The organism is Paenibacillus sp. FSL L8-0644 (assembly GCF_038008165.1).
GTDB lineage: Bacteria > Bacillota > Bacilli > Paenibacillales > Paenibacillaceae > Paenibacillus > Paenibacillus polymyxa_D.
This window is the reverse complement of sequence record NZ_JBBOYN010000001.1, coordinates 4,914,900-5,030,242: the sequence shown is the minus strand read 5'-3', so window position 1 is coordinate 5,030,242 and position 115,343 is coordinate 4,914,900. Positions and strand designations below refer to the sequence as shown.

Annotated in this window: 84 protein-coding genes (2 of these 84 cut by a window edge); 76 read left to right on the top strand and 8 right to left on the bottom strand. The window is 45.3% G+C overall.

The window, feature by feature from the left end; translation table 11 throughout:
* From atpG to metK, 26 genes are all read left to right on the top strand, one after another.
* A protein-coding gene (atpG, locus tag NSS94_RS22715) for an ATP synthase F1 subunit gamma (RefSeq protein WP_023990707.1) crosses the window boundary here: on the top strand, window positions 1-63 show its final stretch. Its footprint begins 804 nt before the window's first position; only the last 63 of its 867 coding nucleotides appear in the window; its start codon lies beyond the left edge, outside the window; its stop codon occupies window positions 61-63.
* Window positions 64-184: 121 nt separating this feature from the next.
* The gene (atpD, locus tag NSS94_RS22710) at window positions 185-1,585 is read left to right on the top strand and encodes a F0F1 ATP synthase subunit beta (protein ID WP_029518505.1); all 1,401 of its coding nucleotides are present in this window, start codon (window positions 185-187) and stop codon (window positions 1,583-1,585) included.
* 70 nt (window positions 1,586-1,655) lie between these two features.
* On the top strand, window positions 1,656-2,069 hold the full coding sequence (locus NSS94_RS22705) for a F0F1 ATP synthase subunit epsilon (RefSeq protein WP_013312322.1): 414 nt from the start codon (window positions 1,656-1,658) through the stop codon (window positions 2,067-2,069).
* Between the two features lie 347 nt (window positions 2,070-2,416).
* A complete protein-coding gene (locus NSS94_RS22700) occupies window positions 2,417-2,668 on the top strand; it encodes a DUF1146 family protein (RefSeq protein ID WP_039271550.1) in 252 nt (83 codons plus the stop codon).
* Window positions 2,669-2,992: 324 nt separating this feature from the next.
* Entirely contained in the window at window positions 2,993-4,348 is a 1,356-nt protein-coding gene (murA, locus tag NSS94_RS22695) for a UDP-N-acetylglucosamine 1-carboxyvinyltransferase (RefSeq protein ID WP_029518503.1), read from the top strand.
* 227 nt (window positions 4,349-4,575) lie between these two features.
* A complete protein-coding gene (spoIID, locus tag NSS94_RS22690; protein WP_341040185.1) occupies window positions 4,576-6,003 on the top strand; it encodes a stage II sporulation protein D in 1,428 nt (475 codons plus the stop codon).
* A 70-nt stretch (window positions 6,004-6,073) separates the two neighbouring features.
* Window positions 6,074-6,814 (top strand): M23 family metallopeptidase, encoded by a 741-nt coding sequence (locus tag NSS94_RS22685; RefSeq protein ID WP_209947806.1) that lies wholly within the window; start codon window positions 6,074-6,076, stop codon window positions 6,812-6,814.
* Between the two features lie 201 nt (window positions 6,815-7,015).
* On the top strand, window positions 7,016-7,303 hold the full coding sequence (gene spoIIID, locus NSS94_RS22680) for a sporulation transcriptional regulator SpoIIID (RefSeq protein WP_007432737.1): 288 nt from the start codon (window positions 7,016-7,018) through the stop codon (window positions 7,301-7,303).
* 171 nt (window positions 7,304-7,474) lie between these two features.
* Window positions 7,475-8,473, top strand: coding sequence for a rod shape-determining protein (locus NSS94_RS22675; protein ID WP_023990703.1), 999 nt, complete (start codon window positions 7,475-7,477; stop codon window positions 8,471-8,473).
* A gap of 121 nt (window positions 8,474-8,594) precedes the next feature.
* Window positions 8,595-9,479 carry a flagellar hook-basal body protein gene (locus tag NSS94_RS22670; protein WP_165146178.1) on the top strand — a complete coding sequence of 295 codons (885 nt, stop codon included), beginning with the start codon at window positions 8,595-8,597 and terminating at the stop codon, window positions 9,477-9,479.
* 13 nt (window positions 9,480-9,492) lie between these two features.
* Window positions 9,493-10,320, top strand: coding sequence for a flagellar hook-basal body protein (locus NSS94_RS22665; RefSeq protein ID WP_340933439.1), 828 nt, complete (start codon window positions 9,493-9,495; stop codon window positions 10,318-10,320).
* A gap of 10 nt (window positions 10,321-10,330) precedes the next feature.
* The gene (locus NSS94_RS22660) at window positions 10,331-10,543 is read left to right on the top strand and encodes a DNA-directed RNA polymerase subunit beta (RefSeq protein WP_029514611.1); all 213 of its coding nucleotides are present in this window, start codon (window positions 10,331-10,333) and stop codon (window positions 10,541-10,543) included.
* A 764-nt stretch (window positions 10,544-11,307) separates the two neighbouring features.
* Window positions 11,308-11,754 (top strand): 3-hydroxyacyl-ACP dehydratase FabZ, encoded by a 447-nt coding sequence (fabZ, locus tag NSS94_RS22655; RefSeq protein ID WP_013312312.1) that lies wholly within the window; start codon window positions 11,308-11,310, stop codon window positions 11,752-11,754.
* A 98-nt stretch (window positions 11,755-11,852) separates the two neighbouring features.
* The gene (locus NSS94_RS22650; protein WP_029514610.1) at window positions 11,853-13,571 is read left to right on the top strand and encodes a phospho-sugar mutase; all 1,719 of its coding nucleotides are present in this window, start codon (window positions 11,853-11,855) and stop codon (window positions 13,569-13,571) included.
* Between the two features lie 259 nt (window positions 13,572-13,830).
* Window positions 13,831-15,846, top strand: a complete 2,016-nt coding sequence (locus tag NSS94_RS22645) for a DUF5693 family protein (protein WP_029514609.1) — start codon at window positions 13,831-13,833, stop codon at window positions 15,844-15,846.
* On the top strand, window positions 15,822-16,958 hold the full coding sequence (csaB, locus tag NSS94_RS22640; protein WP_341040182.1) for a polysaccharide pyruvyl transferase CsaB: 1,137 nt from the start codon (window positions 15,822-15,824) through the stop codon (window positions 16,956-16,958). Before NSS94_RS22645 ends, csaB begins: the two co-directional genes overlap by 25 nt.
* An 8-nt stretch (window positions 16,959-16,966) precedes the next feature.
* Window positions 16,967-17,728, top strand: coding sequence for a WecB/TagA/CpsF family glycosyltransferase (locus NSS94_RS22635; protein ID WP_029514607.1), 762 nt, complete (start codon window positions 16,967-16,969; stop codon window positions 17,726-17,728).
* A 137-nt stretch (window positions 17,729-17,865) separates the two neighbouring features.
* Window positions 17,866-18,996 carry a glycosyltransferase family 4 protein gene (locus tag NSS94_RS22630; RefSeq protein WP_029514606.1) on the top strand — a complete coding sequence of 377 codons (1,131 nt, stop codon included), beginning with the start codon at window positions 17,866-17,868 and terminating at the stop codon, window positions 18,994-18,996.
* A 190-nt stretch (window positions 18,997-19,186) separates the two neighbouring features.
* A complete protein-coding gene (locus tag NSS94_RS22625; protein ID WP_039271533.1) occupies window positions 19,187-23,206 on the top strand; it encodes an S-layer homology domain-containing protein in 4,020 nt (1,339 codons plus the stop codon).
* Window positions 23,207-23,557: 351 nt separating this feature from the next.
* Window positions 23,558-26,695: an efflux RND transporter permease subunit gene (locus NSS94_RS22620; protein WP_340957621.1), complete on the top strand. Its 3,138-nt coding sequence runs from the start codon at window positions 23,558-23,560 to the stop codon at window positions 26,693-26,695.
* A 19-nt stretch (window positions 26,696-26,714) separates the two neighbouring features.
* Window positions 26,715-28,061 (top strand): efflux RND transporter periplasmic adaptor subunit, encoded by a 1,347-nt coding sequence (locus tag NSS94_RS22615; RefSeq protein WP_340957112.1) that lies wholly within the window; start codon window positions 26,715-26,717, stop codon window positions 28,059-28,061.
* Between the two features lie 539 nt (window positions 28,062-28,600).
* Window positions 28,601-30,967 (top strand): copper amine oxidase N-terminal domain-containing protein, encoded by a 2,367-nt coding sequence (locus NSS94_RS22610; RefSeq protein ID WP_341040181.1) that lies wholly within the window; start codon window positions 28,601-28,603, stop codon window positions 30,965-30,967.
* Window positions 30,968-31,066: 99 nt separating this feature from the next.
* Window positions 31,067-32,599: a stalk domain-containing protein gene (locus NSS94_RS22605; RefSeq protein WP_341040180.1), complete on the top strand. Its 1,533-nt coding sequence runs from the start codon at window positions 31,067-31,069 to the stop codon at window positions 32,597-32,599.
* A gap of 45 nt (window positions 32,600-32,644) precedes the next feature.
* Window positions 32,645-33,223, top strand: a complete 579-nt coding sequence (locus NSS94_RS22600) for a hypothetical protein (protein ID WP_341040179.1) — start codon at window positions 32,645-32,647, stop codon at window positions 33,221-33,223.
* Between the two features lie 143 nt (window positions 33,224-33,366).
* A complete protein-coding gene (locus NSS94_RS22595; protein ID WP_341040178.1) occupies window positions 33,367-33,657 on the top strand; it encodes an alpha/beta-type small acid-soluble spore protein in 291 nt (96 codons plus the stop codon).
* A gap of 334 nt (window positions 33,658-33,991) precedes the next feature.
* Window positions 33,992-35,194: a methionine adenosyltransferase gene (gene metK, locus NSS94_RS22590; RefSeq protein WP_013312298.1), complete on the top strand. Its 1,203-nt coding sequence runs from the start codon at window positions 33,992-33,994 to the stop codon at window positions 35,192-35,194.
* Window positions 35,195-35,324: 130 nt separating this feature from the next.
* On the opposite strand, the gene NSS94_RS22585 is transcribed toward metK, so the two are convergent.
* From NSS94_RS22585 to NSS94_RS22575, 3 genes are read right to left on the bottom strand one after another with little or no spacing between them, the layout of a single operon-like run.
* Window positions 35,325-36,227 carry a TetR/AcrR family transcriptional regulator gene (locus tag NSS94_RS22585; protein WP_029514598.1) on the bottom strand — a complete coding sequence of 301 codons (903 nt, stop codon included), beginning with the start codon at window positions 36,225-36,227 and terminating at the stop codon, window positions 35,325-35,327.
* Between the two features lie 56 nt (window positions 36,228-36,283).
* Window positions 36,284-39,400, bottom strand: coding sequence for an efflux RND transporter permease subunit (locus NSS94_RS22580; protein ID WP_341040176.1), 3,117 nt, complete (start codon window positions 39,398-39,400; stop codon window positions 36,284-36,286).
* Window positions 39,397-40,806, bottom strand: a complete 1,410-nt coding sequence (locus NSS94_RS22575) for an efflux RND transporter periplasmic adaptor subunit (protein ID WP_341040175.1) — start codon at window positions 40,804-40,806, stop codon at window positions 39,397-39,399. The genes NSS94_RS22580 and NSS94_RS22575 overlap by 4 nt, the downstream gene beginning before the upstream one ends.
* Window positions 40,807-41,072: 266 nt before the next feature.
* Between NSS94_RS22575 and NSS94_RS22570 the strand changes: the two genes are divergently transcribed.
* The 24 genes from NSS94_RS22570 to NSS94_RS22455 all read left to right on the top strand — a co-directional run bounded on the left by NSS94_RS22570 (window position 41,073) and on the right by NSS94_RS22455 (window position 65,735).
* Window positions 41,073-43,790, top strand: coding sequence for a stalk domain-containing protein (locus NSS94_RS22570; RefSeq protein ID WP_209947820.1), 2,718 nt, complete (start codon window positions 41,073-41,075; stop codon window positions 43,788-43,790).
* A 47-nt stretch (window positions 43,791-43,837) separates the two neighbouring features.
* Window positions 43,838-44,998, top strand: a complete 1,161-nt coding sequence (locus NSS94_RS22565; protein WP_013312293.1) for a sensor histidine kinase — start codon at window positions 43,838-43,840, stop codon at window positions 44,996-44,998.
* A gap of 4 nt (window positions 44,999-45,002) precedes the next feature.
* A complete protein-coding gene (locus tag NSS94_RS22560; protein WP_007432713.1) occupies window positions 45,003-45,725 on the top strand; it encodes a response regulator in 723 nt (240 codons plus the stop codon).
* A 169-nt stretch (window positions 45,726-45,894) separates the two neighbouring features.
* On the top strand, window positions 45,895-46,335 hold the full coding sequence (locus NSS94_RS22555) for a hypothetical protein (protein ID WP_039271515.1): 441 nt from the start codon (window positions 45,895-45,897) through the stop codon (window positions 46,333-46,335).
* 200 nt (window positions 46,336-46,535) lie between these two features.
* Complete coding sequence (locus tag NSS94_RS22550; protein WP_341040173.1) at window positions 46,536-48,650, top strand: DEAD/DEAH box helicase; 2,115 nt, start codon at window positions 46,536-46,538, stop codon at window positions 48,648-48,650.
* A 347-nt stretch (window positions 48,651-48,997) separates the two neighbouring features.
* Window positions 48,998-49,564, top strand: a complete 567-nt coding sequence (locus NSS94_RS22545; protein WP_341040172.1) for a ComF family protein — start codon at window positions 48,998-49,000, stop codon at window positions 49,562-49,564.
* Window positions 49,565-49,948: 384 nt separating this feature from the next.
* The gene (locus NSS94_RS22540) at window positions 49,949-50,416 is read left to right on the top strand and encodes a LysM peptidoglycan-binding domain-containing protein (RefSeq protein ID WP_341040171.1); all 468 of its coding nucleotides are present in this window, start codon (window positions 49,949-49,951) and stop codon (window positions 50,414-50,416) included.
* Window positions 50,417-51,159: 743 nt separating this feature from the next.
* The gene (locus NSS94_RS22535; protein WP_071643309.1) at window positions 51,160-51,570 is read left to right on the top strand and encodes a TIGR03826 family flagellar region protein; all 411 of its coding nucleotides are present in this window, start codon (window positions 51,160-51,162) and stop codon (window positions 51,568-51,570) included.
* Window positions 51,571-51,766: 196 nt separating this feature from the next.
* Window positions 51,767-52,042 (top strand): flagellar biosynthesis anti-sigma factor FlgM, encoded by a 276-nt coding sequence (gene flgM, locus NSS94_RS22530; RefSeq protein ID WP_039271505.1) that lies wholly within the window; start codon window positions 51,767-51,769, stop codon window positions 52,040-52,042.
* Window positions 52,043-52,052: 10 nt separating this feature from the next.
* A complete protein-coding gene (locus NSS94_RS22525) occupies window positions 52,053-52,553 on the top strand; it encodes a flagellar protein FlgN (protein ID WP_341040169.1) in 501 nt (166 codons plus the stop codon).
* A gap of 15 nt (window positions 52,554-52,568) precedes the next feature.
* Window positions 52,569-54,149, top strand: a complete 1,581-nt coding sequence (flgK, locus tag NSS94_RS22520) for a flagellar hook-associated protein FlgK (protein ID WP_069009990.1) — start codon at window positions 52,569-52,571, stop codon at window positions 54,147-54,149.
* A 23-nt stretch (window positions 54,150-54,172) separates the two neighbouring features.
* Window positions 54,173-55,081 (top strand): flagellar hook-associated protein FlgL, encoded by a 909-nt coding sequence (gene flgL, locus NSS94_RS22515; protein ID WP_069009989.1) that lies wholly within the window; start codon window positions 54,173-54,175, stop codon window positions 55,079-55,081.
* An 83-nt stretch (window positions 55,082-55,164) separates the two neighbouring features.
* Window positions 55,165-55,608 (top strand): flagellar assembly protein FliW, encoded by a 444-nt coding sequence (locus NSS94_RS22510; protein WP_069009988.1) that lies wholly within the window; start codon window positions 55,165-55,167, stop codon window positions 55,606-55,608.
* Window positions 55,608-55,847 carry a carbon storage regulator CsrA gene (csrA, locus tag NSS94_RS22505; protein ID WP_069009987.1) on the top strand — a complete coding sequence of 80 codons (240 nt, stop codon included), beginning with the start codon at window positions 55,608-55,610 and terminating at the stop codon, window positions 55,845-55,847. The genes NSS94_RS22510 and csrA overlap by 1 nt, the downstream gene beginning before the upstream one ends.
* A 181-nt stretch (window positions 55,848-56,028) precedes the next feature.
* A complete protein-coding gene (locus NSS94_RS22500; RefSeq protein WP_069009986.1) occupies window positions 56,029-56,799 on the top strand; it encodes a flagellin N-terminal helical domain-containing protein in 771 nt (256 codons plus the stop codon).
* Between the two features lie 144 nt (window positions 56,800-56,943).
* A complete protein-coding gene (locus NSS94_RS22495; protein ID WP_081317502.1) occupies window positions 56,944-57,306 on the top strand; it encodes a flagellar protein FlaG in 363 nt (120 codons plus the stop codon).
* Window positions 57,307-57,324: 18 nt separating this feature from the next.
* Window positions 57,325-58,803: a flagellar filament capping protein FliD gene (gene fliD, locus NSS94_RS22490; protein ID WP_069009985.1), complete on the top strand. Its 1,479-nt coding sequence runs from the start codon at window positions 57,325-57,327 to the stop codon at window positions 58,801-58,803.
* A gap of 30 nt (window positions 58,804-58,833) precedes the next feature.
* A complete protein-coding gene (gene fliS, locus NSS94_RS22485) occupies window positions 58,834-59,223 on the top strand; it encodes a flagellar export chaperone FliS (protein WP_069009984.1) in 390 nt (129 codons plus the stop codon).
* Window positions 59,220-59,558: a hypothetical protein gene (locus NSS94_RS22480; RefSeq protein WP_069009983.1), complete on the top strand. Its 339-nt coding sequence runs from the start codon at window positions 59,220-59,222 to the stop codon at window positions 59,556-59,558. Before fliS ends, NSS94_RS22480 begins: the two co-directional genes overlap by 4 nt.
* A gap of 51 nt (window positions 59,559-59,609) precedes the next feature.
* On the top strand, window positions 59,610-61,544 hold the full coding sequence (locus NSS94_RS22475; protein WP_208332586.1) for a glycosyltransferase: 1,935 nt from the start codon (window positions 59,610-59,612) through the stop codon (window positions 61,542-61,544).
* 21 nt (window positions 61,545-61,565) lie between these two features.
* The gene (locus NSS94_RS22470; protein WP_069009981.1) at window positions 61,566-63,293 is read left to right on the top strand and encodes a glycosyltransferase; all 1,728 of its coding nucleotides are present in this window, start codon (window positions 61,566-61,568) and stop codon (window positions 63,291-63,293) included.
* Window positions 63,294-63,319: 26 nt separating this feature from the next.
* Entirely contained in the window at window positions 63,320-64,390 is a 1,071-nt protein-coding gene (locus tag NSS94_RS22465) for a tetratricopeptide repeat-containing glycosyltransferase family 2 protein (RefSeq protein WP_081317501.1), read from the top strand.
* Window positions 64,391-64,450: 60 nt separating this feature from the next.
* The gene (locus tag NSS94_RS22460) at window positions 64,451-64,993 is read left to right on the top strand and encodes a CatB-related O-acetyltransferase (RefSeq protein WP_058710921.1); all 543 of its coding nucleotides are present in this window, start codon (window positions 64,451-64,453) and stop codon (window positions 64,991-64,993) included.
* Between the two features lie 544 nt (window positions 64,994-65,537).
* On the top strand, window positions 65,538-65,735 hold the full coding sequence (locus NSS94_RS22455) for a cold shock domain-containing protein (RefSeq protein ID WP_013312263.1): 198 nt from the start codon (window positions 65,538-65,540) through the stop codon (window positions 65,733-65,735).
* Window positions 65,736-65,893: 158 nt separating this feature from the next.
* Here NSS94_RS22455 and NSS94_RS22450 read toward each other — a convergent pair whose 3' ends face one another.
* Complete coding sequence (locus NSS94_RS22450; RefSeq protein ID WP_341040168.1) at window positions 65,894-76,969, bottom strand: DUF7507 domain-containing protein; 11,076 nt, start codon at window positions 76,967-76,969, stop codon at window positions 65,894-65,896.
* A gap of 432 nt (window positions 76,970-77,401) precedes the next feature.
* Between NSS94_RS22450 and hpf the strand changes: the two genes are divergently transcribed.
* Together hpf and secA are read left to right on the top strand one after the other, a co-directional pair.
* Complete coding sequence (hpf, locus tag NSS94_RS22445) at window positions 77,402-77,956, top strand: ribosome hibernation-promoting factor, HPF/YfiA family (RefSeq protein ID WP_341040166.1); 555 nt, start codon at window positions 77,402-77,404, stop codon at window positions 77,954-77,956.
* Window positions 77,957-78,366: 410 nt separating this feature from the next.
* Window positions 78,367-80,817 carry a preprotein translocase subunit SecA gene (gene secA, locus NSS94_RS22440; protein WP_341040165.1) on the top strand — a complete coding sequence of 817 codons (2,451 nt, stop codon included), beginning with the start codon at window positions 78,367-78,369 and terminating at the stop codon, window positions 80,815-80,817.
* Window positions 80,818-81,054: 237 nt separating this feature from the next.
* Here secA and NSS94_RS22435 read toward each other — a convergent pair whose 3' ends face one another.
* On the bottom strand, window positions 81,055-81,273 hold the full coding sequence (locus tag NSS94_RS22435) for a hypothetical protein (protein WP_341040164.1): 219 nt from the start codon (window positions 81,271-81,273) through the stop codon (window positions 81,055-81,057).
* Window positions 81,274-81,334: 61 nt separating this feature from the next.
* Here NSS94_RS22435 and prfB point away from each other — a divergent pair.
* Together prfB and NSS94_RS22425 are read left to right on the top strand one after the other, a co-directional pair.
* Window positions 81,335-82,448 (top strand): peptide chain release factor 2 gene (gene prfB, locus NSS94_RS22430; RefSeq protein WP_141695457.1). Its coding sequence is split into 2 segments (ribosomal slippage): window positions 81,335-81,406 and window positions 81,408-82,448, totalling 1,113 coding nucleotides; the frame shifts between segments, so codons are not numbered across the junction.
* Window positions 82,449-82,545: 97 nt separating this feature from the next.
* Window positions 82,546-83,445, top strand: coding sequence for a YitT family protein (locus NSS94_RS22425; protein WP_029514568.1), 900 nt, complete (start codon window positions 82,546-82,548; stop codon window positions 83,443-83,445).
* A 99-nt stretch (window positions 83,446-83,544) separates the two neighbouring features.
* Here the strand turns inward: NSS94_RS22425 and NSS94_RS22420 are convergent, their stop codons facing one another.
* Window positions 83,545-84,459 carry an SMP-30/gluconolactonase/LRE family protein gene (locus tag NSS94_RS22420; protein WP_069010672.1) on the bottom strand — a complete coding sequence of 305 codons (915 nt, stop codon included), beginning with the start codon at window positions 84,457-84,459 and terminating at the stop codon, window positions 83,545-83,547.
* 417 nt (window positions 84,460-84,876) lie between these two features.
* Between NSS94_RS22420 and argC the strand changes: the two genes are divergently transcribed.
* The 13 genes from argC (at window position 84,877) to NSS94_RS22355 (ending at window position 101,235) form a co-directional block, all read left to right on the top strand.
* Window positions 84,877-85,926 (top strand): N-acetyl-gamma-glutamyl-phosphate reductase, encoded by a 1,050-nt coding sequence (argC, locus tag NSS94_RS22415; RefSeq protein WP_341040163.1) that lies wholly within the window; start codon window positions 84,877-84,879, stop codon window positions 85,924-85,926.
* Window positions 85,927-86,031: 105 nt separating this feature from the next.
* Window positions 86,032-87,258, top strand: a complete 1,227-nt coding sequence (gene argJ, locus NSS94_RS22410) for a bifunctional glutamate N-acetyltransferase/amino-acid acetyltransferase ArgJ (protein ID WP_069010676.1) — start codon at window positions 86,032-86,034, stop codon at window positions 87,256-87,258.
* A gap of 118 nt (window positions 87,259-87,376) precedes the next feature.
* Window positions 87,377-88,216, top strand: a complete 840-nt coding sequence (argB, locus tag NSS94_RS22405) for an acetylglutamate kinase (RefSeq protein ID WP_029514564.1) — start codon at window positions 87,377-87,379, stop codon at window positions 88,214-88,216.
* A gap of 53 nt (window positions 88,217-88,269) precedes the next feature.
* Window positions 88,270-89,532, top strand: a complete 1,263-nt coding sequence (locus NSS94_RS22400; RefSeq protein ID WP_165146262.1) for an acetylornithine transaminase — start codon at window positions 88,270-88,272, stop codon at window positions 89,530-89,532.
* Window positions 89,533-89,580: 48 nt separating this feature from the next.
* Window positions 89,581-90,537: an ornithine carbamoyltransferase gene (gene argF, locus NSS94_RS22395; RefSeq protein WP_165146279.1), complete on the top strand. Its 957-nt coding sequence runs from the start codon at window positions 89,581-89,583 to the stop codon at window positions 90,535-90,537.
* A gap of 63 nt (window positions 90,538-90,600) precedes the next feature.
* Window positions 90,601-91,836, top strand: a complete 1,236-nt coding sequence (locus tag NSS94_RS22390; protein ID WP_069010680.1) for an argininosuccinate synthase — start codon at window positions 90,601-90,603, stop codon at window positions 91,834-91,836.
* Window positions 91,837-91,922: 86 nt separating this feature from the next.
* Complete coding sequence (gene argH, locus NSS94_RS22385; protein ID WP_069010681.1) at window positions 91,923-93,335, top strand: argininosuccinate lyase; 1,413 nt, start codon at window positions 91,923-91,925, stop codon at window positions 93,333-93,335.
* Window positions 93,336-93,782: 447 nt separating this feature from the next.
* Window positions 93,783-94,034, top strand: a complete 252-nt coding sequence (locus NSS94_RS22380; RefSeq protein WP_341040161.1) for a hypothetical protein — start codon at window positions 93,783-93,785, stop codon at window positions 94,032-94,034.
* The gene (locus tag NSS94_RS22375) at window positions 94,027-96,486 is read left to right on the top strand and encodes a glycosyltransferase family 2 protein (protein WP_318627920.1); all 2,460 of its coding nucleotides are present in this window, start codon (window positions 94,027-94,029) and stop codon (window positions 96,484-96,486) included. The genes NSS94_RS22380 and NSS94_RS22375 overlap by 8 nt, the downstream gene beginning before the upstream one ends.
* A gap of 23 nt (window positions 96,487-96,509) precedes the next feature.
* Entirely contained in the window at window positions 96,510-97,517 is a 1,008-nt protein-coding gene (locus NSS94_RS22370; RefSeq protein ID WP_029514557.1) for a glycosyltransferase family 2 protein, read from the top strand.
* On the top strand, window positions 97,480-97,899 hold the full coding sequence (locus tag NSS94_RS22365) for a GtrA family protein (RefSeq protein ID WP_029514556.1): 420 nt from the start codon (window positions 97,480-97,482) through the stop codon (window positions 97,897-97,899). Before NSS94_RS22370 ends, NSS94_RS22365 begins: the two co-directional genes overlap by 38 nt.
* Window positions 97,896-99,497: an ArnT family glycosyltransferase gene (locus NSS94_RS22360; RefSeq protein WP_069010683.1), complete on the top strand. Its 1,602-nt coding sequence runs from the start codon at window positions 97,896-97,898 to the stop codon at window positions 99,495-99,497. The genes NSS94_RS22365 and NSS94_RS22360 overlap by 4 nt, the downstream gene beginning before the upstream one ends.
* Before the next feature lie 103 nt (window positions 99,498-99,600).
* Window positions 99,601-101,235, top strand: coding sequence for a glycosyltransferase family 39 protein (locus NSS94_RS22355; RefSeq protein WP_069010684.1), 1,635 nt, complete (start codon window positions 99,601-99,603; stop codon window positions 101,233-101,235).
* A gap of 78 nt (window positions 101,236-101,313) precedes the next feature.
* On the opposite strand, the gene NSS94_RS22350 is transcribed toward NSS94_RS22355, so the two are convergent.
* Window positions 101,314-102,102: an alpha/beta hydrolase gene (locus NSS94_RS22350; protein ID WP_341040160.1), complete on the bottom strand. Its 789-nt coding sequence runs from the start codon at window positions 102,100-102,102 to the stop codon at window positions 101,314-101,316.
* 265 nt (window positions 102,103-102,367) lie between these two features.
* Here NSS94_RS22350 and NSS94_RS22345 point away from each other — a divergent pair, with 265 nt between their 5' ends.
* Complete coding sequence (locus NSS94_RS22345; protein ID WP_341040158.1) at window positions 102,368-103,519, top strand: S-layer homology domain-containing protein; 1,152 nt, start codon at window positions 102,368-102,370, stop codon at window positions 103,517-103,519.
* A gap of 71 nt (window positions 103,520-103,590) precedes the next feature.
* Here the strand turns inward: NSS94_RS22345 and NSS94_RS22340 are convergent, their stop codons facing one another.
* The gene (locus NSS94_RS22340; protein WP_029514551.1) at window positions 103,591-105,009 is read right to left on the bottom strand and encodes a VanW family protein; all 1,419 of its coding nucleotides are present in this window, start codon (window positions 105,007-105,009) and stop codon (window positions 103,591-103,593) included.
* Window positions 105,010-105,233: 224 nt separating this feature from the next.
* Here NSS94_RS22340 and ftsE point away from each other — a divergent pair, with 224 nt between their 5' ends.
* The 8 genes from ftsE to NSS94_RS22300 form a co-directional block, all read left to right on the top strand.
* Window positions 105,234-105,920 (top strand): cell division ATP-binding protein FtsE, encoded by a 687-nt coding sequence (gene ftsE, locus NSS94_RS22335; protein ID WP_023990620.1) that lies wholly within the window; start codon window positions 105,234-105,236, stop codon window positions 105,918-105,920.
* Entirely contained in the window at window positions 105,910-106,827 is a 918-nt protein-coding gene (gene ftsX, locus NSS94_RS22330; protein ID WP_013312238.1) for a permease-like cell division protein FtsX, read from the top strand. The genes ftsE and ftsX overlap by 11 nt, the downstream gene beginning before the upstream one ends.
* Window positions 106,828-106,909: 82 nt before the next feature.
* The gene (locus NSS94_RS22325) at window positions 106,910-108,193 is read left to right on the top strand and encodes a peptidoglycan DD-metalloendopeptidase family protein (protein ID WP_341040156.1); all 1,284 of its coding nucleotides are present in this window, start codon (window positions 106,910-106,912) and stop codon (window positions 108,191-108,193) included.
* A gap of 206 nt (window positions 108,194-108,399) precedes the next feature.
* On the top strand, window positions 108,400-109,866 hold the full coding sequence (locus tag NSS94_RS22320) for a S41 family peptidase (protein WP_029514549.1): 1,467 nt from the start codon (window positions 108,400-108,402) through the stop codon (window positions 109,864-109,866).
* Window positions 109,867-110,031: 165 nt separating this feature from the next.
* Window positions 110,032-111,348, top strand: a complete 1,317-nt coding sequence (locus NSS94_RS22315) for a PDZ domain-containing protein (protein WP_341040154.1) — start codon at window positions 110,032-110,034, stop codon at window positions 111,346-111,348.
* Between the two features lie 177 nt (window positions 111,349-111,525).
* The gene (locus NSS94_RS22310) at window positions 111,526-112,083 is read left to right on the top strand and encodes a class I SAM-dependent methyltransferase (protein WP_029514547.1); all 558 of its coding nucleotides are present in this window, start codon (window positions 111,526-111,528) and stop codon (window positions 112,081-112,083) included.
* 273 nt (window positions 112,084-112,356) lie between these two features.
* Window positions 112,357-112,740, top strand: coding sequence for a hypothetical protein (locus NSS94_RS22305; protein WP_029514546.1), 384 nt, complete (start codon window positions 112,357-112,359; stop codon window positions 112,738-112,740).
* Window positions 112,741-113,037: 297 nt separating this feature from the next.
* On the top strand, window positions 113,038-115,343 hold the 5' portion of the coding sequence (locus NSS94_RS22300) for a glycosyl hydrolase (RefSeq protein ID WP_341040153.1). It continues 1,759 nt past the right edge of the window; the window shows 2,306 of its 4,065 coding nt (coding positions 1-2,306); the start codon lies at window positions 113,038-113,040; its stop codon lies beyond the right edge, outside the window.

The window sequence follows — 115,343 nt, the reverse complement described above, 5'->3', positions numbered from 1 at the left end:
CGTCAAGCGGCTATTACCCAGGAAATTACGGAAATCGTTGCAGGGGCAAGTGCTCAGTCTTAATCAGGCTTATAGCGACTGTTTTATAGCAGAGTCTACACTATTATGATAAATTGCGGGCGCAAAACAAATCAGAGTGGTTCGGATTTGCGGCTGTGCAAGCTTGTAGGAGGGAAACCAAAAGATGAACAAAGGACGCGTAGTGAGCATCATGGGTCCGGTTGTCGACGTTGAGTTTGAACGTGGACAGCTTCCGGAAATCCTGAATGCCATTCATATTGGGACTGTGCTGGAGAGCGGAGTCAAAATTGACCTGACGCTCGAAGCTTCAAAACATCTAGGTGACAACCGTGTGCGTTGTATTGCCATGTCTTCCACAGATGGTTTGGTTCGTGGAGCTGAAGCCATAGATCTGGGAGCACCTATTTCAGTACCTGTCGGCGAAGCAACTCTTGGACGCGTATTTAACGTACTTGGAACGCCAATTGATAATGGTGCTGATATGAGTGAAACGGCTAGAAACCCAATTCACCGTCAAGCTCCTTCTTTCGATGAGCTGACAACTCAAGCAGAGATGCTCGAAACCGGTATTAAAGTTATCGACTTGCTGGCTCCTTATGCCAAAGGTGGTAAAGTCGGATTGTTTGGTGGTGCTGGTGTAGGTAAAACCGTAACCATTCAAGAATTGATTAACAATATCGCTCAGGAGCATGGTGGTATTTCTGTATTTGCGGGTGTAGGTGAACGCACACGTGAAGGAAATGACTTGTACCATGAAATGAGAGATTCCGGCGTTATCAACAAAACAGCGATGGTGTTCGGACAAATGAACGAGCCTCCGGGTGCACGTTTGCGTGTAGCTCTCACAGGTCTGACGATGGCGGAATACTTCCGTGACCAAGAAGGCCGTGACGTGTTGCTCTTTATTGATAACATTTTCCGCTTTACCCAAGCGGGTTCTGAGGTTTCTGCCCTGTTGGGACGTATGCCTTCAGCAGTAGGTTACCAGCCTACGCTGGCTACTGAGATGGGTCAATTGCAAGAACGGATTACTTCTACTAAAAAAGGTTCCGTTACTTCCATTCAGGCGATCTACGTGCCTGCGGATGACTACACTGACCCTGCTCCTGCTACAACGTTTGCCCATTTGGATGCTACAACGAATCTGGAACGTAAAATTTCCGAAATGGGTATTTACCCGGCGGTTGATCCACTTGCATCAAGCTCCCGGATTTTGGCTCCAGACGTTGTGGGTGAAGAGCATTACAATGTAGCGCAAGGGGTAAAACAAATTTTGGCCCGCTACAATGAGCTTCAGGATATCATTGCCATCCTGGGTATGGATGAGCTGAGTGAAGAAGATAAAATGTTGGTAGCACGTGCACGTAAAATCCAGCGTTTCCTTTCTCAACCTTTCCACGTTGCCGAAACATTTAACGGCTTCCCGGGTAAATATGTGCCGGTTAAAGAAACTGTACGAAGCTTCAAAGAAATTTTGGAAGGCAAGTATGACCACCTTCCAGAAGCGGCCTTCCTTTTTGTAGGAGCCATCGAAGAAGCAGTTGAAAAAGCTAAAACGCTGTAAACATACAGGCAAAGATTAGCCGAGCCTTACGAAGTGAGCTGTCTGCGGACAGCTTCCAGGAGGGATTCAAGTGAGCACGTATTTACTAGAGATTGTGACGCCGGAGCGCCTGGTCTATACAGAACAGGTAAACAGCATCAGTGTTCGCGGCTCGGAAGGCGATCTTGGGATTTTGCCCGGACACCTTCCCTTGGTCACTCCCTTGAAGATTGCACCGATACGCATTAAAATCGGTGGTCAAACCGAAGTGATCGCGGTCAATGGGGGCTTTCTTGAAGTCCGCAAGGATAAAGTGGTCATTTTGGCTGAGAGCGCGGAACGTTCCGAAGAAATTGATGTGGAGCGTGCCCGTGCGGCAAGGGAGCGGGCAGAACTGCGGCTCCAGAGCAAGCAGGAACAGATAGATCATCATCGGGCGGAAGTAGCTCTGCAACGGGCGCTTAACCGTCTAAATGCTACAAGCATCAGAACCAATAAGAATTAATATTGGAGTTTAAGTGGAATTTTAAAAGGGTTCGGCATAGTATACGGATGGAACGACAAGGAGACCAATTCATAACTTCTGCCAGAAAATGTCCGGTAGAGGGTGAGGAGGAACCTTGCTTCCTTCGATCACTGTGATCGGACTCTTTTTTTAGCTGTTATTACCAAATGTACAGTCCTATTTCTTGCCTGGCTGCTAGGTATTTAGTACCTTTTAAATTCACGAAACAGAAGTGATTAATCACATTTTGTCGAAATAAATGTCCTAAAAACAGAAATAGCACTGGCATATTAGGCGTTCGCCGAGTATTATAAAGAAGTCTGTGACGCAGATGGGGGGAATTATGGTTGAACGGGAAACAGCAATTGGCTGAACAGCTAAGTCAATCGGCGAGTATGACCGCGCTGATCTCTATGATCGTATCGCTCCTCTGTATAGCATTAGCTTGGTGGGCTTTACAGAGCTTAAAGCTGGATTTGTTAATCCGACAACCCAAAGGACCGCAGGGCAGATTGCTGCACTTGTTTCTTGCTATTATTTTGGGACAGTTGGTTTCGGGGTTCCTGTTGAGCTACATCTCTTGGAGCCAGATGCTCTAGAATTTGTTTTAACATGAAGTAGGCGGGTTATATGACCTTATGACTGTGTCTCTGCGGGAATTGTCGAATAACATCGCGTCATATTGTTAACAATGGTAAACAAAAGAACCATACATGTATAGCTGGCTGAATCAGTTAGAGTACAATGGTCGTCAAGTACAAAAAAACGCTTGTATACTTGTTTTAATCAGTGGTATGATGGCAGTTAGGGTATTAGTAAAATCTTGTTTTTTTATGTAATGAAAAAGCAAGGCATGAAAATAGCGGAATATGTTCTTTTTTTCCAGAATGGAAAAGAGAAATGACGCGCGGAGGGAACCATAGATGAGCAAATTTATCGTCCGCGGTGGCAACAGATTGACCGGGAGTGTCAAAGTCAGCGGAGCCAAAAACTCAGTTCTGCCGATCATCGCCGCTTCTCTGCTAGGAGAAGAAGGAGAAAGTGTCATTATTGATGCACCTCCTCTAGACGATGTGATGACCATTAACAAAGTGCTGGAGTCCTTAGGAGCAGGCGTTACATACCAAGATGAGGTCATTCGTGTTGACGCGCGGAAGATAATTTCCTGTGAAGCCCCTTACGAGTGGGTTAGGAAAATGCGCGCTTCATTCTTGGTTATGGGACCGTTGCTTACGCGTTTGGGACGTACAAGAATCTCGCTTCCAGGCGGATGCGCAATCGGAACGCGACCCATTGATCAGCATTTGAAGGGTTTTGAGGCATTGGGCGCGGAAATTAGCCTGGGCCAAGGTTTTATTGAAGCTAAAAGTAACGGGCGTCTGCGTGGAGCTAAAGTTTATTTGGATGTAGCCAGCGTAGGGGCAACCGAGAATATTATGATGGCCGCTACTCTTGCTGAGGGCGTAACTACCATCGAGAATGCTGCTAAGGAACCTGAGATTGTTGATCTCGCAAATTTCCTGAATGGAATGGGTGCCAAAGTACGTGGTGCGGGCACGGGCGTTATTCGTATTGAAGGCGTTGAGAAGCTGCATGGTGTAAAACATACCGTCATTCCCGACCGGGTAGAAGCAGGTACTTATATGGTTGCTGCTGCGATCACAGGCGGGAACGTATATGTAGAAGGCGCAATATCCGATCATTTGGGTCCGGTTATTTCCAAGATGGAAGAAATGGGTGTAACCATTCAACCTGATGAGAACGGAATTCGTGTCATTGCAGATAAGCCGTTAAAAGCCGTTGATGTTAAAACGTTGCCTTATCCAGGTTTTCCTACCGATATGCAGTCACAGATGATGGCACTTCAGCTTGCCGCTGAAGGAACGAGCATTATTACGGAAACCGTGTTTGAAAATCGTTTCATGCATGTGGATGAATTTCATCTCATGAATGCGGAGATTAAGGTCGAAGGCCGTTCTGCCATTGTAACGGGTAATGCTAAGCTGACAGGTGCGAAAGTAACCTCTACAGATTTGCGTGCAGGTGCTGCGTTGATTCTGACCGGACTCATTGCAGAAGGTACAACGGAGGTATCCGGCGTACATCACATCGATCGTGGTTACGTTCATTTGGCTGAGAAGCTGACCGGATTGGGAGCGGACATTTACAGAGTGACCGTGGAAGAGTCCAAACTGGATCATTCACCCAGTACAGAGCGCGTAATGCCGGAAGAGGCGTCTGGGAATCTGTTTAAGAAGATTCAGCCTTCCCTCGCCTAAGCTTTAACGCATGTAGCTTCATGTTGCATACGTATATTCTTAAACAACGAAGAACCAAGTCCGAAAGGACTGGTTCTTTTTATTGTTTATAGCCAGTCTTTTTCATTCTTTCAGTTCTCTTAAAATGGTTCTATCAAAGTGGACGACTTCATATGATTGAAAATATCTGCTGGAGTATATCTATACTTTCAGCCGGACATTTAGCCCTTTGATGGAGGTTTCAGCCTATGAAAGATTCACAGGTTCGCATCCGTATACCCATTCATCATCCTAAGGAACATCGCCAGGCTTCATTTGCGGAGGAAGACACTGGCTCTATAGCTACCTTGTTACAGAAAAATAAGCTTATGCAACAGCAGCCGGACGCAAGAGGTACATTGCCGACTGGCGTCAAGCCCAATCGGCGTACAACAGTCGTGCCTTCCGCTGTGAACTCCGTTGATACGACTCTGCCTATCGCTGGAGTAGCGACCCATGACACATGCGCTGCAAGCCCGCTGCCGCACCTGCGTCCTTCCGCCGGGCGTGCCCCACGCTGGGGCAGCCGCCGCCCATGGCTGCCATTCGCCGCCATGGCAGGGGTGCTGGTGCTTGCCATGGCTGTGCCCGCGCTAATGGCGTGGCCTCGCCAGACGGCGCAGCCGGTGCCGCCAAGCAGCCGCACGGCAGTACCGACTGCGCCTAGCGTGACAGCAAAGGGTGAGACGCCCGTCACGCGCTTACCGGGCGTCCCGCCGATGCCAGCGGTGCCCGCTGCGCCAACGCGTAGCGTACCGGTGGCGACAGAGCCAGACGTGCGTGTGTATGTCACGTCCACCGGTCGCACGGAGACGTTACCGCTGGAGCAATACATTGTCGGCGTAGTAGCTGCCGAAATGCCGCCCAGCTTTGAGGGGGAGGCACTGAAAGCGCAGGCCATAGCCGCGCGTACCTTCATTGCCCGGCGCTTGCTGGCTGATGACACTAGCGGTGCCCCTGCGGGAGCAGATGTGACGGATACTGTTAAACATCAGGCTTATATCTCCAAAGCTAAACTTACTAGAGAATGGGGACATTCTGGTAAATCCGCAGAGCTGGCTAAAATTCAGCAGGCCGTACGAGACACCAAGGATACGATCATGGTATATGAAGGCAAGCCCATTACGGCATCTTTTTTTTCTACTAGCAATGGCTACACCGAAAATTCAGAGGATGTGTGGGCGAAGGCAGTGCCCTATTTACGAAGCGTATCAAGTCCATGGGACAAGCAGTTGGCCCCGCGTTATTCAGAAACCGTCACACTGAGTCGTCAAAGCGTGTTCGATAGATTGGGGTTAAGTCGTACTGCAATTGCCGCCTCTACTGGAGGAGGAAGTATGCCAGAAATTCGTATACTCTCCAAGACAGAAGGACATCGCATCAAGAAAATTGAAGTTGGTGGCTCAATCTTTACAGGACCTGAGATCCGTAACAAACTGGGGTTGCGTTCGGCTGAGTTTACGTGGAAGGCTGAAGGGGACCGGATTGCTATAACAACCTATGGCTATGGTCATGGTGTTGGTATGAGTCAGTGGGGAGCCAATGGAATGGCCAAAGAAGGTCATACTGCCACTCAAATACTCCTTCACTATTATACTGGCATTTCTTTTGCGCAAGCCTCTCGTATTCTAAGTTAGTAAATATTTCGAAACTTTGAAGTATAAAAGAGTTGCACCCGGTAACACTGGTTACTGAGGTGATGAGCAAATGAATGAACAAAATAAAAACCAGAACCAAAACCATGAAGAGACACCCAAAACCTTTCAGGGTGGAAGAGCTTCGCGGCCGTCTTCGTGGAAAAAGCTGTTGTCCAAAAGGTGGGCATACCCGGCAGCCTACATTGCCGCAGCAGCCATTATACTAACTTTAGTGTGGGTCTATCAGGATGCCAGCCAGAAGTCTTTCAAACCTGACCCAGCTAGTCCATCGGTACAAAGCACAAGTGCAATGAATACCGATGTTAACGGACAACAGCCAGAAAGCGTGGAAGTCGTTGCCCAGTCGGAAAATATCGCATGGCCAGTGGCAGATGCTGGCGCAGTACAGGTCGTAAAGCCGTTCTTTGATGAGAATGCGACCGCTGATGAGCAGGCGGCAGCTATGGTAGAGTACGATAAAACATTTACCGCTAACACTGGGATTGATCTTTCCCGGACTGACGATCAGGCGTTTGAAGTAAGAGCCGCCCTGAGTGGCAAAGTATCTCGTGTGGAACAACATCCGCTGGTAGGTAATGTCGTAGAAATTACGCATGATAATAATCTCAAAACGGTGTACCAAAGCTTGAGTGATCTGAAAGTAAAAGAAGGCGATCAAGTGAAACAAAACGATGTGATTGCTTCAGCGGGTCGTAACGAGCTTGAAAAGGATTTGAAAACACATTTGCATTTTGAAGTGTATCAGGATGACAAGCCTGTGAATCCAGCAGGTCTGCTTCCTAAAAAATAAATCTGGTCATGGCTTTGCATGCAAAGCGGGGAATCCATATTCCCTGCTTTTTTCTTGTGTAGTTTTTGTGCATAAGGTAAACATAAGCTGCTTTTGCCAAATAAATAGGCCTTCCGAAGCATGTCTTCCCGCCAAACCGCGAATATATAGGCACGCTCCTCATATAATGTACCAAACTATCCACAGTAGGGAGGCGGGAGCGTGCACGATTACATCAAGGAACGGACCATCAAAATCGGTCGCTGTATCGTGGAAACAAGGAATACGGTCCGTACGATTGCCAAGGAATTTGGTGTCTCCAAGAGCACGGTGCATAAAGATCTGACCGAACGGCTGCCTGAAATCAACCCGGATCTTGCCGATCAGGTGAAGCACATTCTTGAATACCATAAATCCATCCGCCATCTGCGGGGGGGAGAAGCCACGAAAATTAAGTACAAAAAAACGAGTGGCAAACGAAGGGAAATTCTCGTTTCCGGCAAGTCCTAAAAATATATAGTGAATTGGCTGGCAAAGCCATTGAATCAACCCCCTGAAGTATGATATGTTAAAAGATGGTACAAGACGAAAAATGACATGTAACCGTAGGTTTATACATATATTTGCCGCTTCTTGTCGAATCTTAGCTTTTTAAAATATCACTTTGGGGGCCTTTTTAATATGTTCAGTAATGATATCGGTATCGACCTCGGTACGGCCAACGTGCTTATCCACGTCAAAGGGAAGGGGGTTGTTCTTGACGAACCTTCCGTTGTCGCGATAGAAAGCGATACAAAAAGAGTCCTGGCTGTCGGAGAGGAAGCGCGCCGTATGGTGGGACGTACTCCTGGTAATATCATAGCCATCCGTCCATTACGTGATGGTGTCATCGCCGATTTTGAAGTAACAGAAGCGATGTTAAAATATTTTATCAATCGGGTGGGGGGAAAAAGCTGGTACAGCCACCCTCGTATTCTAATTTGTGCGCCAACGAACATTACCTCAGTGGAGCAAAAAGCGATTCGTGAAGCGGCGGAACGTAGCGGGGCCAAGGAAGTATTTTTGGAGGAAGAGCCAAAAGCGGCTGCCATCGGGGCAGGAATGGATATTTTTGAGCCTAGCGGCAACATGGTAGTGGATATTGGTGGCGGAACGACTGACGTTGCAGTCCTCTCTATGGGGGATGTCGTAACAGCTTCTTCCATTAAAATGGCAGGGGACAAATTTGATACAGCCATCATGAAATATGTAAAAACGAAGTACAAGCTTCTGATCGGAGAACGTACGGCTGAAGATATCAAGATTGCTATCGGAACTGTGCATCCGAGTGGACGTCGTGCAGAGATGGACATCCGTGGACGGGATATGGTATCCGGATTGCCCAAAACGTTAAGTATATCTGCAGATGAAGTGCAGGATGCACTTAGAGATCCTGTGTCAGCGATTGTTGCTGCGGCCAAGTTTGTATTGGAGCAGACCCCACCGGAACTGTCAGCTGATATTATTGACCGTGGTGTTATTTTGACTGGTGGCGGTGCCTTGCTTAGCGGATTGGACGAGCTACTTGCTGAAGAACTGCGCGTTCCCGTACTGGTTGCCGAAGATCCGATGCATTGTGTTGTTAAAGGTACAGGAATTATGCTAGATAATTTGGATCATGTGGTTAAGAAAAAGTTCTAATCTGCCGATAGTGACTATAAGAGACTCGTGTGCGGTCAGGCAGGTTGCCTAGCATTTTGGCCTTCGTGCCTCCGCGCGAGCATATGATTTTAGCAGAGTATAGGATTGGGGTGCACGTTACATGTTGAGAGGTTTATATACTGCGGCCGCCGGATTGATGACACAACAACGACGCCATGACACCGTGACGCAAAATATTGCTAATATGAATACGACGGGATACAAACAGGAGAACAGTGTTCAGCGTTCTTTCCCCGAAATGCTTATATCCATGACGGGTGGTAACCCTGATAACCCGGACCGTACGGTCGGCAAGCTCAATACTGGCGTTTTTGCTGAGGAAAGCCTCTCCCCTTACATTCAGGGAGCACTAAAGGACAGTGGACAAGCGACGGATTTTGCGATACAGTCCAATATTAATGTGAACGACCCAGCTACTGGTCAACCTATGGCTTTTGATCAGGCGGGAAAATTCATCAATGCTAACGGTGAAGTCACCTACCGTCCAGAAGCGTTTTTTTCGGTGCGGGACAGTAATGGGAATGTTCGTTATACACGTGATGGGCATTTTCAAGTAAATGGAGCGGGAGCATTGCTTTCATCGACTGGCTCAGCGGTGCTGGATACGAATGGAAACCCAATTCAATTGACCGGGGCTGTCTCAGAGCTTAAAGTAAATGAGCGGGGCGAATTGGTAGATAGCCAGTCCAACCAGACATTGGGGACGACGCTCGGTATTAGTGTCATTGATCGTCCGTACCAGCTCGTTCGTGAGGGTAATGGGAATTTCCGTCTGAATGATACTGATGGTGCTACAGCTAGGATGATGACCGCTAATGATGCTGTATCCGTTCGTCAAGGTTACCTGGAGGTATCTAATGTAGATGCTTCACAGTCAATGGTGGATATGATGGCTGCGTTAAGAGCGTACGAAGCGAATCAGAAGGTAATTCAATTTTATGATAAAAGCTTGGACAAGGCCGTTAATGAAGTAGGCCGTGTATAACAGGGGGTAAGTGATGAACAACTCCATGATTGGTGCAATGGTATCTATGGCCAGTGTGCAGCAGCGTTTGGATTTAATTGCCGATAATATTGCTAATGTCAATACAGTTGGTTATAAGAGTAAACAGGGTTCCTTTGAAGATGTATTGGCCAATGTGAAACAACAGCCTTCAACGTATCTCCAAAATGGACGGGCCATGCCGCTCGGTTATAATTTGGGCTACGGAGTTAAAACGGCCGCAATCATGAAAAATATGGAGCAAGGTCCGCTCAAGGAGACGGGACTTCCTACTGATCTGGCGATCCAGGGTAATGCCATGTTTGAAGTTCAGGGAAATGGGCAAAAAGCTTGGACCCGTGATGGTAGCTTTCATTTTATTCCTGATCCGAATGATAGTGCGACGATGATGTTGACCACTGCTGAAGGCTACTCCGTGCTGGATAACAATGATGTTCCTGTGACTGCTCCAGCGGGTTCCAAGGTGGCTATTAACTCGGATGGCGAATTGCTGATTCGTGCTAATGGAACTGGGATTCCGACAGTTGGTCAGAGAATCAAGCTAATGGATGTACAGCGTCCAGAAGGACTGGAACAGCGGGATGATAACCTGTTCGTGTTGTTGAATGGTGTAACAGAGGCAAATGTATTCGGAGCTGCAGGTGTGGCAGGTGCTGTTCCAGCGGACGTATCTGTGCGTTCTGGTTATCTCGAGGAATCTAATGTGGATTTAGCGGGCGAAATGACGGATATGATGCAAGTTCAGCGGATGTATCAAATGGCGGCACGGGCATTAACTTCTAGCGATACGATGATGAACATGGCCAACAATCTGAGGGCTTAAGGATTTGGTGATGAAAGAAGAACAATCTGATTCCCGTCCGGTGCCTGTAAAGACGAAGTCCCGCTGGCGTACTGCTCGTTATTTCATAGTTCCGTTGCTGCTCCTGTTATCGCTGTTAGGCGGCTTAATTGCAGGATATGTAATTGTAGGTAAGCAAGGGTTGTCAGGCGTATTCGAGTGGAAAACCTGGCAGCATGTCATTGATCTTATTTTTGCGCCTTAAGTTTACTTTAAAAGAGTGGGGTGACGGGAAAAGACCGCTCCGCTGCTACCCGCCATTAGTGCCACTCTTATTAAAATAAACCACCCGCCATTGTGTGGGGAGTATAGACGAACAAAACCCTGTGCCAACGGCGCAGGGTTTTGTTCGTCTTCAATGGCAGGAAACTCCCACGCATGGATTGCGGTCAGTGAAGGCCATCGCAGAGGCCTTCACTTTTGTTCCGCCTTTCCCGACAAGCGAGCATTATTGAAGCGAGGCTTTCCTTTTGAGCTAAAAGTAACTCGGCGGAGGGGATGGAATCGTTCTGAAGAAGCGATAGCTTCGCCTTTAACCTCGGATTTTACCCTTGAATTCTTATACAATGGAAAATCCGAGGTTAACAGCGATCGGAAGAATGATCCATCCCCGTAGTCCCTCCCTTTAGCTCAAATGAATTCCCGCTTTACACCATATTAGGAGCACTCAATATGGTACTTCTGCGTAATTTTCTTTTTGCATCTGATAACTGTATAATGATGGGGAAGTTTATAACACTGCGGGGTAAAACCAAGCACGGGCAAAAGGGCTTCTTCGCGCCTCAGGTTGCATAACCGGCGGAAAAAGCCCCTTATCTCAACCTCCACTTCTGCAGTAGGTGAAGGATATCTAACATTGTTGCCGCCAAGAGCTGTTTTTATACAGCGTAGGCGGGGTAATATTATGCTTGCAGTAACTCATGATTGATACAGAGTCAGACCTGCAAGCGGGAGGAGTTATTAAGGTAAATGGACAAATTGCAATTGGATGTTAATCAAATTCAGGAGATTATCCCACATCGAGCGCCATTTTTATTGGTGGATCGTATTATTGAGCTGGAGGAAGGGAAAAGAGCAGTAGGTATTAAAAATGTAACGATGAATGAGCCTCATTTCATTGGACATTTTCCGGGGTATCCCGTTATGCCTGGTGTGTTGATTACCGAAGCACTGGCTCAAGTTGGGGCAGTCGCATTACTGCACCTAGAGAGCAATCGTGGCAAAATCGGATTCTTGGCAGGATTGGATGGTTTCCGTTTCCGAGGACAGGTGGTTCCTGGGGATACGTTGACGCTTGAAGTGGAAATCACTCGTTCCAAAGGCGCATTTGGCAAAGGGAAAGCTACGGCTAAAGTAGGCGATACGGTAGTAGCTGAGGGCGAAATTATGTTTGCTTTATCTGACCCTCCCCAATAAATAAAGCTCTTCCGACATAAGCACGAGGTCTGAACCGAGTGCAAGTGTACATAGAAATCCTGTTTTGATAAACCAAAAATGGAGAGGGGAAATTCCGTATGACGCAGTTGAGTAAAAAAGCATTAGAAGGCATTGAGAGCTGGCTGCAAGACCCTTATATTGATGAAGAAACCAAACAGGAGTTGCGCGCATTGGAAGGCAACGAGCAGGAACTGGAGGATCGCTTTTACAAAGAGCTGGAATTTGGCACAGGCGGTCTGCGTGGAGTGATCGGAGCAGGGAGTAACCGGATGAACCGTTACGTCATCGGACGTGCGACTCAAGGGTTGGCTCGCTATATTTTAGAACAGCATGCTGGTAAAGAAGGCAAACCTTCGGTTGTTATTGCACATGATTCGCGTCACTTTTCGCCAGAGTTTGCTCTGGATGCAGCTTTGGTGCTGGCAGGCAATGGTATCGTGGCTAAGTTGTTCCCTTCCTTGCGTCCAACGCCACAGCTTTCGTTTAGTGTACGTCATTTGGGAGCCAGTGGAGGGATCGTTGTAACAGCCAGTCACAATCCTCCTGAGTATAATGGATACAAGGTATACAACGATGAAGGGGGTCAGCTTGTTCCTGATCAGGCTGAACAGGTAATTAGTTATATCCGTGAGGTTCCTTCTTTTGCTGACATTCGCAGTCTGACACGTGAGGAAGCAGAGGCACAGGGATTGTTGGTTTGGCTTGGAGAAGAGGAAGATGAAGCGTTTGTAGATACGGTAGCCAGTGTGAGTGTGAACCGTGAGCTGATTGCAGCCGGACCAGGCAAAAACTTCAAAGTTGTGTTTACGCCTCTCCATGGCACTGGAAATGTACCGGTTCGTCGTGTACTGGAGAAAATCGGCTTTGAACAGGTGCATATTGTACCTGAGCAAGAGCTGCCAGATGCTGAATTTTCGACTGTTAAGTCGCCAAACCCGGAAGAACGCGATGCGTTTAAACTGGCAATTGCGCTAGGTGAGAAAATTGGTGCAGATCTGTTGATCGGAACAGACCCTGATGCTGACCGTATGGGTGCAGTTGTGAAAAACCGTGATGGCGAATATGTAGTATTGTCCGGTAATCAGTCTGGTGCGATCATGGTTTACTACTTATTGAATCAGCTGAAAGAAACAGGCAAGCTTCCGAATAATGGGGCTGTTATCAAAACCATCGTAACCAGCGAAATGGGTGCAGTTATTGCCGAACATTTTGGAGCAACCGTGTTTAACACGCTAACTGGCTTCAAGTATATTGGCGAGAAAATGAACCAGTTTGACCAAACTGGCGAGTACACCTACTTGTTTGGCTATGAAGAGAGCTATGGTTATTTGGCAGGGAATTACGCTCGCGATAAGGATGCTGTCTTGGCGGCTATGCTGATCGCTGAAGCTGCTGCTTATTACAGCACACAAGGTAAGACGCTCTATGATGTTTTACAAGAGCTGTACGAGCAGTTTGGCTACTTCCTTGAGAAGCTGGAGTCTCGTACTCTTAAGGGTAAGGATGGAGTAGCACAGATTCAGGGCAAAATGACCGATTGGCGTAGCAACGCGCCTCAAGAGATTGCAGGCGTGAAGGTAGATAAGGTACTGGACTACTCACAAGGTCTGGACGGTCTTCCACAGGAAAATGTACTCAAATTCTTACTGGAGGACGGTTCGTGGTTTTGCCTGCGCCCTTCGGGAACAGAGCCGAAAATCAAAGTATACTTTGCGGTACGCGGTTCCTCGCTGTCAGACGCGGAGCAAAGAATCAGCCACCTGGTCGATGCTGTTATGGCTCGCGTAGACGCTTGAGAAAAATCCCTTTATAATAGAATAGGTTAAGGTAATTGGATAAGATATAGTAATCGGTGACCTCTCACGGCAAAGGGCAGTACGCCGTGGAGGTCATTTCTGTATTGCAGAATAACCTGGAAGAGGCTTTGGGAAAATAGGCTTATTCCGGCAACGGAGGATTTTGCAAAATTCAATGAGTGACCTACCAAAAGGTTGAGTACGACAAGGTGGGCAGCATTGAATTTTGCAAAATCCCGAATATTAAGGAGGTTCTTTGGTGTATCAGAAATGGCAATATTGGAATACGGCTTCTCGAAAATGGTTATGGATTTTGGTGGCTGTCGGCTTGCTGGCTTCCATTCCAGTCATCGCCGATCGTGTGAAGACAGAATCCTCGAGTAAAAAAGTAGAGATTGTATTCGATTATCGGGATTTGACGGAGGCAGCCTCGTATCAGGCTCATCCGCAGGACTATCTGAATGAGCAGCTTGACCGCTTACAGCAAGCGGGTGTGAACAGCATGGCGATGTATGAAAGTACGTTGGATGATTTCCGTAAAGCGGGCCGTGTCGTAACCTATACGACTCAGAACATTGCCGATATGGAAAAACGGCTTTCACCTGCAAATGAGAATTTTACGTATATTGTTTTTGCTGACAAAGAAAATGCGGAGGCATTAAAGCCGTTAATTTTACGTACGTTTACAAGCCTGGACATAAATGTAAAACCTTGGACTTATCAGGGACAGGAAGGGTTAGTTGTGGAAACATCTCCAGAGGATGCGTACCTCAAGCCCATGCAGCCTGACCCGATTGCGATGAAGCAGCTTCGGAGCAAAGGATTTTTTATTGTTCCACGGATGAGCGACAGTCTTCCTTACAACCAGGAGTTGACAGAAGAGATGCTTGCTTCCTTTCAGCAGAATGGTGTAAAACGCATTTTGTTTGAAGGTGATTCAGTCAAAGGCTTCACCGATAACGAGAAAGAGCATAGCTTAGCGGCATTTGCTAAATTGCTGAACAAATACGATATTGGCCTAGCTGCTATCGAAAACTTAAAAAAACCGCAAGCAGGCTTCAATAAGCTCGCTTACGATATCCACTATAACGTTGTGCGTTTATACTCATTGAGCGATAAAGATGCAACGCTGGATGTGGAAACGTTGGCCGATCGTTTTGCTCTGGCTACCAAGGATCGTAATATTCGCATGTTGTATCTGAATACCGCGCCTAGCCGTAGTATTGCTGAAGCCAAGGTGAAGGATTCGGTAGATAACCTGATCCACAGCTTGGACAAGCCGGGTAACGCTGTACAACGGATGGAGAAAAAGGGGTTTGAACTCGGACAGGCTGAACCATTCCAAGTAGTCGATTCGTCCATTCAGCGCTATCTGAAAATGATTGTCGTACTAGGTGCACTGGCATTCTTCTCCATTATGGTGTCCTATTTCGTCCCGGCATTGACTTTGCTGGCATTTGCACTCGGTTTGGTAGGTTCAGCAGGACTTTATGTTTTGAACTCCAGCTTGATGGAGCAAGGTCTAGCCCTACTCGCGGCGATTAGCGGACCAACGGTTGCAATGATCATTGCTGTGCACACGATTAGAATTAAACGTGAACAGGGGTCTGAACTTTCTGCAGGTCAGCGTTTGATTCAAACGCTTATACTGTACGTACGGACAGCGATTTTGTCGCTGGCTGCAGTACCATTTGTTATTGCTCTGTTGAATAATATTGCTTACAGCCTTGTGCTGAACCAATTCAGAGGTGTAAGCTTGCTTCACATTCTGCCGATCTTCTTGGCAGCGATATATATTTTCTTTTATCGTGGCGTTTCTATACGAGAGGAAATTTCCAAGCTGCTACGTACGCCGATTACTGTATTGTGGGTGATCGCACTGGCTGTTATCGCAGCCGCAGGTTATTACTATTTGACTCGTACTGGAAATGCGGGCACAGTGTCGAATACGGAGCTGGCATTCCGGAACTTCCTTGAAAATGCGTTTGGTGTACGTCCACGCAATAAGGAATTTTTGATGGCTCACCCACTGTTTATTGCAGGAGCGTTCCTGAGTTTGAAATATCGCAAAGCAATCTATTTGCTGATTATAGCTGCTATTGGTCAAGCCTCTATGGTGGATACCTTTGCTCACATTCACTCTCCAGCGGCACTGTCGCTTAGTCGCGGGCTGTTAGGATTGGGCTTCGGTCTGGTGCTGGGAATCATCGCAATTGTCGTGTGGCAAGTGCTGGAAGGGTGTTGGAAGAAATGGTCACCACAGCTCAAACGATAATCATCTCGGGTTATTACGGCTTTCACAATAGTGGGGATGAGGCGGTGCTCAAGTCGATTTTGACAGCTTTAGAGGAGGAGAGCCGTCAGGCGGGTATCACGGTCAAGCCTGTTGTTCTATCTTCTGACCCTGCTTGGACACAGAAAATGTACGGAGTAGAAGCTGTACCGCGGATGAGTTTGGGGGAAGTTCGTAGAGCGATTAAAAACAGCGATGGGCTAATAAGTGGCGGCGGGAGCCTGCTCCAGGATGCAACAAGCCCTAAAAGTATTCCGTATTATCTGGCGATTCTGAAACTGGCCCAATGGGCTGGAAAGCCGACATTTGTATATGCTCAGGGCATTGGCCCGGTACAACGGAAGATATTTTATCCTATGATCCGTTCTGTGTTTCAGCGCTGTGAATATGTTTCTGTAAGAGATGAGCAGTCTGCCGCACTACTGGATACTATGAAACTAAAGAACCCGGTTGTTGAAGTTGTTCCTGATCCGGTAATGGGGCTTCCATTGCCCCCAGGTTCCGAGCTGCATAAAGCAGCAACTGAGACTGATCAGGATCAACCTCCGATCGTTGGCGTATCTGTACGTTACTGGGATAAGGAATGCCGCGATTTGAAGGCTATCGCGGAGGGCTTAAAAAAATTAGCTGCTGAGCGCCGTGTACACTTACGCTTTTTACCTTTCCATCTGCCTGATGACGAGCAGGCTTCAAGGATGGTAATGGATTTGTTGGGGGATATTAGGGGGACGGGAAGCCTTGTAAGCATGTGTGATCAAGTCACCGATCCTCAACAGATGCTTTTGGAAGTCAGTCGTTGCAGTTTGATGATCGGGATGCGATTACACAGCTTGATCTATGCAGCATCCCATCAGGTGCCTCCGTTGGGGATATCCTATGATCCTAAAATTGATCATTTCCTCAGCCGTGTCGGTAGCCAGCCTGTAGGCACTACAGAGGCACTGGATGGACAAAAACTGGCTAATGATTCTATGCGGTTGCTGGATCAGCGAAGTCAATGGATCGAGAGCCAGGGAGCGGCCATTGCTTTGTTAAAAAGTGAGGCTCGCTTACCGGCGCAGCATATCGTTAATTACTTGTGTCGCAAAGGATGATGGATACAGTGACAGTTGATAAGGTTACGAATGTGCCTACCGTCCCGATTTTCGGTGTTCCGGTATCAAGGCTTAATATGAAAGATACATTAAATGTATTAATTCAAGCAGTGGAGTCTCGCCGGCCCCATCAAGTGATCACTGCCAATCCGATAATGGTAATGGCAGCATTGGAAGATCCAGTGTACATGAACGTGATGAAACAGGCGGAGCTGATTGTCCCGGATGGGACCGGCGTAGTGTGGGCTGCAAACTATGTAGGACATCCTGTACCTGAGCGTGTAGCGGGCTTTGACTTGTTACATGAATTACTTGCAGCTGGCGAAAACTATCATTGGAAGGTTTATTTACTGGGATCAACATCTGAGGTGATTCAAGCGACCGCAAAGCGGGTACATGAGCTTTATCCCGCAATTACGGTTTGTGGCAAGCGTGATGGTTTTTTTGGACCAAAAGAGGATGAAGCCGTAATTGCAGCTATTCGTGAAGCAAATCCTGATTTATTGTTTGTAGCACGTGGAGCGGACACACAGGAACCCTGGATTGGTAAATATAAGGAAAAGTTGGGTGTACCGGTGATGATGGGGGTTGGCGGCAGCTTCGATGTTATATCAGGCAGAACCAAACGCGCACCTAAATTGTTTCAAAAGCTACGGGCTGAATGGTTATATAGACTCCTCAAAGAGCCAAGCCGTTACAAAAGAATGCTTGCGCTGCCGAAATTCGCCGCGAAAGTGATGCGCGAAAAAGAAAACGTCACAAAAGTGTGATAAATAGCTTGAATCTGCCTCCAAAACCCGCTAATTTGCCAGAATATGAAGCTTGGTATTTATTTTTGATCAGAGTATAATTCAATGCGGTTACATCTGAAAAGGGATTGCTTTAAAATTGGGGGTCGAATGATCAAATGTTATTGATCTATATTATTGGGTTCATCATGGCACTGGGACTTGCGCTGTTACTGACACCGCTCGTCAAGAAATTCGCTGTGAAGGTTGGAGCCGTCGATGTACCGAATGCCCGAAAAGTACATACCCGAATTATGCCGCGTCTTGGCGGACTGGGAATTTTCTTGGCATTTCTGTTGTCCTTATTGGCGGTGTTACCTTTTGTGCCTGACGGAATGCTGTCCTCTCGGGATATTAACTTTATCGCAGCCTTTCTGATTGGCGGTACGCTGATTACACTGATTGGTGCTCTCGATGATCGTTTCGATCTCAATGCAAAATTGAAATTTTTGGCTCAAATTGCCGTTGCGTGTATGGTCGTGTTTGCTTTTGATATTCGTGTAGATTTTGTAAATGTACCTTTTCAGGATGCATACTCATCTTTGGAAAGCTGGATTTCCATTCCACTTACGATTTTTTGGATCGTAGGTGTAACGAATGCCATCAATTTGATTGACGGTCTGGATGGACTGGCTGCAGGTGTCTCAGGCATTGCGATTGGAACTATTTTTGTGATGTCGATATTGATGGGTAATTACATGGTAGCTATGCTTTGTCTTGTGCTGCTGGGCAGTATTATCGGATTCCTATTTTTTAACTTTCATCCTGCAAAAATATTTATGGGTGATACAGGGTCATTATTTTTAGGTTTCTGTCTGGCCATGCTATCCATGCTTGGTTTCAAGCAAATTGCTATCGTATCTTTTATTACGCCATTGATTATTATCGGTGTACCATTGTCAGATACATTCTTTGCTATCATTCGTCGCAAGTTGCAGAAAAAACCGATTTTCTCTCCGGATAAAGGTCATTTGCATCACTGCCTACGCGAACTAGGTTTCAGTCACAGACAGACGGTGTTGATTATCTACGGTATTGCTGCATTTTTCGGTGTATTGGCCGTGATTCAATCGTCTGCTGCGCTTAATGAAGCGAACTGGGTCACCTTTGTCGTGATTTGTATTATGATGTTCTTCCTACAGATCGGTGCAGAGGTTATTGGTCTTGTTGGCAAAACCAAACGCCCAGTTATTAACACACTGATTCGGTTGTTGGCTAAGCCAGATTCCCAGACGCGTTCGAAATTATAATTTTAATTTAAAAGTAAGCCTTCAAGCTTGGCGGTATACCGCGGGTTTGGAGGCTTTTTTGATGTTTGCTGTAAAAAAACTCCCTCCTTTTTTGAGAATTTACTAATTTTTTGTATGTTTACTACCGATAAAAAAAGTATTGAATGATTACGTACCCCAAGGTGCGACAGAATCAAAGGAGGACAATGATTTGAAACGATTGCTATCCATGTTGCTGACGGTTGGTCTCATCATTGGCTTGGTGCCGGCGGCCCTGGTAGGTACGGCTCATGCTGCGACAGGAACTTATTTCATTTTTCCAAATGAGAAGTATGATGCGGATTCGGCCAGATCGGTGAACACCGACCGTATTACAGTTAACGGTACGATTAACGGAGTGAACGGAAGCACGATATCATATAGTGTATTCCAGCTCTCTAAAAATGGAACGACCCTTAATGTGGTGAATAAAAATGAGAGTCAAAAAGGCGGAATTACGGTCAGTGGCTCTACACTTCAAATTACAGACATCAAACTGTTTCCTGGTTTGAACCGAATTACATTCCAAAGTAGCCAAAACTCGGCTGAGATGAAGGATTCTATTTACGTAGAGTACCAGGATGGACCCAAGGTTTATGATCTGTCTGCTACGCTGAATGGTGAAACAGAGCAATTAGTAGAGAACCAGACAGCTGTGTTAACAGACGCTCGCAATAGCGGTACGGATGATGTTAAAGTAGTCATTCAAGGTACGGCGCCTAATGCCGACAGTGTAACGCTTACGTCTGCAAAAAGCAGTAATACGTATACAGTTAACTCTTATACCGCATATAAATTAACAGGTAGTGTGGTACTCAGTCCGGGTAAAAATATAGTGAATATTAAAGTGAATAACGGAACTCAGGCTCTTACAGTTACACGTGAAATTACGATTTATACGGGAAAACCGGAATTCTCTGATTTGACCTTGAACAAGGATGGGAATGTTTCTGCCGATCTGACCACTTCGCCTGACTTTACCGTATCGTCTACAAGTGGTGTGGTTTTAAAAGGTAATGTTTTGGTGCCAGGCGGTCCAACCGATCCAGGAGTTGCCACAATCAATGCGCGTTTTACCGATGTGAGTAACAATGGTAGCGCTGTGGGTAGTGCGACTGGAGTTGATGCCACAATTGATACTGCAAATGTGGTTACATCAAATGGTTATAAAGTATATCCATTTCAGGTGACTGTACCTTCAGAAGCTGTTATTGATCATTTGACCAGGGCATCTCTGGGCATAACCTATACGGATAGCAGTACACCTCCAGCTCCATCGGCTGTCCAATTTACATTGCGCAGCAGCACTCAGCCGTATATTGATGATATTAACTATCTTCCTGATTTTAATAATCAATTGTTGAGCAGAATTAAGGGAAGCGGGTCTGATCAAGCAGCTGCTATAGATGAAGCTCTGAAATTAACTGGAAGCTCTATGAAGAACAAGACTACAGATGCTCCATCTGTTCCTGTTGGTATGGAGTTCATCGTTGTTAACGGTGCACCTTCTTCAATTAGTGAACTTTCTGGTGTGTCAGTTCATACTGTAGGATCACCTCAAGATGTGATTCGGACAATCAATGGTAAGTCAACACAAGTGAAGAAAATCGTTGCTTATGTAGACACTTTGCCTAAAGAAGGACAAAACGTACTGAATTTTTACCTGAATGGCGACTCGACCAAATTAATTAAAGCAACGGTGAATCTGTTGCAGGGTCCGTTCATGAAATACGATACGATTTATGATGGGCAACAAATTCCGTTAAATACATCCAGCTCAAACTTGAATACCTATAAATTGACTCAACTGGGCTACTTTAAAGGTAAATTGCTTGATGTGAGCAACGCAGCGGATATTCATTACACTGGAAGTAACCGAAATGTATTCCTGTATGTTAATAATGTATTGGTTGATCTGGATGGTTCAGGAGCGGACTTCAAGCTTGCTGCTTCCTCAGAGACAGCCGCAGCCAATGCCTTGGCGAACGGGAATAATGAAATCAAGTTTGTGTACAAGCCAGGTATTGAGTACAGCAATACGGTAAAAGTAAACTTTACACAGACGAATATTCCAGTAATTCCTGTTCCAAATACACAAGGAATCATCCCTTTTACACCAGTTAGCGGCTTGAGCAATACACCGAAGTATAGCGAAATTGCTCCGAAATCAAAAGATGCTAATTTCACCAAAGTGGATGATACTAACTACAATACATCTCTGAAAAATATCAATGTATTTGGTACTTTCAGTATTGCCGATTTGGGTAAAGCAGATCAGGTAAATGGTTCGTTAAGTGATATTGCCAATAAAGATCAATATATTTTGGAGATTAAGGGATCGGATGACAGTGAATTCAACTGGACGTTGAGTAACGAGTTTTTCTCAGCAGAAGATGCTAAGACAACATACAATTCCGGTTCTACTACAGATAAATTTACTAATAAAGATTTAAAAGACCTGCTTGTGTACTACCATCCGGACAAAAAGTATTTCAGCTTTGTGTTGAAAAACCAAACTATTTCGCAAGATGGAACACCAGTAGCTTATAACATTACCTTGTACAATAGCGGCAAGAGCGGACCATTTGCTACTTTCCGACTGCAAGTATCCGGTCAATCTACATCTTTTGATATTTTGCGTCCGCTCCCTGAAAAGAGAATCGTGAATCAAAACTTTGTGCAAGTTGTTGTGAACGCAGGTAACGCAGATAGTGTTATGGTAGGTAAGGAAAAAGCGGTTCAAGAAGGATTTGATTCTGACTATGATGGTACCGTTGATTACCCATCAACTTACAAAGCCATCGTAACAGGTCTAAAAGCCAACAAAGATAATAAAATTGACGTAGTGGTTACAGTAGGCAAAGAAAAACTGAAACAGACCATTACTGTTAAATATGTGCCTACAAATATTCCTGGCGAGCAGTACATGGAAGCGATGAAAACATCGCACAAAGTGTTCGATGGTAATCTTACACTTGCTTTTGCGAAGGGAACGAGTCTAATTCGCCGGGATTACGATCAACCACAGCAATTCAAAAACCAGGTTTTCTCTGGGCATACTTTGTACTTTGCGATAGCAAATAGCGAAGATGGTGTGGTAGACCGTCATGAATTTGAAACTGAAAAAGCATTGTCCGATATGCGGAGCTTGATTGCAGACGGAAGTAGATACTTCAACCGGGATTTCCCAAGTCGTTTTACCAAGTCCAGTCCAGTATTCTGGATTGACCCAGGTACCGCAGATGATATCAAAACGGATGCTTACGATCCAGTGACATATGGTGCTGATCCTTATCAATTGGCTAACAAGTCGCAAAATGACAGCAGCAAGATCAAAAACTTCTACTGGCGTGACCCATCTAACGAGTTAGTACCTTCCAAGCGTGCTACATTGACGCTGACGTATGATAGTAGTATTGCTCAAGATGCAGGGAAACAAATGTCGGTGTTCTATTTTGATTCTGATCTTAAAGACTGGCAGAACATTGGTGGTGTGGTGGATCCGAAAAAACACACCATTAAAGTACCGTTTGATCGTTTCGGTTACTATGTAGTTGCTAAAGTTGGAGAAACGTATAGTGATGTCATTAAGCACAAATACGCCAGAGATTACATTGAAGCCATTTTGGCTAAAGGTGTCATGAACCCAATGGATCCAATTAATAGCTTTGGACCTGACAGCTACATTAAAAGAGGCGAATTTACGTCTATGATCGTCAAAGGTCTGCAAATTCCGCTTAATTTCAGCGGAGCGAAGCATTTTGACGACGTGTCTATTCCAAATACGATATCAGCAGATGCGCTCTATGATTATCGTTATATTGAAACAGCTGCACGCGCTGGTATTGTCAAAGGTTCGCAACCAAGAATCTTTATGCCGGAAGATGTAATCACACGCCAAGATGCAGCAGTCATTATCGCTAAGGCATTGAATTTGAAGCTTGAAACAGATCATGACAAGATCATGAAGAATCTGTCTAAGACCTTTAAAGATGCGGACAAAATTGATTACTATGCACAGGCATCTGTGTTGGCTATTGCCAAGAAAGGCTTTATTACGGGTTCACCTGTTGATGCAAGCGATCTGAAAAAAGGATATATGTTTAATCCTACTTCCCTGACCTTGCGTGGAGATGCAGCCATTATTGTAGCTAAAGTTATGGCTGATAAAAAGCTGCTTCCTAAAATCTAATTAACAAAACACCTGAAATTATTAAACATCCCTCCATGCGAAATGGAAATTCCCTTTCATATACATGAGAGGGATGTTTTTTATAAATCAGCTATTTGACTGGAATTAAGGGCCTATGCCATAATATCAATGAGGTAAGAACTTTGGATTAGCCTTACAACGTTTTTTATTTTGGATTTAGCTTAAACGTCTGTAATTAATTTCTTTTTTTTAAGCTTTTATCTCAAAATGTGTTTATTATTTTTTTATATGTTTTTTTGCGCATTTATCTGAAACTTTACGCTTATTTCATCGTAGTAGTGGATGTGTGTGCTTAAATATTACATAGAGAAGTGAGTGGGGAGTGATGAGATGTCTCAGTTTTCAATACGCCGTCCTGTAACAGTATTTATGTTAATTATTGCTTTGTTAATCGGGGGCGGTATTTTTGCGTTAAGACTTCCTGTAGAGCAAATGCCGGATATGAAGTTGCCATTCGCTGCAGTGGTGACTAGTATTCCAAATGCAACGCCTACAGAAGTTGAGGAATTGGTTACTAAACCTATTGAGAAAAGTCTGGCTTCTATTGAGAACGTGGATAAAGTCATGTCCGAGTCTTCAGAAGGAACATCTATGGTCATGATTCAATTTAACTGGGGAGTAGATATCAATCAAGCAACCCTCGACATGCGAGATAAAGTTGATGGGGTTAAAGGGTCTCTTCCCAAGGCGGCTAATTCGCCGCGTGTCCTTAAGGTGGATCTCAACGCAACGCCGGTTATTACGCTCTCTCTTACAGGAGACCAGGATATTAACAAGTTGAAGCCTATTGCTGAAGATATTATTGAGCCGCGGCTTGAAAGAATTGCGGGAGTAGCTGCAGCCAACATGTCAGGTGGGCAGGCTCGGCTTGTGAAGATTACCGTAGATCAAGCCAAACTTCAAAGCTATGGCATTACGTTAGATCAAATCAGCCAAGCGCTATCGTCTAATAACGTAGCGGGTTCTGCTGGTTCGGTGTACCGAGGCAATACAGAAATCCAACTTCGGGTTCAAGGTGAATACAAAGCTGTTTCAGAAATGGGTGAAACGCCAATTCCAGTAGGGAAGGGAAGCATTAAGCTAAAGGACATCGCGAAAGTTGAAGATTCCTTGGATGATGTTACAACCATTTCTACCTATAACGGAAAGCCAAGTATCAATATTTCTGTTACTAAAGCTACAGGAGGGAATACCCTTTCAATCGCCGATTCTGTAAAGGATAGTTTAGATTCGATACGGAAGGAATTGCCTCCGGGAACTCAATTGGAGATGGTAACAGATGCATCCAAACCCATTAGTGACTCCGTACACTCATTAGTAGAGCATGCTATATTGGGAGTTATTATCGCAGCTATTGTGTTGCTGTTATTTTTGAATAGTATACGTTCTACCATTATTGCTACTATCGTTATTCCAATTTCCTTCGTAGCTACGTTTATGATGATGTATTTCACCGGACAAACCATTAATATTATTTCACTGAGCGGTTTGCTTCTGGGGTTAGGATCCTTTGTCGATTTTGCGGTTGTTATTATTGAGAATATTTTTAGACAGCGACATGAAGGGAAAAGCATGCTACAAGGGGCTATTGATGGCTCCAAGCAGGTGGGTAATGCCGTTATGGCATCTGCACTTGCGCAGATCGTAGTATTTTTACCAGTTGTTTTTGTTGACGGAATTGCGGGAGTTCTATTTAAACCGTTGGCGTTAACCGTTATTTTCTCTCACATTGCAGCCTTGCTTGTATCCCTTATGATTGTGCCGATGCTGGGCTCACGTTGGCTACCTACCGTGCCAGATGAATCCATTTATTCTTCAGGTACTTATAAGGGTGTTAACCCTATTGTGTGGTTTAATATTGGCTTCGAGAAATTTAAGAGTGGGTATCGCCGTATACTGAAGTGGGGAATTAACCATAGAAAATCTGTGTTAATTATTACTTTATTAATGTTTGTGGCAGCTGGGGCTCTAGTTCCTTTCGTTAAAGCTGAATTTATCCCAGCATCCGATACTGGGGAATTCACAATTAACGTGAAACTTCCTAATGGAACGGTCTTGGAAGAAACGGAAAAGGTTGTTCAAGATATAGAAAAAGAAATTTTGAAAGTTCCGGATCTAGATAAAATGACAGTGACTGTTGGTTCTGGTGGCAATTCTGGTTATTCAGGGGCAGCTCCAACTAATTCGGCGGATCTAAGCGTAACGCTGAAGGATGGACATCAGCCAACAGATGGTGTAGTTGAGGGCCTTCGTAAGAAATTTGATAGCATTCCGGATGCAGAGATTACAATGGCGTCTACAACAGGCCTTTCAAGCGGAGCGGCTGTTAATATTAACTTAAAAGGTGACGATATTGACGTCCTGAGAGAACTTTCAGACAATCTCGTTGCGGACGTAAAAAACATACCGGGTACGGTCAATGTGAAAAGTACCTTGAGTGCTGTTCGCGAAGAATATGAGATTACCGTTAATCGGGAGCTTGCGAGTCGATATGGCTTATCAGCAACTCAAATTTTATCAGCAGTGAATACTTCTTTTAATGGATCAGTCGCCACAAGCTATCGTACAGGTGAAGATCAGATTGATGTGAAGATATCGTTGCCAGAGCAAAACCGCCATGATTTGTCAAATCTTAAAGCCTTACGGATTACCACTTCGCAAGGTATTGATGTACCTTTGTCTTCCGTAGTAAGTATTGATAAACGGACTGTACCCGATACTGTTACTCGTGAAGACCAAACGCGTCAAGTGCAGATTACAGCTGATATTGATGGAACAGGGGATATTCTTACTATTAATCAAAAAATAGATGCTCTTTTGAAGAGTACTCACTTCCCAGAAGGCTACAGTGCAGACACGGGTGGTGGACAAAATGAACAAATGCTGGAGTCTTTTATAAACTTAGGGATAGCTATTTTGCTATCTGTCGTGCTCATTTATATGGTTATGGCAGGACAGTTCGAATCGTTGCTCACACCGTTTGTTATTATGTTTTCCGTTCCACCTACGGTAATTGGTGTGCTTATCGGTTTAGCTGTAACCGGGGCGAGCCTCAGCGTTTCAGCTTTGACGGGTTACATCATGCTCGTCGGTTTGGTCGTCAACAATGCCATAGTTATGATTGACTTTATAATTCAGCTCCGAAAAGAAGGCCAAGATCGGGATGAAGCTATTATTCATGGAGCGTCTGAGCGGTTGCGTCCGATTTTGATGACCACGCTGGCTACTGTACTAGCTTTGCTCCCAATGGCATTCGCTACAGGAGAGGGTAACGAAACACAAGCACCGATGGCAGTTGTTGTTGTATTCGGGTTATCCTTCGCAGCTGTTATTACATTGATTCTTATTCCGGTAGTCTACGTCATCATGGATAATATGATACAAAAACGTAAGAATCGGAAATTAAAAAGACAAGCGAAGAGAGAATTGAAAAAAGAAGCGAAACTACAAAAAAGTGTTCATATATAAGGTGAGGTGGAGAAACATAATGAATAAAAAAAGTGCTCTGATTGCTACAACTTTGCTTTTATCAGTTGCATTAGCGGGTTGCGGTGGGGGAGAGGCCCCTGCCGCAACGACTACGGCGCAGCAAGCCATTCCAGTTCAAGTAGCAAAAGTGGCTAAAGGTAGTATTAACGATTCAACAGGTATTATTGGAAGCTTTGCTCCCAAAGAGACAGCTCAGGTGTCTCCGAAAATTAGTGGTAAAATTCAAAGTATTAACCTTACAGTGGGCCAAAAAGTAAATAAAGGCGACACATTGTTTACTATAGACCAAAAGGACTTGCAAGACTCGATTAAGCAATCCCAGGAGTCTTACCAGGTTGCCCTGGCCAATTTAAAACAAGCAGAGTCAGGTGCAGCGCAATCGGTACAGCAGGCAGAATCCAGCGTGGATCAAGCCAAAAGTGCGCTTGTCCAGCAAGACAACACTATCACCCAAGCTCAGACCAGTCTGGTCGATGCTCAGAGTTCCGTGCGTGATGCTCAAAATACGCTCAACCGCAACCAACAGTTGTTTAGTGCGGGTGCTCTATCTCAATCTGAGTTAGAGCAGTCTCAAATAGCGCATAGAAGGGCTTTAACTGCAGTGGAGAATGCGCAGATCACACTTCACAATGCACAAACGTCCAAGCAAAGTGCGCAAACAACATATAGCAATGCTCAAAAATCATTACGACTTGCCCAACAGAAAACAGGCATTGACGTAGCTCGTGCTTCTGTCAATCAAGCTAAGTCCAGTTTAGACACAGCACGTAGCCAACTGGTGGATACTGTGGTCAAAGCTCCGATTTCCGGTACGATATCGGTAGTAACAGGAACCCAGGGGCAAATGGTTAGTGCACAATCCGCGGTTGCTACAATAGCAAATACCAATCCTATTATTGCTAAAGTTAACGTTTCTGAATCTGAGCTTCTCAAGATGCAGGTGGGTTCATCTGTGACTGTAGGCGTGGACTCGTTAAATAAGCGAATTGAGGCCAAAGTATCGGCTGTCAATCCGGTAATGGATAATGATCTGAAGGCATACCCTGTTGAGGTATCAGTTCCTAATGGTTCTGGCGAATTAAAATCAGGGATGGTTGTAACTGTATACATGAAATCAGAAGCTCCTAAAAACATTTTGGTATCGCAGGATGCCATTACGGAGCAGGCAGGGAAAAAGTATGCTTATGTAGTGGAAGGAACAGTGGCTAAGCGGGTAGAGGTACAGACAGGCCAGGAAAGTGCCAAACAGGTTGAGGTAACCAAGGGGCTTGCTGAAGGACAAAATGTTGTCGTTAAGGGCGTTAGTCTGCTTACGGATGGCGCGAAGATTAATGTAGTGAAGTAATTTGTCACGGCTATATTTACGTAAATCACTGTTACTCCGTCATTTCTACTACTTAAAGTGTATTAGAGTATTAGATTTCAAGGGAATCTATAGACTTTATGTACTTTATATATTCTATGGATAATTCTTAGCGAATATACTCCATTAAAGACCGATTAGATGTGCGGAAATAACCCTTGTACATTTAAGGTTGAGGAGGTAAAAGTTGTAGGATGACGGAGGAACAGGATCAAGAGTATAATTATGACTGTGGAAAGCGGAATACATAATTCAAAAAAATAAATTTTTTTTTGAAACGGACGCAACTTTTTGAACCCATGCTACGTCTAATTGGGTGAGTATGAAACAAAGGGGTACAAAAGCGTAAAGACAAAATTCGCTAAAAAAAATCTTTACTGCATTGTTATCACATTGTATAATACTGGAGTACGTCATAAATGGACGCTTTCTTTCAACTAGATTCCAAGCTTCTGTGATATTGTCACAGATATCATTTTATAAGGGTTCTCATAAAGCTCGGAAAGGAGGTGTAACGACTGATGAGTGACAAGATCCGACAAAAAGACAAAAATAATATTTCTGGTTATATTCAAGGAGGAGAAAAAAAGGTTATGACAAAGTTTAATAAAAAAATGATCAACGTGCTGGCAACAGCAACATTGGTTGCTGGTGTAGCAGCTCCAATCGCAGCATTGACTGCACCAACTGCAATCCATGCATCTTCTAGTTATTTTTCTCTAAATAATCCATCAATTAATTCTGGTTCAACTAAGGAGCCTATTTCTCTTGGTAGAGCAAGAGTTTCTATTAGTCAAGCTTCCTTAGCACAAGGTGCTTCTTTTACAGTAACATTGCCTAAAGGTTTCAACTTTGCTACAGATCCAAAAGTTACTACATCCGCTAATGATGCAACTTATGGTTTGGGTGTTTATCTTGATGCTGGAGATAACAAATCTAAAGCAGAAAGTCCATTCCCAGCTGAACCGATTAAAGTCGAAAAGTTGACTGGTAATTCTGTAAGAGTATCTTTCGATAACAATTATAACGACTCTAAAGATAGTTCCGAGGTTTACCTGAATTTTGGTAAAATCAATGTGACTGGACCAAGTAATGGACCGGTAAAAGCAACAATTGATGCTGCTTCTGCAAGTGGTTTGACTAGCGGTGAAGTTACAATTGCCAACGTAGTGTCCTCTGGTCAAGTATCTTTGAGCGCTGCTGATACTGTTTCCAGCGAAGAAAACTTTACTGCAACTTTGAAAGTTAAAGAAGAAACAGCTGGTTCTTTGGGTAACAACAACATTAAGTTGAAATTGCCTAGCGGTTTCAAATGGGACTCCGCTCTTAAATCACCAGCCACTATTTTGTATACTTCCAAGACAGACAAAGCAATTAAGCCAGAAGACGTGAATTACTCCACTGATGGCGATACACTTACTTTGTCTTTGAAAAAAGTAAGTGACGACCAAACTTCTTTCCAATTGCCTGTAGGATTCTATGTTGATGATGAAAACAGTGCTAAAGAAGGCGATGTTACTGTTAGTATCTCTGGTAATGCAACAACTGATGTTAGCTCCCTCGTAGTAGGTAGCTACGGTCAAATCGGTGGTGGCGTTTCTGTTGCTACTCCATCAACAATCCTTGCTGGTCATGACGAGCAAAAAATTGGTGATGTTACAATTAAAGAAACTGTTGCTGGCTCTTTCGTAAAAGGACGTACTGTAACTTTGCGTTTGCCTGAAGGTGCTCGTTGGCAGTCGACTTTTGAAAGCAATAACCCAGGAAGTAACTTCTCTGGTTCTATGGAAAACACTAACGGTTTGGGTGGAGCAGAAGTTTCCTACACTGACTCTGACAAACGTACTTTGAAATTGACTTTCAATAGCGCTAACAGCACAACTGACGCTGGTACTTTGAAACTGAAGAACGTTGAAGTTGCAACGCAACCAGGTTTCTCCGGCGATCTGAACGTTGATGTTGCTGGTAGCCAAGGTCTGAGCGGTACTGTTAAGGTTGCTACTGTGAAACAAGCAGTTACTCTGGCTGCTGCTTCCAAACCAACCCTTACAATCGGTCTGGGCGATCAACAAGTTGGCGATATCACAATCACTGAAGCTGCTAAAGAAGCTTTCGTTAAGAAAGACGGTAGCCGTGAAGTAATCTTGGAATTGCCAACAGGTGTACGTTTTGCTGCTACTCCAGAAGTAAAAGTTACAGCTGGTGACGTTAAAGTGAAGAGCGTATCTACTGATACTTACGGCGAAAGCAACAAAGGCCGTCTGAGCTTCTACATCGACAGCGAATCTGCTACTCCAAGTACAATCACAATCTCGGCTCCTAAGCTGACTGTTGACCGTACTGTAGCTCAAGGCGACATCGTTGCTAAGCTGAAAGGTAGCGCAGTATCTTACACTGCATACAAAGGCGCAACTGACAACACTCAAAACTGGAAAGATAACAACACTGCAGCTGCTGAAGTAGCAATCGCAACTGTTGGAACTCCAGCTCCAGGTGCTACTAAAACTAAAGCTGTCTTCACATTGGGAAGTACTTCCTACACTGTGAACGGCGAAACTAAAACAGCAGAAGTAGCTGCTTATGCTGAAAACGGACGCACTTACTTGCCAGTACGTTATGCAGCTGAAGCTCTGGGTGTATCCCCACAAAACATCCTGTTTGACAAAGCAACTTCCACAGTTACCCTGATCAAAGGTAGCACTGTTGCTCAAATCAAACTGAACACAAACCTGTTGACTGTTAACGGTTCTGTGATTCGTATGGACGTTAAAGCTGTAACTAACAAAAACCGTACTGTACTGCCAATCGCTTGGGTGAGCAGAGCGCTGGATGCATCCATCACTTATGATGCAACTGCAAAAACAGTTACTGTTGAAAACAAAAACTAATTTAAGAGCAACTCTTTTGAGTTAACTGAATTAGATGAGAAGAGGGTTCCTTTTGGAGCCCTTTTCTTTTATTAGTCTTATTGACAAAGGAGAGAAATTATGAAACGTTTTGGAGTGGCAGTACTGTCCACATTAGTTCTTTCTTCTGCGTTCGCCAATCTTGCAGGAGCTCAACCAGGTGATATAAAGGTTATTATTAACGGTGTGACTCAGCAATATACACAGTCTCCGATAGTCAGTCAAAATACAACCTTGGTGCCTCTTCGTGGTGTTTTTGAAAGCTTGGGAGCGCAAGTGGAGTGGGACAGCAAGGCTAAAAAAGTAACAGCATCTAAAAATGACGATACATTAACTTTAAATATTGGCTCCAAACTTGCTTATAAAAACAGTAAGCCGGTACAGCTCGATGCAGCAACTCAAATTCAAAAGGGTCAAGTGCTCGTTCCTTTACGTTTTGTGAGCCAATCATTAGGCGCCAAAGTAAATTGGGATCAGACTACACGAACAGTGACCATTTCGAATCAAGGTAGTGGTAGTGCTACTGACACCAATAGCTTGTCTAGTAAGCCACTTGCAGCTCCTGTGACCAAAGTTACTTATGATACTTACTATAATGACTCCTTGACCTATGACGATGCAGTCAAACTGGCTATTGCTGATAGTACTTCAGTGAAAACAGGAGAAGTGAGTATTGATCAGGCAGGGAAAATTTTGAAAGAGACAGGCAAAAATATTGACTTTGTTCCAGCAGAAGCAGGTAATGAGGGTCAAGATAAAGCTTACAAAGGTTATGCCCAAACGAACCTTAATTATGAGGCTACCAAGAAGAATCTGGAAATGACCAAAGAAAGTATTGAATATAATGTAAAAGATCTTTACAATAAGCTCCTTCAAAAGCAAAATGCCGTTAAGCTGGCTGCTTTGAATATCGAAGATGCTGAGCGCAAGCTTAAAGTTGCACAAATCAAGAGAGATAATCAAATGTCGAGTGATTATGAGGTTACCCAAGCGACTAATCAGTTGACTCAAAATCAAGCAGCTTTGGATAAAGCTAAAAAAGATTTGGATAGTGCATATGTATCTTTGAACCAGTTGATTGGCTACAAACCAGAGCAACGTTATGAACTGAAGGATAAGCCTGTCTATTCTGAATTTAAAGATAATGTAGAGACAAAAGTAAGCCAAGTACTTACTAGCAGTACTGCTATTTGGTTGAGTGAGCAAAAAGTGGATTTGGCTGAATTGAGCTTGAAGCTTTACAACTTCAATACTCCAGGAAATACCCCTTATGAAGCTGAACAACTTAATGTTGAAAAAGCTCAATATGCTACAGAAGGCACAAAGAGACAACTCGAAGAAGCTGTAAGAACAATTTATAACAATATCAAAGCATTGGAAAGTCAATATTCACAGATTCAAGCTGGCTTAGTGAGTGCTAGAAGTGCGGCTGATATGGCTAAGAAGCAATTTGATGTTGGGTTGGCTACAGAGCTTCAGGTTTATGAAGCTAATTTGAAAGTAACTACTGCTGAGCAACAGGCGGAAGATATAGTTTCAAGTATTGATACTTTGAAGGTGGCTTTCAATAAGCCTTGGGCTATGCAAGGTTCCACTGGAGCAAGCGCGCAATAATTAAAACTTAACTATACTTGCTATAACCTGCTGTAGGAGGACTTCATGAAATCACGCTATAAAGTATCGTTGGCTGCAGCTTTACTTGGGGGAGGAATTGTAGCAGGCTCCTTAATGAACAATTCAGTTAATGGAGCCTCCAGTTCTGGACAACCTGGTACAGCTGATGATCCAGTCGTAACCAAAAGCTATGTTGACCAAAAAATTGCCCAGGCAATCAAAGGTGGAGTGCCCGCAAGTAACACGAGTAGTAAAACGACTAGTTCGACTACTCCAGCGACAAACGCTACCTCTAACACAACGGCGTCAGGAACTTCTAGTGCAGGAAAAACTTCCACACCAGAGCAGACAGAGGTTTTAAAGGTTGTTGATGTAAAGCCTGGTCAAAAACTGATTGCCAAAGCAGGCTCGGAATTTATTTTACGTAATGGTTATGCTGTTGTGTATAGTATGGATGCCAGTGGGGCTATTGATATTACTTCTGGAACGGAAATTGCTCATAATCAGGCTGTCGAAAAAAATCATTTATTATCGTTTCCTAGAGAAGGAAGAGGTATTCAAGTAAAAGAAGGTCAGAAGTTTGGTCTGGTCGTTATGGTACGAGGCGGTTATACTGTTCAGTAAACTGTTTTGTATTTAAGCTGCTTTCGGCGGCTCTTTTTCTTAAATACTGTTTGGGATAGCAAATTGTTCTTGGCTAAGTTGAACCTAATCGCTGCACACTAACCCCATGAAAGACAATACATTTAGTGGAGGGTGTATACGAGATGGCGTCAAGAGGTCAAAGACGATTAATTCCCGAGAGTCGTGCCAGGTTAGATGATTTGAAGTATGAAATCGCTGCTGAGTTTGGGCTACCTGTTTATAATCCCCAATATACACATATACAACCTAAGGCTGACAGTGAATTTGCTGCAGAATTGGGGGAGTTTGCGGGGGGCGGGAATGTAGCATGGCGTGATTTAACTTCAAGACAGAACGGTTCGGTTGGTGGTGAAATTACTAAGCGACTGATAAAATCTGCTGAACGTAGCTTATCTGAATATGGTACATTGTAAGTTGCAATAATTTCTACAGTTTTTGAACATATAGTAGCGTAAAATCTGGGGTAATTTACATGTAAATCAAAAATGGTTTGCATGTAGACTTACCCTAATTTCGAATGTTGTCATTGGGTGACACGAATTGACACCTTGTTTTAAATAGGATATCATGGCATTTGAGGCTTGTACGCAACCTTTTCCTACCGGAGAAGGTTCATTTTTTATTAATCAGGTGTAACAAGATACCTCCCGCCATTTGATGGCTTGAAGGTATCTGAATAATGCCATTACCATGTCAGGATTTTTTTATTAAATCCTCATGTATTTTAATTGTGGGAGGTTGAAATTCATGTCTGTAAAAGGCCGTCATTTGTTCACGTCCGAGTCTGTAACAGAAGGCCATCCGGATAAAATCTGTGATCAGATATCCGATGCTGTATTGGATGCCTTTCTGGCTAATGACCCTAATGCACGGGTAGCATGTGAAGTATCGGTAGCTACTGGTCTCGTTCTCGTTATTGGTGAAATCAGTTCCAAATCGGAGTACGTGGATATTCCATCCATTGTACGTAATACGATTAAGGAAATTGGCTATACACGTGCGAAATACGGTTTCGACTATAATACTTGCGCTGTATTGACTTCTTTGAATGAACAGTCGCCGGACATCGCTCAAGGGGTTAATGCTGCCTTGGAAAGCCGTGATCCTGCTGAAGTAGATAAAGAAACGGAAAACATTGGGGCTGGAGATCAAGGATTGATGTTTGGTTTTGCTACGAACGAGACGCCGGAGTTGATGCCTTTACCTATCGCTATGTCTCACCGTATTGCACGGCGCTTGTCTGAAGTGCGTAAGGATGGAACACTGAATTACCTTCGTCCTGACGGTAAAACCCAAGTAACGGTAGAGTATGAAAATGGTAAACCTGTTCGTATTGATGCTATTGTAGTTTCTACGCAGCATGCGGAGGATACTACTTTGGAGCAAATTCAAGCAGACATCAAAGAAAAGGTTATTTTGCCAGTTGTTCCTGCCGAATTATTGGATGAGCAAACCAAGTATTACATTAATCCGACAGGACGCTTTGTTATCGGTGGTCCTCAAGGAGATGCAGGTCTGACAGGTCGTAAAATTATTGTGGATACGTATGGTGGTTATGCACGTCACGGCGGGGGAGCATTCTCCGGTAAAGATCCGACCAAAGTGGACCGTTCCGCTGCTTACGCTGCTCGTTATGTAGCGAAAAACCTCGTAGCAGCTGGATTGGCAGACAAAGTGGAAATTCAGCTTGCTTATGCCATCGGTGTAGCTACGCCTGTTTCGATTAACGTCGATACATACGGTACGGGTAAAGTGAGTGATGAGAAGCTGGTTGAATTGATCCGAAATAACTTTGATCTGCGCCCAACAGGTATTATTCGCATGTTGGATCTGCGTCGTCCAATTTATAAGCAAACTGCTGCCTACGGTCACTTTGGACGTACAGATTTGGATGTACCATGGGAGAGCGTAGATAAAGCTGAAATTCTAAAAGAACAAGCGGGGCTGTAATTCCTCGTATGTTATCAAAATAAAAGCAATAACCCAAAAAGACTGTTTCATGCTTTGCATGAACAGTCTTTTTTTTGATGTGTTTCGCTGTTAAGTACGAATTTGTTCTGATGTACCGAATGCTGAGTGACTACTCGGATATCGGAGCATGGTCCAATAAATTTTTAAGTAAACGACAAACCTTTTGCAGTTCCTTGTACTGCTCCAAATACGCAAAAAGGGCTTTCAGGAGACCTTTCTGAGGGTTCGATTTCAGAGCCTCTTCCTTTAAATGAGCGTAGATTTGCTGACACTCCTGTTTCTCCTCTGAACTCCAAGAAGACAGCAGTATACTGTCTTCCAAAGAGTGGAGAAGGCTGTTAATTTGACGGCCTTGATCAAAAGGATTACTTAGAGCACTTTCGGGTAACCAGCCTTGCTTGCTCCAGAACAAATGTGGAGCTGAATCAGCATTGTTCAGGCTGGTTGCCAAGGAACTGGATAAGAAGATAATAAACTGGGTCAGATGTTCAATCGTTTCATCATTCATGCGATCGGCAAAGAAGCGAATATATTCAAACACAATGCTTTTAAGTACAAAGGTCACGTCCCATGCATGATCTTCAATGCTCGGTCCAAAAATATCAATCAGGCAGTCGCGAACCCATCTGTACAATTTGTATTCATGATTCTCGAATGCGTAATTGAGTTGTTCATTCTGGAAAATAAGCATGGAAGGCTCAGGAAGATCCATCATGAGATACACTTTGTTTTCAACGAGATTTTTCAAGTAAAGTACAATAAAACCGTGCAGTTTATCGTGCTTAGAAAGATCAGGTTTACTGTAGAGAGCCCGGATGTCTTGTTCAATGTTATTTTCCAGAATGATACACATTTCTAGAGGGAGTTCTTCTTTTCCCTGAAAATATTTATAAAAGGATGCCTTCGCCATCCCACTTTCTTTGGCGATTTCTTCAACAGATGTTGAATAATAGCCTTTTCTGGAGAACAGCCGAATGGCGGCCTGTAAAATATCATTTTTTTTGCTTTCCATACATACTTCCCCCTAGGGACCGACTAACTCGACAGCATGCGAACTCACTTCATACATCATAAAGATTGATCAGGTGTGATAACTGTGTGCTGCTGTCTTTTGAGTTGACGGCGCATCTTGTATTTGGCCATGATCATATACAAGGACGGCACGACAAACAAGGTTAACAAGGTCGAGAATAACAAACCGAAAATGACGGTAAACGCCAGTGGCTTAAAGAGCAGGCTTCCCAATAGTGCCAACGGAATCATACCTACAATGGCGGCCAAGGATGTCAATAAAATTGGTCTGAAGCGAGCGGCGGCCGCCTGTATTACGGCTTCCTTCAATTCCATTCCTTCATGTCGTGCATCCTCGATAAATTCAATTAACACAATCCCATTCCGCACAACAATGCCCGCGAGTGCAATGATTCCCATGATGCTCATAAAACCGATAGGCATATCGGTTAAGAAAATACCAATAATCCCGCCGGCTGCTGCCAGGTACACGGTCGTCATAATAATAATAGGAATGGAGAGAGAATAAAATTGCATAGTAATCAAGAGTAAAATGAGCAAGACTACAACGATAGCCAGCTGTCCTAAGTCCTTGAATATGGTCGATTGGTCAGAGGTTTCCCCACCAACCTCCCATTTGTAGCCTTCTGGGAATTTCATTTGCGCCAGCTTACTTTCAACATCAACCATCGCTTCGCTTGCAGTTCGTCCGTTCAAATCGGCTTCCACCGTAATCGTCCGCTCCATATTGTAATGCTTGATTTGCTGAATAGCAAATGACGGCTTAATCTGGACAAGCTGGTTTAATGGAATTTGCTTACCAGCTGCATTAACTACACTTAATTGTTGGAAAAGCTTACTTGGCTCCTCGTCGCTGTGATTCAAATACATTTTAATATCTACCAGACTGTTTCCAGTATCAAATTGGCTGACTTGGGCTCCTTCTTTTAATAGAAGCAGGGTGCGAGTCAAATCTGTGTAACTTACCAGGTATTGATCCATCGCTTGTTTGTTGACCTCAAGCTCCAGTGCATATCGTTCAATTCCTATATCATCCACGATGCCTGTTGTGCCCTCTACTGTCGCGATCTGCTCCTTTGCCTTTTGGGCAAGAGTTTGCAGTTCATTCAGATCCTGACCTGAGATACGAATAGAAACGGGCTTACCCACTGGAATCCCGAGACGAGGAACATACATCGTAACTGTAACTCCAGGGTAGGATTTCTTAACATGTTGTTCCCAAGCATCAACTGTCGTATTGAGATCGAATACGTTTTCTTTGCCGACGACAGCAATCTGCCCCACCGTTTCGTTATAACTAATATTTCCACCCGAACTATTAATGTCACTAAACAGTTGTGGGGCAGTCCCTCCAGTGCTGTAGACGACCTTGGAAGTTTCAGGTTGCTTTTTCACCCAGCCTGCAAGGTCTTTAACGACCTGGTCGGTTTCCGCAATTGAAGTGCCTACAGGCATTTTTACATTTAGTGCAACATGAGGATCTTCCGACTCAGGAAAAAGTTCAACTGAGGTAAAGGGAACTAATCCATAGGCGGCTGTTCCAAGCATGAGTCCGACCATGGCTGTCAACAAGGGACGCTGAATGACCTTAGGCATCAGTTTTTGTGAATAGAGCTTGTTTAAAGAATGAATCTGCTGGCCGAGCAAGCCTGCTGGTTTAGATTTACCCTGAGGGTGACGAGCCTGTCTGCGCTTCTCATACCATTCTCGAAAAATAGGGATGATGGTGAGCGACATGATCATAGAGGCAAGCATGGTCAGGGAGACAATAGCAGGAATAGGTTTAATAAAGGCACCTACATTTCCAGGAAGAAACAACAATGGCGCGAAAGCTGAGATGGTAGCCAGAGTTGCAACCAAAATAGAAAGCATGACCTCTTTGGTACCTTTTACAGCTGCGACTGAGGGTGATTCTCCTAATTCCGTAAGTCTACGCTCAATATTATCATTTACAACTACGGCATCATCCACGAGTATGCCGAGTACGATGATCAGACCGACAACGGAAATCTGATTTAGAGTGATGCCGAACATAGGCAAAAAGATAATGGCAATCGAAACCGAAATAGGAATGGCCAGTGCAACAAATGCAGAGGTGAGCAAATTCAGCCCCAACATACAAACGAGAATAACGGCCACAATCGCAAGAATCGTTTCACGCTTTAAGTCGTCAAAGATATGGCTTACCTGATCCTTTTGTGCAAAAAGAGTTTGAAAGTGAACACCTGCGGGGAGTGTTTTTTCCAGTTCTTTGAGCTTGGTATTGACCTTTTCGCTCATAGAAGGGATGTCTGTGCCTGTTTCTGCTCCAATACTTAACGTAATGGCCGGTTTACCCTCTACATAGGCAAAGTATTCTGTATTAGGATGGGCCAGCTCCGTTATGCCGATATCTCTCAAATAAACAGGATTACCCTCTTTGGTGCGTGTCAAAAGGACCTGATTCAATTCATCAGCTTTTTCGGTCTCGCGAACAATAAGTTGATAGGTACGTCCGTTGTATTCAATATTACCAGTAGGGACCCGATCAATTTGAGCCTGAATCGCTTGAGCCACTTGTCCCCACGAAAGCTGGTATTGCTGAAGTTTCTGATTGTCAATATGGACACGTACTTCTTGATCAGGGAGACCATTGAATTTGACGCTAGATACGCCAGAAATGGTATTGAGCTGATCTTTCCAAGTCGTTGTTAAATCATTTAGTTTATACAGCGGTGTGGAAGAGTCAGCCGTCAGGGCATAGGAGCCGATAAAAGAGCTGGTTAGTTTGTCATTTACAACAGGTACTTCAACGCCTTGAGGAAGATCAGCTTGTGCATCTTGCACTTTTTTACGCATATCATCCCAAACCGTTTGAGGATCAACTCCGTTTTTGGATTCGATTAAAATAGAGGAGAATCCGTTACCAGAAGTCGAACTAATCGTTTTAACACCTTCAACTTCCTTAATGCGTTTCTCCAGCTCTTTAGTTACGGTTTGTTCTACTTTTTGTGGTGAAGCACCAGGGTAGACTGTTGTTACCATAGCATTCTGTATGGTGACATCCGGCATTTCCTGCTGTGGTAACTGGAAAAAGCCGAAGATTCCGACCAAAATCAGCATGACAAAAAACAGCAATGTAATTTTTCGTTTTTTTACGATGTACTCAATCATGGGCGTCCGCCTTCCTCCGACTGAATCGCATTTCCATCAAACAGGTTTTCTGCCCCTTTAACGATAATACGTTCGCCTTCACGAAGTCCCGATACGATTTGCAACTGATTATCTACAACCTGATTACCAAGCTCCACAGGGGTTTTAACAGCTTTTCCTTGAATGTCTTTGAAAATAAAAGGCTTGCTTCCCGTGTTAATGACTGCTTCGGCAGGAACGAGAATCCCATTCTTGTCGGTCACCTGTTGAGCAGCTTTAATGACCTGACCGGGTAACCAGTCTCGCTGTGGATTGCTTATAACAATCTCTACGTTAACCCTTCCTGTGTCGGTGCTGGTTGAAGGATAGACGTTAGACACCGTACCTTGACGGGTCTCTTCATAGAGCGCCACTTCTACTTGTTGACCCTTTTTCCAATCCTTAATTTCACTGTCTGGTACAGGAAGTAGTACTTTGAGGCGGTCGATGGTGCCTATGCGATAGACGGCTTGCCCTGACGCGACCAAATCACCTGTATTCACGATTTTTTCTAAGATTACACCGTTCACAGGAGAGATTAGACGTGTGCGTGAAAGTGCAAGTTCTGCCTGCCCCTTGGCAACAAGGGCTTTTTCGTAGTTGGCATGGGCTTGTTTTTGGGAAGCCACAGCCTGTTCACTGGCCGCTAGGGCTTTGCTTTTACCTGCAAGCGCATCTTGAAAGGAAGCTTGGGCGGATTGATGATCTTCGGCTGTGGCCCCTTCCAGCAAAAGGGACAGGGATTCCTTGGCTTGTTCCAAGTCTTTCAGGGCTGCGGTAGCATTCAGGTGAGCATTTTCATTATCTGATGCGGTAGCAGCGCCTGCCTCAAACAGCTTCTGTGTGCGCTCGCTATCCGTCTTGGCCTTGTTATAAGCGCTTTGTGCCTTATCTACAGTAGCTTGCGCTTGTTGTTTCTCTTGAGCACGTGCGCCTTTATTGACCTTGTTAACATTCGCGCGAGCTCCTGTAATGCCGGCATCGGCGGATTGAATCGCGGAGGTAGCAGCCTGTAAATTAGCCTGTGCGTTATCTATACCGGCCAAGGCCTCTTGAATAGAGGCTGTCGCCTGTGCAACCTGCAGTCTATAGTCAGCGTCATCTAGACGGGCAATGGTTGTACCTTTCTGTACAGCCGTCCCGGTAGTGATTTCTGCGCTAGCGACGATACCTCCGTTCTGAAAAGCCAGTGTACGTTCTTCATAGGCTTGAAGAGTGCCTGACAAGTTATAGGCAGTATGAAGTGGCGTTGATTTGACGATTGCGGTCCGCACAACGGTTGGCTGTACAGATGAACCTAGAGCGGCATCTTTTTTTTCTGTAGAACATCCGGTCATTGCGATGCACAGGGATAAAGTAGATATGATGATGGCCCGTTGTTTATTCATGATTATCAATCCTTCCGATAGGGTCATAATTAGAGAAGTGAACTAATCAGTATTATTTGAACTAACAAGTTCAAATGTATTATAGTGCGCCGATATTGCATTCGTCAATTCATCGTTTTAGATTTTATGAATTAGTTGACGGGACTTTCGTAACTTTTGCCTATATAATAAGTCTATTAACATAAGAGGATTTTTTTGTTTATTGATAGAGTACATGCGCGGAACAAAACCGTTTAAATACATTGAAGATGGGAGCTATTATCCAAATGTTTTTAAGTAATAAGAAACAGAGTGAAGTGAAAGTTAATGGCAGAGGAATCGCTAAAAGATGGGCCGTGTTAACACTGGCAGGGGTATTATGGGTCGGTCCAGTTGCTGGAACTGGGGCTCTAATCCCCTTGAATGGCTGGATGTCTGCTCCAATCGCAAGTGCAGCCTCTGGTTCAACTGTAAAATTGGGAGAAGAGATCATTACTTCGGGTGCAACATTATTGAAATATCGTTTTAAAGGGTCCAAAGGAACAGCACTGGCTGATATCATTCGAGTAGACTTGCAAAATCCGTACGTTAAGCTGGATGTCATGACGGGGAAGAATGGACAGTTTACGACCCGGCAGAGCACAGGCGGCATGGCAAAAGAGACTGGAGCGGTTGCTGGTGTAAACGGGGATTATTTTAATACCTCAAGCGAGGGAGCTCCGATCGGTGGACAAGTATCCAAGGGTGTGTTGATGTCTACTCCATCTGATTTAACGGGCATGTATGCCTTTGCTGTAACCAGAGATGGTTCTCCGATGGTGGAGCAGTTTACTTTTGAAGGAACAGTAAAAGCTGGAGACGGGTCGTCTTTCTCTTTGGCGGGGATGAACAAGGCTTCGTATTCGCCTGAGACGAGTGGGGGCAGTTATAGTCACTCTAATGCTATGTATATTTATACATCTGCTTGGAAAGCAATTGAGCGGCCCAAAAATAGTTCGACAACGCCTACCGAGGTATTGGTACAAAATGGTGTGGTTACGCAAGTCTCCGACAATGCTACATTGAATATGACCGTTCCGCAGGATGGCTATATTTTACGTACTCACGGTAAAGCGGCTGATTATGCCAAAGCGCATCTGACCGTGGGACAGACGGTAGAAACAAGCTATCGCCTTCGTGTTAAATCGACAGGGAGTGAAGTAGATCCTTCCAACCTTCAGATGATGATTGGTGGACATACCATATTAGTAAATGACGGTCAGAAAACCTCTTTTTCCCGGAGCACAACAAGCATAGGCGGGACGCGTGCGCGTACAGCTTTGGGATATTCCCGTGACAAGCGTTACGCTTATGTCATTGCCGTTGAGAAGAATGGGAACAGCGTTGGTGTATCCCTGAGCGAGCTGCAAACGCTGATGAAAGATATTGGCGTTTGGAAGGGTATGAACCTCGATGGGGGCGGTTCTACGACCATGGTGACTCGTGATTTGGGGGATACGACAGCGGGACTTACGTTCAATACGGAATATGGTACAGAGCAACGTAGTATCGTAAATGGAGTGGGGGTATATACCAATGCTCCTAAAGGAACGCTCAAAGGTTTCACCATCAAGGGCAATAAAACGCTGCTGATTGGTCAGACCGGAAGCTATTCCTTCAAAGGCTATGACAACTACTACAATCCCTTCGATACCTCAAAAGTACAAGTGACGTGGAAGTCCAGCAACCCGGCTGTTGTGTCAGTGAGCGGCGGCGTTGTGAAGGGGGCCCAACCGGGAACGGCTACTTTAACGGCATCCAGTGGCTCAGCCAGCGCTACAACTAAGGTCACCGTGCTTGGAGCAGATGAAATTTCATCACTCACCGCAGGAAGTGGAACTGGCTCGCTTACCGCTGGAGCTAAAATCGCTGTACCGGTAACGGCAAAGACAAAAGATGGACAGAGTGTCAGCATTACGTCAGATGCGCTCAAATGGGAGTTCATTGGCTTTAAGGGAAGCGTTAAGGACAATCAACTTACAGTAAATACGGTGGATGCAGGCGTGAAAACGGGCTATGCCATCGGTCGCTATGATGGTTTCAGCGCTGTCGTCTTCTTGTCTGCTGGCGGAGCAAGTACAAACAATTGGGAGAACTTCGAAAATGTTTCGTATCCGGTTGATTTTACTTCGAATGTGGAAGGTGTTACCGGCACAGTGGCTGTTGTACAAGGAGATGGTGACCATGCCAATTCCAAAGTGCTGGAACTGAACTACGATATGACAAATGGCAGTGGTAAAATGTATGCTTACGCCCAATTGAACGGCACGTCCGGGAAAACGCTTGAACAGGCGGCTACTTCCATCTCAATTGATGTCAGAGGGGATAAGAGTCTGAACTGGCTGCGTGCGGAGCTAGAGGATGCCCAAGGCAAAACAGCATATATTGATCTCGCTAAAGTGATCGACTGGAACGGTTGGAAAACCATTAATGCAGATATGAGCGGTTTGAATATTTCGTATCCAGCGAAGCTGAAACGTCTTTATGTGGTCAATGTGGCGGAAGGTCAGGACGAGCGTGCTAAAACAGGCAATGTTGCTTTTGATAATATTTCTTTTAATACACCGGGAACGGTCGGCACAGAAGGACTTAAAAAGGGAACAGCCCAAATGACGATCGGACAAAAATCAATGACAGTAAACGGAACACCTACAACAATTGATGCAGCTCCGATGACTCGCGATGGTTCAACGTATGTTCCGATTAAGTATGTGCTGGACGCATTTGGCGGACAAGCCAAATGGAATGCGGGCGATCAACGGATCACCGTTATGCGCGGTGGTGTGCTGATGGATTTGACCGTAGGGAAAAAAGAAGTTGTTCTGAACGGGAAGCGTCAAAGTACTGATGTTGCACCCGTTGTGCTAGGGGGTAGGACTTTAGTCCCGTTGAGACTCGTGTCTGAGCAGTTAGGAATGACTGTAAAATGGGAACAAGAAACGAAGACCATCACCCTTCAATCATGATATGGTATGATATATACTTGAAATGCTAGGATTGGAGTAGAACATTTGTGGACTTTCAAGCCGATATCATAGACCGAGTCATTAAAAATGCCATCCAGGTGATGGAGAACAGCAAATATCAGATGTTCGAAATATTGGACACGGCCCGGACCGAGCTGGTCACGTTAAATCAGGAGCTCCAGAGCGTCTTGAAGGAAACAGCAGAAACGATCGAAAAGGTGGACCAGCTGGAAATGAACTATCGGCGGTCCCGCATTCGGTTGACTGAGGTCAGCCGTGACTTCGTTCGCTATTCGGAAGAGGATATCAAGCAGGCTTATGAGAAGGCAACACAGCTTCAACTCGATGTGATGATTTTCCGCGAGAAGGAAATGTATCTCAAAGCCAGAAGAGATGATCTTCAAAAGCGGGCCAAAAGTGTTGAGGCTTCTGTCGAGCGCGCCGAAACCATCGGTTCGCAGATGGGAGTCGTGCTGGAATATTTGTCGGGCGAATTGGGACAAGTGACGCGGATCATCGAATCGGCTAAAAACCGGCAGTTTATTGGTCTGAAAATTATTTTGGCTCAGGAAGAGGAGCGCAAACGCATATCTCGTGAAATTCACGATGGACCTGCGCAGCTCCTTGCGCATCTAGTGCTTAGGACGGAAATTGTAGAAAGAATGATCGCCAAGCAGGAATTTAAGATGGTTCAGGACGAAATAGTAGACTTGAAGAAACAGGTTCGCTCCAGTCTTGAGGAAATGCGAAAGGTCATTTTCAATTTGCGTCCTATGGCCCTGGATGACCTGGGACTTATTCCGACGCTCCGGAAATATGTGCAGGATTTTGAAGAAAAAACGAAGATTAGATCGCTTTTTGAAACAAGGGGCAAGGAACACCGTCTCTCTTCCGCGATGGAAGCAGCCATTTACCGTCTGATCCAGGAAGCTTTGACCAATGCTGCCAAGCATGCTTATCCTACCTATGTGCTTGTTGAGATTACCTATCAGGCGCAGCTTGTAAAAATCGTGGTGCAGGATAATGGTTTGGGCTTTAAGCCAGAGCTTTTTCAGCAAAAAAGCAAAGATCATGGGCATTTTGGTCTGATTGGTATGCGGGAAAGGGTTGAACTGCTCGAGGGGAGAATGGAGATCGAATCAGCTGAGAATCAAGGCACCAAGATAGTGATTCATATCCCAACCAACGTGGAAAAGGGAAAGGAGTAACAACATGGAAAATCAGGAAATTAGCAATGCACCCATCAAAGTTCTCTTAGCGGACGATCATCAGTTGTTCCGTGAAGGACTTAAACGTATTTTGAATATGGAGGACGACATTGAGGTCATCGGAGAATGTGGCGATGGTATTCAAGTGTTGGAATTCTGTAACGTAGAGAAACCGGATATTGTTCTGATGGACATTAATATGCCAATCGAAAATGGTGTAGAGGCAACCGAAAAACTGCGTGAGATGTTCCCAGATGTCAAAGTGATCATTTTATCCATTCATGATGATGAAAGCTATGTATTTGAGACGTTGCGCAAGGGAGCCAATGGTTATCTGTTAAAGGATATGGAGGCCGAGTCCCTCATTAATGCTATTCGTTCGGTTCATGAAGGCTATGCGTTTATCCATCCGAAGGTAACAGGTAAGCTCATTCAGCAACTCCGCCGGATGACCTACTTGAATGAAACAGGGGCTATGGCTGAAGGTCATACGAAGGAAGCCGGCGTGAAGTTTGTCGCAGGTGAAAATAATCCATTGACCCGTCGTGAAGCTGAAGTATTGCGTCTGATGGCTGAAGGTAAGAGCAACAAGATGATCGGTGAATATTTATTCATTAGTGAGAAAACGGTCAAAAACCATGTCAGCAGTATTTTGCAAAAAATGGAGGTTGATGACCGTACACAAGCGGTTATTAACTCAATCAAATATGGATGGGTTACGCTGTAAAGTGTAGTTTTTTCATGCATTAGACGATGCAGCTGCTAATAGATATGAATGCTGTACCGCCTTTCACTCCGGGCGATATGTCCGCTCATACAGAAACCCAGTACATAACCGTGACACCTCTTCCTGTTATACGGCATATATTGTCGCTATAGGAGGAGGTGGAACCCTCGTGACGGCTCACTTGGTTTGGATATTGCTTATATACGGTGTGGGGGCCGCTGTCGTGCATCTTATGTATATACGACAGGCGGTTCAGGCTTATCACAATGGCGAAGATTCATGCGCGATATCTTCAGGTCATCGCGCGATTCGCTATATTGTGATTACGTCCAATGACGGAGATCGTGTGGAATGGGTGATGCGTTCGTTGAACATACTTGCCTGGCTGCACCGGAGGCCGCTACATGTGACGGTACTGGATGATGAATCTATGGACGATACGCTACCGATTCTGACACGGCTAGTGCGCTATAGTCATATGGATGTTTCAGTCATTTCAAGTCGTTTTTCACCGGGGAACCCGGTTTTACCGAAGTCAGGCGGTGAAAAGCAGGTTGTTATTGATCTTAGAACAGTCAAGTCGTTGGCGGACGCCCCGCTTGTTCCTTAGCGACAGGGGATTGTGGACATCGTGGTCAAAATCGGATATAAATGTTTATAAACAGTTGTATAGGCAAGACAATAGGGATATCGTTGAGATCTACTTGATGTGAAGCACACTTCAGGCTATTAGCCACAGAAGTGTGCTTTTTTGCTGTTCTCTGGGGTGATAAGAACCCAAAAAGTCATGAATGGGAGGAGAAGGGGAAGGTGAAAATTGCAGTATATGCAGTGAGGTATAAGGGGAATTGGAATCTCCGATTAACTGTGGATATTCGAGTAGATATGACATGGTGGATGAATCCAGATGAGGGGCAGGGGAATGTTGTCGAAAGGTGGGTGTTATTAGGAGATGAGTTCCCCTTGTCCTGGGGAACAAAGCTATGTGAAACATTTAAGGAATTAGTAGGCATGGAGCGATGGGGGGAACGGCAGTGGTGGGCTTATATTATCGCACAGCTAAAAAGTGAACTGGCTCTTGAACCTTTTGACGGAGAACGAATTTTATCTGGAGGAGTAGAGAATATATGCATTTGGGATCATGTACAAGATTGGACTTCTCGCACAGAAAGTGGGGATGAGAGACGAGAAACAAAGGGAGTTTTACGTTCTATTCAAAAAAGGGACCTCGTCACGGGAATGGATGGATTGGAGAGGGAGTGTTTAACACGACAAGCGAATGAGCTGGCTAATTTGTTGTCAGGACGCCAGTTACTCGTTCCAGAAGTCGAAGCGCTACTGGCAGAGGCAGCGCCAGGTTTGGAGCGTACTTGGCGATCCGCTGCACAACTTGCATATCTGCAAGGCCGACTCAGCTTTGCTACTGGCCTTGATCCAGCACCTCGCACGCGCTGGTCTGCCACGCGTACGTATGAACTCCGCTGCAACCGTTGTGGCAGCGGGATAGTGCACCGCACGAGCTGCGCATCGTGCGGCCGTAAGGCGTGCGCCTACTGCGAGACATGTCTCGCACTTGGACGCAGCCGTGAATGCTCGCTGCTGCTGCGCGGTGCAGCGAAACCCGCGCTGCCGTGCACAGCAGGCATAGCCCTGGCGACGGAACTCGACCGCTGGGGGCTAAGCCCAGCGCAGCGTGCCGCCGCCGAAGCGGCGCTGCGCTTTTTAGCCACACCGCACGGCGGAGTGCGGGGACATTTTCGCCCGGAAGGCCGTGGGCTCCGGGCGTTGTTCCGGCGCGACTTTGTTGCGTGCCGGGGATCAGATGCTGCCACTTCGCAGGGCAGCAACCTTGCCCGTAGCAGACAGTCTTCGCCGAAACCTGGCGAAGGTGCGAGGTACAACGCTGATCGGCAGGTGCCTGGTACTAAGGTAGAGCGTTTTTTGCTCTGGGCCGTAACGGGCGCAGGCAAGACGGAAATGATGTTTCCGCTCTTGCAATATGTGCTAGACCACGGAGGAACGGCACTTGTGGCAACACCACGCCGCGACGTGGTACTGGAGTTAGCCCCTCGTTTGGCCATTGCTTTTCCCGATGTGAGCATGGTGACGCTCTATGGGGGAAGCGCAGAACGCTGGCAAAGGGGACAGTTGACACTGGCAACGACACATCAGCTATTGCGTTATCGTCAAGCTTTTGATTTGGTTGTGATTGATGAGATTGACGCGTTTCCTTATCACAATGATCCTATGCTTGCCTTTGCTGCACGAGCAGTATGTAAGCCGAAGGGAAAGTTTATCTATTTGTCTGCTACACCACCGCAATCCTTGCAGAAAGAGGCTGCACGCGGTCTGCTGCCACACGCCAAGGTTCCCGTTCGTTTTCATCGTCATCCTCTACCTGTCCCATTTCGTTTGGGGACTGCTTCAGTGCAACAATGGCTGCAAAAAGGTCGGCTATCCGCATCCTTTATTCAACGCCTACGCGTATCCATACAACGTGGGGCACAGGTTTTCCTGTTTGTGACACGAATCTCACATATTCAGGGACTTGTGAAGCTGCTGATTAAACAATTGCCTGATGTACCTATTGCGGGCACCTACTCACAGGATGAAGAAAGAACCGCTAAAGTACGCTTATTTCGAGCTACTGAAATACGTGTTCTGGTTACAACGACTATTTTGGAGCGAGGGGTAACTGTTCCACGGAGTGATGTGTACGTATTAGACGCGGACAGTAGTCTTTTTGATGAAGCCTCTCTTGTCCAAATGGCTGGTCGCGCGGGCAGGTCCAAGGATGACCCATGTGGAGTTGTTATTTTTACATCCCCCCAATGGACACGAGGTCAAAAAAGAGCAATTAGACAGATTAAACGTATGAATGAACTGGCTCGGAAAAGAGGATACCTGAAGGAGCCGAAGCACTAAATGCATTAAATAAAAAAAGTTTTTTTGGAAATGTGAAACCTGAAACAATGTCGGTACGTAAACTACCAAGAAAGGTGCATTCTGGTATGGGGATGATTCCAACAACCCGTCTATTTTTGAATTGGTTATTCCATCGCCAGTCCCAAACATGTATGGCTTGCGGCACTCTCACAGGGCGTTTTTCCGAATTCCCCGGGATTTGTACTTCTTGTTCACTTCAAATTCCTTGGGTTTACGATATTCGTTGTGTTTATTGTGGACGTCCGACGTCTTGCCCGGATTGCGTAAGGCTTGACCGATTAGTACGTTACTATGTGTGCAATCGGAGTGCAACCAGCTATACACCAATGATGAGAGAATGGATTGGGCAGTTCAAATATCGCGGGAATGAAAAGTATGGTTCCCTGCTGGGTGAGATCATGAATCGAGCCTATCAGGCGATGAGGTATGAGTTTGCAGGTCTTAAACATTCTCGTTTCAAGCGATCTTTGTGGAGTGTGGATGTAGTGACCTGTGTTCCGGTAAGTGAGAAGAGGCTGACAGAGCGAGGTTTCAATCAGGCTCGGATCTTGGCAGAAGAGATTGCTAAGCGGAATAAGCTCCCCTTCCTATCTTTACTTGCTCGTCCACAAGATACAGGCAAACAAAGCTTTAAATCAAAAAAGGAACGCATGAACACAATGAATAATGCGTTTTCTGTCCATCCCAATATGACAAATTTGCTGAAGTTTTTTATTTTAAAAGCTAAATCTCAATGTGTTACGGAAAATAAGCTTTCCGTTACCGTTTTGCTTGTTGATGATATTTATACAACGGGGAGCACATTGCAGGCGTGTGCACGTGTTTTGAGAGAAAAGGCATTAGAGCAAGGAATACATTTGACTATTTTTTGCCTGACCTTAGCAAGATCATAAGTCTAAATATCTGGTATTCCCCATGAAATTTCGCTTGAAACTATGAAAAAAAGGTTATAATTCTCTTGAAAGAAGGGTTAAATAATAGAGCAAAAAGTCTTTTAAGCCGTACAATCAGCAGGATTTGACAACAAGCTAGAGAGAGGTATATAATAAAAAATATAGAGACAAACAAAAAGTAAGGAAGTGAGAGATGAAAACAGAATATTTCAATTTAGAGGTTGATTTTTTTGGAAAAGAGGAGTACAATTTCTATCTGTTGATAGCTAACATGATTGGTAATAAGTGATTAGCTAATGACTAAAGAGCGGACATTGGGAGTGTCTCGCTCAGTAGTAAAGCAGTTAATTAAAATTTAAAGCTAAAAAGAGGAGAGAATAAATCATGAAAAACGTAATGAAAAAAGTAGCAGTATCTAGCATGTTGGCAGTTAGTTTAGGTGCAGTATCTTTGTTGAGTCCACTTGCAACAGGTCAAGTAATGGCGAAATCCCACTCCGATGACGAAAAACAACAATTGGAAGACCAAATCATGAGAGAGCAGCAAGAAGCAGCACAAAAAGCATTTGAAGCTAAGTTTTTCAAAACTGAAACTACTGAAAAAGCAGCAACTACAACACCAGCTCAACCAGCCACTGAGAACAACAATCAAGCAACAACCACAAAACCAGCAACGACTACAACTGAAACACCAGCAACTGTAAATACAATCACAGTAAATGTCCAAGAGGGCGAAACACTGGCTTCTATTGCTGAGAAATACGGTGTAACTGTTGAGGAATTGGTTAAAATTAACAACCTGGTTAAAGTAGGTCAAGAACTGCAGGTACCGCAAACAAAAACAAATAAATAATTATTATTATAAATGTATAATGAAGTATGGTTTTTAAACCAAGCGTTTGACTATAGTATACGGGAAGGCCACTATTAAAACAATGCTTTTTTGAATAATTATTTGTGAAATAGCTTGTTTTTTTGGGTTGCAAATTTCCACTGGTGCATCTGGCTTGATTTCAGATAGGTTATAAGTTGAGATGATGTTAGGTCCATGAGATTTATGAATACCCACACTCCATGTGCGGAGCATTCGTATGGCGCCGTTCCCCCGGATTTACAGGACTTTCTTGTTGTCATTCGGGGCACAGGTGAACATGAATTCTTCTGAGGATTGTTTCGCCCGGTTTTTCCCTCATCTTGATAATTAATTTCTACATTTACTCATATTCATATAGCTATTTTAATTGTATAATGAAGCGCTATTCCCGAAAACAACTGGAATGGCGCTTATTTTATTTTCTATCTAATGTACGGAGAAATTTTTGACGATAAATAGACACATGCAATAGGCTGAACATTAGCTTCCATGAGCTTCTTTATTTTATGTCATTGCATATTGATGCATATAGATGTTAATAAAATTTCACTGATGGATCTTTCTCTCTTATACTCTTATTATGATAACTTATAAGATGTGCGATTGTGTAAAATCTGAAAATCCCTTTTTGAAATATTTGCTAGACGAGGCTCTCCATTATAAGGTAATGTAAGGATAAAAGTAATTTAAAGATCGGAAATTGGAAAGGGGCGCTACAGAGGATGAATTTGGATAACTGTCCTCGCTGTGGAAAGCTGTTTATTATGAACGTCAGGGGAATTTGTCAGAATTGTATAAAAGCAATCGAGATTGAATACGAACGCTGTGTCAAACATATACGTGAAAATAAGGGCATTCATATGCATGAGCTTTCGGAGGCTACTGAGGTATCCGTAAAGCAAATCACGACATTTATACGTGAGGGACGTATTTCCATTGCTAATGCGCCCAATATGACGTATCCTTGCGAGGTATGCGGGATACCGATTCGTGCAGGGCATATGTGCGATTCTTGTCGAACACGTCTGACTAAAGACCTGCATCAGGCTGTACGCGAAAGTAGTAATCAGGATCAAAGTAATAATATGGGCTCAGGTACCTACAGCGCGATTGATAAACTTCGTGGAAAGTAGTACAGGGGAATTAAAAACGCATTCAGCTATTCAAAAAGTTTCAAATACCGCCGATAATCTTTATAGAGCTTATCGGTTTTTTTATTTTTAGCAACCATGCACAAAATAAAGAAGTGAGGCATAATACGAACCATGCTCGACGCTATGTCGTCTGATACATTCTGACCATATCAAATAACTAAGGAAGGTGGAAGTTATGAAAATTAACGAGACCAACCGCATCGGAGCTATTAATCCATATCAGCGAAATATTGAAACAGGACGTCAAGAGGAGCTTAAGAAGTCCCGCCGCAAGGACGAGGTTTCGATTTCTCCGGAAGCGATGGAAATGCTGAACCGCAGCAGTGATGCAGATCGTGTTAAGAAAATTCAGGAGCTTAAGCAACAAGTAGCTTCTGGAACCTATCGTGTAGATGCCGATAAAATTGCAGAGAAGCTGTTACCTTACTTCAAGCAGTCTTCCGAAAGCTAGGTGAAAGATTATGCCTTTAGAGCGATTGATTGATGTGCTGGAGCAGCTTAGAGAGGCTCACGAGCAGTTGACTGCATTAGGAACTCAAAAAAAAGAAGCACTGATATCAAATAAGGTAGATCAGCTCATTCTAGTCATGAATCAGGAATCGAAGATGTCTAGACACATTGAACAGCTGGATGAACGACGTCTGCAGGCAGCATATGGATTTTTGCAGGAACGTGGTATTAAATCCAAGTTGAATCTCAATATTACGGAGTTGTCTCGTCTTGTGTTTGATGTAGAAGATAAGCAGCGCCTCCTTCACATTCAAAAAAATCTAGCGGATACGCTTGAAGAATTGAAAAATTTAAATGAGTTGAATCAACAGCTTATACAACAGGCGCTTTCCTATATTGATTTTTCTATTGAGAGTATGTCATATTATGCGGAATCTGAAGCAGTTTATCAGCGTCCAGCTGATAAGAGCACATCATCAGTACGAGCGGGACTATTTGATACACGCGCCTAATTGAAGGAGGAAAACATGGTCTCAACATTTCATGGTATAGAAACAGCGAAAAGAAGCTTAAACACACAAACAGCTGCATTAAATACAACCGGACACAATATCTCGAATGCCAACACAGCTGGTTACTCCAGACAAGTGGTTAGTATGAAGGCCTCGGAATCTATGGAAGCATACGGTTTGAACCGTTCCGTTGTACGAGGTCAAATGGGTACAGGGGTTGAATTCACTGCTATTGAGCGCGTCCGTCAGACGTTTCTGGACGATCAATATCGTAATGAAAACTCCTCTTTAGGTGGATGGAGTATCCGCTACGATACTCTGAATAAGCTCGAGACGATTATGAATGAGCCTTCTGACACAGGAATGCGCAAAGTAATGGATAATTTCTGGGATGCTTGGTCGGATTTGAGTCAGGATCCTCAGGACGTAACTAACCGTAAAATCGTAAAAGAGACTACGTTGGCTTTAACGGATGCGTTGAATCAGACGAGTAAGCAGCTTGACGCCCTAGATTCCGATTTAACCAATAATATTACTTTGAAGACAACAGAGATGAACTCCCTCTTACAATCTGTCGCTGATTTAAACGGGAATATTACCAAGTTGGAATCATTGGGAGATAATCCAAATGATTTGAGAGATCAGCGAGATTATGCGATTGATAAGTTGTCTAAACTGGCTAACGTTCAAGTTACTCAATTAGATAACGGATATCAAGTAACAGTAGCTGGACAGATAGTTGTAACTGGTAGCGAACTTACTCCAGTAACTGCGGACGGTCTTCAGGCTGCTTTTACAGGTGGCACCTTGACTGGCGGCGAAGTTTACGGAATGGTATTGTCACGTGACAGATATGTTGCGGATTATAAAAATCAGATAAACCAATTGGCAAACACATTGGCCAACGGAAATATTGAAGTTACCCTTCCTAAAGGAACTGTGCTTCCAGAAGGAACGGTATTGAATACGGGACCAAATAATACAGCGGTTACCTACTCTAATGCTAATAATAACCGGACTTTAACAAACGATTTGAAGGTTACTGTCCAAGGTATCAATGGGCTTCATCAGTTGGGCTATACAATTAGTGGGGCAACTCCTACCAAAGGTGATTCCTTTTTTACCTCTAAAGACGGTGCCGCGATTACAGCTGGTAATATTACATTAAATCCTGATATACAAAGTGATCCTAATAAAATTGCGACCTCATTACGGGTAGATGGAACAGGAACGACAGATGAGAAAGTAGTGCTCGGTAATAATGCGTTAGCTATGGCTATGGCTAACTTGAAAAATGTGAAATTCGATTTTGGGACTGCTCTATCAACTCCGACATCGGTGGATGATTATTTTAGCTCTATTGTTGGACAACTTGGAGTACAGACTCAGGAGGCGGAACGTCAGTCACAGAACGCACAACTTTTGACAGAACAGGTGGATTTAAGTAGACAGTCTGTCAGCGGGGTGTCCCTGGATGAAGAGATGTCCAGCATGATCAAGTTTCAGCATGCTTATAGCGCAGCTTCTCGTTTTATGACGACATTCGATCAATTGCTGGACAAGCTGATTAATAGTACAGGCCGTGTAGGGCTCTAATTTAGATTAGTAGGAGGTAGTGTATGGCGATTCGAGTAACCTCGGGGATGATGAGTATGCAGACGCTCAGTAACCTTAATCGTAATTATAGCAATATGAGTAAAATGGAAAATCAGATTACAACTGGTCGCAAACTCAATAAACCCTCAGATGATCCAGTGGGTGTGACTTATGCTCTTCGCTACAGAGCTGAGTTGGCTTCTAATGAGCAATATTCCAGCAATGCTGATGCGGCCGTAAGCTGGTTAGATTTCACAGATTCTACGATGCAGCAGGCTGGAGATGTCATGAAACGGTTAAAAGAGCTGACGGTTCAAGCTTCAAGTGAAACTGTCCCCCAATCCGGATTGGATGCAATTAAGTTGGAAGTAGATCAGCTTAAGGAACAAATGACCAATATCGGAAATAGCCAAATTCGTGGTAAATATATCTTTAACGGTCAAAAATATGATCAGGCCCCTTACGAGCTGTCCGGTACTGTGACAAGTTATGATCAAATTGATGCGGATCAAGGCGCTGTGAATTATGCAATTGGAGATCAATCTACATTTCGGGTGAATACTTCTGGAAGTGAGTTTTTTGGAGCGTCAACGGATACGGATAACGTTTTTAAAATTATGGATAACTTGAGCGCAGCCTTGTCTAGTGGCAGCTATAGTGCTATTGCAGCTCAGTCCGCAAATGTTGAATCTCGTTTCATAAAAATGCAGGCTAGTCAGTCTGAGGTTGGGGCACGCACAAACCGTGTAGAACTGGTTCAATCCCGTCTTGATGACCGTAATCTGAATTTGACGACCTTGCAATCCAAAACTGAAGATGCCGATATTGCCAGCTTGATGATTCAGGCAACCTCTGCCCAAACTATTTATGAGGCAGCCTTGAAATCATCCGCTCAGATTATGCAGCCTTCATTAATGGATTTTATGCGTTAATCTTTTGAATCTTTGACATTTGTATTGTAGAGCTATGGATAGAAATCCGTAGCTCTTTTGTTGATTTTTAAGGAGGATAAACAATGACCCCGAAATTAGATGAAAAAAGATGGCTTAATGAAGAATTGGTTTTTGCTTTTCCTAAGGGATTACCTGGTTTTGAGCATTTACGTGAATATAGGCTACAAGAGCATAATGAGCTATTTAGTATTTTGAGCGCTGTAGAAGAGGCGACAGTCACCTTTATTACGGTCAATCCTTTTGATTTTGTACCTGATTATGAGTTTGAACTATCTAGTGATGCGCTTGCAGATATCGGTGTAATAGATCGAGAGCAGATTGCAGTTCGTTGTATTGTGACTTGGCATAGTAATAAGGAGAAGATAACAGTCAATTTGCTAGCACCTTTAATTTTCAATGTGGAGAAGTCTATTGGCAAACAGATTGTTTTACAAAATACCGATTATACTACAAGAAGTGCGTTGTGGCAGAAGTTAAGACATAAAGAGCAGGGTGGTGAATCCTGATGCTTGTTTTATCCCGAAAAAAAGGTGAGTCTGTTGTTATCCATAATGATATTGTAATAACCGTGCTTTCCGTTGAAGGAGATAATGTAAAGATAGGTATATCAGCACCCAAAGATATAGATATTTATCGTAAAGAGATTTTTGATGCAATCCAGGATAACAATCAAGAAGCAGTAATGGACATTGAGGCTCTTCAGAATGCCATGTTAGAAATGGAGGAGAGAAGCAATACTGAGTAAAAAAAGATATAGGTGCAGATATTCGAGATTCACTAAAGAAAATTTTTGAAATGCTATAAACAATTTTGTGGGAGAGGTCGATATATAATATAGAACGGTAATTCTTCAGGGCGGCCGACCTGTGAAGACGTTCATACCACAAGGATGTGGGAATTAAACCATTTCAGGGAGGAAATTTACAATGATTATCAACCACAATATTCCGGCATTGAATACACACCGCAACATGGGTCTTAACACAAATGCAGCAAGCAAAAACATGGAGAAACTGTCTTCCGGTCTGCGCATCAATCGTGCTGCAGATGACGCTGCTGGTTTGTCCATCTCCGAATCCATGCGCGGTCAAATCCGTGGTCTGGAACAATCCCAACGTAATGCTCAAGACGGTATTTCCTTCGTACAAACAGCTGAGGGAGCAATGAATGAAGTATCCTCCATGCTGACTCGTATGAAAGAACTGAACGTTCAGAAAGCGAGCGGAACTTACAGCACTAACGATAAAGATAATATTGGTCAAGAGTTGGATCAACTGGGTGCCCAAATTGATGAAATTATGACTAAAACCACCTTCAACGGTATCACTATTACTGCTGGAGCAAGTATTACAGTTAATGATAAAGCTTCCAGTACTATCGTTATTGCTTCTATTACAACTACATCTTTCTCTGGTTTGAACTCCACAACAGTACTCGCTAGTGTGGAAGATTCGATCAAAGCTGTTTCGACAGAACGCGCTAAACTGGGTGCTGTACAAAATAGATTGGAGTATACCTCCAACAACATTGGTACTACAGTAGAAAACCTGACTGCTGCTGAATCCCGTATTCGTGATACGGATATGGCAAAAGAAATGGTTTCCTTGTCCAAAAACAACATCTTGCTGCAAGCTTCCCAATCGATGCTGGCACAAGCAAACTCCGCTCCACAAGGTATTTTGTCTGTACTTCGTTAATCTATACTTTTCCTTAGAAGAGACCTTGATTTTCAAGGTCTCTTTTTTGTTATTCACTTCATAAACAACTCTTATTTTCCGATATAAAGAGTATAAAACTAAAAACGTTCTTGATGATGCTTCAACACGATAAGGGGGTAAGTTGTGGATAATAGTATTTCTGGTCTTGGCCCAATACCAGGGCAGGCGAAATCTATCTCGCCCAAGGGTGTCGCAGATGAACCATCGATTATAGCTATAAATCAGCAATATGTTAACCAATCAGTCGAAAAGTTGTCCGGTGAAGAAGAAAATGCACTTCAGCAATTAGAAAAGGCGATTAGAGCTGTACAGGGACCTGAAAAAAAGTTTGAGATTTCCGTTCACAAGGAGACCCACGCAATTATGATTAAGGTCTTTGATAAACAGACGGGGGACTTAATTCGGGAGGTGCCTCGCGAAAAACTCCTTGATGTAGCGGCGAATTTTATGGAGATGAATGGGCTTATTATTGACAAAAAGGCTTAATATTCAGGAGGATTAGTTATGACAATGAGAATTAGCGGTTTGGCATCGGGTATGGACATTGATTCAATGGTCAAAAAGTTAATGACTACAGAGAGTATTCCATTGAACAAACTGAACCAGCAAAAACAACTGACCGAGTGGAAACGTGACGGATATCGTCAAGTAAGTACAAAATTAGTTACTTTTAATGAAAAATTAACAAATTTTAGTTTGAGTAGCGCTATTGATTCAAAAAAAGCAACTGTTACAGGAACTTCTAATGTGCTCACTGCAACGGCAACAGGAGCATCTGTGAATTCTGTATTAAATATTAAAGTCACTAATTTGGCATCTGCTTCTAATGTTGTATCTTCTGGAGGGACGGTAGGAGCCTCTCCTGGTACAACAAAGCTATCAGATATCTATACAGGTACTGAAACCAGTATTAATGTAGGAGCAGATACTATAAATTTTACTGCGGACGATACAATCGACTCACTGATTTCAAAAATAAACGGAAGTACAAAAGCGGGGGTGACCGCTGTATATGATGCCTCATCTGGCAAGATTTCGTTGACTAACAAGGAGACGGGGAATAAAGATATTACATTAAGTGGAGAACTCCTCGAACAAAGCTTCGGACTTAAAACAGCTAATGTAGCAAAAGGGGTAAATGCGATTGTTGAAATTAATGGCCTGACAACAGAGCAGACATCCAATCGTTTCACAGTTAATGGTGTGGAAATCAGTTTGAATGGAACCACTCCGACAGGACAGTCAACACAAATTGAAGTTTCACAGGACGTTGATGCATTGGTAAACACAATAAAATCATTTGTTGAGGCGTATAATGATACACTTTCGACATTAAACCAAAAAACAAGTGAAGAACGTTATCGTAAATATTTACCGTTGACCAGTGATCAGAGAAAGGATATGAAGGAAGATGAGATTACACTCTGGGAAAGTAAAGCTAAGAGTGGTATGCTCAAAAATGATTCCATCGTAGATAAAACGCTTAGTGATATGAGGTCAGCGATTATTACAGACGTAGTTCTACCGAATGGTGAGAAAATAAATTTGACTCAGATCGGAATTACAACTGGTAGCTATAGTGAAAAAGGAAAACTATACGTAGATGAGAAGAAGTTACGTGCGGCTTTGGAAACCACTCCTGAAAAGGTAACTGCTTTATTCGGGCAGACGGATAATTCCTCTTCAACAAGCTATACAAGTTCGGATGGTATATTCAGCCGACTGAAGAAGACCAACCAAGGAGCTCTGCAAAGTCTGGCAGATAAGGCTGGAACGTCGAAAGTCAGTTCTGATCTTACGGCAGCTTTCCAGCCAAAGAGTCAAATAGGAGACCAGTTATCAGATTATGGTAAACGGATCGATGCCCTTCAAGACAGGCTTACAATGATAGAAACCCGTTATTATCAACAATTTACTGCTATGGAAACGGCCATGAATAAATATAATAGCACCTCATCTAGTCTTTCAAGTATGCTTAGTTAAAACTATTCTTATTAAAGGAGAGATCCAGGTTTGATTAATTCACCCTACCAAAAGTATCAACAAGCGCAATTGCAAACTGCTTCGCCAGGACAATTGTTGCTAATGCTGTATGATGGAGCGATCCGTTTTATACGGGCGGGAATTAAGGGTATTGAGGAAACAAATCATGAAAAGGCCAATACGAACTTGTGTAAAGCACAGGCTGTTATCAATGAACTTATTGCCGCTCTAAATCATGATTTTCCGATTTCCTCCACTCTTTATCAAGTGTATGAATACATGCTTCACCAGCTCATCAATGCAAACTTGAAAAAGAATGTAGTACCTGCGGAAGAAGTCATTTCTCATTTAACAGAATTAAGGGGTGCTTGGGATACGGCTATAAAATCACTAAATCATAATGTAGAGTCGATTGAATGATTGCTGTTCAGGAATATGTAACCCAACTAGAAAGTGTCACGAAAGAGCTTATAGAGCGAATTCATCAAGTTAGTTACACAGAATTAAGCCAGTACGCAGAGCAAAGAGAAAAAATTTCCCGAAAAATCATTTCTAATCAACAAAAACTTACTGAAGCAGACAAAAAACGAATTAAGCAACTTAGTGTTTTCGACGAAGTTATTCTTTCCAAGATGGAGAGTTTTAAAACGGAAGCTAGTGAGTGGCTTACAAAAAAAGGGACTATTCAAGGTCAACAGGCAGCATACAATGCCAAATATACCCCTGATAGTTTATTTTTTGATAGAAGGAATTAATAATGGGGAAAGAATAGGGTTGGTAAAAAGATGAAGCAGCTTAGTGTGTGTATGATTGTAAAGGACGAGGAAGCCTTGCTTCCTCGATGCCTTGACAGTGTGCGAAATATTGCTGATGAGATCATTATTGTGGATACAGGCTCGTCGGATCGGACAAAAGAGATAGCTCAAGAATATACAGATCTCATTTTCGATTATGAATGGTGTGATGATTTTGCAGCCGCGCGTAATGAATCCATTCGTTTTGCTACTGGTAAATGGGTTTTAGTATTAGATGCAGATGAATATCTATCTACTGATGATGAACCCAAGTGGTCGAATTTTGTAGCCCAACAAACTCCAAAGCCTAGTGTTGGGTATACCCTTACTGTAGTGAATTACTCAGGCTCGTCGGAAAGTATGGATGAAGTATCGACTGCTCCCGTAACTCGATTGTTCCCTAACTTTATGGGGATACGGTTTTACCGCCCGATACATGAACAATTGTGCATTGGGGAGGAAAATGCAAAAGTATACACACAAATGACAGATCTTTGTATATACCATACAGGCTATCAGGAGGAGACTGTAGTAAAGAAAAAAAAACATACCCGAAATATGAAAATTTTCGAGGAAATGCAACTCCAAAAGGTCATGAGTGCTTATGACTGGTTTACTCTGGGAAACCAGTACAGGTTCGCAAATGATAGTGTAAACGCAATGGAGGCCTACGAAAAGTCTTTTATAGAGGCAGACGAAACAAGTGCTTGGTACCCATATTGCTTAATGGCGCTTATCTCCCTATACATCGAAAATGACAAACTAAAAGACTCTTGGTCTTTGACGGAGGAAAAACTATCTAATTTTAGATCTTATCCAGAGTACTATACCATAAAAGGAGCACATTACGAGTCCTTTGGTCTATATGAAAAAGCAATTGAGTGTTATAAAAAGGCTATTGAAAAAGCTGATCGTAAGGCTCGGTTTGCGGCAACTGCCTGGCTTGTAAACCCCGCTTACGGGTATGATGTTCCAGTAAATCAATTAATAAAATTAAATTTTCGGTTATGTCGTAATGAAGAGGCTGTATATTGGCTTGGAAAAAAGCTTCTTAGGGATAAGAAGAACGTGAATGTGTTATTTAGCATGCTTGAATGGTTAAGCTTAAACGACAATGAACATTCCATAAAAAGGTTTCTAGATGCGAATTATGACACTAAGGAAATGTCACATTGTCTTATTCTTTTTAAAGTGTACCTTGCTTTAGGAAATAATCGAATGGTGAACTATTATTTTGACCTACTCAGTGATGAAGTAACACTAACAGATCGAGATCAGCTTAGGTATGCTCTGATAAATAAGAATAAAGAATTGTGGGCGGAATCTGTTCAGAATTTATCTTCAAATATAAAAAAAGATTCATTTTTACAACGTCAGTTAATAATTGGTTGTATGATTTTTAAACAAAAAGACAGGTTGGAGTTTTTCAAATCATCTGCTGATAGTAGTACTAGTGAGTTATTAAATGCATTGTACAATTTCATCGAAAAAAAAGAAATAGTAAGTGATGACGTTGTTGAAAACTATTCGACTGAGTTGTTTTTATTAGCTAAAGACTTATTCTTGCTTGGCTATTATGAGGAATTTGATAATTTAGTAAATTATACGAATCATCCCAAGCTGATTAATGACGTGGGAAACTATCTCTTTAGCGTAAACCAAATGCAAGATGCAATGAATTACTATTCTTTGTTATTGTCACGTCAACAACTAGATGATAGAAGTTATGAAAATCTTGCTTTTTATCATGAGGCACAAGGTTACAGGGAAGATGCTTTGGAATTTTTTGCTGAAAGTCTAAAGCTATCGCCAGAAAAAAAACATTTGTATTATCCAATTATTCGTATATCAGAACCAGAGGAAAAAAAGTTTTACTTTAATAAGTTAGTTGATAACTACCCTTACGTCTCTGATATATCCTTCCTTATGGAGATGTGCAATAACTAAAAAATAGTATTGGAGTAAACTATGAAAACCAGCATAATCATTTTAACATATAACAAGCTAGAGTACACAAAACAATGTATTGAAAGTATACGGAAATACACCCATGAGAATGCATATGAAATCATTGTAGTTGATAATGCTTCTCAGGATGATACGACCGAATGGTTAGCACAGCAAACAGATCTTGTAACGATCTTAAATAAGGAAAACCGTGGGTTTCCGGAAGGATGCAATCAAGGAATGGAGGTCGCTACGGGTACTGAAATCCTTCTTCTCAATAACGATACAATAGTAACTCAGAATTGGCTCTCAAATCTTCTAAAGGCATTATATAGCTCGGATGAGATTGGAGCAGTTGGATGTGTCACAAACAATTCTTCCTATTTTCAAGAAATTGATGTTTCATATGAAAATATCGATGACATGCATTTGTTTGCCAAAGATTATAACTTCTCCAATCCGTTATCTTGGGAAGAACGCTTGAAATTAGTTGGTTTTTGTATGCTTATCAAAAAAAGTGTCGTTGAGAAAATAGGTTTGCTTGATGAAAGGTTCTCACCGGGGAATTATGAAGATGACGATTATTCCATTCGCATGCGAAAAAATGGTTATAAGTTATTGCTATGCAAGGATACATTTATTCATCATTATGGTAGCACTTCATTTAAAGAGAATGAAGCTTATTTTAATGAACTTTTGGAAAAAAACTCTAAAAAATTCGAAGAAAAATGGGGATTCGATCCTATTTATTCGCAACATAAGCGAGATATCCTTATTAATCTTATTGATGCCGATGCGTCTTCTCAAATAACTGTACTTGAGGTTGGATGTGCCTGTGGAGGAACCCTGCTCGGAATCAAGAATAAATTTAAAAATAGTGTGCTCTATGGTATAGAGCTTAACGAAAATTCAGCTAGTATAGCTTCTCTAGTTGCTGACGTCATTCCATACAATGTAGAGAACGGAGATCTGCCATACCCACAGAAAAGTTTTGATTACATCATTTTTGGGGATGTGCTGGAACATCTATATGACCCTTGGAAGACACTTGAAAATATGCATCGATTGTTGAAGCCTGGTGGAAAAATATTGGCAAGCATACCAAATATAATGCATTATAGTGTTATAAATGAATTGTTGGATGGAAAATGGAAGTATGCTGATGCTGGGATTTTGGATCGTACACATGTGAGATTTTTTACATTAGCATCTATACAAGAAATGTTTATCGATAGCGGGTTTGTTAATCTGGATTTCTTGGGAGTTAATTTGCCAAGAGATAGTACTGCAGTCAAAGGACTTGAAAGACTATCTAAAGTTGCCCCAAATGAAATCTTAAATCAATTTGAAGTTTACCAATATATTATTTCTGCTTGTAACAATCAGCTTCTGGATATTATGAATGATATCAAGAACGGTCATATTAATAAGCAAGAGATATTTGAAGTTACATCTTCCCAGACTAATGATGAAATATTAAGAAATGTTAAGTTCCTATCTAGTGTAGCGGATAAAGTAGAGGTTCTAAATACTATCGGAGTCATTCACTTTGAGCAGGGGGAAATTGCAAAAGTCCTTCCTTTATTTGATGAAGCACTGGCGCTTGATGAGACTCATTTAGAGGTTATATATAATATTGCTTATTTCCTTCATCATATAGGAGAAGAAGAATTATCTGAAGAGTACATGCTCAAGCTTAAGAATCTTGATTTTACATGGTATCAGAAGCTCATGGAAGTATTAGTTTAAGCTAAATCTGGCATAAGGATAATTTTATGAAACCGACAATCTCTTTGGTTATGATTGTGAAAAATGAGGAAGCAGTACTCAAACGTTGTTTGGATAGCGCAGTAGAAAATGTTGATGAAATAGTAATTGTAGATACTGGCTCTACGGATCGTACTAAACTAATTGCAGCTGATTATAAAGCGAAAATATTCGATTATCAATGGAATCATAATTTTGCGGATGCTCGCAATTTTGCATTAGAACAGTCTACAACAGACTGGTGTATGGTTTTGGATGCAGATGAGTTTATCATCAATGATTGTAAGGATATTATTAACGCTTTTATAGCGGATGGCCCCCAAATTGGGAGGGTTAAACATACAAGCAAGTTTACTTCTAAAGACGGGCTAAATTATGAACATTGTTATATTTCTAGGATATTTCCATCGTATTGTCGGTATGTTGGGAATGTTCACGAACAAATCCAGTCCGATTTGCCCAGAGTAAAATTAAATGTAGAGATTATGCATGATGGATATATGGAAACTCAGAAGCATGATAGAAATATTCCATTACTACAAAAAGCAATTGAAGAGCATCCTGATATTTCTTATTACTATTATCAAATTGCAAAAGAATATCGTGGGTTGGGAGACGCTGAGAAAGAATTCAATAATCTTAGGAAGGCATATAAGTTAATGGATCATAAAGAGACTATTTCGACCAGTATTATAGTTAACTATATGTATTCTATTATATCTTCCGGGAACCTTAAGGAAGGTTTAGCAGTCTTTAATCATGAGGAAAAATTTATGGGCCATTCTTCTGATTTCTATTTTGTCTCTGCCCTATTTTTTTTGGAATTAATGATTAGCGATCCTCGAAAATACCAAAGTGTTCTACCTAATATTGAACAATTATATAAAAAAGCATTAGAAATAGGTGATACAGGTGAAGAGGGTAATGTAAGAGGGACTGGAAGCTTCGCAGCCCATCATAATCTGGGAGTTCTTTATGAATCAACAGGTAACATTGAGAGAGCTATTGAGCATTACAAAGCAGCAGTGGTATACAACTATGAACCATCTTTAACTAGATTACACGAACTAAAAGTTTAAAGGGCACTTGAATAAGAATGGGGAGGTAGCTCATTGAATTTGGAACAAATTAAAAACGGTATAGTATTTACAAATCAAAACCCCATATATGCTAATTTTGAAATAGGAGATTGGACCTACGGAAATCCGAGTATCTACTGTCATACAAAAAGTGAAATTCTCAAAATAGGTAAGTTCTGCTCAATTGCCGATAATGTTACTATTATGCTTGGGGGAGAGCACAGGGTTGATTGGTTAACTACTTATCCATTTAGTGAGATATTTGCGGAAGCCCAGTATCATCTAGGGCATCCAGCAACTAAAGGTAATGTCACCATTGGAGATGATGTGTGGATCGGAAATAATGTAATGATTCTGTCTGGTGTTTCTATTGGTGTCGGTGCTGCTATTGGTGCTGGAAGTATAGTTACTAAGGATGTCCCACCGTATAGTATCGTAGGAGGCAATCCTGCGCGAGTAATTAGATATAGATTCAAACCAGAGGAAATTGAGCAGTTAGTAAAAATCGCGTGGTGGGATTGGTCCATTTATAAAATTAAAGCTAACTGGGATCTGTTGCTGAATGACGATATTTCGGAATTTATAGAAAGACATGCAACATAGGTGGATATGAACAGTGAAGCAAAATTACTGATTCAAAATAATAGATCCGTTTTTAGTGGGAATTGCAAAACAGCACATTCAAACGTTAAAACAGGAAGCCCAAAATTGGCTTGTCCAAAGAAATATAGCCAGATCTCAACGCAATGCTTATGAATCTAACTATACACCTGATAGCGTTCTAATGGATCGTATGAAATAAATCTAAAAGCTCTCGTCAAACACACTTTTATTGTGTAGGCGAGAGCTTTTTAACATGTATATAGTTGCTAATAAAGAAAAAAGAATCCTTAGAAACAAAAAAGTCTATCAATTTATCGTTTCAGACTCTAAAATATAGTTTAAACATGATTAGTAAGTTTGCTCTAGTTCAAGTTCTAATGAACAAGGAACAAAGTTGTGGACTATTTACCCATTGTATTATATATGGAATAACTATACATGAAAACATTATCAATTCCAATTGACAATGGATAACTTTGGGTGGTATAGTCAAAAATGTGGGCGAGAGCTTCACTTCATTTGATGACGAAGGGAATGTTAGTGCATGCAAGGTAAAGTAAAATGGTTTAACGCAGAAAAAGGTTATGGTTTCATTGAAACGTCTGACGGCGGCGACGTATTTGTACATTTTTCCGCAATTCAAACAGAAGGCTTCAAAACACTTGAAGAAGGACAAGACGTGGAGTTCGACATTGTCGAAGGCGCACGTGGACCACAAGCCGCTAACGTAACCAAATTATAATCATCCCCGGCATAGCCGACCTACATAATTGGTAAGATGGTTAGCAATGGATAACGCGCTAGCACTGCCCTGGAATTTATTCCAGGGCTTTTTTATGTTTTCTAATTACATAAAAAAGCCCCTTACCCAGTGGTAAGGAGCTCAACACAATAGAACTTTTACTCTAGAGAACCATCAAAGTCAGCCATCTCCACAAAAATGGTATTGGAGGAGGCAGATTGATTCTCTACGCTTCCGTCTGGATAACGGAATTGATAGCGCAGAATAACTTGGGCGATCAGATACGCACGGAGCGCAGATTCGATGTCGAAAGAGAATACGATGACGGCTTTGTGGTCTGGGTCAAGCCGACCTAACGGTATATCTTGGAGCAGGTTAGGATGCGGAAGCGGCACAGAATTCACGGTGACCGTTCGCAGCAAAATGAAATCTTCGGCTGCAAATGGTGCAGTGAGCAAGAGCTCTTCCAGCGGGGTATTGCCGATGTTTTCCACATGGACGGTGAAAGACAGGGTATCTTCTTGGCCGACACGCAGAGCGCTGGAGCTAAGCGTGAGTTTAGGAATGGCTGCAATAACGGTCACGCCAACGGTGTTGGTCTGGGAGGTTTCCTGGATGGTCTCTCCTCCACTACGACGTGAGGTATATTCGATGATGGCCTGGTTGCTGAATGTTCCATCCGCAGGTGCTTCACGAATTTGCGTCTGAAGCGTAAGGGTGAGCGTCTCCCCTGGTGCAATATCCGGGAGCGTGATACCTGCGGCGGGATTAGCACCTGGCTGTGCTTTTTCTTGGATAGTTAGGCTGTTGGGTACATAAATGAGTCCATGCGGCAACGGGTCCGTGAACAACGGATATTGTGCAGAGATCCCCCCTTTGTTAGTAATCTGAATGGTGAAGGTGAGTGTGTCGCCTACAGAGGCATCTGTGGTGTTCACCTTTTTAACTAATTCGAGCAGTGGGGATACAATTGGGATCGTAACGGCTTTGGTAGTCAATGTCCCTGATACGACTCTTCCTCCAGGTAGCGTAAACGAGTAGGCAAAGGCAGCTTGATTTACGATGTAGCCAGATGGAGGCGTCTCCGATACGGTCACTTGATAAGTCAATGTCAATGACTGTCCTGGTTCCACATACCCTAGGCTAACACCGATAGTTGGATCGGCTCCCGACAGTGATTGACCGTTCAACTGTATGCTGTCAGGAATCAACAGAGTCCCGGCAGGAATGAAATTTTGCAGTGTAACTTCGGATGTTACGTTGCCGAAGTTGTTGAGCAGTACCGTATAGGTAAGGCTTTCTCCTGCGATGGCCTCCGTATTTTCCGTGGAGATACTTGCGGCAAGCTGTGGATCGAAAACAGCTATAGTCACGGTATTGCTGGTAACCTCGCTAGCACCGTCACTGCCAGCATATTGAAGCCGCACGCTATTGTTTAGACGTCCTCCGAGAGGCAGAGACTGAACGTTCACGCTGTAGGATACATCAATTGTCTGTCCTACCTGCAAGCTGCCGATAAATAATGGTTCACCCGGCTTGCTAGAAGCAGGTGGAGAACCGCTAATTCTCAAGCTACTCGGGTTTATGATGGTTCCATTCGGTACGTAATCGGCTAACACTACATCGGTAATGACCGAGCCTCCATCATTAACAAGAGTCAACTGATAAGGCACAGCATCGCCTAATGCGACAGTAGACACTGTTGTGCGTAGCACGGCTGACAAGGCTCCTTTAGCAGTAGGGGCTACTTTAACCGAGACAGAAGGTGAAGCAGTTACCAGATTCGTGCTTCGTCCGTCCGGCAGCTGGTAGGAGTAAGCCAGCGAAGCTTGATTCACCAGTGTGCCAGACTCGGAGGCACGAACGACAAGCGCGGAGAAGAGGGTAGTCGTCTTTTCTCCTGGTGCGATAGTGCCTAGGGCAATGCCTTGCCCTGGACTGACGCCATATTGAGGGATTCCATTAACCGAAACAGAGCCAGAAACAAAAGAAAGCTCCGATGGCAGTGAGTCCGTTAACAAGCCAAATGCACCGATATTCCCAGTATTTTCTGCAATGATGGAATAGGTGATGCTTTGACCTGGCTGTACGCTCTCCGTGCTGGCTATTTTCGTCAGTTTCACTACAGGCTGAAGTAAGGCAATGGTGACAGCATTGGACAAAACGGCACTCGCTTCTTCACCATTTGAGAGTAACAAGCGCGCCTGATTCGTACGTGGTCCTGGCTGTTCTGTCGCTGTGATACGGACATCAAAGGATATGACAGTCTTGGAATTCGCTTCTAACGGTGGCAAAGGTATACCGGTGCCGGGATCGCTTTCTGTTACCGTAGATCCATTAATCTGAACTGAACCTGTAATAAACTCGATGTCTTCTGGCAAAGTATCCAGCAAACGGGCATCTTGCACGGTATTTGTATCCTCGTTGAAGATCACGAGTTCATACGTTAAGGTTTCGCCAGTAGTGGCGAAAGGTGAGCTTACGCTTTTACTTAATGTGATGTCTAGCGGTGACACGGCAACCTCAACAATGTTGGATAAACGGAAACCGCCTGCCTCTCGCCCATTTGGTGCATTAAAGCGATAGTCTACCTCGGCCTGATCAACCAGCAGTACGGTTGCAGGGATGGAAGATACCAGCACTTGGAAAGTGACAGTTGCCGATTGTCCTGGTGGTATGGCTGGAGTCGGGATGCCGGAAACCGGGCTTGCACCGGGAGCTGCAATGCCATTAATCGAGACGGTGTTGGGAAGGAATACAGAGCCGTCTGGAATATTGTCGCTTACTGTAGTTGAGGCTGCAATGTTACCCGTGTTGGATACGACAATCGTATAAGTGATGATGTCTCCGACGGTGGCATTATTAGTATTGCTTGTTTTGACTGCTGTCAGAATCGGCTGGAAGACTGGAATAGTTACCACATTAGATGTTGAACTGCCAGTAAATGCCCCGCTGGTAAAGCTAACGGATGCCTGATTGGTTAATTGTGCCGATGTGGGCAAGAAATCAACTCGAGCCTGGAACGTAACGGTAGTAACAGCTCCTGGAGCGAGCGTACCGATGGCAATACCAAATCCAGGATTTCCATCAGGGAAGGAGGTTCCATTTACAGTAACACTGCCATTCACAAAGGAGCTTCCTGCTGCAATGATATCTGAAACCACTATATTATTGGCGGTACTGATTCCATTGTTGGAAACGGCCAAGGTATAGGTGATGATATCGCCGACAATGGCGTCTGTAGCTGCTGTTCCTTTGACAATGCTCACATCTGGTGAGGATACAGAGATACTAACTGTGTTGGATACCGCAGATCCGGATACTGTTCTGCCATCTGGTGGTTGGAAAGTGAATGAACCTGATGCCTGATCGACCAGTACCTGTGGATTAGGCAGAGTATTGATAACGGTTTGGAACGTTACGGATACCGTTCCGCCTGGCAGCACAGATCCAACCGGGACGCCCGTTTCGATGGACAATCCAGGTTGCGGACTGCCAGCAATGCTGACACTGTTGGCAAGGAAAGTCGATCCGGCTGGGATGTTATCGCTGATGGTAAGTGCTGCTGCAATATTGCCGCTATTTACGGCCATAATCGTGTACGTCAGTGTATCGCCGACAGAGGCGTTAAGAGTGCTGGATGCTTTAGTAATTGCAATTAGCGGTTGGAACACAGGTACGATGAGTGGATCGGAAAAGGCAGTGCCAGTGAACGTTCCGCTAGTAAACGTGACGGCTGCAATATCTGTGAGCAGGGGTGGTTGCGGCAAAGACTGGACAGTCGTTTGGAAACTGACGACGAGTGTATTTCCAGATGCGACGTTTCCAATGGCAATTCCAGCAATCGGAGAGGCATTAGGGAAGGCTACTCCGTCGATGAGGACACTGCCCGGAACGAAGGAGGTACCTGCAGGAATTGTATCGGTCACGACAGTATCTGTGACTGAATCCACACCGCTATTCGTGATGCTCAGTGTATATCTGATCGTATCTCCGACTACAGCGGCTGACAGACTGGATGTTTTCGTCACCTGAATATTAGGTGCAGACACAGCAACATTGACTGTATTGGATGTGACGGAACCACTCAGCACCCTACCATCTGGTGGTGAGTACGTAAAATTCGCTTGCCCTTGGTCGGTTAATATAGGCGGAACTGGCAGAGACGAAACGATGGTTTGGAAGCTCAATGTAATACTGCCTGAAGGGGCTAGTGATCCGAGCGTTATGCCTGTAACTGGCGAAGCTCCTGGTACAAGGATGCCATTAACGACTACGCTGTTAGGCAGTAGCTCAGAGCCAGTAGGAATGTTATCCGAAAGCACAGGTATAACGGCAATATTTCCGGTATTGGTGAGTGTCAGGGTATAGACCAATGTTGACCCGATCTGTGTATTGACGGTATTGACGGTTTTGGTCAGGCCGATGATTGGCTGATAAACAGGCAAGGTCACCGGATCGGATTGCGAAGACGAGGTCAACGCGCCCGAAGTAAAGCTGACGGTTGCTTGATTAGTTATTTGCGGCGGCTGCGGCAGACTAACGACGGAGACCTGGAATGTAACGGCTGCCGAGCCACCTACTGCAATGGTGCCAACAGGAATACCTGAGCTTGGTGATGCAGTAGGTACAGATGTGCCATTCACGGTTACACTGCCAGAAACAAAGCTGGTGCCGGGCGGCAGCTGATCAGATACAACAGCATTGACGACTTGACTGATTCCGTTATTCGTAGCGACGACAGTATACGTAATGGTATCTCCGACTACAGCATCTGTAGCGGAGGCTGTTTTGATAACGTCCACATCTGGCGAAGAGACCGAGACGGTCACGGACGGAGATACTGCACTTCCAGTCAGGACACGACCATCTGGTGGTTGATAGCTGTAAGCTGCGGTCGCCTGATTGACCAATGTACCTGATGCGGGCAGTGAGGTAATGACTGTCTGAAAGGTCAGAGTGACGGTCGTAGCTGCACCTATGATACCTAATGGGATCCCAACACTTGGATCTGAACCAGGTGCTGCGGTGCCATTGATCACTACACTATTAGGTATAAAAGCTGCCCCTGCTGGAATGGGATCACTAAGTACGGTATCTGCACCGATGTTTCCAGAGTTCGTAACGGAGAATGTATAGGTTACAGTATCTCCAACTGTAGCTCTTCCCGCTCCCGCGCTTTTAGTTACAGTGACGATCGGTTGATACACAGGGATGGTAACGGGATTGGATACCGAAAATCCATTAAATGCACCTGAAGTAAAGCTGACGGTTGCTTCATTAGTGATGGACGCCGGTGTCGGCAGGGATTGTACGTTAAGCAAAAAGCGAATCGTGGCTCCGCCACCAGCTCCAAGCGTTCCGACAGGAATGCCATTTTGTGGGTTGGCTGTAACAACAGGAGTACCATTAATTGTAACGCTGCCCGGGACAAAGGCGGTTCCGAAAGGAATGGTGTCCGTAACGATTACGCTAGTAACCGGATCGAGTCCGTTATTGAACGCAGTTATGACATATGGGACAGAATCGCCCACGACAGCGACAGCCACCTCGGCTGCCTTTGTGACTGTTACATTCGGTGACGAGATTGGAATGGATACAGGCAGGGCTGCTCCGCTTCCAGTCAACGTTCGTCCATCTGGCAATTGGAACGTGTAGTTCACAGTGGCCTGGTTGGTCAGTATAGAGCCAGGTGGTACTGATATGACCACGGCGCTAAACGAGACGGTTACCGTCGCGCCTGGTGCGATTGAACCGATATTGATGCCTGTAATAGGGTCCGCTCCGGGAATGGGCGCACCGTTGACCAATACGCTATTTTGATTCAGGCTAAGCGAGCTGGATAACAGATCAAGCACGACCGTTTCTGCAGGCGCGTTGCCGGTATTGGTTACAGTGATGAAAAAACCAAGTGTATTCCCTACGGTAGCACGATCCGCACTGAGGGTATTGGTCACATTCAAGATCGGCTGTAATACAGGCAGGCTGACTTGATTCGAGACGGATTGACCTACAAAAGCCCCGGAATTAAAGGATACCGTTGCCTGATCTGTTGACAAACCTGATGCTGGCAAGGATGTTACTGTGGCCTGGAAGGTAACCGTTGCTGAGCTGCCAGCTGGAACAGTGCCTACGGACACACCTGTAGCAATGTTGGCTCCTGGTATAGTGATACCGTTGACTTGTACGGAGTTAGGTATAAAAGTAGTGCCATCAGCTATCGGGTCGATAAAGACCGTCCCTGTTACAGGTTCAATGCCTCCGTTTGCTGCGGTAATGGTGTACGTAATGGTGTCTCCAAAGGCTACAGAAGTCTGATTGACTGTTTTGGTCACGGTGACATCTGGATTGGATACAGGAATAAACACCGGATTGGATTGGACGCTTCCGTTTAATGTGCGACCGTCAGGTGGCTGGAAAGTGAATGTGGCCGAACCTTGATTTAACAGGCCCAGGCCAGTGGGGACAGCGTTAATGACCACTTGAAAGGTAAGAGAAACAGAAGCCCCCGCTGCAATGTTTCCGACTATTACCCCTGATTGGGGATTGGCTCCAGCAACAGGCAGACCGTTCACGGTGACGCTATTCGGTATAAAGGAGGAACCAGATGGAATGGCATCGGTGAAGGTGGCGGTTGCTGCTAGATTACCTGTATTTTGGGCAGTGAGTGTATAGACTACGGTGTCGCCTACCGTTGCTTGACTCGTATTTGCGGTTTTAACAAGACTGATAATAGGCTGGTAAACAGGGACGACAACGGTGTTGGAGAGTGATGTGAAGTTCAGTGTACCACTGGTAAAAGAAACTGTAGCCTGATCACTCAGCTGAGGTGGGTCAGGCAGGCTGTTGACAGACACGGAAAAGGTAACGGTTGTTGACGCTCCAGCAGCGATGGAGCCAATTGGAATCCCCGTTAAGGGGCTGGCTGACGGCAGCGTTGTTCCATTTACGATAACGGAGCCAGGAACAAAAGAGGAGCCTGTCGGAATGGTATCGGTCACACGAACATCTGTTATGATTTCGATGCCACTATTGGTAGCTGTAATAGTATAGGTTATCGTATCACCAGGAACGGCATCAGTTGCCGAGGTGCTTTTACTGACCTGCACATTGGGTGACGATACAGGAATTGTGACAATATTGGACGAAACATTGCCGTTAACAATCCGGCCATCCGGCGGTTGAAAGGAAAAGCTGATATTCGCCTGGTCGGTGAGTTGGGGAGGTAAAGGCACGGAAGTAATCACCACCTGAAAAGTTGTTTGAGTTACGGCTCCAGGTGCAATGGAGCCAATAGACAGACCTGCTTCGGGACTGGTACCAGGAATAGGAACACCGCTGACGACCACACTGTTCGGTACTAGTGCTGAGCCTGCGGGAATATTGTCTGTCAATGTGGCAGCAGCAGCTATGTTACCATTGTTGGTTACCGCCACGGAATACGTTACGATATCGCCAACCGTTGCCCGTAGGAGGTCAGCAGTTTTACTTACAGTTAGCACTGGAGCATTGACGGCTACTGTCACCGGGTTAGATACTGACACGCCTGAAAAAGCACCGCTGGTGTAGCTGACACGCGATTGATTGATGAGCTGCGGCGGACTTGGTAATGGAGAGGATACCGTTGTCCTGAAGGTGATCGTAGCTCCCCCTCCAGCGGCAATGCTCCCAATTACGATACCTAAAGAAGGATCTCCACTGGCTATTGTGGAGCCATTCAGCGTTACGCTACCCGCAGTGAATTGAGAGCCGGCCGGGATAGGATCGGAAACGACCACATTGTTCACGGTCTGGATTCCGTTGTTAAGTACGGTCAGGGTGTATAATACCGAATCACCTGGAATGGCGGTGAAACGGTTTGCAGTCTTCGCAATGGACACATTCGGCGCAGACACAGGAATGGATAGCACGTTGGACGATGTGCTATCTGTTCGCACCCGCCCATCAGGCAACGTAAAGGAAATGGCGGCGGTGGCCTGGTCTGTCAGTTGAGATGGTGTTGGAAGAGAGGCTACTACGGTTTGGAATGTCAGTGTGATAGGGCTTTGCGGCGACACGGTTCCGATGAAAATGCCTGCTGCTGGACTGGCTCCGGGCTGACTAACACCATTGATTACTACGCTGTTCTCCATAAATGTGGAACCGGCAGGAATAACATCTGTCAGCGTTACAGAAGCATTATAGTTACCGTTGTTCGCGACCAACAATGTATACAGAATTGTGTCGCCTATCGTAGCTGCTGTTGTATTTGCAGATTTGACCACACTGATACGAGGCTGATAAACCGGCACAGAGACGGTAGTTGTCTGGGATGTTCCGGTAAAAGCACCGCTGGTGAAGCTGACACTGGCTGTGTTTTGCAGCGGCTGTACGGACGGAACGGCGTTGACTAGCACGGCATAGGACACCTGCACGGATGCGCCTGCGCCAATGGTACCGACTGGAATGCCACTTCTTGGATCGACTGTGCTCACAGGTGAACCACCGACGGTTACGCTTCCGGGTACAAATGACACGCTGCCGGGGAGTGGATCGGTAATCACGGTGTTTGTGATGGGGTCAATTCCGTTATTAACGGCGTTCACGCTGTAGGTCAGCGTTTCGCCAACACTAACGGATGTGAATCCCGCAGACTTGGTTACGGCTACGTTGGGAAGCGAAATCGATACGGAAACAATATTGGAAAGAAGCGAGCCCGAGAGGGTTCTTCCGTCTTGCAACTGATATGAATATTGGAGCAGGCCCTGATCGTTTAATCCACCCCCGGGTGGTAGGGAATCTACTGTCGTCCGGAATGAGACTGTAATTTGTGCACCAGGGTTTACGGTGCCCACTGAAATTCCCGTATTAGGGTTGGCGCCTGGCACTGAGGATCCGCCGACAATGACGCTTCCGGGAATAAAGGTGGAGCCTGTCGGTACAGTTTCCGTTAAGGTCGTGTTTAATACGACTGTTCCGGTATTAGCGATGAGGAATGAATAAGTAATTATTCCGCCAACGCTGGCACGGTTGGAGCTTGCGCTCTTGGTAATTGTCGGCGCCGCGATAACGACAGGTATGGTTACAAGATTGGACAAAGATGATCCGGTAAAGGCCCCGGAAGTGAAGCTGACAGTTGCACGATTGTTGATCTGTGCAGGAGAAGGCAGAGAATTAATGGCTGCCCGAAATACAACCGTAACCGATGCGCCTGGAGCTAAAGTACCGATCGGAATGCCGTTCACAGGTGTAGCAGTCGCAGAAGCAGTTCCGTTCACGGTGACGCTACCAGGTACAAAGGCAACTCCGTTTGGCAGCGGATCGGTAACGACTACATTGGTCACATTGGCGATTCCGTTGTTTGTGGCGGTTAGGGTAAACTGAACAGTCTCTCCGACTGCGGCTGCTGCCAGAGAAGAGGCCTTTGTCACGGTCACATTTGGTGAGGAGACGGGAATGGTGAGCGTGTTGGACGTCCCGCTTCCGTTCAATACACGTCCGTCAGGTGGTGTGAAGGTATACGTGTAAGCCGCCTGATCGGTCAAATTACCAGAGGCGGGAACCACATTGACCAGGGTCTGGAAGGTCACGGGTATAGTAGCACCTGTATTAATCGTTCCTACTGAAAAACCAGTAGCGGGATTGGCAGCAGGCACGGAGGAACCGCCAATGGTCACACTACCCGGTATGAAGGATGATCCGGCGGGAATGCTCTCCGAAAAGCTGAGAATTGCAGCAATGCTGCCCGTGTTGGATATTTGAAACGTGTACGTAATCGTATCTCCGACTGTAGCAGCCGTTGTATTGGCACTTTTAACAATCCCGATGACGGGCTGGTAGATCGGTGTACTGGCAGTGTTGGATGGAACGTTGCCAGAAATGACAGGCCCTCCAGGTACAGTTTGGAAGGAAAAGGATGCGGATGCCTGATTACCTAGCTGGGTGTTTGCTGGCAATGAAGTGACGGTTGCACGGAATGTAATGGCCACCGTGGAAGCAGGAGCTACACTGCCCACTGTGATACCTGTAGCGGGATTGGCCGTTGGCTGGGCTGTGCCCGCGACAACAACACTGCCAGGTACGAAGGTAGCCCCGGCTGGTATGGTATCGGTAAGTACTGTGTTGGAAGCACTGACGAGCCCCGTATTCGAAATGTTAACCGTATAGGTAACTGTATCGCCAATAACCAAGCCTGTAGAGCTGGCAGTTTTGGTCAGGGTCACCAGCGGAGCATTGATATCAATTTGAATGGCATTGGCATTTACAATGTAAATGTCGCCATTGGTTGTCAGCTGGAGGACACCTGTCGTTTGGCTGTTGAGCAGCGTGGAGGAAATATCGACATTGGTAATGTCCCAGCCTTGCCGTCCGCCGGTCACCTGCGTTCCAGGTGTCCCATTTACGGCATTAGTTGTACCGAAGGTCCCGGTCGTGACCAATGTACCGTCATCTCCGTTTATTTGCGAAGCGAAAAAATTAGTTGAAAAATTATTAGGCGCAGACAGCGCAGTCAAACTGGATGTGGTAGGTCCAAACAACGCACGGTCACCAGTGATGTCCACGTCACCCTCTTGGGCGCTAATCAGCGCCCTGCCGCGCAGAGTTCCCTGTACAGGAGTGGCAAAGCCACTCACTACAACGTTGACCGAGCCAGTAGCACTGCTGACCCCCTCACCGCCTACACGCAGCGACAGGTTACGGAAGGGCAGAGATGGGTTATTGTACACCACAGCCAGCGTCCAGCCGGCATGGTTGGTGTTGGTGGAATCCGGAACCGTGATGGTGCCCGTCACATTTCCGACCGTGTATGCCCCTGCACCGCCTTGAATGACCAGATTTGTGACATTCGCTGTTCTCACATAGGTACTGAGACTGGTGACGTTGACTGATGTTGCAGATTCAGGGCTGACCGTGGTAGATAAAGCAGGTGTCTGAAATGTGACCGGGTTACTGGCGCTGGACAATACATTGGTGTTGCCGTTGGCATAACTTCCTCCCCAAATAAGCTCAGCATACAGCACTGTACTGCCCGCAGGGAGCACAAGGAATGCTGTCGATGAGTTACTGGTAAAGGTAGAAGTCGTGCCAAATGGATACGTGCCGAAGCGAGAGGCTGTATTGGTTGTGATGAATGCGCCAATGCTGGTTGCTGTTCCCGGCGCTCCTACCGAATTAGAGCGTGCCAGCCCAAGTGTATTCCCTATAAAGGTGACAGCCCCCGTCTGGTTCGTTACGTAACGCTGAATAAAAGCCATGGATTAGCTTCCTACTTTCCATCTCTTCCAAATCTGTTATCTTGAGATCTCCGTATAGGAAGAGCCAGCTAGGCTGGGTGTAATAATCCTTTCGTATAAATTGTCTGGGTTGTAACCAGGCCTTGCATACCGCACAAGTCCATGTACCTGTCCAGCGGGAAAGGGACACCCCCTTTTTCGATAAAATCGCTTAGCATGAAGCCCAAAATAGTTGTTTGTCATGACGTCAGCGGAGCAATATTCGTATATGCACTCATTATTCACATATGTATGCAAGTCGATTTTAAACATACCTGTTTTCAAAGAATGACGTTATGGGAAGCGTTTTAGCGAAAAAAGAGGAATTTTGTAAAATAGCTTCGAAATTCGGCCTCTTTTTTTACTTGGCGTTAACATATGTGCTATACTGAAGGAGCAAAGGAGGCGTGCCCTATGAACTTAACAGTACGAGGTCAACAGATCGAGGTTACCGACGCTTTGAAGGACTACGCTGATAAGAAATTCAGCAGACTTGAAAAGTATTTCGATGCACCCCCGACGTCTGATGGAAGTGTAACGTTAAGCACAACCAGAGATTTGCACACTGTAGAAGTAACCATTCCTTTGCCGGGGCTTGTACTCCGTGCCGAAGACGAGAGCGATGACATGTATGCATCCATTGATGCCGTGGTAGACAAGCTTGAACGGCAAATTCGCAAGCACAAAACCAAGCTAAACCGAAAATTCCGTCAAGAAGGCAGTTTGAAAACCCTTTTTGTGGAAGATCCGGCAGGTGGCGTGGCTGTTGCTGAAGATGCAGAACTGGATGAGCTGGAAGTTGTCCGCACCAAGCGTTTCTTATTGAAACCTATGGATGTGGAAGAAGCTATTCTTCAAATGAACATGGTTGGACATAATTTCTTTGTGTTTTCCAATATTGACAACGAAGAAGTTAACGTAGTTTACAAGCGCAATGATGGTAAATACGGTCTGATCGAACGGCAATAGCCTGTGAAGTAGGAACTTTTCACATTAAAATGAATAGAACGATTTCGATTGAAGCATGCTTCATGGATATTAGGAAAATGAAAACAACACGAGCCTTATCCTTGCGAACCTGGCGGGATAAGGCTCTTTTATATGTTTTTTTGTGAAAGTAAGGAAATTTAAACTTGGATAAGTGTAATCAAGTTGTGTATTTCGTGCGTCAATTGTTTTGGTATCTTTAACCGGATGCAAATCTGGAGGCTGCTTGTGTTGCGGCATGTCCTACAAACTGTTACAATTTATGCAAAGAACATCGCACGATGGGCTGGTACAGCCGGGCCTGTCAAACATATCGGGAATCAATTTCATCATGGACCCTTTCTTATTGTGAAATTGATTCTATTAATTGTTTTGCGCGAAAGGGGTAAACCATGCTAGGAATTGTTAAGAAAATCTTCGGAGATACCAATGAACGTGATGTCAAGCGTTTAATGAAGACGGTTGAACTGATCAATAAGATAGAGCCGGATTTCGAAAAGCTCTCGGATGAGGAGTTGCAAGCGAAGACGGTGGAATTTAAAGCTCGGGTCGAACAAGGGACTACGGCTGAAGAAATTTTGCCAGAAGCTTTTGCTACTGTTCGCGAAGCGTCCAAACGGGTGCTGGGTAAACGTCATTATGACGTACAGATGCTCGGCGGTATTGCGCTGCATGAAGGTAAAATTGCCGAAATGAAAACCGGTGAAGGTAAAACACTGGTAGGAACACTGCCGGTTTATTTGAATGCTCTGTTGGGCAAAGGCGTGCACGTGGTTACGGTCAATGACTATTTGGCGCAACGTGACAGCGGAGAAATGGGACAAATTTATAACTTCCTAGGAATGTCCGTAGGGCTTAATTTGGCCAACATGGATCATGCCGCCAAGCAGGCAGCATATGCTTGTGACATCACATACGGTACAAACAACGAGTTCGGATTCGATTATCTGCGTGATAATATGGTGCTTTACAAAGAGCAGATGGTACAACGTCCGTTGTACTTCTGTATCATTGATGAAGTGGATTCCATTCTCGTCGATGAAGCTCGTACACCATTGATTATTTCAGGACAAGCTCAGAAATCGACCGAGCTGTATTTTGCGGCTGACCGTTTTGTGAAGAGCCTGAATGTTGAAGAAGATTACACGCTGGATATTAAGGTGAAGTCGGTTGCTTTGACCGAAAACGGCGTATCCAAAGCTGAAAATTTCTTTGGTCTTGAAAACTTGTACGATCAGGAAAGTGTTACAATCAATCACCACATTGTACAGGCATTGAAAGCTAATGCTATTATGCGTTTGGATGTGGACTATGTCGTGGCTGACGGTGAAGTCCTAATTGTCGATGAGTTTACAGGTCGTTTGATGGCTGGACGTCGTTACAGTGATGGTTTGCACCAAGCTATTGAAGCAAAGGAAAACATCATTGTACAAAATGAAAGCATGACATTGGCGACAATTACATTCCAAAACTATTTCCGTATGTACCGCAAATTGGCGGGTATGACGGGTACAGCTAAAACAGAAGAAGAAGAATTCAAAAAAATATATGGTCTGGAAGTGCTCCAAATTCCGACGAATAAGCCTAACCAGCGTGTAGATATGCCTGACATAGTGTACAAGAGCGTGAAAGGCAAATTCCATGCTGTGGTAGATGAAATCCTGGAGCGTAACAAAAAGAACCAGCCGATATTAGTAGGTACGGTTTCTATTGAAAACTCGGAGCTTCTTTCTGAAATGCTGAAACGCAAAGGCGTTCGTCACAAAGTGCTTAACGCCAAGTATCATGCTGAGGAAGCTGAGATTATTTCCCGTGCAGGTGAAGCAGGCGCAGTTACCATCGCTACCAACATGGCCGGACGTGGTACTGACATCGTACTGGGTGAAGGCGTATCAGAACTTGGTGGTTTGCACATCATCGGTACAGAACGTCATGAATCCCGTCGTATTGATAATCAGCTTCGCGGACGTGCAGGACGTCAGGGTGATCCGGGCTCCACACAGTTTTACTTATCGCTGGGCGATGAGTTAATGAAGCGTTTTGGTGCGGACAACGTACTGAATATGATGGAGCGTTTGGGCTTCGAGGAAGACCAACCTATCGAGAGCCGTATGATTACACGTGCTATCGAATCAGCTCAAAAACGCGTCGAAGGCAACAACTTTGATCAGCGTAAAGTTGTTCTCCAGTATGATGATGTAATGAACCAGCAGCGTGCTATTATTTACAAACAACGCCGTGAGGTGCTGGAATCAGAGAACATCAAGGAGATTGTGTTTGACATGATCAAGCCTGTCATTGAGCGTGTGGTGGAAGCTCATTGCGGTGATGACATTCCTGAAAACTGGGAGCTTGAAGAAGTAGCAGAGTATGTGAATAACAACCTGCTTGAGGAAAATACACTTACACGTGACGACCTGTGGGGCAAGGAAAAAGAGGAGATCGTGGATATGATCTTCGAAAAAGTTACCAACAGATACCACAGCCGTGAAGAAATGATTGGCGAAGATATGGTACGCGAGTTCGAGAAAGTTATCGTACTGCGTGCAGTCGATAGCAAATGGATGGACCATATTGATGCTATGGATCAATTGCGTCAAGGTATTCACTTGCGTGCTTACGGCGGTACCGATCCGCTGCGCGAATATCAATTTGAAGGCTTCGAAATGTTCCATGCTATGATTGCTAGCATCCAAGAGGAAGTAGCGACATACATCATGAAGGCGCAAATTGAATCCAATCAAGAGCGTCAGGCTGTCATCGACGAAGACAAAATCTCGACGAGTGGTGAACCTGCGTCTCCTAAAAAGAAATCCGCTCCTTCGCGTCCGCGTAGAAAATAACGGATTGAAATTAAGGGAGAGATCTTGAGATACACTATTCCCTGCAGTGCATATAATGGCAGGCGGCAGTTCAACCACTGACCGTCGGCCATTTTGTGCCATACGGGGGATGTACTGATGTTTTCAGCTTATAGCGTTTTTGTCGGAGGATCGGTTTGATATCGATGGATGGTTAATTGCTCTTAAATTTTTTGAAAACAATTATGACAAGCAAGCGGGTCTTAGCTTGTTTGTCAGTTAATTCAGCTCTTGACTCGGCTTCACATACCAGAGCCGATTATTTAAAAGTCGTTTGACTTTACGGCGGTCGGTAGCGAAGCGGAGGATTTGAATCTGGAGAAGCGTCAGCGTTCGCCTTTGCAGTGAGATGCCCACTTTGAATGTGTTAATCCAATCAAGGGCATCTCGCTGCAACAGCGATCGTAAGATCAAATCATTCGCGCAGCGTCTCTTCACCCAGCCCTAACTCACAACGCTTTTACTTCCCCTAACCATATATTAAAAGGAGAATGACATCATGATTGATCCAAGTGTAAAGCATGATTTGCGAGAAATAGGCAAGAAACTAACAAACCTTAGGGGGTCTCTTTGACTTAGATCTCAAACAGGAAATGATCGCAAACTTTGAAGTAAAGATGGCTGCACCTGACTTTTGGGATGATAATGACAAGGCCCAAGGTGTAATAGCAGAAATGAACGCTGTTAAGTCTTCAGTAGACAGCTATGAACAGCTTCGTCAGGAATACGAAGACGCTGGCATGATGGCTGAGCTGGCTGATGAGGAAGGCGATGAAACACTGGCTGGAGAGATTGAGAATAGTGTCAGTTCTCTGCTGAGCAAGCTTCAGGAGTTTGAATTGCAATTGCTTTTGAATCAGCCGTATGACAAACTTAATGCCATTCTGGAGTTGCATCCGGGGGCAGGCGGAACGGAGTCCCAAGACTGGGGGCAAATGTTGCTACGGATGTATACGCGCTGGGCTGAAAAACGGGGCTTTAAGGTAGAGACCCTGGATTATCTAGCGGGTGATGAAGCAGGGATTAAGAGCGTAACCCTTTTGATCAAAGGTTACAATGCCTATGGCTATTTGAAAGCGGAGAAAGGCGTGCATCGGCTTGTTCGTATCTCTCCATTTGATTCCTCCGGCCGTCGGCATACATCGTTCGTATCCTGTGATGTGGTGCCTGAAATTGCGGATGATGTGGACGTTGAGATCCGCACGGAAGATCTTAAAATTGATACGTACCGGGCCAGTGGTGCGGGCGGTCAGCATATTAATACGACCGATTCAGCCGTTCGGATTACGCATTTACCTTCCGGTATTGTCGTGACCTGTCAAAATGAACGCTCCCAGATCAAGAACCGAGAGCGTGCCATGACGATGCTCCGTTCCAAGCTCTACGAGCGTAAGATCGAAGAGCAGCGTCAGCATTTGGATGAAATCCGCGGAGAACAGTCCGATATTGCATGGGGCAGCCAAATTCGCTCCTACGTGTTCCATCCATACAGCATGGTTAAGGATCACCGTACTAGCGTGGAAACTGGCAACGTAGGGGCTGTCATGGATGGCGATCTCGATCCCTTCATCGATGGTTACCTGCGCAGCCAAATTAAGCTGGACGCAGAATAATAGCCTGTACGTTTTCCTACAGTCCGCAGACCATGTGCCTGCAGACTGTAGGAATTTTTGTGTAACGGTATTTTTTAATTAAAGGAGAACACGAATGATGCCTCAATTGAATCCTCCCGCTGCTCGCCGAAGACGACGCAAGCCTCTGATTGCCGCCAGCGGACCCGCACGCAACGTGACCGATATTTTGCTGATTATACTCGGCTCTTTCATTACAGCGCTGACCTTTAACATGTTCTTGCTCCCAAACCGGATTGCATCCGGGGGGGTATCGGGCTTGTCTATCTTGGGCGAGGAGCTGTTTGGCCTGGAACCAGCCTATACGCAGTGGGGAATGAATATTCCATTATTTATAGCAGGGGTCCTGCTGTTAGGGAAAAAATACGGTTTGCGTTCTCTGCTGGGAAGTATTATGCTGCCGCTATTCGTTTATGTTACGAAGGATTGGGCAGTTCCGACAACCAATCCGTTGCTGGCTTCGCTATATGGTGGAATCGGAGTAGGATTGGGTTTAGGTACCGTGTTTCGGGGCAGGGGCTCGACGGGTGGATTGGCTATTTTGGCGCAGATTATTCAAAAATATACGGGTTTTAGTCTTTCTCTCTGTGTTATGTTGATGGATGGCACGGTGATTACACTGGCTGGTTTCGCCCTCTCGCCGGAACGGGCGCTGTATGCGTTGATCGGCTTGTTTGTAACGGGTAAGGTCATTGATGCCGTGGAAATGGGATTGGGCTACTCCAAAGTGGCTTACATCATATCCAATCAGAAAGAAACGATCACGCAGGCTATTTTGCAGGATTTGGACCGAGGATTGACAGAGCTGGCAGGACGGGGCGGTTACACGAACGAAGAACGTCCTGTGCTTATGGTTGTAGTCGGACAAAACGAGGTAACTCGCCTTAAAACGCTCGTCCGCTTGGTAGACCCGGAAGCTTTTGTGATAATAAGTAATACTCGTGAGGTATTGGGTGAAGGGTTTAAGAAGGAAAGCTGAAACAAAGAGGGCCTTCTGGAGGCATGCTCTTAACTGAATCCATGCAGGAGAGCCCACTAATATAGTAGGCTCTTCTCTCTTCAGCATGCTTTACTAGATTCATTTTACCAATCGTTCAAGCCAATTTGCCGTTTGTCCTTGATTAAAATACGAGGTAGGCGTTCCTTTTACCCCTGTCTTGACCATAAATAGGCCGCCTGCTAAGGGTTGATCGGCACTATCATCATCTTGAGCAGTCGTAATATATAACTCATCCAGCTGTTCACCGCCAAAAGCGCACGAAGTCACACAATTGACGGGAAGTGATACCTCAGCAATTACTTCTCCATGAGCAGGATGGATACGGGAGACACGTTTACCACCCCATCTCGCGACCCACAACATGCCCTCTGCATCGATTGTCATGCCATCTGGATACCCTTCACTTTCATCCAATCTAGCCACCAGTTGCTTATTCCTAATAGTGCCTTGTGCCACATCGTAATCAAAGGAGACGACCTCCAATGTTGGAGTATCAATGTAATACATTGTACGATGATCTGCGCTCCAGGCTAATCCATTAGATATGGAAGCTTTATCAACCAGTAAGGAGACCTTGCCTTTTGTGCTCAGACTATACAATGCTCCTTGCGCATGTTCGCCATTTAGACTCATGGTTCCTGCTAAAAAACGTCCGGCAGGATCGCATTTTCCATCATTAAAACGATTACCTAGTCTACCTTCCTCAGGATCATGAATTAATACTTTGGCCCCTGTCTCAATATCTAAACAATATAGACCGCTAATCAGCGCTACGATCACTTTATTTTTGAGATAAGGTACAACTGCACCAATATGTTCACCAACATTTATTGTACGATCTGTGCATGTAAAAGGATCGTAGATATGCAATTGAAAGCCTTTAATATCGACCCAAAATAAACGTTGAAACCGCTGATCCCAGCTGGGACCCTCGCCTAACTTTGCTTTTGCATCTATAACGATATTCGCTGTATATGTTTCGATCTGTAACACCCCTAACGTATAGGTTTATTTTCGACCCCAATTATTCGCTTCAGCGGTTCCTCTGAGCAGATTCACTAGATGCAGCCCATGTGATTTCCTCTTGTATGTAGTGCTACATGTACTCCCTTCATGTTCAACAAGTCCATAAAGTGCAGCAAATGACCAATCGAGATGAACTCCAATAAGTGAGATCATGTAAAGGGAATATCCCCCTTATTCTTTATGCAAAATGGCAAGCTTTATTCAAAAAGTTCGCTGTCTATTTTTTATTCCCTTTATTATAGCTCGTACAGCTTGTCCGTCAAAAGAATAGACAAGAGCGCATATTTTAAATTAGGGGGAATAACATGACATGAGGTGTTGTATTTATATAAATAGAGTCGTATAATAATACATATTTCATACGAACGGAATGGAGGAAGGTCTGTGAGCAGCAAGTTAAAAGTGGCAATTGTCGGTTCCACCGGGTATGGCGGGGTGGAGCTGATTCGTTTTTTGGTTCATCATCCGCAAGTAGAGATTGTATCTGTTATTTCTTCGTCCAGCGCGGGTGTCCCAATCAGTGACGGATTTCCACATCTGACGGACATTGTGGTGCAGGATTTGGACGGTGTCGAAGTCCACGAAATTGCTGCTAAGGCCGATCTGGTTTTCACTGCTACGCCATCGGGCGTTAGTACCAAGTTAGTGCCGCAGCTTCTTGATGTCGGACTGAAGGTCATTGATCTTTCCGGGGACTTTAGGCTCCGAAGCGGGGAAATGTATGAAGCTTGGTATAAAAAGCCTGCGGCTTCCCCCGAATATCTCAAGCAAGCGGTATACGGACTCAGTGAGGTGTATGCAGAAAAGCTGGCGGGCGTTTCTTTTATTTCAAATCCAGGCTGCTATCCGACTGCAACATTACTGGGGATTATTCCTGTGCTGAAAGCGGATTGGATCGACCATCGGTCGCTGATTGTGGATGCCAAATCCGGTGTATCCGGCTCGGGTAGGGGAACAAGCCTCGTTTCGCACTATGCGGAAATGAACGAGAATTTTAAGGCTTATAAGGTGAATAAGCACCAGCACATCCCTGAGATCGAACAGGTACTGGGTGATATTGTGGGCGAGGACGTTACGATTACGTTTACAACACAACTTGTTCCTATGACCCGAGGAATTATGAGTACGATTTATGTCACGCTGAAGGGTGAGCATACAGATCAAGATCTTATCGGGTTATACCGGGATTATTATAAAGGCCATCCTTTTGTCCGTGTACGTGGCGAAGGTATATGGCCAGCAACGAAGGAAGTAATGGGTTCGAATTACTGTGACATTGGTTTTGCAGCAGATGCCCGAACCGGGCGTCTTACGATTATTTCTGTCATTGATAATGTTGTGAAGGGTGCCGCTGGGCAGGCGATTCAGAATTTAAATTTGATGATGGGATGGGAGGAGAACCTCGGGCTAGGCTTCATACCGGTATATCCGTAAGTAGCAAGTAACTGCAACATGGATACGGATAACGGCAGCGAGCGGGAATTTGGAATACAAACAGCTGTCATTCATCGAATATGTTGCGAACGAGGGCACATAATTATGGGCAAAGTAGAGTTTACAGTAGTAAACGGGGGTAACATCGTAACTCCGCGTGGTTTTACAGCCGGAGGATTACACTGCGGGCTAAAAAATTCGAACCGCAACGATATGGGCGCGATTCGTTGTGAGGTAGAAGCGACAGCTGCTGCGGTGTACACCACCAATGTGTTTCAGGCTGCACCGCTGAAGGTGACCCGCGAGAGCTTGGCAGATGGTCGATTGCAGGCAGTAGTGGTGAACAGCGGAAACGCCAATGCCTGCACGGGACAACAAGGAGAGCAGGATGCTTACGCTATGCGTTCGGCTGCGGCTCATGAACTGGGTGTTGCTGAGAGCAATGTAGCCGTCGCCTCGACAGGCGTGATCGGCGAGCATTTGAAAATGGATTGTGTGCTTGAAGGTATATCCTCCTTACCTGACCGTATGAACGGGGCAAACGATGGAGCAGAGCAATTTACCCAAGCCATTCTGACAACGGACTTGGTTAAAAAGGAAGCATGTGTGGCGGTTGAAGTGGACGGTGTGACCGTGCACATCGCCGGGGCGGCCAAGGGATCGGGCATGATACATCCGAATATGGCAACGATGCTCGCTTTTATGACCTGTGATGCAGTAATCGGACAGACGGCGCTTCATCAACTATTAAAGCAGGCAACGGATACCAGCTTTAATATGATTACGGTGGATGGGGATACGAGCACGAACGATATGCTGATTGCTATGGCAAGTGGGCTGGCTGGCAACCGTGAACTGCACGTAGGGCATCCCGATTGGGACGCTTTTGCCGAGGCGTTCACCTATATCTGCCGAGAACTGGCGAAGGCAATTGCTCGCGATGGAGAGGGTGCTACGAAGCTAGTAGAGGTGTCTGTAAGCGGAGCGGTAAGCGATGCGTCCGCTCAAGCGATAGCCAAGACGGTGGTTGGGTCTAGTCTGGTCAAGTCAGCCGTCTTCGGAGCAGATGCGAATTGGGGACGGATTATTGCGGCCGTAGGGCGTGCTGGAGAGCCAGTTAATCCAGAAACGGTAGATATTCGCTTGGGTGATATTGTTGTGCTAAGCCAATCAAGTCCGGTCGCTTTTGATGAAGAAGAGGCGCTAGCCTATTTGCGGGGAGATACGGTGCAAATTATTGTTGATTTGCATCACGGAGACGGAACCGCTACAGCATGGGGCTGTGACCTAACCTATGATTATGTGCGGATTAACGCAGCTTATCGGACATAGATACCCGAATAAAATACGGATTGAATAAGGATAGTAGTTAATAGAAGCAAAGAGCGGATATAAGTCCAGCATCATTTAAAAATTGCACGGATATGCGGAGAAGAAAAGGAGAGATGATATGCAATCGGCAGTGGAACACGCGGATCAAGCGAATCATGCGGGAGTGGCACGTCGTAATTTTGTGATGAAATGCGGAGGAAGTACGCTGGCTGCGTTACCTGATTCCTTTTTTGAAGATTTGGCGCGTTTGCAGTCGGAAGGTCTTCAACCTGTCATTGTACATGGCGGTGGCCCTGCGATCTCCGACAACTTGGCGAAGCTGGGGATCGAAACAGAGTTCATTCATGGATTACGCAAAACGACCGAACCCGTGCTGGATGTCGTGGAGATGGTACTGGCGGGTAGCATTAACAAGCAGATTGTACGTAGAATAGGACTGCATGGGGGCCGAGCGTTGGGGTTGTCAGGTAGTGATGGTTATTTAATCGAAGCCAAGCCTGTGTCGAATGCTGCTGAGGTCGGTTGGGTCGGAGAGGTAACATCTGTTCAAGCCTCGATTATTACAGGTGTCCTGGATATGGACTATATGCCTGTTATTGCCCCCATCGGGATTGATCGATCTGGTCAGCGTTACAACATTAATGCGGATACGGCGGCGGGTGCGGTAGCCTCTCATCTGGGGGTCAGTCGGATGATCGTCGTTACAGATGTACCAGGCATATTGAAGAAGTATGGCGGAGAAAAGAAAGTGCTGGACTCTATCACCGTACAGGAAATTGAGGATATGATCAGCACAGGTGAAATATATGGGGGTATGATCCCGAAAGTGAGAGCGGCTATTGCCTGTATCCACGGCAAAGTGAAGGAAGTCGTCATTGTGAACGGTAGCGAACCGCAGGTACTAAGTCGTGTGCTAGGCGGAGAATCGATTGGAACACGCATTGTGCGTATGCAGTAATTGTAATATATAGCTCGACCTATATAACCAAACGATAAAGGAGCGTGAACATAATGAGTAAGGAACCGAATACGCTGGTGAGCGAGGAAATGCCAAGTACGGATGGAAGCGAAGTGCAAACGGAAAAGGTGTCAGCAAAAGCGCAGACAAATAGCTCTCTTTTTCCAAACTACGCAAGATACCCGCTTACACTGGTGAAAGGGCAAGGAAGCTGGCTGTGGGACGATCAGGGCAAGCGTTATCTGGATTTCATGTCAGGCATCGCCGTTACTAATTTGGGCCATGCGCCTCAAGCAGTAGCTGAACGATTGAAAAAACAGATCGATGAATTGTGGCATGTATCCAATCTGTTTCATATACCGGGGCAGGAACGGGCAGCTGCCTTGCTGACAGCCCATAGCAGCGCAGATGCCGTGTTCTTCTGCAACAGCGGGGCCGAAGCGAACGAAGCTGCAATTAAGCTGGCGCGTCGTTACCACCAGAAGGTAAAGCAGACCGGTCGCTACGAAATCATTACGTTCACGCAATCCTTTCACGGACGGACGCTGGCAACCTTGACCGCTACGGGTCAGGACAAAGTGAAAGAAGGCTTTTTACCGCTTCCCGCCGGATTCAAAAGCGTTCCGCTTCATGATCAGACGGCGCTTGAAGCAGCCATCAGTGAGCATACGGCGGCAATTATGCTGGAAATGGTGCAGGCCGAAGGCGGCATGTATCCGGTAGACCCTGCTTTCGTAGACGTGATCACCAAGCTATGCCGCGAGCATGGTTTGCTGCTGATCATTGACGAAGTGCAAACAGGTATGGGACGGACGGGCAAGCTGTTTTCCTTTGAGCATTATGGTATAGAGCCAGATATCTTTACATTGGCGAAAGGACTGGGCAGTGGTTTCTCTGTGGGTGCGATGCTAGGCAAAGGATATTTGCGTGAAGCGTTCACAGCGGGCAGTCATGGTTCTACCTTTGGAGGTACGCCACTTGCTATGGCGGCGGTTCAAGCTACTATTGAAACGATTATTGATGACAAGCTGCCAGAACGTGCAGCAGAGATGGGAGATTACCTCTTCCATAGCCTGCAAAAGCAGCTTGGAGATAGTCCTTTTGTAAAGGATATCCGTGGAAAAGGTTTGATGGTCGGCATTGAGTGTGCAGAGCCGGTAGCGGAGCTTGTTTTGGCAGGACAGAAGAAGGGCATTCTGTTCATTACAGCAGGACCGAATGTGATTCGCCTGTTGCCTAACTTGTATGTAACGAAAAACGAAATAGATCAGGCTGTAACATGGATTGCTGAATTGATTCGGGAGCATGTGGCTTAGTGTAAAGATCAAATCATCCCAGACTAGAGTGTAAAAGGAGACGATAGCATGAGCCAGGGCGGCGCACTGCAGCAGATGAATTTGAAAGGACGGGACTTCCTGGAGCTGGACGATTACTCGCCAGAGGAAATCCAGTATTTAATTGATCTCGCTGTTGAAATTAAGCGTAAGCATAAAAACGGGGAAACCTATCAGCCGCTAAAAGGGAAAACGCTCGGACTGATTTTCGAGAAATCCTCTACCCGCACACGGGTATCTTTCGAAGTCGGTATGTATCAATTGGGTGGGCATGCCCTTTTCCTCAGCAAAAATGACATTCAACTGGGACGCGGCGAACCGATTAGCGACATGGCCCAAGTCATGTCACGTTATCTGGATGGCATTATGATTCGTACCTTTGGACACGATAATGTGGTAGAGTTGGCACGTTATGCGTCCATTCCTGTGATCAATGGATTGAGTGATTTGGCGCATCCGTGCCAAGTGCTAGCAGATTATCAAACCTTGTATGAGCAAAAGGGTGAGCTAAAAGGGCTCAAATTGGCTTACATCGGAGACGGTAACAATATGGCTCATTCTCTCTTGATTGGGGGGGCGAAGCTTGGAGTGCATGTGTCGATTGCAAGTCCAGCTGGATACGAGCCTGACCCGAGTGTGGTCGCAGCTTCCCGTGAAATTGCCAAACAGACAGGTAGTGAGATCGTTATAACCCAAAGTCCGCAGGAAGCAGTACAAGATGCGGATGCGATCTACACAGATGTGTGGGCGAGCATGGGGTTTGAGGAAGAGCAGAAGGAGCGGGAGCTTGCTTTTGCCGACTTTCAGGTGAATGAAGAGCTGGTCAAGCTGGCAAAGCCGGATTATTTATTCCTGCATTGTCTCCCTGCGCATCGTGGGGAAGAAGTGAGCGCAGGCGTAATCGATGGTCCGAATTCGGTCATCTTTGATGAAGCAGAAAATCGTCTGCATGCGCAAAAAGCGCTGTTAGTTGCTTTAATGGCATAAAATTGATAGGTATTGATAGGTAAAGAAGATAAAGGCTAGAAGCATTCGGGGAGGACTTTAACAATGGCAAAAGAAAAAATCGTACTCGCATATTCCGGCGGTCTGGATACGTCGGTTATTCTGAAATGGCTCAAAGAAACTTATGATGCTGAAATCATCGCTTTCACCGCAGATATTGGTCAAAAAGAAGAACTGGACGGTTTGGAGGAAAAAGCACTCGCTACAGGGGCTTCCAAAGTGTACATTGATGATCTGCGTGATGAATTCGCCAAGGATTTTATCTATCCGATGTTTCAGGCGGGTGCCTTATATGAAGGACAATATTTGCTCGGAACGAGTATTGCACGTCCATTGATCGCTAAGCGGATGGTCGATATTGCGATTGCCGAGGGAGCAACAGCCATTGCTCACGGGGCAACAGGCAAAGGTAACGATCAGGTACGCTTCGAGCTGAACGCGGCGGCGTTGACGCCGGATATCAAGGTGATTGCACCTTGGCGGCTGGAAGAGTTCCGCAATCAGTTCCCGGGCCGTGCAGAAATGATTGCCTATGCGGAAAAACACGACATTCCGGTAACTGCTTCTGCAGCCAAGCCATACTCCATGGACCGTAATCTGCTGCATATCAGCTATGAAAGCGGCGTGCTGGAGGACCCTTGGTTTGATCCAAGTGCTCCTGAAAATAAAGAAATGTTCTTGCTCAGTAACGCGCCTGAGGACGCTCCTGATGAAGCAGAATATTTGGAGTTGGAATTTGAAGCAGGTAACTGCATCGCTTTGAACGGAGAACAGCTTAGTCCATTGCAAGTGATGGAAAAACTGAATGAGCTCGGCGGCAAGCATGGTATCGGACGCGTGGATATGGTGGAAAACCGTTTTGTTGGTATGAAAAGTCGGGGAGTCTATGAGACGCCGGGCGGTACGATCCTGTTCACAGCTCACCGCAAAATGGAATCCATCACGATGGATCGCGAGGTTATGAATCTGCGTGATAGTCTGATTACCCGTTATGCTACCTTGGTTTACAACGGTTTTTGGTTCGCACCGGAACGTGTCGCTTTGCAGGCTCTGGTTCATGAGAGTCAGAAAAATGTTAGTGGTACCGTGCGCGTGAAGCTGTACAAAGGCAACATTATCGGCGCAGGCGTTAAAAGTCCGGTTAGCTTGTACAATCCGGACATTGCGACCATGGAAGCCGATCCGACACAAGCCTACGATCAAGGCGATGCAACAGGCTTTATCCGCTTGAATGCTCTGCGTTTGAAGGTTAACGCGGGTGTAACACAAAATCATAAATAATGATGTAACCTAAAAAATGTACGGGATGCGGGCCGTTCTTGTCCAAACGACGAGGGCGGCTTGTATTGCAGAGAGGGGATCATACAATGAGTAAGCTATGGGGCGGACGGTTTACGAAGCAAACGAACAAGCTGGTAGAGGAATATACGGCTTCTATCGGGTTTGATCAGGCGTTGGCGGAAGAAGATATTCAAGGCAGTTTGGCTCATGTGGCCATGCTAGGAAAATGTGGAATTATTCCGCAGGAGGATGCAGACACGATCAAGGAAGGACTGCACACCGTTCTGGAGCGTATCCGCCGTGGGGAAATTGAATTTTCCGTTTCGGATGAGGATATTCACATGAATATCGAAAAAAATCTAATCGAGGCTATTGGTCCAGTGGGGGGTAAACTACACACTGGGCGTAGCCGTAACGATCAGGTAGCAACGGATATGCACTTGTATTTGCGTGGACGTGTGGTATCGCTGGTGGGTATGCTGCATGATGTACAATCTGCATTAATCGGCCAAGCAAAGGATAATCTGGACACGATTGTACCTGGATACACACACTTGCAGCGTGCGCAGCCTATTTTATTTGCACATCATCTGCTGGCGTATGTGTCTATGCTGGAGCGTGATATTGACCGACTCAAAGACAGCTACAAGCGGATTAACGTGTTGCCGCTTGGCGCGGGTGCTTTGGCCGGGACCACTTTTCCGATCGACCGTCATTTTGTAGCCGAGCAACTGGGATTTGATGGCGTATATGAAAATAGCCTCGATGCCGTCAGCGATCGGGATTTTATCGTAGAGTTCCTGGCTGGCGCCTCGCTGATTATGACGCATTTGTCTCGTCTGAGCGAAGAATTGGTGCTATGGAGCAGCACGGAGTTTGGTTTTGTCGAGCTGGATGATGCTTTTTGTACAGGCAGCAGCATTATGCCGCAGAAGAAAAATCCGGACGTACCGGAGTTGGTACGTGGTAAAACCGGACGTGTCTATGGAAACCTCGTGGGCTTGTTGACTGTATTGAAATCCTTGCCGCTGGCATACAACAAGGACATGCAGGAAGACAAGGAAGGGATGTTCGATACCGTTGCCACGCTGGAAGGAGCCTTGCAACTGTTCGCACCGATGATCGCCACGATGAAGGTGAACAAGGATCGCATGCGTCAAGCGGTCAACCAGGACTTCTCCAATGCAACGGATATTGCGGACTTCTTGGTCGGCAAAGGGCTTCCGTTCCGTCAGGCGCATGAGGTCATTGGCAAAACCGTACTGTATTGCATCCAGCATGGGAAATATTTGCTTGATCTGACACTGGACGAATTTCAGCAGTTTTCGGATTTGTTTGATGAGCGTATCTATGAGGTACTTCAACCGGAAGCGGTAGTGAATGCACGGAATGTATATGGTGGAACCGCTACCGGTCAGGTACAGGCAGCCATTGGGCGCAGTGAACAGCTCCTGGCGAATACATCAACATGGTTTGAAGGGCACAAGCCGAAAAATTAATCAGTAAAGAAAGATATTATTCTCTTGCACAGTAGCGGTATACTGTGTAAAATCAAATTTTAAGGAATTAGCAATCAAAGATTCTAAGGCACCGTTCGCGGTGTCTTTTGTGCTTTTTGGGGCATTAATTCATAGTTCCAAATACCTATTACTACACTAGTGTGAAAGTTTCTAGAATTTACATTTTTGTATACTACGTCTACGGTGATTATGGTAGAATAGCACTAAGTTTTTCATTGAATTACCAATTCAATAGGACAAGAACTATATTCAATAAATAAATGTCAAGTTACTAGGGGCTCTTTTGGTCAAGTGAATTTCATAAATGTGTAAATGAAGGGCTTGAATGAGAATAGAGGTATGTCCTGGTTTTGGGAGAACGGCATGTATATGCTTTAAAGTAGTGACGTAGCAATAGGCAGAGTCGGGATGATTCAGGGAGGTATTATGAGAACTAAAAGGACGGCGCGTCAGTTAAAGAGCGCTTGGATCGGTTATCGCGCTTCTGAAGCCGATCAACTGATATCTTCATTGCATGAGGAACGGATACAAGCGGAGGAGTTACTGCGCGAGGAGCGGAAACTTTTTCACGCGGCGCTGGAACGGAAAAAGCAGCGGGATGCGGAGTTAAAGCAGCTGCTTGCAGATGCGCTTGCGGAAGAGCGGCGCTGGATTGAAAGGGCGGGAATTCATGGGTGACAAGCTTAGGTGGCAGGTTGGAGGAGTTTCAATTCGCCAAACCAAGAGAAGAATAAAAGAAGAGCGTCAGCGAATCGAACAACTGCAACAACAGCTAGAGGCTCAGCGGTCAGAGCAGGCTCCGGTGCTGTACAAGCTTGATTTTCATATCGAAGAGTTGGAACGGCGACTTCAGGATACAGAACTTCGTATCCAGGCTATACGGAACGCCAATGATACAGCAGCAGCTGTGGAACAATTGCTGGATGAAGGGATACAGGATGGACAGGCGCAGGAGGCTCAAGTCCAATATGCATCTGGGCAGGAACAGACAGCAGCAGGAGCTGCTATGGTCACTGCTTCCAGTATCCCTGGTACGGAAGGCGAAGAGGCCGCAACAGGAACGCGGAGCGGCCGAAACGGCAAGGCCCGTCTGGGGGATCAACTGGTGGAGAACGGGATGATCACCCGCGATCAGCTGACAGATGCCATCCGCAACCAGAAGCGCTACGGTGGTAGGCTGGGCGATATTCTTGTAGAAATGGGCTTCATTACAGCCGAGCAGCTACAGGAACAGGTTGGCGGCGACGAGTCCAAGGAGCGCCTAGGCGATATGCTGGTTCGTTCCGGTTATATATTGCCGGAACAACTGGAACGCGCACTGGAGTTCCAGGCGAAGAGCGGCGGGCTGCTGGGCGACATCTTGCTGTCATTGCAAATGCTGGAACCTGCGGATTTGTACCGCGCGATTGCTACACAGAACCGGATCGGGCGTATTGGTGAGGAACTCGCGCTGGATGCGGCGTACAAACTACCCGAGCAAGTGGCAATGGCTTATGGCGTGGTCGTTATCCATCAATATATGAACCGATATATTGTGGCGGTCAGCGATCCGCTGCCAGAAGAGCGACGCTTGAAGCTGGAGGAAATTCTGGGTATGCCGGTAGAGCAGGTGCTTGCTACGAAGGAAGAGATGGAGCAGCTCTGGGGTAAAATCTACGGTGAAGAAATGATGCAGGAGAGCACGACCGGGCTGTTGGAAAAAGAACCGCACAATTCGGCGCGGACGACTTTTACAAAGGGACAACTTTGGGTGTTCGCAGCCATGGGTATGATTACACTGCTCGGTCTCTTCTGGAACAGTTGGAAAACGGTGTTGATCATCAATATGATGATTCAGCTGTTTTATTTTGCGATGACGCTATTTAAATTTGGCATTATTTATCTTGGTTCCCGGCGTGGGGCGCAGCTTCGTTTTACGAAGGAAGAGGTTGACGCCATGGATGAAAAGAAACTGCCGATCTATACCATTCTTGTACCTATGTATAAGGAAGCGGGCGTGCTTCCGATGTTGTTGCGAAATTTGGAGCAGCTGGATTATCCCAAGTCCAAGCTGGACGTGCGGCTGCTGATTGAAGAGGATGACATTGAGACGATCGAGCTACTTCGGGAAATGAAGCTGCCGGCCTATTACACGACACTGGTCGTTCCAGACGGTTTGCCGAAAACCAAGCCGAAGGCATGTAATTATGGACTTATTCGGGCACGTGGCGAGTTTGTCGTGATTTACGATGCTGAGGATCGTCCCGACGCTGATCAGCTTAAAAAGGTCATTGCAGCGTTCGATTCACTCCCTGAGCATTATGCGTGTATTCAGGCGAAGCTCAACTACTTTAATAGTACACAAAATTTGCTGACCCGCTGGTTCACTCAAGAATACAGTATGTGGTTCGAGCTACTGCTGCCGGGTATTATGCAGTTAGATACCCCAATTCCTTTAGGTGGCACATCCAATCATTTTCGGGTATCTGTATTGAAAGATATTAATGCGTGGGACCCCTATAATGTAACCGAGGATGCCGATCTGGGCATACGTCTGTATAAAGGCGGCTACAAAACTGCTATTGTCGATTCCCGTACATGGGAGGAAGCTAACAGCCGCGTGGGCAACTGGATTCGTCAGCGGTCACGCTGGATCAAGGGGTATATGCAGACGTGGCTGGTTCATATGCGCAATCCGGTGAAGCTGGTGCGCGAAGTGGGCTGGAAAGGTTTTTTCGGCTTTCAGGTGATGATTTTGGCAACTCCAATGTTGCCGTTGCTGAATCCGATTTTTTGGGGCTTGCTTATTTTATGGTTTGGCTGGGAATTGTCCTTTATTCCCAAGCTGTTCCCGGGATATGTGTATTACCTGGCCAGCGCGGAATTTTATATCGGTAACTTTCTGTTCGTATTCAGTAACGTGGCCGGAATGTATTGGGTCATCGGGGAACTGGAAGAGCGCGGTGAACGAACATTTTCATACGCGATGGTCAAATATGGGCTACTCTCGCCGTTATATTGGGTACTAATGAGTATAGCTGCGGTGAAAGCAGCTTGGCAGCTCATTACCAAGCCGTTCTATTGGGAAAAGACGACACATGGTCTGACCGATATGCACGACTTGGATGATACCCCGGCACAGTCCTCCTGAATATGAAGAAAGAAGGAGCAAGAATGGAGACAAAAACACCTTTTTTATCCGTCGTCATTCCCATGTACAATGAAAGCTCGCATCTTGAGCGTTCGCTTAAGGTGATTGATGGGGTACTGTCTGTTGTCACCTCACGCTATGAACTCATCATTGTAGATGATGGTTCCAAGGACGATACGTGGCTTAAATTGTCTGAATTATCCCATCGAATGCCCTCTTTGCTCGCGCTCCGGTTGAGTCGGAACTTCGGTAAGGAACTGGCGTTGTGCGCAGGTCTGGAAAATGCCTCTGGCGATGCAATCATTGTCATGGACGGTGATTTGCAGCACCCTCCTGAGATGATTGGAGAAATGGTGCGTTTATGGCAAAATGAAGGTTATGATTTGGTCGAATGTGTGAAAGAATTCCGGGGAGAAGAGTCGGTGGGCAAAAAGCTTGGAGCTTCTTTGTTCTACGCGACCTTGAACCGCTTGACGGGCTTTAATCTCAAGGATGCCTCCGATTATAAGCTACTGGATCGACGAGTGGTGGATGCCTGGATGGCGATGCCAGAGCGGATGCCGTTTTTTCGCGGAATGACGGCCTGGCTCGGTTTCCGTAAAACCCAGATTTCTTTCCGAGTGGCTCCACGCGAAGAGGGTCCAAGCCGCTGGAGTCCGTTAGGGCTGACTCGACTGGCAGCAGAAGCGATCGTTTCGTTTTCGACAGTACCATTGCGGGTTGTAAGTCTGATGGGCCTCATTTTTATGCTGATTTCAGTCGTATTGGGGATTCAGACGTTAATGCGTAAATTAATGGGTGACGCTGTGACCGGTTTTACCACTGTCATTTTGCTGCTCTTGATTATCGGCAGTGTACTCATGCTGTCGATCGGAGTAGTAGGAGAATATATTGCCGCCATATATCACGAAGTCAAAGCTAGACCTCGCTATCTGATAGCAGATAAACGGGCGAATGCTGACCGATTGTGGGTGGACAGGGAGTTTAATCAACATGATCAGACGTTCATATCTAAAGTATCCAATCATTAAATACGGTATTGTAGGACTGCTGGGTACAGGTATCCATGTTGGTGTACTTGTGCTGCTGGTGGAGCTGTTTACGGTACCTGCAGTAATGGCTACTACAATAGGATTCGTGGTTACGCTGCTCGTTTCCTATGTGCTGAACCGAAACTGGACGTTCGAGCCTACCGGTGAGGGAAGCCGCACCCAGTTTCTTAAATATTTATTGGTCTGTACCTGTGGCTTACTCTTAAATGCCGCCCTGATGTACGTGACCATTCACTGGATCGGTTGGTCGTATCTGATCGGTGAAGTACTAACTACCATCATCGTGCCTGTTCATAATTATTTCTGGAACCGCTACTGGATCTTCTCCGTTCCGCAACAGCGTCAGAAAGAGGTTTCATGATTTTAAGAAAACACGGAAAATTGCTGTCATTGTTTGCTTTTATTGCTGCTCTTGAACTGGCGGTGGGTGTGTATTTTGCATGGCATCTTGGCTATATGCATACCGATGCGCTTAGTCGAGTGGCTAATGCATTTTATGTGCTATACAGTCGTGATCCACACTTGGGTGCTATCGGGTTTGTATGGAATCCGCTGCCCAGTTTGATGGAACTGATCGTGCTGTTGTTTTATCCTTTATTTCCAGTACTCGCTTCCCACGGGCTGGCGGCAGTGATTGTGAGCAGCCTGTTTGCAGGGGCGAGCGCGGCATTATTGTATGCGACGGGCAAACAGTTGGGGCTTCACGGTGCAACCAGCTTGCTGATTGCGCTATTATTTTCACTGAATCCATTTATGTTTCTGTTTGGCTTCAACGGCTTAAGTGACTCGCCATATATCTTTTTCATCCTGTTGACAGTGAGTCGATTTTGTATGTGGTTGAAGGATCGCAAGGCGGCGAATTTGATCGTATCCGGTTTTGCACTTGCACTCGCTTTTTGGGTGCGCTATGAAGCGGTTCCGCTTGGCGTTGCGATGGCTTTGGGTGTATTGCTGACGATCTTTTTTCTGCATCGGTGGCGTACAAACAGAGAGAGCGTTAGAACGCAATTGTCTTTAAAAGAGCGCCTGTACAAGGTAGAAGCGACATGGCTTCTATTGTTGCTGCCGCTTGTCTTTTCCGGTTTGCTGTGGCTCTTTTTTAACTGGATTATCATGGGCGACCCGCTTTACTTTTTACGCTCGCAATATTCCAATTCCACACAATCAGCGGCTTTGTTAGAGGATCAGCGCTTTGTAGAAATGTTTGCTCACCCTGTGCTGATGCTAAAGTTTGTCGGGCAACGAACCTTATGGTATGCGGCTCCGTTAATTTCCATTTTGCTTATACGCCTATTGGACAAACGTCTGTGGAGTTGGAGCACGCTTACGCTATTAGCAATCTTTTTATCGGTACCCGGGCTTCAGCTTTTACTGATGTTTAAGCATTCTTCGTTTGGCTGGTTCCGATATTTTATGTATGTATTCCCGATTACGGTTGCTTGGCTGCCGTATGAGCTTAGTCTGTTGAAGGGGAAAATGCGGGGGATCGGAATCTCACTGGTAACGGCAGGGATGTTGGTAACAGCAGGCTTGTTATCCTACGCACTGACGAACCCCGCGATTGCAGCAGATGAACACAGCTATTTGACGCATAGTGGTAATGAAAGCTACGAACGTCAAATTATTGAGCGGAAAATAGCGCCGTGGCTGGATGAGTATTATGGTTCATCTCTTATTTTGACAGATTCTTATGCCGCCTATCCGATCATTTTGAGCAGCAAAATTCCGAAGAAGTTTATGATTACGAGTGATTATGATTTTGGGGAATCTTTAATAGATCTGCCTGCTTCCAAGGTGGATTATGTCTTGGTCACGCGCTTGGTGGATGGGGTACCGCTGGATCAGGTAAACCGGAGCTATCCTGATTTATTCGAAAAGGGAGCGCCGTGGGCCTCGTTGGTACATGACTTTGACGGGCAGTGGCGACTGTACAAAATAGAGCATGAAGAATCGAAATAATTATTATATTTTAGTGCATCGTAGCGGAGGGAAGAATACAGCTGTAGGGTGTGAGTGGGCTACAGCTGTATCACCGCAAGAAGTTTGAGGGGGAACGAGAGGAATGTCCTTTCGCAAATGGTCTGCAAGCAGATGGATGGCTATAGGTCTGTTTGTATTTATACTTGCATTGGAACTTTCTGCGGGCATCTATTTCAGCTATGTTCTGGGATATATGCACACAGACGCGCTCAGTCGCGTAGCTAACGCATTTTACGTGCTGTACAGCCGCGACCCGCATCTGGGCGCCATCGGATTTATCTGGAATCCACTACCCAGTCTTCTGGAAATGGTGATTCTACTGCTGTATCCAATCTTTCCGGCATTAGCCACCTATGGATTGGCTGCTATTATTTTGAGTGCTACCTTTTCTGCTTTGACCGCTATGTTGCTATATCGGGCGGGTGTCAGAACAGGGCTTAGCTCTAGTATGAGCTTGCTGCTGGCTTTGTTGTATGCACTGAATCCGTTTATTTTACTGTTTGGTGCCAATGGGCTGAGTGATTCGCTATACATATATTTCATTATGATGACGGTGATTGAGTTTGCATTGTGGCTCAAGGATCGCATGACGGCAAGTCTGATTGTTTCTGGATTAGCGCTTGCCATGGCGTTCTGGACTCGTTATGAAGCGGTTCCTCTGGGCGTGGCAATGGCAGGTGGCGTGGTCTTGGCGGTTTTGTTTCTCCATCGAAACATGGGCAGACGCGAGCTGGCCTTGCGAGAAAAACTGCACAAGGTCGAGGCAACGTGGTTACTGCTTCTGCTCCCCGTGGTCTTTTCCGGGCTGTTATGGATTTTCTTTAACTATCTCATTATGGGGAATGCTTTTTACTTCCTGAATTCGGAGTATTCGAACACGGCCCAATCGGCAGAGCTGCTGAATGATGATAAGTTTGTAGAGATTTTCTCCAATCCGCTGGTAGCCTTGAAATTTATTGCTTCCAAAACACTTTGGTATTCGGTACCGTTGTTGGCTATTCTGTTCATTCGTCTGTTGAGTGGACGCTTGTTCCGATGGGGAACCCTGATTATTTTGCTGCTGTTCCTATCAGTGCCGGGATTGCAGTTTTTACTTATGATGAAGCAATCTTCGTATGGATGGTTTCGTTATTTTATGTATGTATTCCCAATTACCATAGCCTGGTTGCCTTATGAGTTGAGCCAGCTTCAGGGACGATGGCGGAGGGCAGCCTTTGGCCTGGTATCCGTCAGTCTGCTGCTTACCGCTGGATTACTTTCCTATGCGTTGACTCGCCCGGATATTGCACCGGATGAGAACAGCTTTCTCACACGGACAGGTAATGTGAACTATGTGAGACAGGAGTCAGATCGTAGGATTGCCGTTTGGTTGGATGAGCATCTGCCGAAGTCTACCATTATGACCGATTCGGCTTCAGCCTACACCATGATTGTTTACAGCCAACATCCTAAACGCTTCCTGATCACCAGCGATTATTCGTTCAATAAGGCATTAAGTTATCCGCAGGATCACCATGTGGATTATATCCTTGTACCTAAGATCATGTCAGGCATGCCACTGAGTAAAATCAATATGGTATATCCGAACTTATATGAACATGGTGCCCCATGGGTTCAGCTTGAACGTGAGTTTAATGGCGAGTGGCGCCTGTATAAAGTACTGCCTAAGTCACTAACTAAAGAATCTCCATCAACGGAGACCACAACAAATCCCTAATGTGCATATAATAAATCCCCGAGCCTATCCCTTCGCCATGGTGCGATGAGAGAAGCTACGGGGATTTTTTTAACCTGTTTAGTGCTCTTTGAGCGGTAGCCATGCCAGAACATCCTGAATTTTCGCGTCCCAGTATCCCCATTCATGCGCTCCAGGACCTTCTTCGTAGGTCAGCGGAACCCCGACGGTACTACATGTTTCACGAAAAGTCTGATTCCCCTTATATAAGAAATCCTCCGTACCGCAGCATTGGTAGAGTCGGGGGAGTGAGGTCCCCAAGGCAGCATGACGTTGTAGCAACTCTAGCAAGTCGTGATCTGTTCCGCGTATTTCATCTGGCCCAAAAATGTTAAGCCATTCCGCTGGACTCATCGCATTTTGCATAGGATCGGTGCGTGATGCGTGTAAATCCATGACTCCCGAAAGACTGGCAGCGGCTGTAAACCGCTCTGGATGCTGGAGTGCCAGTTTGAAAGCACCATATCCACCCATAGAAAGTCCGGCTACAAAATTATCCTCACGCTTGTCGGATAGAGGAAAGAATGAACGTGCCAAAGCCGGCAATTCTTCACTGATAAAGCTCCAATAAGCCGCTCCTTGCTCCATATTCGTATAGAAACTCCGATGTACTTGGGGCATAACGACAGCCAGGCCCAATGAGGCCACATAGCGTTCAATGGAGGTTCGACGCAACCAGGTTGAATCATCGTCCGATAGGCCATGCAGCAAATACAGCGTCGGATGTGGCCCGGTTCCTTGCTTGCCCTCTAGTCCAATTTGTGAACGGGTTGCCTGAGGAAGAATAACATTCATGGATGTGCTCAGACCAAGAACTTCCGAATAAAACTGACATTGAATAAGAGCCATAAGAAGACCTCTTTTCCTAGGGGTTTGTGACCTCATTGCGGTGTTCAGCATATGACTGAGTATTCATTCAGTATACCTTAGCCTGTCTAAATATACATATCCAAGTGAGCGACTAGGTATTAAGTCCCGTTTCTTATTTATCCTACATTAGGAGGGGGTATGGTTATATGGGACGATTTTTTTAATTTGGGGGTTATTTGGGTTTGATTTCTGGTAAAGTGTTTAAAAAAGAATGATGAATCCAATCAGAGGAGGAATTTATAGCATGGGAAAAAAGTTAAGAAATACAGTTACAGGTTTATTGAGTACAGGTCTTATTCTTAGCGCATTCAGCGCAGCGGCAGCTGCTCCTCAAACTACAAATGGACATTGGGCAGGAGATCAGGTGCAACGCTGGTCAGCCACAGGACAATTGGACGGCGCGGTAAAACCGGATGCGGCAATCACACGTGCAGAATTTATTGTTCTTCTGAACCGCAGCTTGGGTACGTTCACGCAGGATACTCCAGCTGTGACAGACGTAACGTATGCGGACAGTGTAAAAGTAAACGGTAATGGAGGCAGAACGTTCACAGATGTACCAGCTTCTCACTGGGCATACAACGAGCTGACAAGTGCCGTGAATGCAGGTTACATAAGCGGCTATGCAGGTAACAAGCTCAAACCAAATGGTAAGGTAACACGTCAAGAGGCTGCGGCTATCGTAGGCAAAGCTATTGGACTCACTGCGGGTAACGCAGCAGATGTTACTAAATTTATTGACTCCGACAAAATTGGATCTTGGGCAAAGAAAAGTGTAGCGGCAGCTGCGGAGCAAAAAATCATCAACGGTTATCCGGATGGTAAATTTCAGCCACTGAAGTCGCTGACTCGTGCAGAGGCAATTGCTATTCTGGACGCTGCTTCCGGCTACAACCTGAGCCCTGTTGATAATCTGACGACGACTCCTGGTGGAACGGTAACGGATTCCACATACAGCAACGTGACAGATTCCACTTATGGTAACACGTCGACTACTTCTGGCAGCGAAACAGAAGATAGCAGCACAAATACCAGCACAGATAGCACGACTACGAACAACTCTACAACAATAGATACCAACACAGATGCAGACACAACTACGGATACGACTACAGATAGCACTACAGACACAGTTGCAACTACGGGAGTACTGAAAGTCAACGATGTGTATGACGGAGAAAGTACAATTACGGGGACAGCTAAAGCAGGTTCCACAGTAACCGCCTATTCCAACGAACTGCCTATCGGTAGTGCAGTAGCCAAAGATGATGGCACATTTAGTATCAGTGTGCTTACTCAAAAAGCAACGGTTAGACTGGTAATCAAAGCTAAAGATGCAGACGGTAACGAAAGTGAGCCTGTAGAAATTTCTGTTTTGGGTAAACGCAGCGAGTAATTTATAGCTAAAATCCCCCTTTCATTCTGTCTGGAACAAGTCCAGCCGACAATGGAAGGGGGATTTTTCGTTTATTCGCTTATACCATCCTCGACAATAGACTTCTCGGGTTCACGTGTTTGTGGCTCAGACGATGTGCCACCGCCATAACTAGCTATAATGCGTTGCTGCGCTCGATACGTATCGCGGCTGATTCGGGTGCGATCTACGGCTTTTCCGTCTACCTTTTTTACCCGAAATGTTTCTACCACATACCCTTCTTTGCCCTGCCGAAGTACTTGATAGAAGCCGGGGGAAAGTGAGTCATTACGGAGTCTTTTCTCCGGTATGGGAAGTACGCGAACCGTATGGGATTCCAGTTCATACGAAATATTGGACGGAAATGTACCAAAAAATTTAACAGTAAGTGTTCGGTTTTGGACAGCCGCACGAAGTAACAAATGCTTGCCTGTATTGTTTTTAAAACGGAAATTAATGGACCCCGTAGCGAAAGTCGCATCCTGACCTTTGGGCAGATAGCTGACCGGCAAGGAATGGTTGCGGCGCTCAACAATGTCCAAACCGACTCGCAGCGCTGCATTATACACCGTGCTGGATACCTGACAAATCCCCCCGCCTATACCGGACTCCAACTGACCGTTCACGATCACTGGAGCTTCACGAAAGCCATGAGTGCGCTCAGCCTTGGCAATCAATTGGCCATAGTCAAAAATGTCACCCGGCTTGAGAATTAAACCATCAACGGTGCTTGCCGCTGAGTTAACGTTGTACACGCGTCCTTCCGAGCTGCTGCCCAGACTGGTGGAGAACTGGACAATTTTGCGCTCAATCCCTTCGTTACGTAGACTGTCCACCGAAATTTTCGGTTCCAGCTGACGGAAAGGTAATTCCACTCGTACGGGCTCTTCCGAAGCGGTAAAATCCTTGGGCAGCGCCTTATCTAGTGCGGCGTCCAATCTGGGCCAATCTAGGCGTCGGGCAGAGCGCCCCGGAATATAACGAACCTGATCATTCCCGTCAATCTGTCGCACAGCATTGATAGGCATGCCATATCGTTGCTCCTCCCAATCGGCTCCGAATTGGGCCCTTAATATCTCCTCCTGTCGGAAAGATGTGATAGACCATTCCTTCTCGAAGCTAAAACGTGTCTGCACACGAGTCCATAGATGCTCCGAGCTGAGTGCCGTCACGGCATTCCGAAATGCCTCCGCTTTATAATGAATTCCTGCTTCCCCGAGTGTAATTTTTATATCCTGTGCACTGCTGTCACTGTCCGTCAGAAGTAGTGGACGTTGCTTCAATGCATCCAATTTTTTATCCACCAGCCGAAGAGCGGCTGTGTGATCCATGCTTCCTACGTTAATTCCTCCGACCCTCACTCCCTCCGGCAGTGTTTGTCTGTCGGCGTACAGATGAAGTCCTCCCCACAACATGGCTAGCGCCAGAACACCAGACCATATCCAAATGACAGATAAATGAATTTTTTTCATAATGCAGATGTCTCCTGTCTGATAAGCTTGATAGCGTACTCGTGTGCCATAATATTCATATATATGTGCCAAAAGCAGAAAACTTTCGGTACTATTTAGGTAACAAATTTGTTACAATGATAAACGGTATGATGAAATAGAGAAGTTTTTAAAGGAAATGCATGGAATATGTCGAATGGATATTAGGTTATGCGTAATATGATTAAGCAACGGGAAGTGATCGAGTGATTGAAATGCAGGATGTGTGGAAGACCTATACTAACGGAACCCACGCACTTCAAGGAGTATCGGTCAGAATTGACCGCAATGAATTTGTATACGTAGTCGGCCCGTCTGGAGCGGGGAAATCGACTTTTATGAAGCTTATTTATAGAGAAGAAGTACCTACCAAGGGGCAAATTTCAGTCAATGGTTTTAATATCGGGAAGCTCAAGCAGCGTAAAATTCCCTACGTTCGTCGTAACATCGGAGTCATTTTTCAGGATTTCCGGCTTTTGCCGCGTTTGACGGCTTATGAGAATGTGGCTTTTGCTATGGAAGTTATTGAAGCTCCCAAGAAGCTGATTCGCAAACGGGTACCCGAAGTGCTTGAACTGGTTGGCTTGAAAACAAAAATGAATCGTGAGCCTGCCCAGCTTTCCGGTGGGGAGCAACAGCGTGTAGCGATTGCACGGGCCATCGTAAACAATCCTTCCGTGATCATTGCCGATGAACCTACGGGAAATCTGGACCCGGAAACATCGTGGGAGATCATGCAGTTGCTGGACGAAATTAATTTTCGAGGCACGACCATTGTGATGGCGACCCACAATAAGGACATCGTGAACTCTATGCGTAAACGCGTGATTGCCATTGAAAATGGCAACATCGTAAGGGATCAGGTAAGAGGGGAGTACGGATATGACTTTTAACACCTTCTTACGTCATGTGCGGGAAGGTTTCAAAAACATATTCCGCAATGGCTGGATGTCCGTGGCATCCGTCACCTCGATTATTGTGTCACTGCTCATATTGGGCGTATTTATCATGCTGGTGCTCAACGTCAATTCCCTGGCTGATCAGGCAGATAGTCAGGTGGAGGTTAACGTATTTCTGGAGCTGAATGTAGAGCAAAACATGCGTGAAACACTGCAAAAGGAAATCGCGGCGATGCCAGAAATCAGCAAAACGACCTTTGTGACTAAAGCTCAGGGTTTGGAAGAGCTGCGCAAAGATTTGGGTGACAGCGGCAAGGAGCTGCTGGAGGGTTTTGACAAGGACAGCAATCCACTGCCGGACAAAATTGTGGTAGAGGTTATTGAACCAACAACGGTTCCATTTGTGGCCGAAAAGATTGAGAAGCTGAATACGTTGCATCCAGAGAAACCGATTTTAAAGGTTCGTTATGGAAAAGGCACCGTAGAGACGCTCTTTACGATTACGAAGCTCATTCGTAATGTAGGCTTTATATTCGTCGCTGGACTGGCGATCATGTCCATGTTCCTCATCTCGAATACGATTCGCGTGACCATATTGGCACGACGAAGAGAGATTGGCATTATGAAGCTGGTCGGTGCGACCAACTTTTTTATACGCTGGCCGTTTTTTATTGAAGGAGCGCTTATTGGTCTCATTGGTTCCCTGATTACCGTGGGTATTTTATTTACTGGATATCAGCGTTTGCTGACCGCCGTTCAGGGCGATATAGCTCTGAATATGTTGAAGCTTATGCCACTTGAAGGCATTTGGATTCAGTTGAGTGCATTGTTGATTATTTTGGGGATGCTGGTCGGAATTGTTGGCAGTACCCTGTCCATGCGCAAGTTCTTAAAAGTATAAGAAGCGCTGGATGACGTCGTGGTCGATTTAATAGAACGGGGAAGCCCGGTGTTATTTTGCGATAAAGGATGGGGAGTGCAAGTTGAAAAAAACAGGATCTGTGTTGGCCGCTACCTTGTTAGCCGCATTGCTAATCCAGCCTTCTGACGGATATGCCAAAAGCATGAGTGAGATCAATTCGCAGCTGAACAAATTGGAAAAGCAGGCCCAATCTGCCAAGCAACAACAGGAAAAGGCTGCTCAAGATAAACAGTATGCCCAACATTACAAAAATAAAACCGTGCAAAACCTAAAAATTGTGCTTGCTCAGATTAACAGTGTCAGTGATCAGCTGACTCGTGTTGCGGTTCAGATTGATCAAACGGAAGATAATCTGCGTGCGACTAAAAAAGATTTAGCTGAGGCCATTGATCGTATCCAGTCACGGGAAAAAATGCTGGAAACTCGTGTGCGTTTGATGTATACGGATGGAACCGTCTCATATATGGACGTGCTGATGTCTTCGTCCAGTTTTAGTGACTTTCTTAGCCGGGTAGATTCCCTGAAAACGATCGTGGAGCAGGATCAAATCCTGTTGGACGAGCATAAAAAGGACAAGGCTCTGGTCGTAAGTAAGAAGAAGCAGCTGGATACGGAATATAAAAATGCCAAGAAGCTGTATGCGCTCAAGCAGGGCGCCAAAGCAGAACTGAATTCGAAGGAGAAAGAGAAGCAAAGACTGATTTCCAATTATGATCATGATATTGCGGAGTCAGATGAAATCAGCGAAGAGCAAAATGACATGCTGGTAGCCCTCGCGAACAAACGTGTGGGTCTGGTGCAGGAGAAGAACAAGCTCAGAGCGGAGCAGGCTGCCAAAGCAGCACGCGCCAGAGCGGCTGCACGTGCGGCTGAAGCCAAACGATATGCATCTTCTTCCTCAGGCGCTGCCTCGAATTCCAGCCATGCGGCAGCCAGTACGTATACGGGTGGATCAGGTACGTTGGCTTTACCTGTATCTCATTACAGACTCTCATCTACTTTTGGCATGCGGGTACATCCGATTACTGGCAAGCTTAAAGGCCACACAGGTATTGATATGGCGGCTCCGCAGGGAACTGATATTCATGCAGCTGAAGACGGTGTTGTCATTGTTGCCGAGTGGTGGAGTGGTTATGGAAACACAGTTGTAATTGACCATGGAGACGGACTATGGACCCTATACGGACACATTCGCAATGGCGGTACGGTGGTTCATACGGGGCAGACTGTGAAACGTGGTCAAAAAATTGCAGAAGTTGGTTCGACGGGCAATTCCACGGGACCTCACTGTCATTTTGAGGTGCGCGAAAATAACAAACCTGTAAATCCGATGAACTATTTATAGTAAATAAGGTAAGCCCTATTTATAGCCATTACGGTTGTAGATAGGGCTTTGCTGTAATGGTTAATATCCGATGAAGAACATGTGCATTGAGACACGGAGTAGGATACAATTAACATATTCCGTACAAGCTAGACGTATACTTCGTGGATGGATATGCGTTGTAAGGCAATAGGATACAAGATAACGAGAAGGCGGTGGACGATTAGATGTTGAAAAAAAGTACAGCGATACTCTTGATGGTGATCGGGCTGCTTGGCGGCAGTCTGCTCACTTTTGCCTATACTGGAACGACTACAGTAGGGAACAGCGCTCTGGGCGAAGGACTGCTGGCGAGTGTGACAGGTAGCAGTTCTACCTCCAGAAGTGATATCCGCAAAATCGAGACGGCGATGGACCTGATTCAGGGACAATATTATCAGGATGTGGATCGTACCAAGCTGGTGGATGGCGCCATCAATGGTATGATGGAGTCGCTCGGCGACCCGTATTCCTCTTATATGGGTAAAGAAACTGCACAACAGTTCGAGCAATCTATAGAAGGCTCTTTTACCGGGATCGGAGCTGAAGTAGCGGCTGAAAACGGAAAAGTAGTTGTAGTCACGCCAATTAAAGGCTCGCCGGCTGAAAAGGCAGGGCTACGCTCTAAGGATATTATTTTGTCTGTTAATGGTGAAACACTGGACGGATTGGATCTGAACAAGGCCGTTTCCAAAATCCGTGGACCTAAAGGCAGTCAGGCGAAAGTCAAAATTCAGCGCAGTGGCTCTCCTGATCCGCTCGAATACACGATTACCCGTGACAATATTGATATGGAAACTGTAACAGCTCATATGGAAAGCGACGGTGTAGGCGTCATCACGATCACCCAGTTCTCCTTGAATACAGCAGAACGATTCAAGGAAGAGTTGGCGAAGCTCGAGAAGCAAGGGCTAAAAGGGCTCGTCATTGACGTGCGTAATAACCCGGGCGGCGTGCTTTCCGTTGTCATTGAGATTGCGCAGCAATTTGTACCTTCCGGCAAAACGATTGTACAAGTGGAAGACAAGAATCAGAAGCGTGAAGAAGAGAAATCCAAAGGTTCACGTAAAAATTACCCTGTGACTTTGCTAATGAATAAAGGTAGCGCAAGTGCGTCCGAAATTCTGGCAGGTGCTCTCCAGCAATCAGCAGGTGCTGTGTTGATCGGGGAAAACTCCTTTGGTAAAGGTACTGTACAAACCAGCTATGACAAGCAAATGGGTGACGGTAGCCTGCTCAAAATTACGATTGCCAAATGGTTAACGCCAAATGGAACGTGGATTCATAAAAAAGGGATTAAGCCGAACATCGCGGTGGAACAGCCTGAATACTTCACAGCAGCACCGCTGAACAAGGAAAAGTCCTTGAAATACAATATGAATAGCAGTGATGTGAAAAATGCACAAATCATTCTGCAAGGTTTGGGTTACAAACCAGGTCGCGAGGATGGCTATTTTGACAAAGTAACTGAAAGCTCTGTTATTGCTTTTCAAAAACAAGCGAAGCTGACGGCTAGTGGCATCATTGATGCGAAGACAGCAGCAGCGATGGAAGCCAAGCTGATTGAGAAAATTCGTGATCCGAAAAATGATAATCAACTCAAGCAGGGGATTGAAGAGATTCGGAAGGAAATGAAGACAAGCGTAGCGAAATAATAGTGAGGCTACAACAAGGGGGCTGGAAACAGCCTCCTTTTATATTGGGATTTATTTGCAGTCTGTCGGTTTGTCTTCCCTACGTTGGCAATTTCATATAGAATAAATGGATATGAAGTGTACGTGATCCGCTATACAGCGGGCCAGGGGCATAAGGGAGTGTGAATGGACTTGGAATGGGCATTACAATGGGGATGGAGCGTCTTGAATGCTTGCTTATACCTGCTTATGCAGCCGTTTTATTATATCTCAATACTCATTGTCGCACTTGGTTATCGTCAGCAAATGCTGCTGGAGCGCAAGCTATTTCATACTAAAATGCATAGCTGGGCCTCAGAGACCTGGCGTGTCGTATGGAGTGGTTTGCTTGCTGGAATGGCGCTATCCGTTCTGGGAATGTTCGTCAGCGTGCATCTGAACCCGGCTTCCATCGTGTGCCTGTGGGTAGCAACATTACTGCTCATGCTGGTACGCGTCCGTTACCTGTGTCTCGCTTATTCGGTAGGTCTGCTAGGTGTGGTTCAATTTTTCCTAAATGTGGCCAGTGGCTGGCAACCTGTGGGAGTGCTCGGAACTTCAGTAACAGCTATCCGCGGATTGGATATTCCAGCACTGTTGGTGTTGGTCGCCGTGCTGCATGTGGCTGAGGCGCTGTTGGTTCGCTGGCAAGGGGGGAAAGCTGCCACTCCACTGTTTGTCGAGGGCAAACGGGGGAGATTGGTTGGCGGCTATCGGATGGAAGATCTCTGGCCCATTCCGTTGTTATTGCTGGTACCCACTCAGGGAGGATTCATGCTTCCCTGGACACCGTTGGTCGGCGGCGATGCCGGAACCGGGTATATGCTGGCAGCCTTACCAGTCCTGATGGGCTTCAGCAGCGTGACGCTAGGCCAGCTACCACGACAGAAGGCGGTACTCACTTCGAACCGCTTGCTTCTGTACAGTGTGGCTTTACTTCTGCTGAGCTTGCTGGCTGCATGGTGGAGTCCGCTGATATTGTTAGCAGCGTTATTCTCTTTTCTGGCTCATGAGGCACTGATCTGGTATGGTAATATGGAGGAAAGTCGTCTTAGCCCGATGTTTGTCCATCCGGAGCAAGGGATGCGTGTGCTCGCTGTGCTGCCAGACAGTCCGGCGACAGCCATGGGCATACTGCCGGGCGAGGCCATTTACCGCGTGAATGGAGTTATTGTGAATACCCGTGCCGAGTTACACCAGGCCTTGCGGATCAATTCTGCCTTTTGCAAGCTGGAAGTACGCAATCTGCAAGGCGAGAGCAAGTTTGTGCAGCGAGGCATGTACGATGGCGATCATCACCAGCTAGGGGTCGTGCTTGCACCGGATGCAGACGCGAGCTGGGCCGTATCCCTACAGCCGGCCTCCATCTATCGGATTGTTGCCATGCATATAGGCGCTCGACGACGTAAAGCTGGACAGGCATCGCAGGCAGAGGGTACACAGTTGGATACCATGAACAAATAGATGTTACAATAAGAGGGTAGTCATTATTTGATTAGAGTCGAATAAGGCTACGCTCTTTTTATATGCCGACAGTAGCCTGCTTGAAATCAATATTCTGATCGGTATACAATGAATATGTAATAAGAAGCGTCGATGAACCGAATGTCTATCATGTGTGTCAAGCAGGGAGAGGAAAAGATGAACGCGATTCACTTTATTCGAGAGTACATCAGGCATCCACGCAGCGTAGGCGCTGTTATACCCAGCTCAAGACAGTTGGCCAAACAAATTGCCACACCGATTTACTTTGACAAAGCATCGTGCATTATTGAATATGGTGCAGGGACCGGTGTGTTTACGCAAGAGCTGATTTTGAACAAGCGTCCAGAAACGCTACTTTTAGTGATTGAAGCTAATGAATCGTTTTACAAAACGCTACAAAGCAAGTACGGACACTTGGAGAAGGTACACATCATTCATGGATCGGCTGAGCATGTAGCGCAGTATATACGACAGTATGAGGTTCCAAAAGTGGATTATGTCGTATCAGGGCTCCCTTTCACCAGCCTGCCAGGCGCGTTATCTAGCCTTATTTTGGGACAAACGGCTGAGGTTTTGGGCCAGGAAGGCAAATTTATTACGTTCCAGTACAGCAAGGTCAAACACAATTTTTTCCGCACCTTTTTTGCTGACATTCAGATTAAAAAGGTAAACTGCAATGTCCCGCCCGCTTATGTGTTCACGTGCAGCCTGTAACCTTGCAGCTATGTAGAAGATTAGAATAAATACGAATGCGATTATACGGATGATTATGAGAAGACTTGGTCAGCGTCATTAAGATACTGAAACGGTCTTTTTTTGTTGTGCACTTTCATAGATATATAAGGAGGGGATATGTTAAAAAGCAAAATTCATTTAAGGAATCATATTTTAAAATGGGGCTTAACCTATATATTACATAAGATGGAACCCACTAGATTTTTGTAAGATTCATGATAAATCTGAACTTTTGTTAAAGGAGATTTATATATGGTAAAACCACTGATATTCATGCGTTGGTGTGAGTACTATAAGTTAAGTGATCGTGAGACGGACTTTGTATCTTTTTTTATGATGAATTTCTCGGCTGCCCGTTCAGGCAATCAACCGAAGCTTAGGGAGCAGTTTGTTGAAATTCAGAAAAAAACCTTTCCTGAGTACCCGTTTGATATTACCCCGGAAGAACTGGATTACTCCAAATTCGAAGGTTTGATGAAGCAGGTGTTGAAAATTCATTTTGACACGGCCGAGCTACTATACTCCTTTTACCTCCAAAAGCTGTGCGCACCTTTGGCAGAATACATTTTATCCACTGGAGAATCAGAGCCTGCGCGCATCTATTATAAGCTTATTCAAAAGGATAAAGTACGGTAGGAAGGACGAGTGTGGATAAGCAAGAGCTATTGGGATACTCAAGCAATATGGTTATTTAAGAAATTAATACTAGCTAATTAAAACAATAGTTAAAAATGTCAATATACCTTTGTGTTAAGGTAATATTATAAATCCAGTTTCAAAGAAAGAGGGTGTTGTCTTCGGCTGGAACATTTCAAGCAGGGATATGACGCTGTACCAGAACGATAAACTCGTTTGGAATCAGGAGCCTTAAAGCCTTGTAGAGCGGCACTCGTATGGGTGCCGCTCTTTTCAAACTTAAAGGAGGAAAGCGGCATGAAGGAGAAAAATAGTAGTGGTATTTGGTCCAAACGTTCCAAATGGCTGCCGGTCGTCATGGCATGCACGATTATAGTAGGGGGGGCTCTACCGACTCCAACTGTAGTTCACGGTCAAACGGCAAAGACCGTTACCATTAAAGTCGATACATCCAAGGATCGTAAGCCGATTAGCCCTTATATTTACGGTACGAATCAGGAATTGGCAGGCGATGAGAATCTGACTGCCAGACGACTTGGTGGCAATCGAATGACCGGATATAACTGGGAAAACAATATGTCCAATGCAGGAAGTGACTGGATGCAGTCCAGCGATAGCTATTTATGCGACAACGCCGGATTGACAAAAGCCGAATGTGAAAAGCCAGGTGCGGTGGCAACCTCGTTTCACGATCAATCGCTGAAGCAGGGCACATATTCTTTAGTCACGCTGCCGATGGCTGGTTATGTGGCCAAGGATGGAAACGGAAGTGTGCAGGAAAGTGAAAAGGCCCCTTCTGCTCGTTGGAATCAGGTCGTAAACGCTAAAAATGCGCCGTTTCAACTACAGCCTGATCTGAATGACAATCAGGTTTATGCGGATGAATTCGTCAACTTTTTAGTGAAAAAGTACGGCGTTGCTTCAACAAAGACGGGCGTGAAAGGATATGCGCTCGACAATGAACCCGCTCTCTGGTCGCACACGCATCCGCGCATTCATGGTGAAAAGGTCGGAGCCAAAGAGTTGGTAGACCGGTCGGTAAGCTTATCCAAAGCTGTTAAAGCGGTTGACGCGGGTGCGGAAATTTTTGGGCCCGTTCTTTACGGTTTTGGCGCCTATACAGATCTTCAAACCGCACCTGATTGGAACTCTGTAAAAGGCAACTACAGCTGGTTCGTGGACTATTACCTGGATCAAATGCGCCTTAGCTCGCAAGCTGAAGGCAAGAGATTGCTGGATGTTTTCGACGTCCACTGGTATCCCGAAGCGATGGGCGGAGGCATACGAATTACGAATGAGGTAGGCAATGACGAAACGAAGAAAGCCAGAATGCAGGCGCCTCGTACTTTGTGGGATCCGACCTACAAGGAAGATAGCTGGATCGCTCAATGGAACAGTGAATTCTTGCCTTTATTGCCTCGATTAAAGCAGTCGGTGGATAAGTATTACCCGGGAACCAAGCTGGCTTTGACTGAGTATAGCTATGGCGGTGAAAATGATATTTCTGGCGGTATCGCTATGGCCGATGTGTTGGGCATCTTGGGCAAAAACGACGTATATATGGCAAACTACTGGAAGTTAAAGGAGGGTGCCAACAACTACGTTAGTGCCGCTTACAAGCTTTATCGCAATTATGACGGAAAAAGCTCTACTTTCGGTGATATCAGCGTTAACGCGCAAACGTCGGATATTGTTAATAGCTCGGTGCATGCTTCCGTAACAGATGCATCCTACAAAGAACTGCACCTCGTTGTCATGAATAAAAGCATGGACAGCGCATTCGGCGCCCAATTTGATCTTTCCGGCGAGACGACTTACGGTTCCGGTAAAGTATGGGGCTTCGACAAAAATAGCTCGCAAATTAAGGAATCCGCACCAATCACGCAAATTTCAGGCAACCGCTTTACCTATACAGTACCACCATTGACGGCTTATCATATCGTCTTGACTGCTGGCAATGATACGTCTGTGCCACCTGTGGAAGGTCCTGAAAGCTTTGCGCTGAGGGCTGAGGCTGGCGATGGGAAAGTCGATTTATCCTGGGACGCTTCCAGCGGAGCTGTAGGGTACAGTGTACAGCGGGCTACGTATGAAAACGGTCCTTTTACTGCTGTAGCATCCAACTTGGTCGAAACGTCTTATACAGATACCAACGTAACGAACGGCACTTCTTATTATTATAAAATAACCGCAAAAACAAAGGCGGGAATAAGCGAATCCAATGTTTTGAAAGCGGTTCCTCGAGCGCCTGTAGACGGATCCAATCGCTATGAAGCCGAAGAGGGCACGCTGAAGGGAACCATTGTGGAATCCAGCGGGACTGGCTTCTCAGGTACTGGTTATGTAACTAATTTCCACAATCCGGGGGATTCCCTGGCGATGACGATTCAGGCAGAGGCGGCAGGCTTGTACAATCTTACAATCGGCTACCGTTCTCCTCATGATGACAAACGCACGAACTTCTCTTTAAACGGCAAAGCGTCTGGCGAGCTGATACTTTCGAAATCGGCTGATTTTAAAGAGACTTCCGGTGGTAAGGTTCTGTTGAATGCAGGGGCCAATACGATCGGTTTTGAAACAGGCTGGGGCTGGTATGATATCGA

What these genes read in the sequence shown, in the direction of transcription:
- atpD (WP_029518505.1), top strand. Translation starts at nt 185, where the DNA reads ATGAACAAAGGACGCGTAGTGAGCATCATGGGTCCGGTTGTCGACGTT.
- murA (WP_029518503.1), top strand. Translation starts at nt 2,993, where the DNA reads ATGAGCAAATTTATCGTCCGCGGTGGCAACAGATTGACCGGGAGTGTC.
- spoIID (WP_341040185.1), top strand. Translation starts at nt 4,576, where the DNA reads ATGAAAGATTCACAGGTTCGCATCCGTATACCCATTCATCATCCTAAG.
- NSS94_RS22685 (WP_209947806.1), top strand. Translation starts at nt 6,074, where the DNA reads ATGAATGAACAAAATAAAAACCAGAACCAAAACCATGAAGAGACACCC.
- NSS94_RS22675 (WP_023990703.1), top strand. Translation starts at nt 7,475, where the DNA reads ATGTTCAGTAATGATATCGGTATCGACCTCGGTACGGCCAACGTGCTT.
- NSS94_RS22670 (WP_165146178.1), top strand. Translation starts at nt 8,595, where the DNA reads ATGTTGAGAGGTTTATATACTGCGGCCGCCGGATTGATGACACAACAA.
- NSS94_RS22665 (WP_340933439.1), top strand. Translation starts at nt 9,493, where the DNA reads ATGAACAACTCCATGATTGGTGCAATGGTATCTATGGCCAGTGTGCAG.
- NSS94_RS22660 (WP_029514611.1), top strand. Translation starts at nt 10,331, where the DNA reads ATGAAAGAAGAACAATCTGATTCCCGTCCGGTGCCTGTAAAGACGAAG.
- fabZ (WP_013312312.1), top strand. Translation starts at nt 11,308, where the DNA reads ATGGACAAATTGCAATTGGATGTTAATCAAATTCAGGAGATTATCCCA.
- NSS94_RS22650 (WP_029514610.1), top strand. Translation starts at nt 11,853, where the DNA reads ATGACGCAGTTGAGTAAAAAAGCATTAGAAGGCATTGAGAGCTGGCTG.
- csaB (WP_341040182.1), top strand. Translation starts at nt 15,822, where the DNA reads ATGGTCACCACAGCTCAAACGATAATCATCTCGGGTTATTACGGCTTT.
- NSS94_RS22630 (WP_029514606.1), top strand. Translation starts at nt 17,866, where the DNA reads ATGTTATTGATCTATATTATTGGGTTCATCATGGCACTGGGACTTGCG.
- NSS94_RS22620 (WP_340957621.1), top strand. Translation starts at nt 23,558, where the DNA reads ATGTCTCAGTTTTCAATACGCCGTCCTGTAACAGTATTTATGTTAATT.
- NSS94_RS22615 (WP_340957112.1), top strand. Translation starts at nt 26,715, where the DNA reads ATGAATAAAAAAAGTGCTCTGATTGCTACAACTTTGCTTTTATCAGTT.
- NSS94_RS22610 (WP_341040181.1), top strand. Translation starts at nt 28,601, where the DNA reads ATGAGTGACAAGATCCGACAAAAAGACAAAAATAATATTTCTGGTTAT.
- NSS94_RS22605 (WP_341040180.1), top strand. Translation starts at nt 31,067, where the DNA reads ATGAAACGTTTTGGAGTGGCAGTACTGTCCACATTAGTTCTTTCTTCT.
- NSS94_RS22600 (WP_341040179.1), top strand. Translation starts at nt 32,645, where the DNA reads ATGAAATCACGCTATAAAGTATCGTTGGCTGCAGCTTTACTTGGGGGA.
- NSS94_RS22595 (WP_341040178.1), top strand. Translation starts at nt 33,367, where the DNA reads ATGGCGTCAAGAGGTCAAAGACGATTAATTCCCGAGAGTCGTGCCAGG.
- metK (WP_013312298.1), top strand. Translation starts at nt 33,992, where the DNA reads ATGTCTGTAAAAGGCCGTCATTTGTTCACGTCCGAGTCTGTAACAGAA.
- NSS94_RS22585 (WP_029514598.1), bottom strand. Translation starts at nt 36,227, where the DNA reads ATGGAAAGCAAAAAAAATGATATTTTACAGGCCGCCATTCGGCTGTTC.
- NSS94_RS22580 (WP_341040176.1), bottom strand. Translation starts at nt 39,400, where the DNA reads ATGATTGAGTACATCGTAAAAAAACGAAAAATTACATTGCTGTTTTTT.
- NSS94_RS22575 (WP_341040175.1), bottom strand. Translation starts at nt 40,806, where the DNA reads ATGAATAAACAACGGGCCATCATCATATCTACTTTATCCCTGTGCATC.
- NSS94_RS22570 (WP_209947820.1), top strand. Translation starts at nt 41,073, where the DNA reads ATGTTTTTAAGTAATAAGAAACAGAGTGAAGTGAAAGTTAATGGCAGA.
- NSS94_RS22560 (WP_007432713.1), top strand. Translation starts at nt 45,003, where the DNA reads ATGGAAAATCAGGAAATTAGCAATGCACCCATCAAAGTTCTCTTAGCG.
- NSS94_RS22545 (WP_341040172.1), top strand. Translation starts at nt 48,998, where the DNA reads ATGATGAGAGAATGGATTGGGCAGTTCAAATATCGCGGGAATGAAAAG.
- NSS94_RS22540 (WP_341040171.1), top strand. Translation starts at nt 49,949, where the DNA reads ATGAAAAACGTAATGAAAAAAGTAGCAGTATCTAGCATGTTGGCAGTT.
- NSS94_RS22535 (WP_071643309.1), top strand. Translation starts at nt 51,160, where the DNA reads ATGAATTTGGATAACTGTCCTCGCTGTGGAAAGCTGTTTATTATGAAC.
- flgM (WP_039271505.1), top strand. Translation starts at nt 51,767, where the DNA reads ATGAAAATTAACGAGACCAACCGCATCGGAGCTATTAATCCATATCAG.
- NSS94_RS22525 (WP_341040169.1), top strand. Translation starts at nt 52,053, where the DNA reads ATGCCTTTAGAGCGATTGATTGATGTGCTGGAGCAGCTTAGAGAGGCT.
- flgK (WP_069009990.1), top strand. Translation starts at nt 52,569, where the DNA reads ATGGTCTCAACATTTCATGGTATAGAAACAGCGAAAAGAAGCTTAAAC.
- flgL (WP_069009989.1), top strand. Translation starts at nt 54,173, where the DNA reads ATGGCGATTCGAGTAACCTCGGGGATGATGAGTATGCAGACGCTCAGT.
- NSS94_RS22510 (WP_069009988.1), top strand. Translation starts at nt 55,165, where the DNA reads ATGACCCCGAAATTAGATGAAAAAAGATGGCTTAATGAAGAATTGGTT.
- csrA (WP_069009987.1), top strand. Translation starts at nt 55,608, where the DNA reads ATGCTTGTTTTATCCCGAAAAAAAGGTGAGTCTGTTGTTATCCATAAT.
- NSS94_RS22500 (WP_069009986.1), top strand. Translation starts at nt 56,029, where the DNA reads ATGATTATCAACCACAATATTCCGGCATTGAATACACACCGCAACATG.
- fliD (WP_069009985.1), top strand. Translation starts at nt 57,325, where the DNA reads ATGACAATGAGAATTAGCGGTTTGGCATCGGGTATGGACATTGATTCA.
- NSS94_RS22480 (WP_069009983.1), top strand. Translation starts at nt 59,220, where the DNA reads ATGATTGCTGTTCAGGAATATGTAACCCAACTAGAAAGTGTCACGAAA.
- NSS94_RS22475 (WP_208332586.1), top strand. Translation starts at nt 59,610, where the DNA reads ATGATTGTAAAGGACGAGGAAGCCTTGCTTCCTCGATGCCTTGACAGT.
- NSS94_RS22470 (WP_069009981.1), top strand. Translation starts at nt 61,566, where the DNA reads ATGAAAACCAGCATAATCATTTTAACATATAACAAGCTAGAGTACACA.
- NSS94_RS22465 (WP_081317501.1), top strand. Translation starts at nt 63,320, where the DNA reads ATGAAACCGACAATCTCTTTGGTTATGATTGTGAAAAATGAGGAAGCA.
- NSS94_RS22455 (WP_013312263.1), top strand. Translation starts at nt 65,538, where the DNA reads ATGCAAGGTAAAGTAAAATGGTTTAACGCAGAAAAAGGTTATGGTTTC.
- NSS94_RS22450 (WP_341040168.1), bottom strand. Translation starts at nt 76,969, where the DNA reads ATGGCTTTTATTCAGCGTTACGTAACGAACCAGACGGGGGCTGTCACC.
- hpf (WP_341040166.1), top strand. Translation starts at nt 77,402, where the DNA reads ATGAACTTAACAGTACGAGGTCAACAGATCGAGGTTACCGACGCTTTG.
- secA (WP_341040165.1), top strand. Translation starts at nt 78,367, where the DNA reads ATGCTAGGAATTGTTAAGAAAATCTTCGGAGATACCAATGAACGTGAT.
- NSS94_RS22425 (WP_029514568.1), top strand. Translation starts at nt 82,546, where the DNA reads ATGCCTCAATTGAATCCTCCCGCTGCTCGCCGAAGACGACGCAAGCCT.
- argJ (WP_069010676.1), top strand. Translation starts at nt 86,032, where the DNA reads ATGGGCAAAGTAGAGTTTACAGTAGTAAACGGGGGTAACATCGTAACT.
- argB (WP_029514564.1), top strand. Translation starts at nt 87,377, where the DNA reads ATGCAATCGGCAGTGGAACACGCGGATCAAGCGAATCATGCGGGAGTG.
- NSS94_RS22400 (WP_165146262.1), top strand. Translation starts at nt 88,270, where the DNA reads ATGAGTAAGGAACCGAATACGCTGGTGAGCGAGGAAATGCCAAGTACG.
- argF (WP_165146279.1), top strand. Translation starts at nt 89,581, where the DNA reads ATGAGCCAGGGCGGCGCACTGCAGCAGATGAATTTGAAAGGACGGGAC.
- NSS94_RS22390 (WP_069010680.1), top strand. Translation starts at nt 90,601, where the DNA reads ATGGCAAAAGAAAAAATCGTACTCGCATATTCCGGCGGTCTGGATACG.
- argH (WP_069010681.1), top strand. Translation starts at nt 91,923, where the DNA reads ATGAGTAAGCTATGGGGCGGACGGTTTACGAAGCAAACGAACAAGCTG.
- NSS94_RS22380 (WP_341040161.1), top strand. Translation starts at nt 93,783, where the DNA reads ATGAGAACTAAAAGGACGGCGCGTCAGTTAAAGAGCGCTTGGATCGGT.
- NSS94_RS22375 (WP_318627920.1), top strand. Translation starts at nt 94,027, where the DNA reads ATGGGTGACAAGCTTAGGTGGCAGGTTGGAGGAGTTTCAATTCGCCAA.
- NSS94_RS22370 (WP_029514557.1), top strand. Translation starts at nt 96,510, where the DNA reads ATGGAGACAAAAACACCTTTTTTATCCGTCGTCATTCCCATGTACAAT.
- NSS94_RS22365 (WP_029514556.1), top strand. Translation starts at nt 97,480, where the DNA reads ATGATCAGACGTTCATATCTAAAGTATCCAATCATTAAATACGGTATT.
- NSS94_RS22360 (WP_069010683.1), top strand. Translation starts at nt 97,896, where the DNA reads ATGATTTTAAGAAAACACGGAAAATTGCTGTCATTGTTTGCTTTTATT.
- NSS94_RS22355 (WP_069010684.1), top strand. Translation starts at nt 99,601, where the DNA reads ATGTCCTTTCGCAAATGGTCTGCAAGCAGATGGATGGCTATAGGTCTG.
- NSS94_RS22350 (WP_341040160.1), bottom strand. Translation starts at nt 102,102, where the DNA reads ATGGCTCTTATTCAATGTCAGTTTTATTCGGAAGTTCTTGGTCTGAGC.
- NSS94_RS22345 (WP_341040158.1), top strand. Translation starts at nt 102,368, where the DNA reads ATGGGAAAAAAGTTAAGAAATACAGTTACAGGTTTATTGAGTACAGGT.
- NSS94_RS22340 (WP_029514551.1), bottom strand. Translation starts at nt 105,009, where the DNA reads ATGAAAAAAATTCATTTATCTGTCATTTGGATATGGTCTGGTGTTCTG.
- ftsX (WP_013312238.1), top strand. Translation starts at nt 105,910, where the DNA reads ATGACTTTTAACACCTTCTTACGTCATGTGCGGGAAGGTTTCAAAAAC.
- NSS94_RS22320 (WP_029514549.1), top strand. Translation starts at nt 108,400, where the DNA reads ATGTTGAAAAAAAGTACAGCGATACTCTTGATGGTGATCGGGCTGCTT.
- NSS94_RS22315 (WP_341040154.1), top strand. Translation starts at nt 110,032, where the DNA reads ATGGACTTGGAATGGGCATTACAATGGGGATGGAGCGTCTTGAATGCT.
- NSS94_RS22310 (WP_029514547.1), top strand. Translation starts at nt 111,526, where the DNA reads ATGAACGCGATTCACTTTATTCGAGAGTACATCAGGCATCCACGCAGC.
- NSS94_RS22305 (WP_029514546.1), top strand. Translation starts at nt 112,357, where the DNA reads ATGGTAAAACCACTGATATTCATGCGTTGGTGTGAGTACTATAAGTTA.